The organism is Chryseobacterium sp., assembly GCF_022869225.1.
GTDB lineage: Bacteria > Bacteroidota > Bacteroidia > Flavobacteriales > Weeksellaceae > Chryseobacterium.
Genome location: NZ_JALIHL010000001.1, coordinates 4,093,042 through 4,208,384, shown reverse-complemented (window position 1 = coordinate 4,208,384; position 115,343 = coordinate 4,093,042). Strand labels below are relative to the sequence as shown.

The following is a 115,343-nucleotide window of genomic DNA, read 5'->3' as shown; positions in this document are numbered from 1 at the left end:
ACTTAAGAAAAATGCTGCTGGATAGCTTAGAAGACCATACTGTTATCTGGGATAGAAAATGTACAGGGCTTGAAGTCCGTGATGGGAGATGGCGGTTGCTTTTTGACCATGGAATAAAAGCATCAGCAGATGTGGTTATCATTTCAAATGGCGGAATGTCCGGTATAAGAAACTATGTGACAGATGCTGTCGTTGAAGATACGGGAACCATGATTATACAAGGGGATATTCCACAACCGGAGATACAATGTCCTGAATTTTACCAATGGTGTAACGGAAACAGGCTCATGACAGCATGCCAAGGGAATTTAATCGTTGTAAATCCTGACAATAACGGGGTATTAGCTTATGGTGTTATCTTTAAAACCCCTGATGATGCCCGGACCAATCTACAGGGCACTGACCGTATCCGGGAGCTCCTTTTGAACAGATTTACTCATTGGAACCAACGTTACAAGCAGTTATTCGAATCTACCTTAAGTTTTTTGAGCTTGCCGACGAGAAAACTGCCACTAAATTTTCCATGGAAGAATGACCGTGTCCTGCCGATCACCCTGATAGGTGACGCAGCCCATCTTATGCCTCCTTTTGCAGGCCAGGGTGTAAATACCGGACTGATGGATGCGCTGATCTTGTCCGACAGCCTTACCGAAGGACCGCACCACTCTATCGAAGCCGCTATCAGTCATTATGAACAGCAAATGTTTATCTACGCCACCGAAGCCCAACGTTCATCTTCCAAAAACGAGATGGAAATGCGTCATCCTGATTTTTCTTTTCAACAATTGATTCAGTAAAGTAATCTGACCCCTGGAATAAATACAGCTCACTGCCAGGGAACTTATTCATTCAGAAACTGCATTTGTGTCCCGGCCGGCCCATAGATTTGTTTATTATTTTTAAGCAGGATCTGTATTTTCTAATTTTTTCCGGTAAACCTTAGGCGTTAACCCTGTCTTTATCCTGAAAAGATAGGAAAAGTGGGAAAAATTCTGAAATCCCAGTTCAAAAGCAATTTCTTTAATTGATTTATCCGAGCTGTGGAGTAAGTTTTTAGCTTCCAGGATAATTCTTTCCTTGATAAACTCTAAAGGTGATATTTTATATTGTTTTCTACAAATCACGCCTAAATAATTAGGGGTGATACACAATTCTTTAGCATAAAATGCCACATTCTTTTGGGTTTTATAATATTTATCGACCAGCATATGAAAACGGAAAGCAAAATTATCAGGTGTATTCAGCGCTTTCTTGCCATAGGCATGTTCTACCCATAAATTAATGATCAGCGCTAAAAGCCTTACGCGTGCATTGATCAATTCCGGGAAAACAACTTCTGCAAGAATTTCTTTCCTTATAGCATTAAATTCAATGCTGAATCTGTGGTAAGTTTCATCATCGGGGTTTATCATTTCATACTTGCTATAGGAGGAGAAAGTATATGTAAGGGTGGGAGAAAATGTTTTAAGGATAGCATCATTGATAATTAGCCTCCTGCCAAGGGTTTCCGGAGGGAGAGACCATTTGTACGCTCTCCTGGGAAGATGGATAAACAGCTGCCTGGCCTTTAAATCATAGGTATTGAGTTCTGTGATGCACTTTCCCCGGTCACATTCATCCAGTAAAATAATCGTAAAAGAGTTTTCCGGAAAATAATTTAATGATTCAGCACTGACTCCATCCTGAAAAACAACATCTATTCCTTTGTTAAATACCTTCTCTACCGAATCCTTATTGATCGACCTTTTATCTATTATCATATATTTACTTTTTCAATGCAAAACTACTATTGTACACTAAAGTATAAAATATACCTGATTAAATGACCTGCATCCTGCAAAAATACACCGTTATGCCCATTCAAAAATATCGGAAATCGTGAAAAGAATATCATCTTTTCATACCATTTTATTCAGGTGATCCATGAATAATACAACCGGAAAATCTCAAAACCCTTGTTGAAACCTCAGAATTTCTCGTTTTTAAGCCTTTTTACCATCATTAGCAAGCATTCATTTTCAGCATGGAGATTTTTGGCTTGTCGGGAAAACAATAAGTATATTTGTATAAGGTTCTAGTCCCCAGTAAACATGCTAACAGATCAATTCGGAAGACCTATCAATTATCTAAGACTGGCCGTTGTAGACCGGTGCAATCTCCGCTGTACCTACTGTATGCCGGAAAGTGGCCTTACATGGATCAAACAAAACGAGCTGATGACTGATGAAGAAATGATCAGGATATGTTCTGTTTTCACGGAACTCGGCATTGATAAAATCAGAATAACAGGAGGTGAGCCCTTTGTAAGGAAAAACTGTATTTCACTTATTGAAAAAATATCACATCTGGAAGGGCTTACTGATCTCAGCATAACCACAAATGGTCTTCTCACCCATCAGTATGTTCCACAGCTTAAAGAGTTTGGAATAAAATCCGTCAATCTCAGCCTTGATACATTGGATGAAGAACGCTTTTTCAACATCACCCGCCGGAAAAGCTTTGATAAGGTCATGAACACATTAGACGCCTTATTGCAGCATGATATCAAAGTAAAAATCAATACCGTAGTAATGGATGGCCGGAATATAGAGGATATTATTCCTCTGGTTCAGCTTACAAAAGAGCTTCCGGTAGATGTACGTTTTATCGAAGAAATGCCTTTCAACGGGAATCTTACTGAGGTATCACTGAAATGGAATTACCCGATGATTTACCAGCATATCAAAGAACATTTCCCTGAAATAGAAAAAATAGCAGACCCAAAAAGTTCAACATCATACAATTATAAAATACCCGGTTTCGAAGGAGACATCGGCATTATTGCTGCGTATACCCGTTCATTTTGCGGAGACTGCAACAGAATCCGGATTACTCCTTCCGGTATGCTGAGAAACTGTTTGTATGAAGGCGGCGGTATCAATGTAAAAGATAAGCTCCGGTCCGGGGCTACAGATGAAGAGCTCAAAAATATAATTATCAACAGTATACAAAAGAAACCCAAAGACGGATGGGAAGCTGAAAAACTGAATACTGCAGCTTCATCGCTTCATCAGTCTATGGCTACAATAGGAGGATAACTATGGAAATGATTACCGTACAGCAGGCAGAAGATATTATACTTTCCCAAACACAGGATTTTGGTAGAGAAGATATTTCTTATAACAGTGCATTAGGAAGAGTGTTGGCAGAGGATCTCACTGCAGATCGTGATCTGCCTCCTTTCGACAGGCCTACAGTAGATGGAATTGCAATCCGTTATAGTGCTTATGAAAAAGGCTGCCGTTTCTTTAAAATTAAAGCCGTGCAATCTGCCGGGGAGCCACCCATCTCTATTGATACGGAAACGGAATGTATCGAAATTATGACGGGTGCCGCCCTGGATCCTTCGGTAGATACCATTATCCGTTATGAAGATATTTCCATCAGTAATGGAATGGCTGGTGTTCATACCGATATAAAGAAAGGACAAAACATCCATGGTAAAGGAAGGGATAAAAAAGAAGGGGAAATCCTTGTAAAAGCCCATCAGTTAATTACTCCTGCGATCATCGGAATCGCTTCATCGATTGGTAAAACCACCCTCTCTGTAAAAAAGCTCCCCAGGATCATCATTATTTCTACTGGGGATGAAATGGTAAGTCCAGAATCTGTTCCCAGCCCGTTTCAGTTGAGACGCTCAAACGGAATTACCATACAGGCCGTTTTGAAAAAATACAACATCAATGCAGATCTACTCCACCTTAATGATGATTACGATGAGATCAAAAAGGAACTTTCCCGCTGTATTGACGAATATGATGTTCTTCTTATGAGTGGCGGCGTTTCTATGGGAAAATTTGATTATTTACCCAAAGCATGCGAAGAACTTGGAATTGAAAAACTCTTTCATAAAATAAAGCAGAGACCCGGAAAGCCTTTCTGGTTTGGTAAAAGCCAGCATCAAAAGCTTGTCTTTGCATTTCCCGGCAACCCGGTTTCTGTCCTGATGTGCCTGCACCGCTATTGTATTCCGTGGCTGGAAAGATCTCTAGCGATTTCCGACATTTCACCCCAGTTTGCGGTTTTGCAGAATGAAATCGATTTTCCTTTTTCACTTCAATATTTTGCACAGGTCAGGCTTAAGGTAAATCCATCAGGGCAGCTGACTGCCGAATCCGTGAACACGAACGGTTCCGGAGATTTTTCTCACCTCGCCGACACCCATGCTTTTATAGAGCTTCCTTTGGAGCAAAACCTTTTCAGAAAAGATGAAGTTTACAGAATATGGAAATATAATTTTTAAATAAAAGAACCGCTGGCCCACCAATATGAATAGACAAATTAAAAATAGTCGTGTACTTGTGGCTAAAGCCCAGGGAAATGAAAAATAAACGCTACGAAGGCACGAATGAAATTTCTAAATATATTTGTGAAAAGTGGCCGAAAAAACAATATATATGTCAGAATTTACCCATCTAAATAAAAACGGACAGCCTGCCATTGTAGATGTAGGTGATAAAAAAGTTACCCGGAGAAAAGCAGTTGCGCAAGCAATTATTTCTTTGCCTGATACCGTTTTGGAAGCATTGCAGCAGGATGATTTCAAAACAAAAAAAGGTTCTGTTTTCCAGATTGCCATTATAGCCGGAATTATGGGTGCCAAAAAAACCAGTGAGCTCATTCCGCTTTGCCATCCCATCGGGCTGGATAAGTGCAACCTACAAATAGAACTGAATGATAAAAACGAAATTGTGATTGAATGTACTGCAAGCGTCGAAGCTAAAACCGGTGTGGAAATGGAAGCGCTTACAGGAGCTTCTGTCGCGGCATTAACCATTTATGATATGTGCAAAGCGTTAAGCCATGATATTACCATTAAAGAAGTTAAATTAATCGAAAAAAGCGGTGGAAAAAATGATTTCAAAAGAACATTATAATATACCGCCGGTCAACGGTCTCGTTCTCGCGGGTGGAAAAAGCAGAAGAATGGGTACGGCAAAAGATCTGCTGAACTGGCATGGAAAGGAACAGCGGTATTTTGCGGCTGATCTTCTGGCTCCATTTTGTGATGAAGTTTTTATTTCCTGCAGGCAGGATCAGATGGAAAGTTTTGATTCCCATTACAACTTCCTTACAGATACATTTCTGAATATGGGACCTTTTGGAGGAATTCTTTCTGCATTGCGCGCGCAAAGGGATAAAGCCTGGCTGGTGGTTGCCTGCGACCTTCCTCTGCTGGACAAAAAATCACTGGATTTTTTAATAGCATCAAGAGATCCGGAAAAAGCCGCTACCACTTATGAAAGCCCTTTTGACGGATTACCGGAGCCTTTGATCACGATCTGGGAACCGAAAAGCTATCCTTTATTGCTGAATTTTCTGGGACAGGGAAATACTTGCCCGAGAAAGGTTTTGATCAATAGTGATACCCTTATTTTAAAACCGGATAACCCGGATGCTTTAATGAATGTGAATACCCCTGAGGATGCATTGAAGGCACAGAAAATATTAAAGAGGTAATGCCCTGAATGCACAAATGGAATTTACGCAAACATTTGTGAATCAATGGCTAAAAAAAATAATTATGAGTAACCCGTTTGAACGCTATCAATGCCAGATTGCTCTTCCCGGATTTGGCATTCCTTCCCAGAAATTACTTGAAAATGCCAAAGTTCTGATTGTCGGTATGGGAGGCCTTGGCTGTCCTGCCGCACAATATCTTACGTCTTCAGGCGTAGGAACAATCGGTATTGCAGATGATGATACAGTCTCCCTAAGCAATCTTCACCGCCAGATTTTATATAGCCAGGATGACATCGGATCACCAAAAGTGGAGGTTGCCGCGAGAAAATTACGGCACCTGAACCCTTCTATAGCTGTGATCCCTTACCGGTTGAGAGTCTCTGCTTCCAACATCATGAATTTGATCTCAGAATTTGATCTGATCATTGAAGGAACGGATAATTTTGAAACCAAATGTTTGTTGAATGATGCTTGTGTTCTGGCTGGAAAACCCTTGGTTTATGGGGCGATTTACCAGCATGAAGGCCAGGTAAGTATATGGAATGTTTTACAGAAAGACGGTACTTATTCACCTCATTACCGTGATGTTTTCCCGAATGCGGAAGAATCCCAGGTTCCCAACTGCAGAGAGGGAGGCGTAATTCCTACCCTGGCAGGAGTGGTAGGCTGTATGCAGGCCAACGAAGCAATTAAATATTTAACCGGATCGGAAGATATTTTGGCCGGAAAACTGTGGATGATGAATGTCATGAGCGGCAGAACACAGATTATCAAGTTAAAGAAAACAGACTTTCAAATTACAGAACTTCCCCTGACTATTCAGGCCATCACAATGGAACAGCTTATGCAGGATCAGGAAAATTTTCAAATTTTTGATGTGCGGACAGAGCAGGAACATCTGAATTTCAATATGGGAGGAAAAAACATTCCCCTGGAAAAGCTGCAGGATCATTTTCATGCAATTTCTACAATTTCACAACCTATCGTCATTTACTGCCAATCCGGAAAACGAAGTGCGGAAGCAGCCAGAAAAATAAAAAAAGCTTTTCCTGAAAAGACCGTATTTTCTTTAAAAAACGGAATAGGTAAACTACCGCAATAGGTTACACAGAGGATATTTTCGTAAGTGCGGACTCTTTATGAGCCGCAATATGATCAGATCTGTCACTTTTGATTTCGTATTGCGGGCCGCTTTCACTGGCATGATGTGTATATCCTTTATAATCAAAATCTTTTATATGAATTGCAATAATGGTTCCCGTTACTTTTCCTGCCTCAGAATTCCAGCTTACCCTATCCCCTATGTTGAATTTTGTTCCCATCCGTTGTATTTTTTAATCAAATAAACTTTCGTCATAATAAAAAACATGCCCATTGCTGACCCTTGCAGGTGAAGTGTAGGAATGTTCTTCTGCTTTACCGATGTTCATAATATGTTCCACTCTCCAGCCTTTTGCTTTAAGATAATCGGAAACCATGGATCTGTGACAGCGCCACCATAACGACTCGGAGCACATAAAAGCGGTTCTTTTTTCCAGCGCAATATTTTCCAGCCTTCCAGCTGCTTTTATAAAGTCATCGGTTTGCATATAATCGGCATATCCCCGGAAGGATTCATTCCGCCATCGGCTATTTACTGAATTGGGCTGCACTTTTCTCCGGCCTCCCAATTCTTCAAAATGAATATAATCCATATTATTTTCCGGCAATATCTTTTCCAGGTTTTCTTTAGTAAACCACGGATATTTTTTTGAACCCGGAAATCTCCGGATATCTGCCAAAACTTTGATATCAAATGAATGCAGCAGTTCAATAAAATAATCCAGCTTATGAACTGAATGTCCAATGGTATAAATAACCGGGTTATCTGAGATCTTCATATACAGTATATTTTTTAAAGATGCATCAGTCTATAATATTCTGAGTCATTTTTGGAGAAATGGCAATCTTTTGTCCGGCCATCTCGTGAATCGTCTCATCAATCATCACACACATGCTGTTAAGTGCCAGGTCGTTGGCTTCTGTTCCGAAAGGTTCTTCAATTTCATCGGCAATCGCCTCAAATGCCACAAACGTATAGGCTACAAATACAACAATAAGAGGAGTAAACCAGCCCAGTGAATCTACAAGCCCAAAAGGCAGCAGAAAACAATAAATATATACCGTACGGTGCAATAAAACCCGGTAACTGTAAGGAATCGGCGTGGAAACAATTCTTTCACAGCCTCCTAAGATATCCGAAAGCTTATCAAAATTTTCATCAAAACGGCCCTGCTGAATGGAATCTATGTGGTCTTCATCTTTTGCGTGCTGTACCCATTCCGCCAACAGCCGCATAATAACAGCCGGCTTATATTTGGATGCTGCAACAGTTTTCAGATGATCTTCATGAAGCCTGTTTTTTAAATCTTCATAGGCATCTGTTCCTCTCAACTGATGTTTCAATGCAAAAATAAAAGCGTCCAGCAGCTGAATAAAATAAGAAACAGAAACGCTGCTTTCTTTCAAATTTTTCAGCGTAAGAGCCTGGCGGGTTAATGACCGTGCCGTATTCAATAGAGCTCCCCATAGTTTGCGGCCTTCCCAAAACCTTTCGTAGCTTGCATTATTCCGGAATCCTAAAAATAAAGCGAGCACAAAACCGAATAAAGTCAATGGGGCAGGATTAAGCGGAACTTTAAAAGAGAAAATAGTTCCACGCAGATAAACTACGCCCAGGGATAGAATAAAAAGTAAAAAAAGACGGGGCAGCAGCCCCGGTAATACGGAACCGTGCCAGACAAAAAGCATTTTGAACCAATGTTCCTTCTTCCTGATAATCATACTGTTTTTGTAAAGTCTTTTGAAAATTATTTTTTAATTTGTCCTATGATTAAAGATTCCAGTTGGTAAGAGCTTCGCGCAGGTTTCTTCTCCCCTTCAGCAATGATGCGCAGCGGTCCTTTTGATTCCGGCAACGGTTTCCCGTCAACAGTATCCGCTACAATTATATTTTTATCTGTAATGGAAGCTTCTAATTCTGCCAGTGAAAATAATACCTGATAGCCGTCCGTACATTTTGCCAGCAGATATTTTGATAAATGTTCACCATGGAGCTCTTTACCGGATGGAACTCCTGCTTCCGCTAGAATTTCCTGTACTGAAACCCCGGTGTACACATGAATACTTCCGTCTTTATCTTTTAATGAGGCTTTTTTCCGGGGCATTTTTGACAAATCTGCAAGACTCAGTTCCAATGGTGTTGAAACTTCTCCATTCACTTTAAGTCTAAACCCTGACTGACACCATACCCAGCCGGAAATTAATAAAAATGCCAAAGGCAGTATTTTCTTCATATCATAGGAATCATTACGGTTTTTGAACAGCTGCCCTATAGAGCATTTTATCTACTTTTTTATACACTTCCGGGTCGTGTTTTTTTATTTTAATCTTAACATATTTAGAAGCCGGCATATTGCTTTCTTTCACTACATTATTCACAGAAACCAGGACATTGGTTTCCGGAAAATAGGTCACTGTATTTTTTTCCGGAATCTGGTAAGAAACAATGATAAATAAAGGGGCAATCCTTTCTATCCCGTCATCATAATTGTAAAGGTCTACTTTATCTCCTGCCTTAAATCCTGCTTTATCAATATCATGCTGATTCATGAATATCACCCTGCGTTCATTTTTAATACCGCGATACCGGTCATCTAATCCGTAAATAGTGGTATTGAACTGGTCGTGTGTACGGGTGGTGGCCATCATATATTCATCAGAGGCGAGTGTATTATCCGGTATTTCGGTTACAGTAAACGGGGCGCGTCCTCCAAGCTCTTTAGAAAAGCTTTGTTCGTCTCTTGCTGCATTGGGAAGATAAAATCCCCCTTTTTGCCTTACGCGGATGTTATAGTCTTGAAAACCGGGAATACACTGTTCAATATCATCCCTTACGGCATCATAGCTGTCATGATAACGCTGCCAGTCTATGACAGACCTGCTTCCTAAGGTAGCCATTGCCATACGGCACACAATCTGAGTTTCATTGATCAGGTGATCTGACACTGCATCCAGCATTCCTTTTGAGCTCTGAACCACGCCCATTGAGTTTTCTGTACTTATGATCTGAATTTCTCCATTGACAATATCTTTATCACTGCGTCCATACGTGGGCAGGATCAGGGCTTCTTTCCCATGAATAAGATGTCCTCTGTTCAGCTTGGTTGAAACACAGACCAATAGATTGAGTTTTCTCAATGCATTTGCGGTATAGGTAGTATCTGGTGTTGCAGACAGAAAATTACCTCCCATACAGAACATGACTTTTACTTTTTCTTCATGAATTGCTTTTATGGCACGCACCACATCATATCCATGTCGGCGGGGGACTTTGAAACCATAGAAATTTTCAAGACGGTCAAGCTGCTCATTGGTAGGTTTTTCATCAATCATCATGGTCCTGTTTCCCTGTACGTTACTGTGTCCACGCACAGGACAGACTCCCGCTCCCGGCTTGCCTATACTTCCTTTAAGCAAAAGTATATTGAGTATTTCCCGAATCATATCTACTCCATTAGGCTGCTGTGTAAGTCCCATGCCCCAACTGATGATAATGCGCTTTTTAAATGCAATCATCTCTGCAGCTTCATAAAGAGCTTCTTTAGAAACTCCCGAAAGCGCAGCCAGTTCATCCAGTTGATAATGGTCAAACTGCTTCATGAAATCATCATATCCTACCGTTTTATCCCTGATAAAATTTTCATCGAAAACCTGGCCCGGATTTTTTTTCTCAAATTCTATTAACAGCAGTTCAAGTGCTTTTAATAAAGCCATATCACCATTGATCTTTACCGGTAAATACAGATCTGCAAGCTGAACACCGCCTTTAAGAATGGCTTTTACATTCTGTGGATTAATAAATCCCATTAATCCCGCTTCCGGTAGCGGATTTACAGCAATGATCTTAGCTCCGTTATTCTTGCCTTTTGCCAAAGCACTCATCATTCTCGGAGCATTGGTCCCGGGGTTTTGACCTATGATCACGATCACCTCGGCATCATAGAAATCTTCAAGAGTTACTGTACCTTTACCAATTCCTATGGTTGGCCGTAAAGCAGATCCGGAGGTCTCATGGCACATATTGGAACAATCGGGCATATTGTTGGTTCCAAACTCTTTTGCAAAGAGCTGATAAACAAATGATGCTTCATTGCTGGTACGTCCTGAAGTATAAAAAGCAGCTTCATCCGGAGATTCCAATGCATTAAAATGCTCAGCTATTTTTTTAAAAGCATGGTCCCAGCTGATCGGCTCATAGTGTGTAGCTCCGGGTGCTAAATACATAGGGTGTGTGAGCCTTCCCATTTTCCCGATCTGGTAATCGTCCAATTGGGCAAGATCATAAACCGAGTGCTCTTTAAAAAATTCCGGAGTCACTCTTTTAGTGGTTGCCTCTTCGGCAAGCGCTTTTGCTCCATTTTCACAATATTCTCCCAGAACTGAGCGTTCATCATCAGGATCAGGCCATGCACAGCTGGGACAGTCAAACCCGCCCATTTGATTCATTTTGAATAAAGCCCTCATTCCCCGGACAGGTGTTTTTTCTTCAAATAAATCACTAAAAGCCGCCATTACAGCCGGTATTCCCGCGGCAGCTTTCTCTACATGCGTAAGTTTAAGGTCCAGTAAAGTAAAAGGATTTTCAGCATTGGGCTCTCTGCTGATTTCCTCTTCTATTTCTTTCTTTTTATTATTTTCTTCCATAACCTTTTATTTTGTAATATGATCAACATATAAGATTGGGATTAGGATAGTTGTCACTTTGATCTTCCTGGGTATTGTCCAGGCATACAAAATCTTTTTCCACCAGGAGTTTTACCACTCCTGCCTGTCCGTCAAAGCCTACAGTATCTGTGGATACCAACTCTTCAACCATTGCTTCGGGCATTTTCATTACGATTTTATTTTCGATGAAGGCAGCAGACAGTATTTTGTCCTCTGTTTTTTCTATTGCATAAATAAATGGTCTGTCCACAAACTCTGTACAGCTTGAAACAATTCCGTTTCTTCCTAATTCTGAAACTTCTGACTGGGTTAAACGAAATCTTATTGAGTTGTCTTTTATTCTTATTTTCATTTGCTTATTTCTGTTTTTAGCTGCTAATGATATGATTATTAATGAAAGAGTTGGTCATGAACATTTGATTCGCTCTTTTTTCCACAGATTTACGATTGTTTTCAGTGAATTCGTGGCGGTTATAAAACAATTCTTTTATAATTCAGCTTCATTTCTCCATAATTGACGATCAATGCCAGCTTATTTTCTGATCCTTTTAGGTAATTAATGGCCTGTGCAATATATCCTTCTGCGATATCTGACCGACCTTTCAATACCGGCCTGCCTCATTTCATATTCCAAAGCGTCTTTATAAACGATCTCTGAAAATCCTGAGCCCAGATTATTATGTACCTCCATACAGACCCCAATTATTACATAGGATTCTTGTTTATAAACTAAATCTTCCATCATTTGTTTTTATAGCTGTAAATACACACAAATCAATTGCATTTGTGATAAGCATTTTAATTTAATCTTTACTATAATATTACTACACAAATATTTTTTTGCCACGAATACACGAATCTTTTTATTAGTGTATTCGTGGCAACTGTTTTTTCAAATGTAGTTCATGTTATATTTTTGTCTCTTTACAATTTTTTTTGCCACAGATTCACGATTGTTTTCAGTGAATTCGTGGCGGTTATAAAACAATTCTTTTGTAATTCAGCTTCATTTCTCCAAAATTGACGATCAATGCCAGTTTATTTTCTGATACTTTTAGGTAATTAATGGCCTGTGCAATATATCCTTCTGCGATATCTGACCGACCTTTCAATACCGGCCTGCTTCATTTCATATTCCAAAGCGTCTTTATAAACGATCTCTGAAAATCCTGAGCCCAGATTATTATGTACCTCCATACAGACCCCAATTATTACATAGGATTCTTGTTTATAAACTAAATCTTCCATCATTTGTTTTTATAGCTGTAAATACACACAAATCAATTGCATTTATGGTAAGTATTTTAATTTAATCTTTACTATAATATTACTACACAAATATTTTTTTGCCACTAATACACGAATCTTTTTATTAGTGTATTCGTGGCAACTGTTTTTTCAAATGTAGTTCATGTTATATTTTTGTCTCTTTACAATTTTTTTCCACAGATTCACGATTGTTTTCAGTGAATTCGTGGCGGTTATAAAACAATTCTTTTGTAATTCAGCTTTATTTCTCCAAAATTGACGATCAATGCCAGTTTATTTTCTGATACTTTTAGGTAATTAATGGCCTGTGCAATATGTCCTTCTGCGATATCTGACCGACCTTTCACTTCCAAAATTATTTTATCAAACACCACAAAATCAGCATAAAATTTATGGGGAAGTACAGTCCCTTTATAAGTAACGAAATATTCTTTTTCTCTTTCGTATACAATACCGGCCTGCTTCATTTCATATTCCAAAGCGTCTTTATAAACGATCTCCGAAAATCCTGAGCCCAGATTATTATGTACCTCCATACAGACCCCAATTATTACATAGGATTCTTGTTTATAAACTAAATCTTCCATCATTTGTTTTTATAGCTGTAAATACACACAAATCAATTGCATTTATGGTAAGCATTTTAATTTAATTTTACTACACAAATATTTTTTTGCCATGAATACACGAATCTTTTTATTAGTGTATTCGTGGCGATTTTTTCTTTATAATCTCGTGGCAGGTGCTTTCATGATAAATATTAAACCGGTTATCCCGAAGAAATCCAAGCAAAGTCATATCAAATTCCTTTGCCAAATCTACAGCCAGGCTGGATGGAGCTCCTATGGCAGCAACTATGGAAATTCCTCCCATCGCTGCTTTCTGAATCAGTTCAAAGCTGGCTCTTCCACTCAATACTAAAATGGTATCTTTAAGAGGAAGCTGTTCCGTGAACAATGCGTGCCCTATCAGTTTATCCAAAGCGTTGTGCCTTCCTACATCTTCTCTTAGGGCCAGTAAATTTCCTCCACAATCAAAAATTCCTGAGGCATGAATGCCTCCTGTCGCACTGAAGTTATTTTGAAAAGACTGTAAATTCTCTGATAGCTGATACAAGACTTCAAGTGTCAGGCTGCATTGCGCTCTTTCAGCGTGCTGAAAAGAGCTTACCGTTTTAATGGATTCAATAGAACTTTTCCCACATACTCCACAACTGGACGTGGTGTAAAAATTCCGGTCTGCATTCATCAGCCGGGGAACCCAATCATCCACAAATTCCACCTCAATGATATTGTCACGGTTTCTGGAGCATTCTTTCTCCGGATTTGTCACCCTTTTGATCTGATGGTATCCGGAAATTATTCCTTCTGTGAATAGAAAACCAACAGCCAGTTCGGCATCATTTCCGGGAGTTCTCATGGTTACCGATATGTTCTTAGTTTCTTTCTGATCTTTAGCACCATAAGAAATTCTGATTTCCAGAGGCTCTTCTACAGAGATATCATCGGTGTAAGGAAAACTGCTGCTTTCTTTTACCTTGACAATATCAATCTGCCGTACAGATTTGTTTTCTACTCTATTGGTTTTCATGTCTGAATGATCTGGTATAGTAAATATACGAAATTTCGCAGTTCAAATTACGGGTGAGCAGACACCCATTCTTCACCATCTTCAAAAAATTCTTTCTTCCATATAGGAACTGTTTGTTTGATGGTATCAATGATGTAACGGCATGCATCAAAAACAGCGTCTCTATGGCCGTTGCTAACCACAATCATTACCGCTGCATCACCGGGAAACAAAACTCCTGTACGGTGATGAACGACTACATTACGAACAGAAAATAACGAAACAGCCTGATCTGCTATTTTCTGAATTTCTTTTGTGGCCATAGACCGGTAACATTCATATTCCAGGCGGATCACGGGCTTTCCTTTCGTGATATTACGGACTGTTCCTATAAATGTTGCAATACCTCCACTACCGAGATCTTGGGCCATAGTAAGACATGCTGTAATATCAAGCTTATTTTCTGTTATTTTTATATCAATCACTTCATCTGTATTTTAATTCCACAAAATGCACGGTTCTTTTATCAGTATATGGGTGCTTCTTACAGCATGATTACTATCATACATTCTGATAGCCGTTTTCTTATAATTTTCCCATCCATGCCAAATGCTATCAGGATATTTGTGGCAGCTTATCCGCCACTTACAGGGGGGATTATAGCAATTTCGTGTGTACTGCTTACGATCTGATCATCTTCCGCATATTCTTCATCCAGCGCAATAAAGTAGGACTTCAGGTTTTTCAGCTCCGGAAAATCTTCTTCCAGCCTGTTTTTTAATTCGCCTACATTCAGGCCGCTCTCTGCCTCTATTTGTTTTTCTGAAGTTCCGAAAATATCTTTCGTGATTCCAAAAGCCAATATCTTAAGTTTCATTTTTATTTTTTAAAATGATTTACCAATATTTTATTAAAACATTTATTCCGGCCACCAAAACAAGTACAGCCGTCATTCTTTTTATAATCAAAGGATTCCATTTCAATGACATCCTTGAACCGATCTGTCCGCCAGCAAAAACAGCAATACACAGGCTCAGAATCCGGAAAAGGTCCATATCTACAGTTAGCTTTGATGCCTGTCCGAAAATACCTGATACAGAATTTACCAGTATAAAAACACTGGAAGTCGCGGCTATTTTTTTGGGAGTATCCCATTTCATCAAATTGAGTAAGGGGGAAAGAAAAATTCCGCCTCCGATTCCCACGAGCCCTGACAGAAAGCCAATACCGCCGCCTAAAAAACTATTTCCAAGTAATGAAGATTTCGGGTTCTGTAAAGATTTCGGGTCCTTTTTAGTTTCCGTTTTCATCCATAACAAAACGGCAGCTATGATCAGTGTAATGCCTAAAATCAGGAAAAAAGTCTCCTGGCTTATTTTTAACACGGCTCCTAAATAGGCCATGGGAACACTTATCAGAGTGATAGGAACTACTTTCCTCCAGTCAATCTGTTTATTTTTAACATAAATATAAACACCGCCGGCAACTACGATAACATTGCAGATCAGTGCTGTCAACCGTATTTCCTGGTAAGGAAGATTATACATTGCCAGTACCGCAAGATAGCTGGAACCTCCGCCAAATCCTACCGATGAATATATAAAAGCGATCATCAAAAAGAATAGAAAGATTTCCCAATGTTCCATATTATTTTACTGCAGGTTAATTTTATTACAATAATACTCATTTTACCGCTTGTTTAGTGGGATATGATAGAAAAGTCTATGCTGTAATCTGTGAAAAAAATGTCATGAATTGTTTATATTAAAGACAAAGTAAGGGAGTACGGGTATCATTCATTAAATTTGATTCATTAGAAACCACTATAATGTCAGTAAACGAAGCACAAAAAAACATGAATTCTCAAAATGTCACAGACTATCCCAACAATAACACCTATTTTCTGGTCTGGAATTTCAGACAGGATGCAGATCCTGCAAAAATTAAATCAGTTTTTCAGAGAATCTGTGCACTGGTCATCAATCTGAATAACTCTGCTCTTGACCGTTTTCCGGATTCAAAAGCGAGCTGTGTACTGGGCATTGGATATGAAGCCTGGTTACAACTGAAGCTTCCTAGTCCTCTCCCTCAGGAATTTAAGAAATTTGAAGAGATAAAAGGCAGTCAACATACCGCAGTAAGTACGAGGGGTGATCTACACTTCCACATCCGTGCAGATGAGAAAAGCCTGGCTTATGATATGGCTTCCACAGTCTCAGGGTTTATGAAGGAAATCGCAGACTGTATTATTGAAATTCAGGGATTCCGCTATTGGGACAGCAGGTCTATCTTAGGATTTGTAGACGGCACTGAAAATCCTCATGGAAAAGACCGCGATCACTTTGCCATTATCGGGGATACGGATCCTCAGTATGCAGGAGGCAGCTATCTTTTTGTCCAGAAGTATATCCACAATTTGGATGCCTGGAAATCTCTTTCTGTCGAAGATCAGGAAAAAGTAATCGGAAGATCAAAGGAGCAGGATATCGAAATGGATGATGAGGTAAAACCTAAAAATTCACATATAGCACTAGCCAATGTAGGGGATGATTTTAAAGTAGTGAGAGACAATATGCCGTTTGGAAATGTTTCTACAAATGAAATGGGGACTTATTTCATTTGCTATGCAAGCAGATTCAGTACGGTAGAAAGGATGCTGACCAATATGTTTATCGGTGATCCACCGGGAAATTATGACCGGATTCTAGATTTCAGCACTGCTCAAACAGGGACTTTATTTTTTGTTCCTTCAGCAGATATGTTAGATGAATTTTCGTCATAAAATATACGGGCTTTCTCTATCGAAAGTATCCAAAGAATAAGGATCTATAGGAAATGGGCTGCCTAAAAAGACAGCCCATTTCACAGAGAAAGCTTTGTTTTAAATCAAGGCTATCTTTATCATTACTGCTGCGGATTCTCACAGCGTATACTTCTTAGTTTTTCTATATTAACCTTAACAATATCTCCGTTTTTAACCTTATGCTTCTTTTGTAAAGGTTTCTGCTGAAAAGAAATCGCATTAAGTTCCAACAGCCTGTTTAACTGCCTTGCTGAAAGGCTCAATCCTATTCTGACAACAGATGAAACCCTAAGATTAAACTCAAAAGGATATTTAATTGTAAATGTTGCCTCTTCATGATCAAAATTGAGGATTTCCTCCACCGGAGGATATCTGATATCATATTCCACGCTTTCTGCATCTGGCTCAACATTATTTTTCCTTCTCATTTCAAGGGAAAATGCATAGTGCCAGGCTGTTTCTGCATTGTTTTCCGAAAATTTACTGAAGAGATCCTTGCTTATTGACTCCTTTCTGGTGCGTGAAAACAGAGTCATATTATATGTGTTTTTACATTTTATACACCTGTAAATCAACCATATATCAATATTCTTTTTTTGCGCATTCATTCTGAATTTCTCACTGCAGTAAAACCTGCCACTGTCACAATGATTGCATTTCTTCTTTAAAAGGGGAGTATTTTTAGCTTTTACCTCCCATACATATTCCTGACTCATTACTCTATAATCGTGCTTATTATTCTTTATTAAAGTTTTACAGATTATTCCCGTTAATACTTCAGCAGCAAAGAGAGATCAGGTATGGATGGGCTACGACAGCATCCGATCAAATATAAAGATCGGTAAACTGAAATACCGGATGCCATTGCCTCTGAAAGCAATACAATGAATAATATGATTAAATGAAAACCTGTTCAGGCAGACGTACCTGAACGAAAGAATGATTAGCCTGTGGTTATGAAGGCTGATCCTAAGCTAAACTAGGTGTAAGAGTTGTTCTCAAAACGTGAGCTGTTTATATAAAGTAAAAATAGCTAATCTTTGTCAAAAACACTAGAAAACAGTTCATTTTTTTTCACTTTTACAACTTTATAATGAACATTAAACATAAAACATCTGTTTTTTATGTAAACAGAAACCTCTTCATCTTAAAAACACATTGAGCCATACAACAAACAAAAATTGAACTGTACAACAAAATTGGGTTTGCTATTTCAAACGAACTTTACTGTATTAAAATATCAATCAAGATGGTACAGATTACTACCTCTACGCCTTACTCAATGGTATTGGAAAAGCAACGATAACTTTCAAAAAAATCTCCCGGAAGCTCTGGCTTCCGGGAGATTTCGATTATATTGTTTACTTTAAATACATCAGAGATTATTTGGGATACGGCCTCCGGCAGGTGGGTTCGGATTTCCGTTATTAAGCTGTGCCTGAAGCTGAAGCCTTTCAGAAGCTGTCATCACCGTATTATCAGTTTTATATACCACATCATCTAATTCCCTGTAAACATCTGATCTCGCGATATATGGCAAATGATAATTATTGAACCAGATCCTGTCAAGAACAGTCAGCGTATTACTCGGTGTAATATAAGTTCCATCTTTTCGGGTATACATAGGCTCTGAAATGTTATAGACATGATCGGTAGATGAAGTGAATGAATCATACCCCATAATAGAGCTAAAGTCATAAGATCCAAAATAAGAATAATTGGTTGTAACTTTCTGGAACTGAGATTTACCTTGATTCGTCAGGTTTGCATTATTGATATTCACATAATTGTCCCTGTCAGGTCTGTTCTGCTCATGCATCATCCCTATCGCATGACCCAGTTCATGCACAATAGTGGAGACATCCGCCGGATTCCATGTAGGGAAAGCAAAATCGGCCAGTTTCAATTCCTGTTTTCCTCCGGCAGGATTTCTTCCTATATGCGAAGAGGAACTTGCTGATGCACTTCCGATATAATTGATCTCAATATAAGGATAAGCAAATCCCCATGTAGGATCAACGGTAGGCTGGCCGGTAGCATTATAGAATCTTACATTGGTGGTTGCCTGAATATGCTGTAATGCCTGTCTGATTCTGGCCTGATAAAAATCCTTATTGGGATGATTGAGTATACTAGGTCCATAGGTAAATCTCACCATGGCCCATAATCTGTAGGGATCGGCATTGATTCCCACATTTTTTTGTCCAATTTTTCCTCCTTCCATGTTCATTTCCGATAAGGGGATATTGAAAGCAGGATGCAGACTGGTATCAGCTCCGTCTTTGGGAATATTGCTTCCTCCGGTCAGGTTCCCGTTTTCCTCCAGGGATTTGAGCTGAGACGGAAACAGGATCATATCCCCACCGAATATATAATCATCTCCTCTCTTTTCCACTACAATACCTGACTTAAGGGTAATAAATTCTGATGTGTTTCCGGCAGGTCCGCTTAAGCTGGAATTACCGTCCATATCATCTTTACAGGAAAGCATCATTATTCCTGACATAATTAAAAAAAATGTTTTTTTCATGGTCATGATTTTAGTTTATATTATTCTTTTGATATAATTCTTAACAAACGGTACGTTTTTGAGGGCCCATCAGCAGGCGGATTGGCAAGCTTTGTCACTTCTACACTGATCACATGTCTAAATCCCTCTTCAAAAGTGAATCCCTCTATCGCTCCCAAATCAAGAGTATAAGATTGTCCTGAATTTTTTTCAGTAATCCTCATTACCGGAATATCCTCGGAAGAGTCCGGAGGCGCCGGCGGACCTGGGGCCACATATTCAATTGTCGGAGAAACATTAAATACTGTTTCATAGGTCTGATTGGTATCATCTTCTTTACAGGATACAACTGTAAGGAACACCATTAAGACAATCATTACATATTTCATAACATGTTTTTAAAATTCACTCATCTTTGACAAATATAAGAAAATTCTCCAATAAGTGAAATTTTAATCCAACAAAATGATTCCACAAAAAATTGATTTATAAACAGATATATAAATAAATACTGTAAAAAAACAAAGAAAACAAATATCAAAAAGGAAAACACATCATATAAACTTCAGAAAAAAGGCTATACATTCTATTATTGACGGGCCTTCTTTTATGGTCCCTTTTAGAAGATATTTTTCTAATACTGATAATCAATCATAACCATAGCCTGAATTTACATTGGCTGCTGTAATTTCATTAAGAACCCCTGTTAACATCATTACTCACTTCTGCCAGTAAATAAAAAATAATGTAAATTTGCCCTTTCCTTCAGCAAAGGATGTTTTTTAGTTTAAATATCATGAAAAAAATAGCACTCTCTTTATTTGCCATCTGTATACATATTACGTGTCAGGCACAAAGTTTTGACCTTATCCCATTAGGTATCTACGGCGGAGAACAAGAGGACAATTTATCTGCTTATTTAGTGGGAAAGCCAAAAGACACGGCCTTTATTTGCCTTGATGCCGGCACGGTGAATACAGGAATTCGAAGAGCCATTGAATTAAAGAGCCTTAACAGGTCAGAAGAAACGGTTCTCAAGAACCAGATCAAAGGATATTTTATTTCGCATGGCCACCTGGATCATTTAGCGGGACTTATTATCAATTCCCCGGCTGACAGTAAAAAGGATATTTACGCCACAGCCCCGGTGCTTCAAATTCTACAGAATCATTACTTTATCAATGATACCTGGATTAATTTTGCCGACCAGGGACAAAAACCTATATTAGGAAAGTATCATTATACTGAACTTCAAGAAGGTATAGAAATCCCGGCACAAAAAACGCCGTTCTTCTTAACAGCATACGAGTTAAGCCACGTAAACCCTTATAAAAGCAGTGCCGTACTTGTAAGATATGACGGTCATCATTTACTCTACCTGGGAGATACGGGGGCAGATCGAATAGAGAGATCTGACCGGCTTAATACTCTTTGGAACGATATAGCTCCGCTTATCAAAAAAGGACAGCTCAACACCATATTGATCGAAGTTTCTTTTCCAAACAGCCAGCCTGAAAATCTGTTGTTCGGGCACCTCACTCCTAACCTGCTGCTGGAAGAACTAAACAAGCTAAAAGAAAAAACCGGACAGAAAAATCTGGAGGGCATGCATATCGTAGTCACCCACAGGAAACCAACCGGAGATAATCCGGAAATTATAAAAAGAGAATTATTGAAAAACAATCCTTTAAAAGTAAATTATATTTTTCCCGAACAAGGCAAAAAAATCAGTTTACCTTAATTCCAATCAAAGAGGTGAGGTGATCATGCTTCATCTTTTTGACTGACCAATGTATGCAGGTAATGAAAGAGTTGATCGTGAGAATAAATATGCAGCCAGGTCGGCCTTTCTGCTCATAACAATCTCCTATAAGAAGGGTTGCAGGTATTCATTCTGTGGCACTAATTTATTATTTCTCCTGTATTGTTCGCTAATTTTTCGCGGAATTTCTGAAGTTCTTCGGAGCTCGGTCTCGCCCAGTCTGTTGCCTCCCCTATGATTTTTAGTGGTTCTCGGGAACGATAGGAACGAGTCGGGTTGCCAGGGAATTTTTTATCGGTTAGGTTCGGATCATTTTCATAATTTCCTGTTGGCTCAACGATATACACACGTTCATGCCCATCCCCTTTTGCCAATGCAGCTGCAAGTCCCGCTCCATTAACCAGGGCTGTAAAATAAATATGATTCATTTTGAGTTCAGACCTGTAATTAGAATGGCTGCCTGCTGTGAGAACATCACCAGCCTGCAGATCAGCTTTCGTGCCATGATAAAAAGGGCCTTTGTCGGAAGGGTTATCTTTAAGCAGCATGGCTAATTCCAAATTCTCTTTTGATTTTTCAGGGTCAGATAATTGTTCATAACACTTGGCTATATTTAAATAAAGTGCAGTGAAAGCGCTCTTAACGGTATCATCATCTATTTTTAAGGCATACTCTAAAGCCGTTTCAAGCCATTTTAATTGATCGGAGACTGTCTTTTGATGCCGTGATACATAATGAGCAGCAAGAAATCTTTCGAGATCGTCTGTTGCTTCGTTCCAGCCCTGCAGAAATAGTTTGCCCGCTTCTTCAGGATCACCCGTTTCCTCCATATTCATCCCCTGAAGACAGAGTTTAACAACATTGTTGAATGGTGAAAATTCCATGTTCTAATTATTTTTTTTAATCTTTGATAACCGGGATCACACTTCAGTGCTGAAGGAAATCTATGGTATCAATTCTTACTCAGCTTATAGTTTCCATTTACTCCGTCCTTCCCTATGGTATAGCCTTCAGCCAATTCAAGCACCCAGCCGTCACCGGATATTTTTCTGCCTTCTGTTTGAACAGGGCTCGATATTGAAATTTTATCCCAGTTTGGGCTCATCAATGCTCCGTTTTCAACGGTCAGAATACCCCATAAATCGGTCACCCTGATATTCGGATAAACCGTTCCTTTATCTTCTACCGGCATTATATTTCTGGGATCAAACGAAACATTCATTTTCTCAAACTTTATTTCAAAATGGGGTTGTGAAATGAATTTAAGTTTATATTCAGCAATACGCTTTTTCGTTTTTTCTTCTCTTTCCGTTTCTTCCTTACTAATTACCTTTCCATTATAATGGCCAGATATATTTTCAGCTGTTCTTTTTAAATCATTCGGAATATTGATATTGAATGCCTTACTGAAATAACGGGTCAGATCAGTATCTCCAGTAATTGTTTTATTCCAGTTTTTATCTTTAGGGTACAGCAGATACCCGTAAACAGGAGTAGTATGGTAAGCAAAAGAACGCACAAACGTCGGATTTTTAAAAAAATCATCTATTCCCTTCAAAAACCATGCTGCTGCCTCTGCTTTATTTCTGCCGCTTACCATTACACCTGTAAATTCTGCAATTCCTTCGTTCAATTCCAACAGGTTTTCGGCAGTATCTGAGTTTTTATAAAGTGAATGCCGGTATTTTCTAAAGGTAAATGCATGGGTCAGATGTTTCTTCAGCTCTTTTCCTGAAGTTGACCGGATTGCTTTCTTCAGGGCTTCCAATTCTAACCGCAAATAGATTCTTCCGTCCTTTTGGTCGAGGTGGTTATTCTCCACATTGTGCAGGGTAAATCCTAATACAGGCTGGATACTATGAAATGACTCATGAGCCAGTAAATTGATTCTGTTTTGCTTGTTCTGGGGAAGCGGGAGCATAATCATAGCCCATCTTTTTCCATTCCAGTTGACCGCTGTATTAGCAATATTGATATGGTCAGGCAAAATTCCGGAATACCGATCTCCATTACGTTTCAATAGGCCTGCGGTATCAGGTTCGTTCGCAAAAAGTTCCCTGGTTTGCGGATTAATCAGGATCATGGGTCCGTATAAATCCTTATTCCAAAGGTCAGTATTCTTTTTTGAAGCCGTTTTAATTTCATCAAAAAATATAGAAATACTGTCATTGGGAATATCGTGTTTTTGCCCTTTGACGCTTTGTATGAATAAAAAGAATAAAGTTATCAGAACAGTCTGCCTCATGATTAAGTTGGTTTCTTTTAAAAAATCACATTGTGCGCTTAACCTCTTTCCATCAGACATTCATCTCAAGCACTTTTAAGATTGCTAATATAATGAATTGCGTGATAAAGCAGGATCCGCCATAAAAATTGATCCTTTGCCGAGAAGACAATGGTCATATTTCAATAGTACCCGTTATAATCTCTCCATCCCTCTTATAGTTGGTTATCATAACTCCTTTTGATGTCACATGACTTTCTGTTAATGTAAATGCTGCCGGAACCACCCCATTTTCAAACAACTTTTTCCCCTCACCAAGTAGTAACGGATAAATTTTAAGCCGAAGCTCATCCACCAGATCATGTTTAAGCAACAGTTGAATAAGCTTGCTGCTGCCCCATACCTGAATGTCGGCACCTTCCGAATTTTTGAGTTTTTCTATATCTTCAGGATTTTTGAGAAAAACAGTATTTTTCCACTCCGATTCTTGCATAGTTTGGGAGAGGACATATTTGACACCCTCATTAATACCGGGCCAAAAGTCAGCATGTTCAGGCCAGTAGGCTGAAAAGATCTCAAACGTTTTTCTGCCCAAAAGATAGTCTGCGGGCTCCATCTCTTCTTTCATGATCTGTCCAAAAAGCTCATCACCATATGATACGGTCCAGCCTCCATATTTAAAATTTCCGGCCGGGTCTTCTTCAGGTCCACCGGGTGCCTGCATCACGCCATCCAGTGTAATCATTGATAAAACAGTTATTTTTCTCATTGTATTCACTTTTTATTGAAGATAAAACTTATTATTTACCGGATTAAATTACTTTAAAAAACTGTTCAGGTAATTCAAAATCGTTGCAGTTTGCATCATCAGGCTGACATGTCCCTGTCCCGGAACAATGGCCAGCTGGGATTTCGGCATAGATGCCAGATCAGCAGATACACCGCCACCCAATAATTTATATGTTTTAACCAATTCCATTTTATCCAGTCCGTCATTGTCACCGGATATGATTAATACCGGTGCTGAAATTTTTGAAATATTAGAGTCTCCCAGGTCGAATGACATCCCAGCCGAAGCGATCATTTGCTCCAGGAACGTTGTCCATTTTGTCTTATCAGGAGCTACTGCATCGTATGCGGCATGCATAGGACTATCTGCAAAAAGAGACGGTTTCATTGTTTTAAAAGCACTGCTTACTTCAGGTAGCCAACCGCTACTTTTGTAAGTAGCAGAGATGATGACTAAATTTTTCAGCCGTTTAGGACTTTGGATAGCAAACTGATATGCCACAGCGCCGCCAAAGCTGTAGCCTACGACATCGGCACTCTCAATTTTCAAATGGTCCAGTATTCCCTCCACATCCCTTGCTAAAGTGGCATGCGATAGTTTTCTGTCTGAAAATGGGGTATGCCCATGTCCCTGCAATTCGATGGCAATGACTTTCCGGTTCTTTGACAGTTCAGGGATCAATTGCCCCCAATTCATATCAATGGTCATAAAGGCACCATGCAGTAAAACAACAGGCCTGCCTTCACCATATACCTCATAATACACTTTGGTATTATTAACAGGCGCATAGCCGCTGTCAGAAGGCTTTATTTTCTGGCCATGGAGTGATGATACTGTACACATAATGATGGCAACCAGCAGGAGCGGCTTAAGAAGGCTATAGGATCTGAATAAATTTTTCATACTATTATTTGGATTTTAGGTTACATTTTATAGACTATATCAGAACTTTTACCAAAATTATCAAGTTGATAAGAAAATCAGCTTGCCATAAGGCAAGATTTATTTTAGAACGGAGGGACGATGGCCAAAAAAATTCACAGTTTATTTCTAAGAATAAATATAAAAACTTCTTACAAAATAGTAAAGTCATTATTACTAATCTCCAAATCTTTGTTTTAAAGAAATAAAAACCTGGTTCTACGAAAAGGTCTGGTTAGAAAACTTAAAACTAAAACACCTGATAACGCGTTAAAAATCATATATTTAAAAAAGATACAACCATCAATACATCGTATAAAATTGACTGAATAGCAGTTTATGATAGAAATAGAAAAACCGTTTTAAACAGATATATCAACTATATAAAAATGAAAAAAACACAACTGCTACTTATTTGACATTGATGTTGAATACTCATGCAATTTCACAGGCAAAGAAGGATTACACGAAAGAGCCGGAAACAGCATATGCCAAGCGTATGCACTGGTTTAAAGAGGCAAAATATGGAATGTTTATACATTTTGGTTTGTACAGCCAGCTGGGCGGAGTCTGGAACAAAGATACAATAAAGGGATATGCTGAATGGATACAAGCAGTTGCTGATATTGCTCCACAGGATTATGCCATGCTTATCCATACTTTAAATGCTTACTCCTGTAAAATAATTATTCTGCTGCATAGATAGCATAGAATATTGCAAATAATTTCTCCATTTTCATAGTCAATACAAATGAGCATATTTCCAGGAAGTTCCTCAATTTCGTTGCGGGTTTCCAAATTGTTTAATTGCGGATATTTTGCAGTTTCTTCTACGTTAGGAACAGTACGCTGTAGTAAGGTTTCGGAATATCTGTGGCTGCCGATGTCATTAACCATATAATAATTTTAAGAATAATTTTCACTTCAGTTGATGAAAATTTATTAATTTCGGATAGAACTAAACCTAAATCTTATGAAAAATTTAAAAAAAATCGACAGACAGGAAATGAAAGCAATTAACGGTGGTATTAACTGCACAGGTGGTCAACTATGCTTCATCAGCGGAAAATGGCAGTGTATGCCATACGACGGATGTGGAGGCGGAAACCAGCCCTAATTTTTAAGTTTAACCCAATTACCTGATTATGAAAAATTATAAGAAAATTTCAAGGGAGCAGTTGAAAAGTATTAATGGCGGAGCTTTGACTTGCTCCGAAGCATGCTGCCCACCTCCGGGGATAAAAAGATGTCCTTGGGTGATTTGTGTAGCCCCATGTGATATATTAAGCTAAGAACTGGAACGTTATCCCTGATAACAATAATCGTGAAGATAGCCATTGCTTAATGAGCAAATGAATTGATCAATTTTCACGATTCATGTAGATCTCGTAGTCTACAAAAATAAGAAACGAGGCTGTCTCCTTTTTAGGCAGTTTCGTTTTTATTACTGCTTTTTTTAACAGCAGGGAATAAAATAAGATGATTATTGTTTCAAAAAGGGAGTTAAATTTAAAAAATAAAATCTAAAAAAAACAGGCAAAAATAAAAGTGATCTATAAAGATCGGTAGGTAATAGTCTTATAGTATCTTAACAGATAATCATATATTATCATCTCAAATAAACGTTGATCAGAAACAAATAATCTATTGATATTCATATGGAACAGGCTTTGAAAAAAGCTTTGCAAGGAAACTTCTAAAGATTGGTTTTCATGATATGCAATAATGTTCTGCAATACAATACTGCTTTCTTCTATCCCGGAAATAACAACATTTCTTTCCTCTAAAAATTCCTCCGACTGAATAAAATCAATGTACTTCGGTTTAAATTCACGATATTTTTTATCTAACTGGCTATTAAGCTTTTTATCAGCATTAAATTCCTGTTTAAAAACAGTATTAAAGTCCTTGATCCAATCCAGCTTTTCTAAAGCTGATAAATTAAGCTTATTCAGAAGTTCATCAATTTGGAAAAGACTGACAATAAGTTTTTCTTCATCATTGTAATGCAGGCATTTTAGCGTGAATTCACTATTTCTGTGGAATAGAATTTCTGCATCTTCAATCGTATTTATTCCATACCTTTCTATTTCTCTATGGTAAGTATCAATGACAATTTTGGAAACTTCTCCACTGTTTATATATTCTTGTAATGTATCATTGATTTTATCAAGAATATCGCCATAACAACGGGTATCACATAATTTAAGCCTTAGCCTCAAATGTGGTTTTGGATCGTTATATCGGATGAAAAACCATCTGGAAATCTTATTATTGTATTGAAAATAATCTGTCAATGATGATACGGCTTCTTCCAACATTATATCTGCAGTTTTTACACCTGTATAGATTTTCAGGTAAAGCCAATCACTTCCGGGAATAAACGTTCGTTCTATCATGATGTGCCTTTATTCTTTACTGTTTATTCTTATCTCCACCTACCCTATACATCGGAAAAACAAATTCATGTTTAAAATCATCCTTTTCGTGGTATAAAAATTCTTCTATAATAATTGTGCCTTTACTTTTTATGGTTTGAATAAAAAGTTGGGCCATGTCATAGTTTTCCAGATTCATAGTTAAAGTATTATCAAACTTTACCCATTGGATCCATACTGGAATTTTTCTTTTATTTCTCCAGTCTTGTAACTTCAGTAAAAAAACTCTTTTATCCGAAATCATTCCCTCCAATGAAGAAATGTCTTTTTCTGTGATCTTCCACCTCGATTTTGAAAGAATGATATTACGGTATTCCACTCTTGGTAAAAACGTATAGATGTACTCTAACTCACCCCAACTGAAATGAAGCCCTGATCTGATGTTTTGGGAATATACATCAGATAAAAAATGATAAACAGGCAGGGTATTCGTATAATAATTATGAACGTTTGTTAAATAGGGCCTGATCTTCTTGTTTAATTTCTTTGAACGCAAAACAATCTTATCATTTTTTAAAGAAATATACAAATCATCCACTGGTATCTGATTTTCTTCTGGCAAAATAGACTGGGCTAAATAAGGGATTTCGTACTGCCTTAAAACTGGTCTTCTTATTACATTCCCTATTCTCGCTTCCGGCAAATGGACTATTTCAGCTAAAATCTCATCAGAACTGAGCTCTTCTTCTTTTTGGGCAATATTTTTTGTCAGATCCTGAACGTTGGATTTCCCAGAACAGAAGCGCCCTAAAAGACTGGCAGCACTACTTCCGGTACTACTATTTAAAAATAGTTTTTCCTGGCTGTTTTCAGAAATTATTTCTGTCATTAAGGAAATAGTATCGGGAAGATCATTCCAGCTTTCTTCAAAACCTTTAAAATCTTCATCTGCCAATGTAATGATGTATTGATTATTGAATAAGGCTTCCTGTAATTTTTGATTGAGAATAATATGAACAGGATTCAATTTTATATGAAGCTCTCTCTTCTCTTTAGTTTGTGGAATATTCAGGTCTTCTAGATAAGGATGAATGCCTTTTGCAGAGATGTTTTGTTTGTAGCCGATACCTATTTCTGTATCCAGAACATACAGCAATGGCATTTCCTGTGTTTCAAATCTTTCGTTAAAGGCTTTTTTAAATCTTGAAAGCTCACTTTCCTTTTGTTCTAAAGTAATTTTGTTTAAAAAGCTTATTCCTTTTTTCAATTCTTTTTTCCATTCTGGAGACAAATAAAAGCAAGATTTATTATAAAGGTCGGTCTGGAAGAGGTATTGTTGTTCATATTCTATTTTCAAACCATTTATTAATTCTTTAAGTTCAGCATATAATATAACTGGATTCCCTATGGTTGAATCTAATGTACACAGTTTATTTTTTAAAGAAATTAAAATATCGGCTTCATTTTTTACATCTATTCTTTTTAAAACGGTAATTATGGTATCTAAAAAATCATTCCCCGAAACATTAGGTTCCAGTTCACTTACCAGTACCTGATTGTCAATGAGTTCTTCTATAAATTCTGCGGCTTCTTCCTTTGTGATTTCTTCATCAATCAAAATTTCTACAATTTGTTGTATAGTTTTGCCTTGTTTTGAAAAATTCAATACTTGCTGTAATTCTCTGGAAATTGGGGCAAATGAGATCATATAGTCTCTTTTTCCTCCGGTATATTGATATTCTGTATACCGGATTCTATGACCTACTTTATAGATGCTGTTATTAGGAAAAAATAAAATTTTATTTCTTATCTCGGGTAATCGCACAAAGTGTTGAGCTAAGGAAACCAGAAAGTGCATATCCAACCTGGTATCTCGCACTTGATTGCCGGTTAGCTGATAACTGTGGATCTCACTACCGGCCAAGCTTAGAGATTCTAAACTAAACCTTCCCAATCCAATTCCTGAAAATAAGCCGAATGGAGTACAGCGTGTACTCATCCGGGTATAATATTTCAGTATGGTTTGTTTTAGTCTTTGATATTCTTTAGGTGAAAATTGTTTCTCTGAATTAAGCCATTTACTAATCTCTTCATGCATACCGGGAGAAGCCAGATAAATAGCCTCCTGAAAAATAAGATCGCTACAAATTTCCTTTAATCCTGCATCCGAAATTTCATTTTTATTGAACAGCTCCTGAAAGTCTTTGAGCGAAAATAAAGGAGTCCGTACAGCATATTCATTAAAAAACTGATAAGGGAAGCGTGACATTTATTTTCTTGTGTTTTCTTTTGGCTGGTAATCAGGATGTCCCAATTGCCATAATGCAAACGCAAACATATCTCCTAAATTAGAATACCGCTGAGCTACCGAAATATTACCTCCATGACCTCCTTCAAAATCTATTTTTAATAATTTAGGATTTACAGAAGCATCATTAGCCATCAGTTTGGCAGCAAACTTCACAGGTTCCCAGACTATCACTCTCTGATCGTTTATTCCTCCAGTTATAAAAGTAGCAGGATATTTTACTCCTTTTTCAATATGGTGATAAGCATCCATTTCCAACAGGTCTTTAAACTCTTTTGGATCTTTTACTGTTCCAAATTCTTTTGGCTGGCCATTAGGAGTTGTCTCATCTCTCAGAGGATTCATTACTCCTACCTCAGCAATAACTACTTTAAAAAGATCAGGTCTTTCTGTCATGGCTCTTCCTACAGTAATACCTCCGGCGCTAGCTCCCCAAACCGCTACTTTTTCCTTTGAAGTATATTTTTCTTTGATCAGATATTCTGTGCAATCTATTAAATCCTTCCAAGTGTTAGGCTTCGTCTTTTTATACCCACCTAAACGCCATCTTTCACCTTTTTCTCCCCCACCTCTTACGTGCGCTACGGCAACCATTCCACCTTGAAGTACCCATAACAAATAAGCCTTGGAAAAATACGGATTATTAGAAATTCCATAAGAACCATAACTATCAATCAGTACAAGGTTTTTACTATTCTTCTTACTATTTTTATTATAAATTAACGATACTGGGATTTCTTCGCCATCTCTTGCTTTTACAGTAATTTCATTAACTGCAATATCTTCGAATTCGGGATAATCCGCAATCGGTGCAAGATTTTCCGGCGTAAAAGTATTCGTCTTCAAATCATATTTAAATCTTTGTTCCTCATTAGCCCAGCCAGAACAGGTTATCCAGATATCAGAATCATTTTCTCCTTTACATTGTAACCCAATATTTCCAGATGGATAAGGAAGTTTAATTGAAAGGTCTTTACCGTCTTTATATAAATACAGATTAGCCTCTACTCCGTTTTTAGTAGTGGTATAATAGATCCCGTCTTTGGTAGCTCTATAGCTTTTAATAATCTCATCCTTTTTTTCAGAAACTAAAATTTCAGCATTTTTAAAATTTGGATTTGTAATATTAGTTTTACATAGTTTATTAAAAGTTGTATGATAACTTGATAGAAAAATTACCTTATCCTTTTGGAAATCTAAATTCTTTGCTTTGTCGCCTGGAATAGAGAATGATTTCCAATTTTTTTTACCTGCCAATAAATCATTTTTATTGATGATAAATGTCTTTCGATAAGATTCAAAATCTACCAACATTCCAATATAATATTGATCATCAATATTAAAGTCTAAAATCATCGGGAATTGATCGTCAGTAATATTTAGATCAGGATTATTTTTAGCAGAAAACACATCCATAACTTTAGCTGGATCTGTTCCTATTTTATACAATACAGTTCTTGTATTTTTATAAAAATCCAGAGATGCAGAATCTGTTGTAGAAAATGCGACATAGAAGAATCCGCTATTATCATCAATCCATTTTATCCCATCCATAGTGGCGGGCGCTGTATTAGTAATAATTTCAGGATGAATATATTTTGTTTTCACATCCATAACAATCACTTCTGCTAATTCTTTACCTTTTTCAGACATTGAAATAGCTATTTTACTGCCATCCCAGCATGGGCTTATATAATTGATGACAAAAGAGTGGTTTGCTTCGGTATTTTTATAATTGATAGGATCATACAGCAATACTTCCTGACCTGAAAAACCATTTCGGTAATATAGTTTAGCTACCTTTTCATCCCCATTTTTCTTTAAATAAAAATACTTGTCATTATGAGTAACTTTCAAATCAGATACAGAATACCCTTGCCTTTTATCAAATTCCAATCTTTTTTCCAAATAGAAATTTCTTTTTGGAATTTGATTTAATATAGAATTTGTATAATTCGTTTGAGACTGCATCCAATTAGTTGTAATAGGATTTTGAAGATCTTCAAGATTTCTATACTCATCTACTATTTTAACTCCAAAATAATCCTCTGTAACAGGCTTTGAAGGAGCTAAATTATTTTTCTGAGCATGTACAGGAAGTATATAAAATCCAGTAATAATGACAAATATTAATTTTCTCATATGTACTTAAGGCTTGATCGTCTGTCTAATAGGAGTCTGTGGATCATCGTCATTTCCTTCCAATCCTACCGGCTGCTGATAACCATTACCACCGTTAATTGTTCTCATGTCATTGATCTTCATGATCTGTACCTTTTTTAAAGATAATTTTTTTTGTCCTTTGTTTTCTTTTTTCATAGTATTATTATGTTTAAAAAATTCTCTGCAAAGAAAGTAATATTTCTGTTACTCCGCGATAAAACATATATAGATTTATAAATCAATATCGATGAAATAAAAATAAAAAAATGATTATCAATTATTTAAAGTCAAAAAATAGTTGATATGGTTTTGTTAAAAAAAATAAATATTTTTGCAGTGTATAGCAAAATGATGAGACATACATTTCTACTTTTATTTACATTATTTTACAGTTTCTTTTTTACTCAAAACAGAACAGTTGACAGCTTAAGATTATTGAACTATGAAGAGTTAAAAAATAAGTTTAACACTTATGATGAAACAGATAAAAAACTTGAAGCAAAAACAATTTCTAAATATTATCTGGCAAAAGCAAAAAAAGAAAAAAATATTCTTGAAATTGCAGAAGGCTATAATCTTATTCATTTTAATGAAGACTTTCCGCGGGCTTTACAGTATATTGATAGCCTGGCTGCGATTACAAAAGGAGTGGAAGGAGATTTATATCCAGCCAGAACTTACATCATCAAAGGAAATCTATTTTATAAATATGACAACTTAAAAGCAGCGCTGGATCATTATATTTTAGGTTTGGAATATGCCAAAAAGCAAAAAAACTTAAAGCAGATTGCCTATGCAAATATGAATATTGCCTATTTAAATAGTTATATGGGTAAAAATGCCGAAGCGGCAAAAACGTTTAGGTATTATTTATATCACTCCGGCAATATAACGGACGAATACCAGCATGACCAAATGCGGGTAAGTCTTATTTATTGTTATCTCAAAATTAATAAAATTGATTCTGCTAATTTCCTGATTCAGGAAGGATTACATTCTCCGTTTGTAAACAAAAATAAGTATAATAAAAGTCAATATTTGTATTTATTAGGCCAATTCAATCTTAAAGTAAAAAATTATAAAGCAGCGATTACTGATTTATCAGAGGCTTACCATTATTTTTCAAGCATTAATGATAACAATCAAAATTATGTATTATATAGCCTTGGAAAATGTTATGATGCATTAAAAGACAGAGAAAAGGCAGTACAGTATTTTACCAAAATAGATTCTCATATAAAAAAAACCAATATTACTTTTCCTGAATTACGAGAAGTATACACTTACCTTATAGATCACTACAAAGAAAATGATGATAAAGAAAAGCAGCTTTATTATATTGAACGTTTTTTGAAAGTAGATAAAAAGCTGGATGCACAGTTTGAATATTTATCAACAGAGTTGCCTAAAAAGTATGATACACCTAATCTTTTGCAGGAAAAGGAAAATATTATTAAAGATTTAAAAAACAGGAAAAGAATTTTGTATGCTTCTATTAGTATTTTAGTTATAATACTTGTATTGATTTTATTCCTTTATTATAAAGCAAAGAAAACAGCAGTCCAACACAGAAAAATTGCCCAGGAATTAATTCATGGCATTGAAAAAAGAAACTTTGAATCTCCCGACCTTAAAAAAGAAATTTCTGTCCCTCAAATATCTGAACAGGTTGAAATAGAAAATAAAGCAATCAAAACAGTTCCGGAAGACGTTAGTCTGTTTATTCTAAAGGAATTGGAAACCTTTGAAAATAAACAGCTTTTTTTGAAAAACGGGATTACATTAGCCAGTCTGGCAAAAAATATAAAAACCAACACAACTTATTTATCTGAGGTTATTAATACCCATAAAGGAAAGAATTTCACCTCTTATCTTAATGATTTACGTATTGATTATGCTTTGAAGCGGCTCGTAAAAGATAAAAAATTCAGGTCTTACAAGCTACCTGCTATTGCAGATGAACTTGGCTATAATAACGTACAAGCATTTTCAATGGCATTTAAGAAAAATACCGGTACTACCCCGTCTATCTACATCAAAGAAATTGAAAATTCAATGACAGCTTAATTTATCTTTTAATGAACCTCCTGCATACTGAAAGGGATTACTGCCCGAGACTTCATCCCGCTTCCCTTTCCAGATTAAGCAGATTGATACTTTGTATTTGATCAATTACATCAATTTAAATTTCTATATGCATTAGGAGTATATCCCACACGCTGTTTAAAAAATCTGTTGAAATGTTGTGGGTATTTAAAGCCTAAATCATATGCAATTTCGCTGATTGTTTTAGTATTGTCAAAGACCTTATCTTTGGCTATATCAATAATTTTATTCTGAATATATTCCTGTGCAGATTTTCCGGTCTCCTTTTTAATAAGATCACCAAAATAATTGGCCGATAAATGAAGCTCATCTGCAAAATAAGCTACTGAAGGAAGACCCACACTGTATGGTTTTTCGGATACAAAATAACTGTTCAGTAATTCTTCAAAATTTTCCAGTATTCCTTTATTAACGTTTTCCCTGGTGATAAACTGACGGTCATAAAATCGTTCACAATAATTCAGGAACAGTTCAATATTGGAGGCAATCAATTTTTTGCTGTGTTTATCTACCACTTGGCTCAGCTCATTTTCAATCTGAGAAAAACAGTCAAAAACAATTTTTCTTTCCCTCTCAGATAAATGCAGAGCTTCGTTGGTATTGTAACTGAAAAAACTGTATCCGCTGAGATTTTTACCGAGAGAGGTCCCTTTTATCAGGTCAGGATGAAAAACCAGGCCATATCCTATTGGCTGATAATAATCGACCTTATTCTCGACGTCAATTACCTGACCGGGAGAAATGAATACCAGCGTACCTTTCTCATAATCATAATGACTGCATCCATATTTTAAATCTCCGCAGTGTATTTCTTTAAGGAAAATACAGTAAAGCCCGAATGTCATCCGTGAACCGGTTCTTTCCTCCGCTTTTGAAAAATCAATGATGCTGACCAGCGGATGCAGGGTTTCATGATTATTAAAAGCATTGTACTGACTTACCGTGTCAAAATTATATGCCTGTTCCATAACTATTTCCATTATTTACCTATACAAAATTAACTATTCTGCAATAACTTAGGCATAAGCTGCCTGTCAATCAGTGATATTGGTAGTAAAAACTGTAATACATATACTAAACAGCTTACGATCAAATCCGAACTTTGTAGTATTAAAATTAATCTTCTAAGAACATTAAAAAATAAAAAATGCAAACAGTTACATTGAACAACGGAATAAAAATGCCGATTTTAGGGTTTGGCGTTTTCCAAATACCCGACCCCGCTGAATGTGAAAGAGCAGTTATAGACGCCATTGAAACGGGTTACAGACTTATCGACACCGCTGCATCCTACCTGAATGAAACCTCAGTGGGCAATGGTATTAAAAACAGCGGTATTGACAGAGGTGACTTGTTCATAACCACCAAGCTCTGGGTACAGGATACAGGCTATGAGAAAACAAAAGCTGCCTTTCATAAATCTTTGGAAAGACTGCAGTTGGACTATCTGGACCTCTATCTGATCCATCAGCCGTATGGCGATATTTTCGGTTCCTGGAAAGCCATGCAGGAATTATATCACGAAGGAAAAATAAAAGCTATCGGGGTAGCCAATTTCCATTCCGACAGGCTGATGGATTTAATAATGAACAGCGGCTTTACCCCTGCGGTCAACCAGATTGAGACACACCCTTTCCATCAACAGGCAGAGCGTCAAAAGTTTCTTCAGGAAAATGATGTACAGATACAATCCTGGGGACCTTTTGCAGAGGGAAAAAACAACATATTTCATAATGAAATACTATCGGCTGTCGGCGAAAAATATAATAAATCAATAGCACAGGTAATTCTCAGATGGTTAATTCAAAGAAATATCGTTGCCATTCCAAAATCTGTCCGTAAAGAAAGAATGGCTGAAAATTTCAATATTTTCGACTTCGAACTTTCCCCAGAAGATTTGCAAACCATCGCTCTGCTGGACACCGGTTCAAGCCTGTTCTTTGATCATAGAGATCCTGCTATGGTAAAATGGCTGAGCGGGAGAAAACTGGATCTATAATCCTAACATAAAGAAAATGGAAAAACGTAAACTTGGAAATAGCGGATTGGAGGTATCCGCACTTGGATTGGGCTGTATGGGGCTAAGCTTTGGCTATGGACCTGCTACCGGGACAAAAGAGGCCGTAGAATTAATCAGATCAGCATTGGAAGCAGGCGTCACCTTTTTTGATACCGCAGAATGTTACGGCCCTTTTACCAACGAAGAACTATTGGGAGAGGCATTGGCTCCTTTCAGAGACAAAGTGGTAATTGCTACAAAATTCGGATTCCAGGATGGGGATTCAAAAAAAGGATTGGACAGCAGCCCGGCAAGAATAAGAGCAGTGGCAGAAGCCTCTCTGAAAAGGCTGAAAACGGACTGTATTGATTTGTTCTATCAGCATCGTGTAGATCCCAACATCCCGATTGAAGAAGTGGCAGGAACGGTAAGGGAATTAATAACAGAGGGAAAAGTAAAACATTTTGGTCTGTCAGAAGCCGGTCCGCAAACCATACGTAAGGCACATGCCATACAGCCCGTTACAGCATTACAAAGTGAGTATTCTATGTTTTTCCGTGAACCGGAAAAAGAGATCATACCAACCCTGGAAGAGCTGGGAATTGGTTTTGTCCCGTTCAGTCCATTAGGCAAAGGCTTTCTTACTGGTGCAGTAAACGAGTCTACAAAATTCGATCCTACGGATTTTAGAAATAAGGTACCCCGTTTCTCGGTAGAGAACAGAAAAGCAAACCAGGTGTTAGTTGAACTCCTAAAAACCATTGCTGCCGAAAAAGAAGTAACACCTGCCCAGATTGCTTTGGCCTGGCTGTTAGCTCAAAAACCATGGATAGTTCCGATACCCGGCACCACAAAATTACACCGGTTGCAGGAAAACATGGGCGGGGCTCATTTTTTACTGTCCGCAGACGAACTGACCAAAATAGAAACTGCATTGGCAACGATCAACATATCAGGCGAACGCTATCCCGCACAATTGCAGGCAAGAGTTGGCAAATAAAATAAAAAATCATGCAAAGAATCATTGAAAAAATTAAGTACAGTAATCTGAAAAGAGGTAGCAAGACTTTGGTTGGTATCCTGCTGTTCTGCACTGTTGTTACGGTTTCCTCATGCGCTGCACCAAGGACCAATCAAAATGGAAATATAGTGATCAAAGAACAGGGCGCATTCTCAGCAGGCGGTAAGGTCATCAGAAGCGAAGGCACTTTTGACCCGCTAAAACCATGGAATGAGCAGCAAGGAGGACAAACGCGCCACGGTGACCATGCTGATGTATTCTACCAAATTCCTGTTAACAGAAAACAGAATTCTATGGTCTTCCTGCATGGTTATGGACAGTCCCGCCGCAGTTGGCAAACTACAGCCGATGGCAGAGAGGGCTTTGCCGATATATTTTTAAGATCAGGCTATGGTATTTATCTGGTTGACCAGCCAGGCCGTGGTGATGCCGGACAAACGACAAAGCCTGTACAGATCTCAACATCTCCCGATGATCAGACCTGGTATACCCAGTTCCGTATTGGGCTTTATCCAAAATTCAATGAAGGTGTCCAGTTTCCAAAAGATGAAAAATCTCTTGACAACTTTTACCGCATGATGACACCCAATACAGGCAGTGTAGATGAAGAAACCATAGTAAACGCTATGTCGGCAGTATTTGACAAATCAGGGGACGGAATTCTCTTCACCCATTCTGCAGGAGGAGCTCCGGGCTGGAAAACGGCCATTAAGAATGATCATGTAAAAGCTATCGTAGCCATTGAACCGGGCGGATTTACCTTTCCTGAAGGCGAAGTTCCCCAAGGTAACCGTGGAGGAAAAGGCGTGCCCCTTAATGAATTTTTAAAACTGACTAAGATTCCTATCGTGGTCTATTATGGGGACTATATTCCCTCAGAAGAGACCAATGCGGCTTCCCTCAACTTCTGGCATAATGTATTGGCTACTGCAAAGCAATGGGCTAAAGTTATCAATGCTAACGGCGGTGATGCTACTATTGTTCATTTACCTGAAATCGGAATTAAGGGCAATACCCATTTCATAATGTCTGATCTCAACAACAGGGAAATAGCCCGCCTGATTGTAAAATGGTCAAAAGAAAAAGGGTTAGACAAGTGATATTGGTAGCAATTCCAGTAATCTATCTACCATTAAAATGCAATCGGAACAGGAAATTTGTATAATAAAAATGATATCGATGAAAACATCAAGGACATCCAGCTTATGGTTATGCACTCTCTTCTTTATATTATTCTCTTGTTCCAGAGCGCAATTATTACCCATAGAAAAAAGTGAATCCGTGAAAGATAAAAAGGTGCTGATCGTTTATTGGTCGAGAACAAAAAATACCAAAGCCGTTGCCGAAATCATCCATAAAAAAGTGGGTGGCGATTTGGTCGCATTGGAACTGGTTACCCCCTACCCTGAAGATTATCAGACAACGGTACATCAGGTAGCGAAAGAAAATGAAACAGGTTTTCTACCTCCCTTAAAAACAAAAATTGACAGTATAGAAAAATATGATGTGGTTTTTGTCGGCTTTCCAACCTGGGGGATGCAGCTACCTCCGCCTGTGAAAAGCTTTTTGAATCAGTACAATCTAAGTGGAAAGACTGTAGTTCCTTTTAATACCAATGGAGGCTATGGCATTGGCAGCAGCTTTGAAACCGTAAAAAAACTGTGCCCCAGCAGCACACTACCGGAAGGGTTTTCAACCAAAGGCGGTGTGGAAAGAGACGGAATCTTATTCGTGATGGAAGGCAATAAAGAAAAGCAGGTACAGATTGAAGTACAAAAGTGGCTGAAGAAAACAGGATTGGTTAATTAATATCGAAAAAATGAACAGGCTTTTAAAAACAATATTATTGGCTATGGCAATAATCACAGCAAACGCTACAAACGCTCAAACAACTACCGGGCAGAATCTGGACAATAGACAGCAGGCAATTGTCCGCATTTCGGCACTTGCAGGCAAAGGTGATTTATCGAAACTGAAAACGGAACTCAATGCAGGGCTCGAAAAAGGATTAACGGTAAATCAGATCAAAGAAGTTCTGGTCCATGTGTATGCTTATGCCGGGTTTCCAAGAAGCCTTCGGGGACTGCAGACTTTTATGACCATACTGGATGACCGGAAAGCTAATGGCATCACTGATGAATTGGGAGCGGAAGCCTCACCCATTCATAGCGCAGGCAGCAAGTATGACAGAGGTAAAGCAATATTGGAAAAATTAACCGGAGTTCCTGAAACGGGATCTAAAACAGGATATGCAGCATTCGCTCCAGCAATTGAAGTATTCCTCAAAGAACATCTTTTTGCCGATATTTTTGAGCGTGACGTCCTGACCTATGCCGAAAGAGAGCTGGTAACGGTATCTGTACTCAGCAGTATTGGCGGCGTAGAACCGATGCTCCGTTCCCATTTGACTATTTGCCTGAACGTTGGTTTAACTCCGGATCAGCTTCAGCAGTTTGTTGATTTGGTCAGGCAAACCATTGGCAGTAAAAAAGCGGAAGCAGCACAGACCGTCCTGTATGAAGTATTAAAAAGTAAGTAAATTTTAAAATAGTAGAAAGATGAAAAAGCTAACGTCCATAATTGCATTATCAATGTCTGTAGCAACAACAGAAACGGCAGATGCACAATCTATCCAAAAGAGGTATGAACAGAACCCATATACGCTGGTATACGACGGAGCAATCACCAAAAATGAGAAGGGAAAAGTCAATATCCACCCTGTTACCTACAAACTGAACGGGATCAATATTGCTGCCAATGTTTATACACCGCCCAATTACGATGCTTCAAAGAAATATCCGGCAGTAGTGATAGCCCATCCTAACGGAGGTATAAAAGAACAGACAGCGGGGCTGTATGCCCAGCGTTTGGCAGAGGCAGGATATATAACCATGGCTGCCGATGCAGCCTACCAGGGAGCAAGTGGCGGTGAACCGCGTCATACGGATAAACCGGCAAACCGGGTTGAAGATATTCATGGGATGGCTGATTTTATTACCCAATATAAAGGGGTTGATGCAGCCCGTTTAGGTGTTTTAGGTATTTGTGGCGGCGGCGGTTATACGTTAAAGGCAGTACAATCTGATAAACGGTTTAAAGCTGTTGCAACATTAAGTATGTTCAATTCAGGGGAGGTAAGACGGAATGGTTTTCAAAATTCACAGCTTAATACTATCCAGGAACGTTTAAAACAGGCTTCGGATGCCCGAGCCCAGGAAGCTGCAGGGGGTAAAATAATTTATGCAGGGGTAGCCAGCATAACCGATGAAGAAATCACCAAAACTCCTACAGATCTATACCGTGAAGGGTTTGTCTATTATTACAGGACCCATGCCCATCCCAATTCAACGTTTCTGTATACCATGAGCAGCCTGCTCGACTTAATGACCTGGGATGCCACTACAGATATGGATCTGATCAACCAGCCTCTCTTAATGATGGCCGGAAGTAAAGCGGATACGAAATATATGACGGATGAAGCATTCAGCAAAGCAAAAAATGCAAAAAACAAGGAACTTTTTCTCATTGAAGGAGCTACCCATATACAAACCTACTGGAAGCCTGAATATGTATCACAGGCTGTAAACAAACTTGTAGACTTTTACCATAACAACCTTTAAAACAGAATGATGAAATCTAGCCTAAAATACATTTTTCCTCTGATCCCATTTCTTTTTATAGCCTGTAATAAAAAGAAGGAAACGAAAGATATACATTCCGAAAACCTGCTTGTTTTTCCAACAGGGGAAAAGATAACAAACGGGAATTTTACCGGAACGGCCTACCTGCAAATGCTGATGGATGCCGATAGCCTCAACTCCATATCCGTTGGAAACGTAACTTTTGAACCGGGAGCCAGAAGCAAGTGGCATACACACCCTGCAGGACAAATATTGCTGGTTATCGATGGTGTTGGTTACTATCAGGAAAAAGGGCAGCCCAAAAAAATCCTCCGCAAAGGTGATGCAATAAAATGCCCGCCTAATGTGCCCCATTGGCACGGGGCCGGTTCTGATAAGACTTTTGTTCAGGTAGCCATTACAGGACGGGAAAAGGGAGAAACAGTCTGGCTGGAGCCTGTAACGGATGAGGAGTATCACAAATGAAATGTTACTCCATTCGCAGAAGCATCCAGAAGGTTCACACCCTATCATTACGGAAATAGCAGTCCGATAAGGACATCTAAAAGATCCTAAAATCAAACAAAATTAGAATATTTTATACCATTATTAGCATATTCTATGTTTCCTTCTGTTTCTTCTATTGACTGCTGTAGCAGGGGAAGCAAAGCTTTTACCAGCCTTCCGAATGTATCATATTCCATATATTAAAATATTGATTTTCAATTACTTAATCAACAAAAAAGACATATTCAATTTTGAAAATTAAAATTAGTTTCTTTTACTCTAATTCGATGGGATTATAACCTTTTTTCTCTGCTTCATTTATTTTTTGTCTGTTTTGCCCCTCTGAAAATACAGTACCCATTTTTTTCTAATTCATATTTAATATTGTCTCTGTAACTTGTTGTTGCTTGGACTAATTCTTTTTTTGTAACTAATTTGGCATTTTGATAATGCCTTTTATTTACTGTTATTATTTTTCCCTTCAATTTAGCACTTGATACCGATTTTACCAGTTCAAAATCATAATCACCCGTTTTGTCTGTTATTTTCACAATTAAACCTGGCAGACCACTGAATTTGTATGGCCCATAAGGAAAAGGAATTTCCGTTGAATACCATGCAGTCCAGTCTCTTCCTTTATAATGAACCTCTGCTTTTTTACAATGAATAGAATTAAGTACTTTGGTTTCATCAATCAGTTTCCAATCACGAATTACAGGAGTATTATAGGATAAAAGGGCAGTTCCTACTGACTCGTAATATTCCGAATTATCATTTGTTTGGATAATTAAAAACTTAAATTTTGATGATGACAACCCTCTCATATCAATATTAAAATTATTCCTATTCTTATTATACTGTTCCATGAAAAGAGAGTCAAATTTTAATCTATTTTCACTAATAAAAAAAGCACGTTTATCACTTATTTGCATTATAAAAATTTCCTTATAAACGTTATCTCGATTTAGAGTATTGGGTTTGTATTGAAGTAAATAAGTAAATTCTCCCCTTAATGAATCACTAGTAGCTGTTTGTGAATACAACAAAGAGAAAAAGAATAAAAATAAAATTGTTAAAGTTTGTTTTTTAAAATTCATTATTGTTTTTTTTATGAAAATAGTAAATCGTTCAAACAAAATTTATTATTTGAACGATTTTTTTGATTAATAATCAGGACTTCTTTCTTGTTGAGTTTGAAGAAATGATTAACTTATGACTTAGAAATTATAGTTGACAATAATTATCTTGAATTTTTTCTGCCCACTCTATCCATTGACCAGCAGTCCAGTCCTGACAAGTATAAGCAGATGTACAACTTGCCTGAAAAGTTCCACATTGCATTTGAAGTTTTTTCTTAGCTTTTTTAGTGCTTTTAGCAACCGTAGCTTCTTTTGCTTTAGAATTTACTTTTTCCACGTTTCCTTTTGCACTTACAAAACCTGCTACACCAACCATAGCAATTAATAATAGTTTTTTCATGATTGTAATAAATTTATAAAATTGAGTAGCTAATATAAAAATATAAATCAATCAAATGAGAAAAATTTTATTACGCTAACTATCTATTTAAAAGCAATTTATACAATTCAAACACACTAAATAATTTCTTCAATTATATTTCTAACATCAATGAAATACTTATGCAATATCGGACTGTCTGTAGAATTAAAATAATTTTTGATTGATTTTTATTTATCTGAAAAAAGATAAAATATTTTTAATTTTTGGATTTTTTGAGGAATACGGCAGCCAGTTTTAACTCTAAAAATGTACTAAATGTGGCACCAAAGTTAGAGATCACTATTTTACTAAATAAGAAATGTGGGTAAAATGTAGGACTAAAAAGTTTAATAAAAACAAAAACCTACTGAAATTCAGTAGGTTCTGATTAGTATTTGCGGGGATAGAGGGAGTCCTGTCGAACATCTAATACCGCTTCTGACTTTCTTAGAAAGCATCAAATAACTGAATATTCAACCCATTAAATTTAAACAATACCTTATTTATAATATTATTCTTAAGTATTATATGGATAATTAGGAGGAAATTGCTGATCGTCTTGATTTAAGTGTTAATGCATACGGTAAAATAGAAAGAAACGAAGCTGATGTAACAGAGTTTCTCATATTCAGCAGATAGCAGAAATACTACAGGTAAAAATGGCTCAGATACTTAACTTCGACGTATCTGAGATTTTTAATATCTTTCATAATCATTTAGCACAAGCAGTCAGTGGAAAGGCAGAAAATATGCATTTTTATGCAGATGATTATAGGGAGAAATACATTAAGATGCTGGAAGCTGAGATTGAGAGATTAAAAAACAATTCTAAATAAAACTAGCTCGGTTGAGATCCAAACCAATTAAGTTTAAACATATAAGGCTCAGGATAAAAAGAAATATCCTAAGCCCTAGATAGCTTTTGTTATGGTCAAAGATCTTTATAGCAAGCAGTTTATATTTTAATCTTTAAAGTCAAAGAATTTATACTTTGCTTATCAAAACCTACTGTTGGATCACATCCTGTTTTATACTCATACCCGAGTTTTTCCAAGTATAATATAATGCGACAGGTTTTGACGCTATGTCAATATAGATTTGCGATATCAAGAATAAAACTCACGAAAATACCATATCAATAAATCTAAAATGCATTTATTAAGGATATTATTAAAAAATAGGGTTTAACCCATTGTGTGTGATATAAATTCTGAGTAAGTTTATCAACATCATAAAAACCTATGATTGCCTATGAAAAAAAATTATTTCGGTGCACTATTCCTGTGCACGGTCTTCAGCACGTATGCCCAGGAAATAGCCTGGCAGAAAGATATCAAATCCTCGACGCAGGATTTCCTAAGCCAGGTGACCACCACCATAGACCAGCAGTATTTAATTACCGGAAGCTGTATACAGTCAGGAAGCGGGAAGCCGGAGGCTGGAAGTAAGCAAAACAACGGTTACGACTACCATCTTGTAAAACTGAACCAGCAGGGTGAAGAAGTTTGGGAAAAATACTTCTCCGGCCAGAATCATGATTACTTATCCGCTGCCGTTACCACCCGGGAAGGAGGATTTCTTGTTGCGGGAACTTCCTATTCGGGGAAAGGGCTCGATAAAAAAGAAGAATCCAGAGGCGGATCAGATATCTGGCTGATAAGAATCAATGAATTCGGAGATGAGCTGTGGCAGAGAACGCTTGGAACTTCATCGGACGAAGAAGCCAGAGCGGTGATCCAAACTACAGACTTAGGATTCTTTGTAGCAGGGAATGTGCAAAACTCATCTAAAGGCTACGGTTCCAAAGATGTATGGATCATCCGGCTTGACAAAGATGGCAAAGAACTTTCCCAGCTGATCTTAGGCGGAAGAGGGCTGGATGAAGTCGAAAAGATGATTCCCACGAAAGACGGCGGCGCATTGCTGGGCATCTATTCCAGAAGTGGCGCTTACATGAGTAATTCTCAATCAGCAACGACTAATCCTGTTTCGGCTGAAAAGCCTGCTTCCTCAGCAGCCCTTAGCCCAATGCCCAAATCCAGCAGCAATTTCGGTGAAGGCGACTACTGGATCGTAAAACTGGATAAGACCGGGAAAGTAGAATGGGAAAAGAACTTCGGCGGCAAAGGAGATGACCATATCAGAACCCTCGCTTTAACCTCAAACGGTTTCATTATCGGTGGAGAGTCCCGTTCCGAAAGATCCGGCAATAAAACCGTAGGGATAGAAGAAGGTACAGATCTCTGGCTGATCGCTTTGAATGAAAGAGGAGACGAACAGTGGCAGAAATCCTACAACTTCAAAAACCGCGATATCCTGATGGGAATGAGTGTAATACAGAGTCAAGATCCAGGAATCAAGAATCAAGACATCACCAAAGGAATATTGTTGGGCGGTTATACTCAGGCCGAAGGCAGGATAGAAACGGACGATGAAACTTTTTGGCTATTGTATATTGATCAGTTAGGGACTGAGAAATGGAGAAAGCATGTGAAGGGAGAATCCAGAAAAAGAGAAGAACGGCTTTCTGATCTTAAACTGAACAGAGACGGTTCTATTATATTGGCAGGAACCAGCGCCGAAGAACTGGGCAAAGAAAACTGGAAGATCGTAAAGCTGGGTGATAAGCAGGTGGATCAGTTGATTGAAAAGCGTGATATCAAGATCTATCCGAACCCGGTATCCGACTATGCCTACATAGAGATCGGCTTTGAGTTTAAGGAAGCCGAGATTGTAGTTTATGACATGAGCGGAAGACAGGTTCAGCGCTTGAAAACCACGAATGCTGTAACCAAGATCAATACCCAGGCTCTGGTTCAGGGAGCCTACCTGGTGACAATAAAGACGGACAGTAATAAAACAGCGAATGCGAAATTGATTAAAAAATAAACAAATGAAGAAGATAATTTTAACAACCATTCTAATACTTCTATATAGTATCGGATTTTCACAGATTTACAAAAATCCAAATAATATATTTCCCTATGCCCCTGAAACAAGCAGTCTTTTGAAATACCAGGAAACACCTGTTTCCAATTATACAGGGATTCCGAACATTTCAATACCTATATATACCGTAAAATCAGGAAGTGTAGAAGTTCCAATCAGTTTGAGTTATCATGCTGGCGGTATCTTGGTTTCTGAAATGGCAAGTAGTGTAGGCCTGGGCTGGTCTATCAATACCGTAGATCCAATTACCCGAAAAATTAATGGTTTAGTTGATGAAAATGGGGTAATGGAAAATAATGCAGATAATATAGAAGGTTTTCTCAATAGTGGTATAGACAATCAACAATACTTGTTAAATATGGTGAGATACCCGCAGAACAATCACCCCCTTTCAGATCTTATGCCAGATCAATTTAATCTATCTTTAGATGGCTTTTCGGGAAGTTTTTTTTACAATCCCAAAAATAAAAAAATAGTGACATTCCCTTTGGCGGACTTGAAGATTGATTATTATAAAAGCGGATCTCAGGCAAAAATAATTGATACTATTAATGTCACTACAACCAGTGGACTTAAATATACATTTGGTGGTGATGGTACTGAAACATTTTTCAATACTGCCGCCCATTCTAGTAATTTCTATGGAGCCAATGCCTGGAAAATAAAAAAAATAAAAGGAATTGATAATAATGTAATCAACTTTTTTATTTCTCACATAATATCATTAAAAGAACGCTTCTACCACAAACAAGAGTGATTCCATATACCCTTCATGTTTCCTCTCTTGGGTGTTTTCCCAGTAGTTCAGGAACCAATATAAATCCTGTTGAAACGGATACGCAGTTTTCATCCATGGAATCACTTCTGCAAAAAATAGAAACTTCAGATGCAATAGTTGATTTTATTTATTCTAATCGGTTAGATTTTAGTGATTTAAAAAAACTTGATAAAATTATCGTTAAAGATAAATTGGGTCAAATAATCGCAGAAAAAAGATTTAATTATGGGTATTTTGAAACTATTCCAGAAGCTGCAGGAGTTTCAGATCCTACTGAAGATGTCACCAAAAGATTAAAATTACTGTCTTATCAGGAATGTGATAGGGACGGAAAATGTACCACCACTTCTTTTGAATATTATGAGCAAAATAAAATGACACAGAGGAATTCTTATTCTTCTGATCATTGGGGATATTTTAATGGTAAACTAAATAATTATGGCTATCCTAATGTACCTATTAAATATTATAAGCCTATGGGTACTTCGGTTATAACTGTTGATGGATTTACAAAAGATCTTGAGTCTTCTATGATTAGGTTAGCCAATAAAGAAGTTGATCCCTTATATGTACAGACCTTTTCTTTAAAGTCTGTTACTTATCCCGAAGGAGGAAAGAATGAATTTATTTATGAGCCTAATACTGCAAGTTCTCTCTTGTACAAGCCCAGTGATGAACATTACTTTTTAAAAACAAAGAAAGTACTTGAAAAAGGTGAATTATTTGTAATAAGCGGTAGTGTAGAAGGATCAAATATTAATTATTCACAGCCACCAACGATAATCAATAATTATACAAACACCTTTGTGAGAGAAATTGATCTTACAAATTATGATAAGAAGTTAAATCTAAAAATAACACGAGCTTCCACTTTTAAGGCTTCTACTTTTTCAAATTCTTTAGAAAGTAGCTATTTATATGCGCTGTTAAGTATTTATTATTTTGAGAACGGAGTTAAAAAATATTGGATTTCGGATGTGTCTTTAGATAGTGAAGTTGCACTGGATTACCATGAATATAATAATCAAAATGTTCCTACTCAAAAAGTATATGCAGAAATTAAGCATATATATTGGGGTGGATTAAATCCCACAGGTAATATATCCAACTATATATATTTTTATTCTCAGGTCGGCTTTAGCTGGGAGGAACCTGATCCCAATGCAGTAGAGGCTCCCATTATACTAGGAGGCGGAATCCGTATAAAGGAGATTAAGCAGTATGATAATGGCCAATACAAGTATTCTACAAAATATTCTTACACGAAGGATGGTAATCCTTTGCTTTCCAGCGGAATTTTATTTGATATTCCAATGTATACGAAGAATAACAGAAGGGGAAGCATCACCAGTGGGAGCTGTAGTGGGCCGGGTGGTGCAGTTGGCGTAGGTAAATCAGTGGAGGATGCTATTGAGCTTTCAGTAAATCCTGTAATTACAGGAATGAGAACACAAGGGAAAACCATTGGGTACACCAATGTCGAAGTGATAAAAACCGATGCCAATAATAATCCAAAAGGAAAGGAAGTATTTCAATATTATGTAGAACCTCCGTTACAAACAGGAGATAATTTTCTTGCGATTAATGAAGGTACTTCCGCAAAATATGAATTTATGGAAAGCAGAGACTGGAGAAATGGACAGTTATTAAAATATGTAGCTTTCAACAATACAAATGACACCATTAAAACAGTAGAAAGAAGCTTTTATCTTTCAGGAGCACCTAAAGCAGCAGCTAATTATCTACAGGAAAGGAATGTAAAGATGATCTTATACAATTTAATTTCACCAGTTGACTATGTACCGGGAGCTATTACACTCAGAGATTATGGGGCACCGGGGTCATTTGCAAGCGAATTATATATAAATGGTGTATTTCCTTCCTATATAGGAATGAATACAAATCTCAGCCCTGCTCCTTTCCCTATATTTGTTAAGCATAACGATGCATTTTTATTACAAAGAGAAACCACATCTGACTATTTTAGTAGTGGTAGAAAGAAATCAAGGTTAACAGAATATTTTTATGATGAACCACTTTATCCGACTAAGCTGACTTCAAAAAAGAAACTTTCTTAGGAGAAAATACAGAATTAAACACTTTTTTAAAATATGCTTATGAGAAAGGGAATCCATTAATGATTGATAAAAATATGTTAGATATCCCATTAGAAACAGAAACTAAGCAAACTACAAATGGGATTACCAAAACTACATCAAAAATAGAAACTATTTATCCAACAAGTCAATCAGAAGCCAATACAAAAACATCAGGATTAGTATTACCCACCTCTGTAAAATCTTATGACTTACAAAATCTTGCAAATGGATCTACCGAAGTCAGCTATGACAAATACGATTCAAAAGGTAATCTGCAACAGTATACCACAAAAGATGGCATTTCAACAACAATCATCTGGGGATACAACCAAACCCAGCCTATTGTTAAAATTGAAGGAGCTAAATGGTCTGATATCCAGCAGTCTGCTATCGATATTATTGTGAATGCTTCAAATACAGATGCAACTGCCGCTCCGAATAATGATGAATCAGCTTTTTTAGATATTTTAAAAACATTTAGAAATAATTTTCCAAATTATCAGGTAACTACTTATACCTACAATCCATTGATAGGAGTTACCAGTATTACCCCACCATCAGGTATCAGAATGGTTTATTTATATGATTCTGCTAATAGATTAATGGAAATCAGAGAGCAAAATCAAACGGGTAAACTATTAAAAGAATTCAAGTACAATTATAAAAACTAACAAACGATGAAGAATATAGTAATTCTCATTTGTACTGTCCTTTTATCAGGTTTAGCACAAGGACAATTAAGTACAGCAGAAAATTATATTTACAGTAAAACCTATTTATCAGATCCTACACTTACCAATCCCAAAACCTCAGAAACCGTTCAATACTTTGACGGCCTGGGAAGACCCAAGCAGGTCGTGAATGTCAAATCCTCGCCATTGGGCAGAGATGTGGTGACTCATTTTGAATATGACGATTTTGGAAGACAGGTAAAAGAATTTTTACCCGTTCCCCAGCAGGAGACTCAAAACGGAGCAATTTACACCTCTCCATTAACCAATGCTTCCCGGCCGGATCTCTATAGCCAGGAAAAGATTTATTCTGAAAAAGTTTTGGAAAACTCACCATTGGACAGGATCCGGCAGCAGATCCAGGTAGGAAATGCCTGGAGTGATAAACCCGTTAAATTTGACTATGATGCCAATCTCCATGAAGATTACGTGAGAAAGTACGAAACCAGCACCAGCTGGCTTGAAGGCAGGACCCAAAGCAATGTCCAGCTGCTTCAGTATTTTGGAGCAGGACAGCTGTATAAAAACATGGTTACTGATGAAGACGGCAACAAAACCATAGAATTCAAAAACGGCAGAGGACAGCTTTTGTTAGTGAGAAAAGTACTGAGCGCTGCCCAAAATGCAGATACGTACTATGTTTACAATGAATATGACCAGCTGTCCTTTGTAATCCCTCCACTGGCTTCCGCTCCCACTGTGGAACCGGCTGCCGTAGAAAACCTGTATTATCAGTACCGCTATGACGGGAGAAACCGTTTGGTAGAGAAAAAACTGCCTGGAAAAGGCTGGGAATATATGGTGTATGATCAGGCGGAGAGGCTTATCATGACCCAGGATGCCAATATGCGGGAGAAAAGCAAATGGCTGATTACCCAATATGACCCATTCGGGAGAGTGGCTTATACAGGGATCATTGCCGGAGGAAGCAGAAGCAGCATGCAGTCCCAGGCAGGGAATCTCATAATAGTGGAGAACAGGAGCAGTACAGGATTTACCAAAAACGGGATGCCGGTTCAGTACAGCAATGGATATTTTTTTGATATTGAAACGGTTTTAAGTGTCAACTATTATGATACTTATCCGCAATACAATTTCAATCCCTCTTTCCCAACCACCATTCAGGGCAGGCCTACCTTAACCGATACCCCTTCATCAGCAGGAAGAAGCACCAAAGGCCTACCCGTGATGAGTTTGGTAAAGAATATCGAAGATGACAGCTGGAGCAAGACCTACACCTATTACGATGACAAAGCAAGAGTCATTGGTACCCATTCCATCAACCATCTGGGAGGCTATACCCGTACAGAATCTCTGCTGGATTTTGCAGGGGTACCACAAACTGTTATTACAAAGCATAAAAGGTTGAATACGGATACAGAAAGGATTATTACAGAAAGCTTTACGTATGATGACCAGAACAGACTTCTTGTACACAAGCATAAAGTAGACAGCAATCCGGATGAGATTCTGGCCCGGAACCAATACAATGAACTTTCCCAATTAGAGAGTAAAAAAGTAGGCGGAATACATTCAGCAACACCCTTGCAGACCATTGATTATAGGTACAATATCAGAGGGTGGATGACCCAGATCAATGATCCCTCGATTCTGGGAAATGATCTTTTCGGATATAAGATCAACTACAATACAGTTGAGGGATTAGAAACTCCCGATGCATTAGACCCTTCCCTGAAAGTGCTTCCCCAATACAATGGGAATATAGCCGAAGTGTCCTGGAAAACCTTAACTCAGGAAAATGAACCCTTAAAAAGATACGGTTACGTGTATGATTCCCTGAACAGGCTTTCCGCAGGGTTCTATCAACAATCAGGAAGTGAAGCCTCCGGAGAATATTTTGAAAAAATGGAGTATGATCTAAACGGCAATATTACCAGGCTGAAAAGATCAGAAGGCGTTTTATCCGGCAATACCTTTGCCACTGTCATAGACAATCTGAAATATGATTACACAGGAAACAGGCTGAATAAAATAACCGATGAACAGCAGAACCCTTTGGGCTATCCATATATAACCGCTCCCAATACCCTCGAATATGATAATGGCAGTGCTGATGGGAATGGAAACATGACCGGTCATGCCGATAAAGGGATTTCCTCCATTCAATATAATTATTTAAATTTACCCAAACAGATTACCCAAAACTCTAAGGTCACCCATTATACCTACAGGGCAGACGGCGTAAAAGTGAAGAAGCTCTTTGGAGATATAGAAACAGATTATCTGGACGGGTTCCAGTATAAGTCTACCAAGCCGTCAGAATTAGGGACAGGAGGAGGATGGAGCCTTGAAGATCCTAATGAAGTGGCTGAAATGAAGTTAAGGATCATCCCTACCTCGGAAGGATATTATGATGCGCTTAGTAATTTATACATCTACAACTTTACGGATCATTTAGGCAATATAAGATTAAGCTATACGGATACCAATAAAGACGGTATTATCCAGCCAAGACAATACTTTGTCCAGCAATGCAGCGGGAACTACAACCCTCCATTTGAGCTGCCCATCTGTATTGATTATTGGAAACCCGGAGAGATTGTGGAAGTGAATAATTATTATCCTTTTGGGTTATTGCATAATTATACAGCTACCACTCAGAATGCGTATCAGTATAAGTACAATGGGAAGGAGTTGCAGGAGACAGGGATGTATGACTATGGAGCGAGGATGTATATGCCGGATATTGGAAGGTGGATCGTAGTGGATCCGCTTGTGGAAAAAATGAGAAGATTTAGCCCTTACACTTATGCAGGCGATAACCCTATAAGGTATATAGACCCAGATGGAAGAAAATTTATTAATTTTGACGAAAATGGAAACTATACTGGTACTACAAAGGATAATTGGTGGCATAACTTATGGAATGGAAGTAAGGGAAGAGTTGTAAAAAGTGATGGAAGTACACAGCAGAAATTTAGATTTGCTGATCCTAAAAATGATGTTGCTGATATACAATCAGGTAAAATAAATAAACTTGAATTTGTTACAGAAAAACAAGTCCGTACATTAGTTAGATGGTCAGGAGCATTTGATCCTAAAAATAAAGCGAGTAATAGGAGTCTTTCTGAAAGATATGATTATATAAAAAAAGAAGGAATAGGCGGAGGAAAAATGGATTTTGCTTATACACAAGTACCTAAAATGTTTCCAAATGCAAAACCAAGTAACCCTACGACTAATACGTCAAATACAATATTTTTAGTTGAAGGTTTGGCTCATAATCAGAACAATTTTGGGAATTTTTTATTTGGTGCATCAGGTCGTGCTATGCAATTCACAGGAGCTGAATTATCGTTAGGAGCACATTATAATAGTGTAGTTAATTCTAGCACAAATGGTTATAGTAGTCAGTTAGATTCTTCTGATGATCAACTTTCTATATCTAGTGGAGTGCTTTTTTCAGATAAGTACAATTATGGAGACATGCAAATTCAAGTAACTGTGGGAACTCCTACACCAGCTAATACACCATAAAACTTAAATCAAATTAAAAAATGAAAAAATTTATTTATTATTTATGTCTATTGTTTATAATATCTTGTAAAAGTAATTATGAAAAAGAATTTATTAACAGATATTCGAATTATGATTTTTCAAATTATCAAGGGAGTGAGATTTACGTAAGAGGGTTTTCTTCTAGAAATTCCCCAATAATATTTTTAGAAAGTATCAAGAATAATAATTTTGTACGACTTACGATAAATTATAATAAACAGTCTAAGAGTATTATTGATATAGAAGAGAGTTATCCAAAAGATTCTTTAAAAGAGAATTTAAAAATTAATGCTAATGATCAACTGAAAAAACTCACAGCAGACTTTATTGATATGAATATTTATTATTTAAAAGTAGATAGTTTAGGTAATGTATATGTTAAACCATCTGCTGATGAACACTCTCCAGTCATAGGGAAGTTTATTTCAGAAGAATATAGAAAAAAGATATTTGTAAAAAGTATTTCTCTAAAAAGCGGATGGTATAAAGAAATTTATGATTAGATAATTTGTAAGAATAAGATTGCATTATTTGTAAAAAACCACTGCGAAATCGCAGTGGTTTTTTATATGACCGGAATGTCTAGTCCTGAAATAGCGATACACAAAAAAAAGAATCGTTATGAAAGAACATTTAAACTCGCTTTACATAAAGCGTACCCAGAAAGATTATAGTTTAAGTTTAAAACTTCAAATTGTAAAAGAAATTGAATCGGGAGAATGCACCATTACCGACTGTCGCAAGAGATATGGGGATACAATCTCATGCTACAGTTTTGAATTGGCTTAGAAAATATGGTAACTTTGATTGGGAAAATCAAAGACCTTATGCCAATTTGCTATCACATAATCATCTGAAAATGAAAGAAAAAGGATTACTGATATACGAAAAAAAAGAGAGTCTTCTTGATGAAGACTCTCTCAGCGGAGAGTGAGGGATTCGAACCCCCGGACCTGTTACAGTCAACAGTTTTCAAGACTGCCGCAATCGACCACTCTGCCAACTCTCCTTAAACTCCGGCTGTACCGTCGTTTTCAGTGGTGCAAATATAGAAAGTTTTTTCTTACTGGCAAAATATTTTTCAATAAAATTAATGTTTTTTAATTTCAGCTACTTTTTTAAGATAAACATCAGTCTGATCCAGGAACTCCTGGTCGGTCTGCTGAATTTTAATATGGGGAATAACGCCGCTCCCTCTTTCCTGATCCTTAAGGATTTGCGCATCCTGTATGACATGCACAATAGAAAAGCCCGTCTGAATTCCTGTATTAGGGAGCTCATACACAAACGGAAGGTGACCGTTATGTTCATAATAGCCTCCATTCGTTTCTTTCCCGATAACGATGGCATGGGTATAAGATTTTATCAGGGAAGCCAAATGGGATCCGGCAGAAGCTACATTTTCATCAATCAACAGGTAGAGCTGGCCTGCAAACGTTTTCTGGTTCGGTAAGATCAGAGGGTTTTTATCATCAGCCCAATAAAACTTTCCCTGGATCTCTTTCGGATAAAGCTGTTTAAGGTAACCATCTACCCCACTTCCGTCTGTCACTCCATTGGAAATAAAAAGAGGAGTAATCACCAACTTTTCCTTCAAAGGGGTTTCGTTGAATTGGGTATAGGCATAGTGGCTGTCGCGAAAAGGGCGTTGGGTAAGGTAGGAAAAAACCTTTTCATACAGGGCCCCGGCACCTCCTCCATTACCTCTCAAATCAATAATCAAATGTTTTATTTTTTCATTTTCAAGCGTTTGCATCATTCTATCCAGAAAGTCACTGAATTTTTTGTAAGCCGGATCTGTTTTATCTCCGGCAAAGTCAAAAGTTCTTAATGATAAACGGTACATGTCATCCCCCATTTTATGCAGGCTGTATTTTTCATCTGTTTTTTTATTGAATGAAGCTGAATATCGGGATTCCTGAAGTTTTTTAGCTTCCTCTAACGATATTCCCGGTAAAGTAACCTGATGTGCCTGACCTTTCCATTGATAGGTAATATTATAATTTTTGTGGGTTCCAAACTCCATATAAAACTTGTCCAGCATTCCTTTTTCAAATCCGGCTGTTTCCTTATAAGGTAGAGAATGGCCATCAGAAGAATAATACTGCGAAAAACGGCTGATCATCTGCTGGGAGTCAATTCCGTTAATTGATAAAATTTCGGCAGCCAAAGGAATCGCCGTGTCTTTTGAATTCTGCAGCAGCCTTCCGTCTATATTTTTCAGAGTGACCGGTAAATATTCTGATTTCCGGGTCAAATAATACGAGGCATGATTGGGAAGATCTGTAAAATTATGACAGCTCCCTTCAAAATCAGTAAGTTTAGCTATGATTTTATAGAAATCAAAAATATGACGGCTCTTCACGGCTTCTCCTTCTGCCCAATGGTAAATACTGTCTATCTGCTGTTTATTTCTGTAGACATATAACCCTGAATTGGCCTGCTCTCTTATCGAACGGAAAACATGAAGGTCTTCCAGAAACCGGGCAGAACTGATTGGCTCCTTTATTGCAGACCAGTTCTTAGACTCTGCGATGGAAACCTGAGCTGTTCCAGTCTTTTCAACGTAAGATTTCGCCCATATTTTACATTCATATTTCTGGCCTTTCTCCGGAGTATAATAGAATCGCTCAGCACTTTTGATCCCTCTTGATTCGTCCTGTTCTTTTATCTTTTTTCCATTTTTGAACAATGATACTGCGAGATTCGCTGCATTAGACTGAACCGTAACCCAGGCTGGTTTCTGAGACTTCGGTGTATATTGTAAAGTATCTCCCGGTTTCAATACTAAAGTGATCTGCGCATTCGCGGCATTCATCATCAAAAGCAAAGGGACTACAAACTGTTTGGTCATCGTTATTTTTTTGGATGCCCAATATACGAAGAAACTGCCCTTCATTTGAAGGGTTTAAGAGGATTATGCCTCATCACTGTTATAGTTCCACACTCATATCCTGTACCTCTTCTGCAGAAAAACCATAAATCTGCGGGGTTTTCACATCCAGCAGGTTGAGATAAATAAATAGTAATTCTCATCATTATGTGACGATAATCACAAAGAAAAAGCTTCTGATCTCTTACTTTTGTTATCATTAAAAAACAAAATTTATGGATAACACAACCAATAACGTAGCAGAACAGTTTATTCAGTACCTGAATGAAGAAAATTTTGACGGAGCCAAGAGCTGCCTTGATCCTGAATTTAAATTTACAGGAGTACTGGGAAGCAGGGAGACTGCTTCGGTGTATATGGAGGATATGAAGAAGATGAAGTTTAAATACCGGATTCTTCAAACATTCACAGCCGGTGAGGATGTCTGTTTCTGGTATGATATCGATATGGGAGAAAAAAATATTCCGGCTTCCGGCTGGTATCAGGTGAGAGATGGAAAGATCCGTTCATTAAAAGTGCTTTTTGATCCGAGACCTTTATTAGAAAATCAATAAGAATTTCTTGGCCGCTGTTCTATCCGGATGGCGGTCTTTTCAAAGCCTTCTGTATCACTTATACAGGATTTGCTGAGGAAAGACATCTGTGTAAACCGGAACTTTTGTTTCGGTTTATTTTAAGGTTGAAAGTACTTATAGCCAGCCTACTTTTTTCCGCCAGATTGTATACTCACTTTCCGGTTCGTCTATTTCCGGAATATCTTCAGGGTTGGGAATGCTGTTGATTTCTTTGAGGGACAATAAAGGCAGGTGTACCTTTTTACGCTCCCGGTTTAAGATTTCTTTATTTTCCACAGGATACAGCTTTCTTTCTGCAGTAAGCTGGGTACCATATTTTTGAGGTTTACTTTGAAATACCTGGATCCGGTCATATAAATAGGCTTTGTTCGTAAGATTAATGTCAGCCCCGTTCTCTTCCATCATTTTATAACATTCTTTCATAAACTCCGGTTCTCCAATGGAATGCTGGATAATCAGCCAGGCGGAATTACTGGCCTGTTCTCCTACCTTGGAAATAGTAGGAAATCCAATTTCGTTTATAATATCCCGGAGCCGTTTTGCATTGTTTTGATGAACCTTTTCCATTTCGGGATGATATCCTCCTGAAAGGGCTCCTCTTGCAGCCAGTTCTTCTCTTATCAACACATCATGGTTGGCAAGGTCTATTAATTCTTTTGAAAATTTTGAATCCATTTTAAAGTTTCTTTATCAGATATTTTGGAGATTCCGTATATCCCTGTCTGTCGTAAAACCGATGTGCTTTTTGCCTGTCAGAATGACAGTGCACTTCTATTCTATCACAATTTCTATCCTTAGCAGCTTGCTCACCATATTCTTCAAGAAGTTTCCCAATTCCTGAGCTTCTGTAATTTTCATCTACCGAAAAATAACTTATTCTGGCAAAATCTCCTTCAAGCGCAATCTGGGGAATCATATGGATTGAAATAAATCCAATCGCTTTACCTTCATCATTTTCTGCGACAGCAAGATACTCATTTGGATCGTTCAAGAGATTTTTTATTTTCTGAGGCATAAATTCTTTGGTATCAGGATATCCTAATTGGGCCAGCAGCTCAATAACAGACTCCTCATCCTCTTCTTTCATTCTTCTAATATTCATGATGGTATTATTTTTAATAATTATAATCAACTCTTACAATGCAAACATAGTATGAATAAACCAGCGCGATACCATTAGCTTTCATTAATTTTTCCAAGAATAAAACAGATTCTCTCCGCTACGGTACCTTTAGGGATTTCAATAACATTATAGCCATATTCAAGATAGGTTTCTTTGATACAGTTAAAGGTGTGAACTGCTTCTTCCGGACTCTGCTTTCTCTCCGCGTCATTTTCATAAATTTCTTTCCAGAAGGGAAGAATAAAGACATTTCGGTGATAAGCCAGTTCCCGGGCTATTGTTTGCATCTTTTCCGGAACAGGAATATTTTCCACCTTGAGATAACCAACCGTATCCAGTATCCCCCGGTCAAAGAAAATTGTTTTTGAATCAGTATTCCTGCTTATTTCCTGATATGTTTTTACAGAAGCATCAAACATCAGCTCTGCAAAAAGTTTTTTATTCATCCAGGGTAAGCCTTCGCCATTCAAACGGATCTGTTCTTTGATGATCCTTCGTCCTTCCTCAGAGGCTGTTATACATCCGCTTCTGCTTAATTCATTCAGCAATGTGGTCTTTCCTGCTCCCGGACCTCCTGTAATGATGTATAATGCCGGAATATTCTTTTTCATGATTCTATTTCGTTTGGATTATATAGTTCCTTATGAAGAATATGAAACAAGGTTCCATATTCCTGGAAGCTACAGATTGTTTTTAATGAGGTGTTGATAGGTACTGATGCGGTCTTTTTCCCGGTACATATTACACAATACCAGGATATCATCGGTATTGTATTTTTCTGCGATCTGCTGTAATCTCCCGGAGACCGACTCGGGAGTCTCAATAATCATTCTGTTTAAAATGGTGAAGAACTCTTCTTCGTCCTTAGTACCCAATATTTTCTGCTCTACAATTTCAGAAGGAAAAAGGACATCCGGACTGACTAACTGCCGTGACTGCAGAAACTGATATGCCATTCCGTAGGCATTCCGTCTGGCTTTTTCCAAACTTTCTGCAATAGATGCAGCCACTGCTATCTGCAAAGAAGGAACCGCCATATACTGACCTGGGTTAAATTCATTGAGATAGGTTTGTGTATTTTCCGCCCGCCTTCACTGTTCATAAAAGCAGCAAAGGAATACCCTATTCCATGCTTGGCAGCTTCGCTTGCAGAGGTCTTTCCTGAGCCTAGCCAAACAATTTCCGGCAGATCCTTAAGATTGGCAGGCTGGGCAATCAATCCTTCGTAAATTTCTTTTTCTTCTTTGATAAACCGGATAACCTCTTCCAGCTTTGTCTCCAGATTCGATAAGATCACCGGCTTGTGACTATTGAGCGCCATTACAGCATCTTTTAATCCTCCGGGAGCTTTTCCCAATCCGAGGATGAAGCGGCCGGGATATATGCTGCTTAACATCTTTGCCCACTCTGCTATTTTATAAGCGGAATAATTCCGCATCATAATGCCGGCTGTCCCTACTTTTATCTTCTTTGTTCTGCTGAGGATAACAGCTGCTAAGAGTTCAGGACTTGAGCTTCCGTAGGCTTCTACTCCATGATGTTCAGAATACATCACGCTATGAAACCCTTTTTCTTCAGCCATCAGAGCTAAATTGATACTATTATTCAATGCGGATGCTGCATTATCCCCCATTGCAACAGGTGACTGGTCTAAGATCCCTAATTTCAATTTCATAACATTGAGACTGGTTGTTTTATCATATTATCAGCTCCTGTGAAGGTATGAAAAAAAGAGATGTCTGTATCTCATGAAGCTTACAATACTGCAGAGGTATTTCGCCGTCACTGCAGGAACTTTATTCGGAGGATTCTGGATAGCGCATTACGGTATCGAGAATATAGTATGGTCCAGCATGATATGCATGGTATTGGCTCTCTTTACGGTAATCATAAAGAAAAAACGGGTCAAATAAGCATTGGAGCCGCATTACAGCTGTGAAATATGAGGGATGATTCGTAAATAAATTCCTGAGCAGCGAAGAATGTTCAAAGTTTATGATAAAAAGTCAATTTGCATAGCTGCTTAACACAAGTATTGCCTATGAAACTAAAGAACACCCCTTGTGGCTCGCAAGAGGTGTTCTTTATCATTCGGATAGTTAAGTCTAATATTATTCCTGCATAATTTTATTGACCTCTTCAAATTCCTGTTCAATAGCGACATCAGGTTGGTAAGTCAGTAGCGAAACGACTACATTGGTTACCAGGGAAAGTGTGAATCCCGGAATGATCTCATACCAGTCTTTCAACGGATGCTGAAGATATACCCATGCCAGTACCGTTACTCCTCCTGCCAGCATTCCGGCAAAACCTCCCTGCCAGGTTGTTTTCTTCCATAAAAGAGACAGGAGAATCAATGGTCCGAATGCAGAGCCAAATCCGGCCCAGGCATTTCCTACCAGATTAAGAATACTGTCTTTAGGATCCAGTGACAAAAGCACCGCAATCACCGCCACCAGCAAAACAGAAAGCCTGCTGGCAGTCAGGAGTTGTTTAGATGTTGCCTTTTTATTCAGAAAAGCTTTATAAATATCTTCCGTTAATGAACTGGAAGTTACCAGCAATTGCGACGAAATGGTACTCATTACCGCAGCCAGAATGGCGGTAAGCAGGAATCCGGCAATCAGTGGGTGGAATAAAATACGGGAGAAATAGATGAAAATAGTCTCCGCTTCCGTCTTCGATCCATCAAACTTCATCATCGTTTCCATATCAAACTTCTGCAGGTAAGCAATCCCGACCAGACCTATAGCTAATGCACCGGCAACCGTAAAAATCATCCATGTAATCCCGATTCTTCTTGCTTTTACCAGATCCTTAGGTTTATCAATTGCCATAAAACGGACGAGAATATGAGGCTGACCACAATATCCCAGTCCCCAGGCCAGTAAGGATACAATACTTACTGTAGTGGTTCCCCGGAATAAGTCCAGATATTTAGGATCTTTGGCTTCAATCAGGGAAAGTGTTTCCTGAACCCCTCCTATTTGGGAAATGGCAACAATAGGTACAATGACCAGCGCTAATACCATAATGGTTCCCTGTACAAAATCCGTAAGACTTACCGCCAGAAATCCACCTAAAAACGTATATAACACTACGACTAAACTCGTTACCAGCAGTCCAACGGTATAATCCATTCCAAAAGCAGATTCAAACAGCTTTCCTCCCGATACCATTCCTGCTGAAGTATAAAGTGTAAAGAACACCAGAATAAAAATGGAAGAAGTAACCTTCAGAAGATGATTTTTATTTTTAAACCTGTTTTCAAAAAATACAGGCAGCGTAATGGCATTCTGTGCCACCTCGGTATAAATCCTGAGTCTTGGAGCGACAATAATATAATTGAGGTAAGCTCCTATGGTAAGCCCTATGGCAATCCACGAACTGGAAATTCCGGCCAAATACATTGCACCGGGAACTCCCATGAGCAGCCATCCACTCATATCGGCGGCCCCCGCAGATAATGCTGTGACCGCAGCACCCATTTTTCTGCCTCCTATTAAAAATTCCTCTGAATTACTTGTCGATTTTCTATAAGAATATATGCCGATACCTATCATTAACAACAGATACAACCCCACAGAAATCCCTTCATATACTTGCATACTATTTTTTTAAGATCCCCAAGATAGCTATTTTCTGAAAAATGCACCTATTACTCTCCAAATAGAGAACTACAATATAATATAAAAACCTTTACCGATTTTTGAAAAAACAGAACCCATTTCCACGTCATCTTCATTCAGAGACCCCAGCTCTTTTTATATTCATATTTCAGAAATACTATTGTTAATGAAAAGGCTGTTATATTAAACAAAAAACCAATAACCTGCTTTGATTCAGTTTTATAAAAAAATTCAAACCTAAGTTTTTTTTAATTATTTATATTAATTCCAAATAATTTACATTCTTTACATCTGTTTTCATAAATATTTAATACTTTAGCTTAATAATTGAAACGAATGGGACTTCTCCTTAAACCTATTGATATTGTAGATGACATTTCACAGGAAGATTTCCGTGAAAAATATCTAAAGCCATGTAAGCCAGTGGTAATCAAGAATATGGCGAGAAAATGGCCAGCCTATCAAAAATGGACGATGGAGTATATGAAAGAAGTGGTGGGCGATGTTATTGTTCCTTTATACGACAGTTCCAAAGCTGATCCTGCGGCTCCGATCAATACACCGACGACAAAAATGCCTTTTGGTGAGTATCTTGATTTGATCCAACGGGAGCCTACTGATCTCAGAATCTTCTTTTTCGATCCTATTAAATTTGCTCCTAAATTATTAGATGACTATATACCGCCAAAGAATCTGATGGGTGGATTTTTGGACAAATATCCAAGTATGTTCTTCGGTGGTAAAGGTTCTGTGACCTTTCTGCATTACGATATCGATATGCCACATATTTTCCATACTCATTTCAACGGAAGAAAACATGTCCTTCTTTTTGAATACAAATGGAAATCCCGGCTGTATAAACTTCCTTATGCCACCTATGCACTGGAAGATTATGACATTGCCAATCCCGATTTTGAAAAATTCCCGGCTCTGGATGGCATTGAAGGTATTGAGTGCTATCTGGAACATGGAGATACGCTGTTTATGCCTACGGGCTGGTGGCACTGGATGAAATACCTTGATGGTTCTTTCTCCATCTCTCTCCGTGCATGGGATAAAAGCTGGGCTGTAAAAGCACACTCGCTTTGGAACTTAGCAGTTCAGCGGAATTTTGATAACTTCATGAAGTCCCGCTATAAAAAAAGATATATGGACTGGAAAGAAAAAAAAGCTATTGAAAGAGCGAATCTGGCCCTAAAAAAGGGACTGCCCAAATAAAAAAAAGCATATCAACAGGTTGAAAGGAAGATTTTTCAACCTGTTTTTTTAGCTGAATTCAATCTGTATTATTTTATCGGTACACCTGATTAAAAAAATATTTAAATTGCATAGGAGAACTGTTTCTTATCTTTTATTGAGTGCAGTATGTTTGAAAAACTTATTGACAGCTTCGAGAAGCTGTGCCTTCAGATCATTATCGAAATATTGCTGGTTCCGGTTACCATTTTCAAATTGTTTCAGGAGCCCGGCCGTTGTTATGATTTTTCCGTGGAAGAAATGCAGAAGGAAGAATCTGAACGTTTCCGGGACTATTTGTCGCCCATCAAACTTTCAGTATATACTTCGGTCATTATCTCTGTGCTGCTAATGGATTATGGCGGGGAACAGAATTTTATTTCTAAGATAAAAGGGCTAAGCATGGTGGAAAAAGCTTTATTTATCTTTCTGGTCAATAATTTTACAGCGGTATTATTCAGTGTTATTTTATTGTGGTATAAAAAAGAAAAGGTGAACACGGTGGCCTTCCGTACTTTATTGTTCTCATTTATCTATACTACCGTTTATACTTCTACTCCGTTCTTTTTGCTGATCTTTTCTGCCATGTTCCTTGGGCAGACCATCAACGTAGAATCTTATCTGATCCAGCTTGGAAAACTGGAAACGTACAGAACAAGAGATTATGTCTTTTTTCTGGTTTTCTTCTTATTTATCATTATAGGGCTCATCGGTCTCTTTAAATTATTCAAGGCCCTGCATTATATTCTGAAAGAAAACTTCCGCTACCATCCTTATATAGTATGGATTTTCACAATACTTTTTTTCCTGTTTCAGCTTTATTACGCAAAAGGATTCTTATAAATGTTGGGTATGTCCGGCACAGAAACGGATTTCCAATTTTGTAGTCAATTTCTCCTTTTTTTAAACCCATAAAAAAAGAAATGAAATTACGGAAGAGATGAATAAGGATATAATTTAAAGGCAGACTCAAATCCTCTCCTATTGAATTTTAAGAACATTCTTTATTCTTTATTCTTTATTCTTTATTCTTTATTCTTTAAAATAATATCGTCACGTTTTCTTCATTAAGTTTGTCTTAAAAAGAAATATCATGCAGGAACATTACAAAAAGCTTCTTACCTATGCCTACAATATTACCGGCTCCTATGAAGATTCGCAGGATCTGGTACAGGATGTCATAGAAAAATATATTTCTTTGGATCAATCGGAAATCAGGAATGAAGCCAATTTTCTGATCAAAAGCACCGTTAACCATGCCATTAATTTTAAAAACCGGCACCGCAAAAAGATGGTCTACGGAGAATGGCTTCCTGAGCCTCTTTCTTTCGAAAATGCAGAAAATAAACTGATCAAGGAACAGACTTCCCGCTATACCCTGCTTGTTCTTTTAGAAAAACTGAACGCCAGGGAACGTGCGGTCTATATTCTTAAGGAGGCATTTGATTATTCTCATCAGGAAATTGCTGAAACGCTTGATATTTCGGTGGAAAATTCCCGTAAACTTCTGAGCCGGGCCGGTAAACAGCTGCAAAATATAAAGTACAATCCTGATACGGTCAGTCTACCCGCAGAAACAGACATCCTTCACCAATATCAGCAGGCGTTAAGTGAAGGCAATATTCCAAAGATTGAAGAACTCCTCATAGACGATATCAGACTTTCGGCAGATGGCGGAAAACGTATTCGTGTCATCAAAGCAGTAGAAGTTGGAAAATCTGCCACAGCCCAGCTTTTAGCGTATGTACAGCAGCAGTTTCTCGGCAACAGACCTCATACCTTTCATAGGTTTAATCATCAGCCGGCTATTTGTTTCTGGCAGGGAGACCGCATTTACAACTGTCACATTTTAGAGCTTGATTCCAGTGGAATGATCCGTGAAATTTATTCTATTGTAGATCCTGAAAAGTTAAAAAGGCTGCAGTAAGTGTCACGTTTCGGGCAAGCAGTGTGTCTTTAAATAAAAAAGTATGAACACACTCCTCAGAATCGACAGCAGCCTTAGAATTGAAGGTTCTTACTCACGGACATTGGGTAATTTTTTTGTTCAACAATGGAAAGCAAAAAATCCGGCAGGGATTATCCTTGAAAGAGATGTTAACCGGCAGCATATCCCTCATATCACTCAACAGACGGTTACTGCATTCTTCAGTGACACTCCGGATGCTGAGAGTCTCACATTATCCGATGAACTCATCAACGAATTGTATCAGACGGATGAACTGCTGATTACCTGCCCTATGTACAATTATGGAATCCCTTCTTCATTGAAAGCTTATTTCGATCTGGTCATCAGAACAAAGAAAACATTTGCCGGCAACAAGGTCCCCAAAGGTCTGCTTGAGAACAAAAGGGCTTATATCATTTCTTCAATGGGCGGTATTGCAGCAGAAGAATTGAACCCTCTTGAAAATCATCTCACCCAGCTTTTAAATCATATGGGTATCCGCGATATCCTTTATTTTCCATTGGACGGTACTGTAGATGGAGTCCGGACAGCACAGAAAATTACTGTACAGCAATCAGAAATTTTAAAACAACTCGATTCATGATGGAACAGATAAAACAAACCATTGAAGCGTTCATTAAAGGACGAGATCATCGTGATACGGTTCTGCTTGAAGAAATCCTCCAAAAAGACTATCAGAACGGGAAATGGCAGGTCATCACCAATATTCCTTCGATAGAACCAATAAATTGCATGTAAATCCTGCCTTTTGCAGGATTTTTCCTTTCATATTCCTTTGCTATTATGATGGGTTAGCCACCATACGCTAACGAATTGTTCCATTTACGGGTTCCCGTAAAAAAGTCATCGTAGGGCTTGCTAATTTTGATCATCAAATTAATCTTATAAAAAATCATAATCATGGCTTGGAGCTACAGAAAGAGGATCAAAGTGATCCCGGGAGTACATCTTAATTTCAGTAAAAGAGGAATATCTACGTCCATTGGTGTAAAAGGGGCAAGCATCAATTTCAGCAAATCCGGCACTACGGTCAATACCAATATTCTTGGATTTTCAAACCGGTATACATTATCAAGTTCCCCGGGATCAAGGCCTGCTGCTGCTCCGTCTTTTCCGGAGCATCCTGTACATGATCATGATCTTTTTGACGAAAATATCTTCAGTGCGGATATTCATGAAATCACAAGCCAGAATATGCAGGGCATCAAGGAAGCAATCATTATGGCTCATCAGCAAAGGAAAGAATTAGCATCTGATCTCAGGAAAATTAAAAGAACGCTCTCCGTTACCAAAGCAAAGAAAGTTTTAAGCTATGTGTTCTTGTATGGACTGATCGATAAAACCATTCCACAAAATTCAGATCGTGATATTAAAGCTCAGCAAGAAGCTATCAGGCAGACAAAAAAGATGATTGAGAAATGTTATGTTAATCTTGAAATTGATTTTGACCCAGAGATCAGAAGAAAATTTGAGAAGGTCTATGAATCTTTCCAAAAACTGACGGGTTCGCGTAAAATTTGGGACATTACCAGTGCTCACTTTCAGGACAGAGTGGCAATGCGGTCTTCTGCCAGCACGATAGTAAACCGGAGGGAAGTCCGTTTTGCATTGAAATCCATTCCCTCCCTACAATCAGATTACCAGGCATTATATCTGAAAAATGCAAACGGAGCCGATCTTTATATCTATCCGGCATTTATTGTGATGTACACCAATGAAACCAGCTTTGCCATTATCGGAATCCAGGAGCTTAATTTTCAGCATACCTATACCCGCTTCACGGAAACTTCCCCTGTTCCCGGAGATTCTAAAATCATTGGCCAGACCTGGGCTAAGGTCAATAAGAACGGAACCCGCGATAAAAGGTTTAAAAGTAATTATCAAATTCCGGTGGTACGGTACGGTCATATCAAACTTTCTACTCAGACAGGCCTCCGTGAGGAATATGAATTCAGTAATTATGAAGCAACGGAAGAATTTGGCCGTGCTTTCAGAGACTTTCAGTCTGAATTCAGATAAGGTTTACACTCTTCATTATATTGTGAAGGCTGTTTTTTTGTATCGGCGGTCCTTTTCGGAAGTATGTATTAACAAACCTTAAAACAATGTTAATTTTTACTTCAACACATTGTCCAAACAGACGTTTAATTTTGTTTCTGATTTTTAATCTAAAAAAAAGTGAAGAAAATTTTTACCTCTGTTTTATTTTGTGCCTCTATTTTTTTCTATGCACAAACCGGATCTCTTTCCGGAAACATCAATGATGATTCTAAGATTGCCTTACCAGGAGCCAAAATATCCCTAAGTCCGGGAAATATCTATACCACCTCTGATGAACATGGAAATTTCGTGTTTCTGAATGTTCCTCCGGGAAATTATACCATGAAGATTGATTATCTGGGCTACGGAACCCATGAATACACGGTAACGGTGGAATCTGAAAAAAATACCAGACAAAATATTGTTTTTGACAAAAAAGAAACCACCATTGCTGAGGTAGTCGTTTCCGGAACAACACTGAAAAATCAGGCAAGGGCATTAAACAAACAGAAAAACAATGCCAATATTACCAATGTAATTTCAGCAGATCAGATAGGACGTTTTCCTGACGCCAACATCGGAGATGCTTTAAAACGGGTTCCCGGGATCACCATACAAAATGATCAGGGAGAAGCAAGAAACCTTATCATCCGGGGCCTTGCCCCTAATCTTAATTCTGTTACCCTGAACGGAGACAGAATTCCTTCGGCTGAAGGAGACAACCGTAATGTTCAGATGGATTTGATCCCCTCAGATATGATCTCTACCATAGAGGTGAATAAAACCTTAACTCCCGATATGGATGCTGATGCCATCGGAGGTTCCGTAAACCTCATCACAAGGGCTTCTCCGAACGGGCAGAGAATTTCGGCAACTTTAGCGGGAGGATACAGCTCTATACGCGAAAAAGGTAATTATACCGCCGGACTAGTCTATGGAAACCGGTTTTTAAATAAAAAACTGGGGGCCGTATTCAGTTTTTCTTATAACAACAATAATTTTGGTTCAGATAATATCGAACCGGTATGGAGTCTTGCCAATGATGCAGCACAGACGGCCTACATCAGTAAAATGGGAGTGCGGTATTACAACGAACACCGTATCAGGCACAGTTTTGATCTCAATATGGATTATGAATTCAATTCCAGAAATAAGATCTATGCTTCGGCAATGTACAATTTCAGAAATGACAAGGAAAACCGGTTTGCACTGGGATATAAAATAAAACCTATTTATAATACCGATGAAACGGAGATCACAGGATGGAAAGGCAGCATTACCAGGCAAAACAAAGGGGGAGATGCTGATAATGACAATACCCGTTTTGAGAGACAGAAGGTTCAGAACTATGCTTTAAGAGGGGAACATCTTCTAGGGTCTACAGTAGATTTAGACTGGTCTGTGAATTATGCTATGGCAAGCGAAGATAAACCTCACCAACGGTATATAGAATTTGAAAACAGCAAAATGAATTTCTCCCAGGACCTCGCTGATCCCGAAAAACCTGTAATCACTCCCCTTGCAGCAGATAATCCGGGAAACTATAAGCTAAGTGATCTTTCGGATGCCAACAGCTTTACACAGGAAAAGGAATTGGGTGCAAAAGTCAATGTACGTTTTCCTCTTTCCGTGATTGAAGGCCAGAAAGGAAGACTTCGTACCGGGTTCCGCATGCGTTTAAAAGAAAAGGAAAGAACTAATGATTTTTACGCTTTCGAACCTGCCGCCAATATGGGAAGTCTTCTCTCTGTACCTACTGTATACCTGGATGGGCATCATTTTCAGGCAGGAAATTATGTGCCGGGAACATTTGTGGACCCTTCTTACCTGGGAGGATTAGATCTATTCAATCCCGGGCTGTTCAACGGTAAGTCAAAGCCTGAAAAATTCCTTTCCAGCAACTACCATGCAAAAGAACAGATCTATGCCGGATATATCCGCTGGGATCAGGACTTCAATGATCAACTTTCCATGATCGTGGGGGCACGTATTGAAACAACAAAAATTGACTATACCGGGAATTATGTCTTGAACGAAAAAGATCTTGTAGGACAGATCAACAATACCAATACTTACACGAATGTTCTTCCCAATATCTCTTTCAAATACGTCCCTGTACAGGATCTTGTCCTTCGTGCAGCCTTTACCACCGCTCTTGCCCGTCCTAATTATTACTCGCTGGTTCCTTACCTCAACGTTATCTCTGAAGATGAGATTGTGGCCGCAGGAAATCCCAATTTAAAGGCGACCTATGCTTATAATTTTGATTTTATGGCAGAAAAGTATTTTAAATCGGTAGGGATTCTTTCCGGAGGAATTTTTTACAAAAACCTGAATGACTTTATTTATACATACTCCCGAAGAAATTATACGGCTAACGACTTTGCGAATGACTTTGCAGGACAATCCAACCCGATTCCGGCCGGTGAAAGCAACTGGAAGTTTACCCAGCAGCGTAATGGTGACAATGTAGATATCTACGGGTTTGAAGTGGCATTACAAAGACAATTGGACTTTATTCCCGGAGCTTTCTGGAAAGGCCTGGGAGTTTATGTGAACTATACCTATACCCAATCCAAAGCAAAGGGAATTACCAATGAAGACGGTATCGAAAGAACGGATGTGGGACTTCCGGGAGCGGCTCCCCATATGTTCAACGGATCTCTTTCATGGGAAAATAAACGTTTTTCAGCCAGAGTTTCTATGAATTACGCGTCTCATTATATTGACGAATTAGGGGGAAAACCTTTTGATGACCGCTATTATGACAAGCAGTTTTTCCTTGATGCCAATGCTTCCTATAAAATAACCGGCCAGCTGAGAATTTTTGCAGAAGCCAATAATCTGACGAACCAACCGTTAAGGTATTACCAGGGAATCCAGAGCAGAACTGCACAGGCCGAATATTACAGACCAAGATTTACCTTAGGCGTAAAATTTGATTTTTAAGATCCTTATGAAGAAGAGAATATATTATATCGCTGCCCTTTCAGTTTTTCCTCTCGTGATCGGCTGTAAAGGACAGAAAGATTTAAGCGCAAAATTAAAGCCGGCCGTCATCACTGAAACGGTAATGCATGATACCGATGATCCCGCGATATGGATCAATCCCGAAGATGCTTCAAAAAGTATCATCATTGGAACAGATAAAGACACCGATGGCGGACTGTATGCCTTTGACCTCCACGGAAAGATCATTCATAAAGTTGCAGGGCTCAAGCGTCCCAATAACGTAGATATCGAGTATGGTTTTATGCTTGACGGAAAGAAAACAGATATTGCAGCTGTTACTGAAAGAGAAACCAACAAGGTAAAATTCTATGCACTTCCTGAATTAAAGGAAATAGGAGAAATTTCTGTATTTAATGGAGAAACAGAACGGGGCCCGATGGGAATTTCGATGTATAAAAATCCGGAAACAGGAGCTATATCTGTCATTGTCGGCAGAAAATCCGGCCCTAGCGACGGCTATCTCTGGCAGTACCGGCTTTCTGAAAAACAGGGTACCATTACAGGAGAAGTAGTCCGTAAGTTTGGAAAATACAGTGGATTAAAAGAAATTGAAAGCATCGCTGTAGATGATGAAAAAGGATATATCTATTACTCTGATGAGCAATTTGGAGTGCATCAGTATTATGCCGATCCGGCCAAAGGAAATGAAGAGCTGCTTGTTTTCGGGAAAGGGGATTTTAAATCTGATGTAGAGGGCATCTCCATTTATGCCACTTCCAAAGAGAACGGATATATTTTGGTTTCAAACCAACAGAATGATACGTTTAATGTATATCTGAGAGAAGATCCCGCAAAAGGGCGCATTGCAGAAATCCCTGTGTCTACGCGTGAAAGTGACGGTTCTGAAGTCACAAACGTTAATGTAGGGCCAAAGTTTCCCAAAGGAGTATTCGTTGCTATGAGCAATGGCAGGGTTTTTCATTACTATGACTGGAGAATAATGGAAGAAAGCATTAAATCTGCAGTAAAGTCTTCAAATCATTCCAAATAGTTTACAGCGATTAAGCCATTAAGGTTCAGTAATTTTTTAAGTATTGAGATAATTCCCGCTTTAAGAGACTGCTTCACTCCGGTTTGCGATAACGGTGTGGATGGTCTCAATCTCTAATTATTAATGGACATCTTAATGGTTTATTCATTCAATATGCTTACGCAGAAATTCAGCGGTGAAGGATGTTTTATTTTTCAATAATTCTTCCGGAGTTCCTTCAAACATAATTTTCCCGCCCAATTTTCCCGCACCCGGCCCTATATCAATGATCCGGTCTGCCTGGGCAATAATGTCTAAATTGTGTTCTATAACAATCAATGTATTATCCTGATCTACAAGGTCATTTAAAAAAGATAACAGTTTCCGGGTGTCACTTGGATGTAGACCTGTACTCGGTTCATCCAGCACAATGATCTGATTGCGATGCTTCAGCTCCCTGGTTAATTTCAAACGCTGTCTTTCTCCGCCTGAAAAGCTATCTAACCGCTGTCCCAATGTCAGATAATCGAGTCCTAATGTTACCAGGATCTCAAAATGTTTAATGATAGCTTCATCGGTAAAAAAATGCATTGCCTCCGAAACGGTCATATTCATAACGTCTACTATCGTTTTTTGATGGTATTGATAGTGCAGGACCTCAGGATCAAATCCTGAACCTCCGCATTCCTCACATGGCTGTTCTATATCATCCATAAATGCAAGGTCTATTTTTTCAATACCCAATCCTTTACAATGTTTACAGGCCCCTTCGCTGTTTCTGCTGAACAGTTTCTCTGAAACATGGTTTGAACGGGCAAAAAGCTGGCGTACGGAATCAGATATATTTAAATAGGTAAGCAGGTTTGAACGGGCACTTGCTGCAAACATCGACTGGTCTATGACCGTCAGATCAGGATAAAAATCCGGCAGTACCCTGTTGATCAAAGTACTTTTTCCTGAACCGGCCACTCCGGTCACCACAGTCATCACCCCTGTCGGGATATTGACATTTATATTTTTAAGATTATACAGATTGGCATTTTTAATCTCCAAATAATGCGTGGATTTTCTTGGGTTCTTTTTGACAGCAGGTTTTTCTGAAAAATAAGATCCTGTTTTTCCTGCAGATGTTTTTAATTCTTCAAATGTTCCTTCATACACCACTTTCCCTCCGCTTTTCCCTGAACCCGGGCCTATATCGATCACCCAGTCTGCCATTTTAATAATGTCAGGATCATGCTCCACAATTAAAACCGTATTTCCTTTATCTCTGATCTGTTGAATAATGCTGATGATATTCTGTAAATCCCTGGGATGAAGGCCAATGCTGGGTTCATCAAAGATATACAGCAGATCGACCAGGCTGTTTCCTAAATTTTTCACCATTTTTATCCGCTGGGATTCGCCTCCCGAAAGCGTATCGGTATTTCTGTCCAATGTCAGATACTGTAATCCAATATGGATTATATTCTGTAGTTTCCCGGAAAGTTCCTTAATGATCACCTCGTACGTTTTTGATTCCAGGGAGCTGATAAACCCGAACAATTCATCAATGGAAAGTGCTGTACAGTCTGCGATACTTTTCCCCTCAATTTTGCAGGATAATATCTTTTTATTGAGCCGTTTTCCCTGGCAGGACGGGCACATTTTCGTCACAACAACATTCTTCAACGCATTTTTCCTTGTTACATTCTCCTTTGAATCTTTCTTAAGGAATGCTTTTTCAATTCTTGGAATAATTCCCTCATATTTTACAGTTTTTCCCCATTCTTTATGTGGATGCCCGGGTTTATGTTCTTGTGCATATAACAACAGCTTCCATTCTTCATCGGAAAAGTCTTTAAGCTTTTTATCATTATCAAAATAACCGGATAATGTATATCTTGTTAAGCGCCATCCTCCCGGCTGAAAAGTCGGAAATCTGACGGCCCCTTCATTCAAAGATTTATTCTTATCAATCAGGGTATTAATATTCACGGTCTGGACAAAACCCAGCCCTTCACATTCCGGGCACATTCCCTGCGGGTTGTTGAATGAAAAAACATTGGAATATCCCACAAACGGTTTTCCCATTCTTGAAAATAACAGCCTCAGGGAAGCATATACATCGGCTGCCGTTCCTACGGTAGACCTTGCATTTCCTCCCAGCCTCTTCTGATTGATGATAATGGGAACATTGAGGTTTTCAATCTTATCGACATCCGGTATGCCATAATGCTGCAGCCGGTTCCTGACAAAGCTATTCTGGGTTTCATTAATCTGCCGCTGAGCTTCTGCACCGATCGTTTCAAATACCAGGGAAGATTTTCCCGAACCCGATACTCCCGTAAAAACAACAATCCTGTTTTTTGGAATTTTTATGGAAATATTTTTGAGATTATTTTGCCTGGCATTTGTAATTTCTATATTTTCCATGTTGATAATGCTTATCTTTGTTAATAGTTAACTAAGTTAAGCAATTTATTTTATGAAAGCCATCGAAAAAGAGTTTTTTAACACGTTCACCGATTTCCAGTGCCTGATACTTGCCCATATGAACAAGGGATACATCAACGGGGTAACGGCTGTTCATTATAATATTATTGAATTTATTCTTCGGAAGAAAGGTACAACCGGAAGAGAAATCTCCACAGCCTTTAAGGTAAGCCAGGCAGCGGTCTCGAAACAATTAAAATTCCTGATCACTCATGATTTGATTATTCAGAAACAGGATAAAACAGACCGCAGAAAATTCAATCTGTATGCCACTGAAAAAGGGAGCTTTATTGTGGAAAATTCCGAAACCTTCCGGGAAAATATAACCCGGCAGACCGCTTCTATTTTAAATCTGAAGGAGCTTGAATCATTGAATGGCCTGTTGAATAAAGTTTTGAACAACATCCGCTTGTAAAACGGTGACCAAGCCTATTTAAACAGATCAATCTGATCCTGCTTATCGATAAGTTCCAAACAGCCGGTCCCAAATAGAGGTATAAAAGCCGAAATTTTTCGTTTCATCCACATGGTGTTGATTATGAAAACGGGTCGTTCCAATGAAAAGCCGGTCAAATCGGGAGGGAAAAAACTCTCTGTTCAAATGGCCTATGGTTCCCCAGATCAGATTCAGCAACAGATAAATTGAAATCGAAATAACAGAAAAATCATATCCCATCAACAACACCAGCATCATTAATCCAAAACCAATGGTTTCTAACGGATGCAACACAAAAAGGCTTAAAAAATTGGTACTTACATGCTCATGATGCTTTCCGTGAAGCATTTTATAGACTACGGGCAAATGAGCGGCATAGTGAAAGAAATACATCATCAGATCCATCAGAAGCAACAAAGCTAAAACTTCTGTAAAAATCAAAACTCCTGAATAATCCCGTCCTAACTCAATCCAGCTGTTTTTCCATAAAAAAACACCTATCAGCATGACCAGGCAGTTACATCCTATGGTCATAAGGCTGAGAATAAAATCTGATCCTGTAACGGGATGATCCTGCACCTGAAGCTTGTTTTTACGGCATGTCCCATCAATGAAAAGGTACAGCCCTATTGAAAAGGCATATAAAAAAATATTGATGATAAGGCTCAATACAATCCATTGAGGCCATGAAAACTGCCAACATGTATTTAAATATCCGGAAAGCTCAGTTTCATTCAAACTCATAATTCGTCATCTGTCAACTTAATGCTGTAAATGTATGAATTTCATTGAAAAGCAGAAGAGAAAACGGATAAAAAGCCCAGCCTTTATTTCTGTCTTTCTTTTCTTTTAAGCTCCCGAAGTCTTACCGTGAGTTTTTTTCTTAAATCATTATGATATTCCCGGTAATTTTTAATGCTTTGTTCAAGATTTTTTTTATTTAGCAGATACTCTTCATACAGCTCCCCTAATGCTGAGATCTGTGTGATAACATCGGAAGACCGGGTCTCAGAATCATCCACTGTTTCTATTAACATTCGATAGTATTCAATACGACTGGTCAGACTCGTGTGAAGTTTTGGTTCTATTCCCTGCATAGTCTTACATTTTTATCTGATTATTTTGGATGAAAGGCAAATTTACAAAAGGTTCCTATTCGTCTTGCTATCCGTTGTTTTGTTTACTCTGTTTTTGTTTTTTATAAACTGTATCAGCGGATAAGCGAATTGACCTTCCCTTTTCCGCCAAAAAACTACTTCCCCGTCATGGCAAAAGGGACATCGCTCTGATATAAAATCTTAAGTCCTTTCTGCGATACATCGTAGCCTGCAGATTTTAAGTACACTTTATTGAGGGCTGATGAAACTAAGGTCTCACCGGGATCACCCAAAGGAAGCAACGGAAGTTTACTGTATTCGCTGACCGTCCATTGGGGTGAAATTCCGTTCGCATATTCTCCCTCTCCATTGGCATTAAATACTTTATAAATAACAGGATGCATCTGCCATGAAATTTTTTTGGGCTTCCGCTTGTCTTCTACTGTAAACCCAGCCATATCCTTTCCCAAGGTAACATCTCCAATCTGGATAACCTGTAGGTAAGGTTTCAGATTGTTGACAACGATTTCCGCCGCTGATGCCGTGCTGTTTGAAGTCAGGATATACACTTTATTCAGGGCTAATGAATTCGCATGCAAAATATTAAAATCAAGAGCTTTCGGGTCATAGGCAATCTGCTGGGCAAACGTCCTTTTCACTTCACCTCCGTTTTTATTTCCTTTAAATACAATAAATGGAGAGCCTGCCGATATTCCTGAAGGGATCAGTGAGCAAAGGGCGGCCGCAGCAGATACGGAACCACCGTAATTGTACCGGAGATCCAGAATAAGCTCCTGTACTCCGGCAGCTTTAAACTCAGCAAACTTCTGATTGAATACCGGGGTCATCCCATCCGGAAAATCATAGACATACAGATATCCTGTCTTTTTGCCGTTGTGTTCAAAAATTTTAGATAATACCGGCTGTTCAAGGGAATATCCATAATATACCGTAAGATCCTTCTCATCAGTGACTGTCTCATTCTTCCAGTTGCCAACGCTAAGATTGATCACAGTATGGTCCTTCATGGATGAGGTAATGGTTTCTGCATTGGCTGCCGTAATGGCTTTTCCATTGATTTTGGTAATGATCATCCCTCTTTCCAGTCCCGCATTGAAAGCAGGAGAATGGGTAAGGACCAATTTAACTACAGTGACAACTTCTCCATTGGCAAGCTGAATGACCGTATAATCGAAACCATACATATTCCGGATGGAACGCGGATAGCTGGAAGGGTCTGCCGTATTGACCATAAACGAAAACCGGTCCTGGGGAGACAGCAGACTTTTAAAAAAATCTTTTGTAGGAAGATGGTAATCCGGTTTGGCAGGCATCTGACCGGCCCAGTAATAATACCGTTTCATGCTGTCCTGTACCCAGACATTAACAGATTCGGTGCTTCCTTCCGGAAAAACAGGAACATTTTCCTCATTATTTGTACATGAAATGACAAAAAATGCTATGATTATCCACTGAAACTTAAAAAAATTACTCATACCATTATAAATATTCTGCGACATCGATGTCCCCTTTTACTACCCATACTCCATTTTCTAATTTTTCCTGAAGTACGATCATATTGGCACCTGTATGCTGTTTTATTTTAACCTTAATCATTTCAGATCCCGCGTAAGGTTCTGCAGTTCCCGGCTTGTACAATTCAAGGTATACCGGAGCTGTTGAGCTGAAAGAACTGTAGATTTTTACCGCTGTAAAATTACCTTTCCCGATTTCTTCAAATTCTGCCAATACCACCCCGTTTTCTCTTTTTAAAACCCCTTTGACATTTGTAAGAGAGGATCCGGAAAATTCCCCCAGATTGGGAAAAATAAATTCAAACCCCACTTTCCCAAAATTCACCTGGGGTTTTACAACATACGTCTGGAGGAAAATCCCCGGGAGATTAAAGAAATATAAATCTTTATAGTCTTCTATATTATTATAGGTAATATGGTATGCTGCCATTTCGGCTCCGGTGTCATTGTTATAGATTCCCAACGTATTGACTTCTCCCTCATCCAGTACAAACTGAAGCTGTGTCTCTATTTTATTGGTATATGAGGTATTTCCGTTAATAGATACAGGAGTTCCGTTCAGCCTCAGCTGAAGGACATCGGGTTTGGAATACCCTTTAACACTAATGTCTCCTGGTTTTTGTATTTTATCATATCTCTCCATTACAGCATGGTCTGTGCAGGAAAATAATAGGATCAATAATAGTAATGCAAAGATTTTATTCATCTTTCTCTTGGATTATCATTTTAAACTTTGAAATATTGCCCTACCCCAAGGTGCAGGGCAATAAGACAATTAAAAAAACTAGTTGGATATGTTCTGGATAACCTCTTTCACAAGATGATCATCCATTATTGTATATTTAAAAATGTATGCCCGCTTCTGTATGTTAAAAAACAGAACGGTTATTTTTTAATGAATCTCAATCGTTCTGTAGTTTTTCCATCAGTCACTTCAGCGATATACGCCCCAGCCGATAAACCGGCTATATGGATGGATCTGGAATACTGAACCGTAAGCACTTTTTGGGCTGCCATATTGTAGATATTTACCACAGCGGTGTTTTCTTTCAATGCTGGATTAAGCTGCAGCTTTAAAGTTTCCTTTACAGGATTTTCTGCTATTTTCGTTAGATTTTCTTTCTTTTTTACATCCTTTGTGCCGAGGAATGAGCTGGCATAAATGGCCATTTCATTAATATTGATATTCTGAGCGTTATCACCATTGGTTTTTCTGTTAGACCACATTCCAATGTAAATTTTCTTTCCTGCAAAAGCAGAAAGGTCCACAAGACATTCTACAAACTGGGTAAGATCTGACGAAAATGGATTGCTTGAACTTCCCGCCTGTATTTTATAAAGACTTGGAATATCATTTCCATTGGCGTCTACTGCGAGTGCTTGAAAATCGGATAAGTCCGGAACCTGCTTTTGAGGGGTACTTACATAGATATAAAGGCTTCTTCCGACAATAGTATGATTGGTTCTCTGTCTTCCTATAGAGGCTGTCATAGTAATGGTACCTGCTGCCGATGTCAGATCAATCTGAGGAGAAATAATCCAGTCATTTTCACCTGCAAATCCGGTAGCACTGCCGGTAGGAACCAAACTTATAGAATGGCGGAGAACGCCTTCTGTTCCATAGGTTAGAGAAGTACCGCTGTTATAGATATTCTGCCCCTGTACCCATGCATTGCCATTATTATTCAGGTCATGGAAAGTCCATCCCTGAAGGTCATTTTGAGAGTCAAAAGAATTACCCCATACCATATCCTGGGCCATTGCCCAATGAGATAAAAACAGAACAGATGATAAAATTATTTTTTTCATGATACGTATTATTAAGATTTTTTAAGAAATAAAAAGCAAGGAATCAGCATATGATGCTGTTCCCTGCTTGTAAAGTTTTTATTCTACGATTGAAAAATCGTATTTCGTCCAGATTCCCTGGAAGTTTCCACAGTTTCTTGGCGATACATTCCAGCTTCCTCCGTTATAAAATGGCTGGCTCATTCCCCATAGAGAAGCGGTAGTTCCTGTTAATAAGTTGGAAGCAGGGATTCCTGCTGTTCCAGCTCCTGTAACAGAAGTTCCAAATCCGTGTACCTGGATTGAGCTTAAATTGGAAGCCGAAGAAAGTTCAGAACCTGTACCTTCTACTTTGATTCCCACAGGATATCCTGTTACTACAGCATTATTTAATGTTAATTTTCCGTTTCTTCTGATATGGATTCCGTTTTCGTAAGCTAATCCTTGTCCTGCTACTCCATTTTTAGCACCAATAATGGTAAGATTGTTGATCACAGGATTGGTAATCAATGTTGTAGCGGTACCTCCTGCGTTGTTATCCAATTCGATACCGTTAGAATCAGGGCTTGCGCCACTTACAGTATGAGCTGAATTGTAATCTGCCAAAGAAAGTGCACAGGTAATGGTTCCAGTATATCCGTTGTCAAAGTCGAAGTTATCATCCTCTGCAGCAAAAGATATTAAGTTGGAAGCATTTACTGTACCTCCGAAGAATTCAAAAGAATCATCCTGCCCGTAAGATACCTGGATATGATCTAATGTAGTTCCATTTCCAACACCTCCCAATGATAAGGCATTCACTTCGTTTCCGGAGTTGGCTCCTACGAAATCATACCCTGCAAATTCAATACGTACATATTTCATGATTCCTGCATTGTGAGAAGGATTAGTTCCCCCAAAATAATAATCACTACCGGTTAAACCCTCAATAGTTGTTGTAGAAGGTACATTGGTAGGTGCGTCCCCTAAAAGGATAACCCCTCCAAAATCTCCCGGAGTTGCCGTTGTATTTTCGTCTCCATCCAACAATTTGTAACTTGTAAAGATAATAGGTTGAGATTCTGTACCTGTAGCATTGATTTTACCAGTTTTTGTGATCACCAATATTCCGGAACCTTCTCCTGATGCATTAGGTTTGGCTTTGATAAATGTCCCTGGCTTTATCGTAAGTGTTGCTCCATTTTTAACGGCTACAGTACCGTCAAGTTCTATGACTCCACTCCAGATAGTATTAGAAGTAATTGCACCGCTAACAGTAGTTACAGGAAGCGAAGAAGCTGTAATATACTCAGCAGAAGTAGGCTTCATTTCGAAAGGTGTTGAAGAGTCAGCCAGATGATCATTTTGACAAGCAGTAAGAGATAGTGCAGCAACTGCAATTAAAGTTAATCTTTTCATTGTTATAATTTTTAATAGATCCGGGAATTTGATTTATGTCCGGAAATTTTTAATATTTAGGAATATCCGCCTCTATATTCCTGCGATTTGGTTTTATTTTCACCCTGTATTCCAGGAGGGGCTGTCCTACCGGGGTTCCCTGATGTTCCGCTGCTGTCCGGGAAAGGCAGCAACGTCCGGTTTTTGGCTGATCCGGTACTGGTGTGCGCATCATCAGTATTGATCTGGCTCATGCCTCAGGTTACCGAAACCTGTACGCTTCTATGTCGAGAGCTCTTTCTTTTCAAATTTTTATTCTAAAATGGCAAAGTCATATTTTGTCCAAAGTCCCTGAAAATCCCCGCAGTTTCGCGGAGATATATTCCATCCGCCTTCATTAAAGAATGGCTGTTTCATGCCCCATAGCGAAGCAGTATATCCTTTCAGAAGATTGGCGGCGGGAATTGCTGATGTACCGGCTCCTGTAACGGAAGTTTCAAATCCGTGTACCTGTATGCTGTTGTAGCCGGAATGGGAAGAAAGTACTGAACCGGTTCCTTCTACTCTGATTCCTGCAGGATAACCTGTAACGACTGTATTATTCAATGTGAGCCTTCCGTTTCTCCTGATATGGATCCCGTTTTCGTAGGCTAATCCTTGTCCTGCTGCTCCGTTTTTTGCACCGATGATGGTAAGATTGTTGATCACGGGATTGGTCATCAGAGCCGTGGCCATACCTGTTGAATTGTTATCCAATTCGATCCCGTTAGAATCAGGGCTTCCGCCTAAGTTGACAGCATGCCTTGAGTTATAATCTGCCATGGAAAATGCACAGGTAACAGTTCCTGTATATCCATTATCAAAATCGAAATGATCATCCTCGGCAGCAAAAGATACCAGGTTGGAAGCATTGACCGTTCCTCCGAAAAACTCAAAAGAATCATCTTTGCTGTAAGACACCTGGATATGATCTAAGGTCGTTCCGTATCCAACACCTCCTAATGATAAAGCATTAATTTCGTTGCCTGAATTTCCACCCGTATAGTCGTAGCCGGCAAATTCGATACGTACATATTTCATGATCCCTGCATTATGACCGGGATTGCTCCCTCCGAAATAAGAATCGCTGCTTAGGTATAATCCTTCAATTGAGGTGGTAAAAGGTACATTGGTAGGCGCATCTCCTAACAGAATAATCCCGCCCAGGTCACCCGGAACTGCCGTGGTATCTTCATTTCCATCCAACAGTTTATAGCTGGTAAAAATAATAGGCTGAGACTCTGTACCTGCCGCATTGATTCTTCCCGTTTTTGTAATCACAAGAACTCCGGTAGCAGCTCCCGTAACATTAGGTTTTGCCTTAATGTAGGTTCCCGGAAGAATCGTTAAGGTAGCTCCGTTTTTTACGGTTATAATTCCATCCATCTCAATGACTCCGCTCCAGGTGGTATTGCTTGTAATCTGACCGCTTACGGCAGTTACAGGAAGAGATGAAACGGTAATGTATTCCGCGGAGACCGGCTTTATATCGAACGGAGCAGAAGAATCTGGCAGATGGTCATCCTTACAGGCAGTCAATGATAATGCTGCAATAGTGGTTAAAATCAGTTTTCTCATTGTTTTAAGTTGTACTAAATCCATTTAAATCAAACTATTAGAATGTATAATTCACACTGAGACCAAATATTCTTCCGCTGTATGCACGAAACATAATCTTGTCAATATCCTTGTCGTACTTATCGGTAGCACCCGGCAGAAGTCCCCAAGCTTCCCTGCTTGTCGCTACATTACCTCCGCCAGTTGAAATTGCATAAGAATTGTAATTGTTGTAATACTCTTTTACCCTGTTGAAAAGGTTTCGGACATTGAATTTGACTTCAAGATTCCTGTTTCTTAAGAATTTATAGGAAATCTGCGCATCTGCCACGGCATAAGGCCTTTGGATCTCTTCTTCGTTATAGCCATATCCTACCGTGATGTACTGATCTCCTTTGGCATTATATAAAAAATTAACCCCCAATCTCTCACCATCATACATAAGCCCTAAGTTATAGGCATAAGGAGTCTGCCCGTAAAGAGGTCTTCCCACTTCGTAGGTGGCATCATCATCTGTAGTTTTCTCTCTGTCTTTAAAAGCAATTACTTGAGTATCGTTATAGGTAAAGTTTCCGCTTACAAAAAGTTTTGAAAGAAAAGAATCTTCTGCAATGAAGCCTAAATTCTTTCTTACTTCCACTTCAATACCTTTAAGCTTTGCATTCTTTGAATTTCCGTTATACAGGTATAGATTTCCTTCATTGGAAATATATCCTTCACGCTCGATAGGACGGTCTATATTTTTATAATATATTCCGGCAGAAAATATCTCACCCAACCCCGGGAACCACTCAAATTTGAAATCATAATTATTGACTACCGATGAAACCATCTCCGTGTTATAGATCAAACCGTTCGACACCGGATCAAAATAGGGCAATCCCGTTCTTTCATTAAACTGAGGCCGGATTACGGTTTTATTATAGGCTAATCTCAGATTGATTTTGTTGGTGGGACTGTAGGTAAAATTAGCAGAAGGCATCCATTGCCATGGCTTATCTTCAACACCGGTTTTAGAAAAATTCCTGTTATCCTGAGGTTCCAGTTGCTGGGAAATCAGATTGTATTTAAAATATTCTGCCCGCAATCCCCAGACCAGCCTGAATTTATTTCTCCAACGGTTATCAAACATCACATACATTGCATGCTGCTCTACTTCTCCTTCATATTTCTCATTTTTATACAGCGGCCTCGTCTGCCAGCCAATACCTCCCGGCACGTAATGAGAACCGTCGAACCACTCAGAAAGAGGACCGTATAATGTTAATATACTGCTGTTCGGGACATTTCTGTTTTCATCTACTCTGAGTAAGAACTTCTGCTGCTCGTTGGTATTCTTTTTTGAAGCTCCGGCATAGCCCACTTTTAGATCATTCTTAAAGCTTTCCCTGTCAAGATTTATTTTAAAAGAGGCTCCATAATTGTAATCGGTTTCTTTACTTTCAATATATCCTCTGGCAAAATCACTTGAAGAATTGTTTATTCTGTGATAGCTTAGGATTTCATTGCCTATAAAATCATATAAGGCCTGGTGCAGGGTATAATCTTTGGTATCCGACGAAACTCCCGTTCTCGCTGCAAACCAGTTGATCTCCATATTTCCGGTTTTGTGGTTTCCTTCCAGTTTATTTTGCAAGAAAGACTGATAAACAGGGTAATTGGCATTATCTGTGTGAGGAGTGTCTAAAGATTTAATCTGTGAGGGATCATTGTTTGGAATCATTCCGTAATAAAAATAATTATAGGCTGTTTCAGCATTGGAGGGCATACCACTTCCTCCCATATATTCGCCCCAGCCGGTAATTCTGGTCAGGGTATTATCATAAATATGGGTATATGAATTACGGAAAGAAATCCTGTTTTTATTGAGCTGTAAGCCGAAATTAAGCATTCCTGCCACTGTAGAATTGTAATTATAAGAAGCTCCTTTATTTTTAAAATTATAAAATGTGATGGGAGCTGTTCCTTTGATCTCCCAATTGGGATCATAAGGTGCCGTAGTATCTAGCCAGTTTCCCCTTCCCGTATGGTCAATATCCAGTTTATTCTGTTCGTTCTTTATGATAAATGCTCCTGCAAAACCCCATTTATTATTGTTTTTAAGGGCATACGTTCTTCCCAATGCCAGCTGTATATTGGAGCCCATATCCCCTCTCGTCTTATACGTTGTAAAATTGTCATTGACGAATTGTTTTGACTGTTCGAAGAATATCGGATTGTTCCAGTTCACCGCTTCAAGTCCTTTCGGGAAGTCTCTTGTTCCGTCATCATATCCGAAATAATCATACTTTCCGCGCTTACGGGTCAGGAATTCTTTAAATGCGGCCTGATCGTTATAAGATGTTCCAAGCGTTACCGTAGTAAAATTTTCGTTGGGAATATCTTTGGTCTTCACCTCTACATAGCCGCCCGCAAAGTTGGCATTCATGTCAGGCGTTGCCGATTTGCTCACCACCACACTTTCCACCATAGCGGTAGGAATAATATCGAAAGAGAAGTTCTGATTATATGCTTCAGTACTGGGCAGGTTGATCCCGTCCATTGCAGCGGTATTCCAGCGTTCCCCCATGGAGCGTACCACTACGTATTTGTTGTCTATGGTGGTGATTCCGGTGACTCTTTTCAAGGTTCCCCCAACGTCGCTGTCCGGGGTCTTAGAGATCTGCTCGGCAGAAATACCGTCACTCATCTGGGCAGCCTTTTTCTGCTGGGCAAGCAATCCTGCCTGGGTATCCGCTTTACGGGTTGCCGTCACTACAACTTCTTTAATATCTGTAATTTTATCAGAAACAGTATTCAATGCAAATGAAACGGTATTTGTTTCCTTATTGGCCACTGCCAACTTTTCTACGCGGAGTGTATTGTATCTGGGAGCTTTAATCGTAAGCGTATACATTCCTGAAGGAAGATCTACTGTAAAATCTCCATTATTGTCTGTCACTACAGTCTTCTGGGCAATATTAATTTCTGCACCGGCGACAGGTCTTCCTACTTCATCAACGATTTTCCCGGAGATACGTCCGTTTCCCGGTACGGAAACCTGAGAGTTTTCATATTTGATTGAAATGAGATCTCCATGCAGGCGGAACACGACAGGAAGTCCGTTGGTAATGTCTTTCAGACAGCTGTTGATCGAACTATTTTCACATTTTACTCCTTTTACCTTCAGCTCTTTGATATCTACTTTTGAATATGCCAGCCTCATCCCGGTTTTTCCTGCAAATTCTTCCAATACTTCAATTAATGGTCTGTTTGTAGGAACAGAAAATGAAACTTTCTGAACCAATTCCTGCGCTTCTGCCGCTACAGTAAAAAATAATGCTGCTATGGTAAGACCACATTTCAAACTTTTCATACGTAAATGTTCTCTTTTTAATTAAGGGTTATCTGATTATTTAATTTTTTGATGATGACTATGGTCTGCTTTATTTTTTCAAAATGTAGGTATTGTCCTTTTTCTGAACTTCCAATCCCAGGATAAAAGCCAGTGATTCAATATTTTCTCCTACGGTTCCTCCTGTAAAATCCGCAGTGATCTTTTTGTCTTCAGTTTCTTTCGGATAATAGATTTTTGTACTGTAGTTTCCTTCAAGCAGCGTAATAACCTCCTTTAACGGGACATCGTTAAAACTTAAAGACAGCAGTTCAGGAACTTTTTTCCCCGAAACTCTGTCCGGAGCAAATGAAATGATCGCCGTAGTATGGGCAATTCCAAAATTTGTCCACTTTTGATTGGGTTTCAGGTAAGAAACAGGCACTCCGGCAGAAGATACAGCTACCTTGCCTTCGTAAAGATCTACTGCTTTTTTCTTTCCGGATTGTGAGATTTTAAATACCGTACCCAGCACTTGGGTACTGAAACCCTGCGCATGTACAATAAAAGGATGTATTTTTGATTTGGCTACGGAAAAAACGGCATCTCCTTTTAGATCTACAACCCTGGTTGATGCAGGAAATGATTTCGCCACGGTAAGCTCTGCTCCGGGTAATAATGTCACTACTGACCCATCTGCTAAATGAACCGTACGGTTCCCGGATTCTGTAGCGTAAACATCGGCTTTAAAGAAAGCCTGGTAAGTAAAGAACCCTCCCAGTGAAAGCAAAAGTATAATAACCGCCGCTATCCTGTAAACATACTTTTTAAAGGATCTTATATGGCCTGTTTTTTCAGAGGGTGCAAAATAATGCTCCAATGCAGATAAGACCCTTTCCCTCGATTCTTTCATATGAAGGGGATCCACATCTTTTTCTGTATGGAGCTTCAACTGCTCTATTATTTCCTTTTCTTTTTCAGAGATTTTCTCCCCTGAAACTTCGCGTGTCCAAAGCCTGAAAACAAAGGCTTCAATATTTTTATGGGGTAAACGTTTCATAAAATAGTTCATCGTATTCACAGATACTTCTATCTATAAGACTATGAAAATGAAAAACTTCCCCGGGAGATTCTTAACGTTCTGTTTACATTCAACCCAGAATACTGTTCATTTTCAACCTACTTTACATTTACTCAACATTACATTCATATTCAAGCATAGATTTTCAGAAATATTTAACCTTACCATAATTAAAGTTCACAAAAAGTTAATTTTCCTTTAGGTAATTTTGCTGCAACGATATGAACCTAACAGACTCTACTTTATTAAAGAAAATAAAATCAGGCGACCGCCCTGCATTTATGCTGCTGTATGACCGGTATTGGGACAGTCTGTACCGCTTTGTCTTCATGAGGACCAGAGATAAGGAAGCTTCTGAAGAGCTGCTTCAGAACTTATGGATGAAAATCATTGAAAATCCAGATACCATACAGACAGATGAGTCAGAAAGTGCAAAAGGCTATCTGCTCCGTTATCTTCACTACCGGATCCTGGATTATTATAACCGCTATAAAACAGCACCTCCCACTCTGAGCATTGATGAAATTGATTTTCCTCCGGAAATAGAGATGGCAGACAATGAATATTTTGAAATTCTTGAAGAAAATGAAATCTCCGTTTTACTGGCTATGATTGATGAAGTGGTTTCACAGTTTCCTTCCACAGAACAGCAGGTATATGACATGAGGATACGGAAGAATATGTCTGTGAATGAAACGGCAGAGGCATTAGGTATCAGCAATAAAACCGTCAGCAATAAACTCAGCAAAGCTTTGGGAGAAATCCGTGAACAGCTGAACCCTGAATACCAGTCTTCTAAAAAACTGGTTTCGATCCTTATGCTGATGGAAATGCTGACAAGGTATTGAATAATTACAGCTCTAGTTAAATTTTCAGTAAAGCGGATTCATCATTCACCGCTAAATACAGGCAGCAGAGCATCTTTAAAGTTTCTGATCTTAAAATCTGCTATTTCAAAATCTATATTTTCATTATTATTCGTAAAAACGGCTGTTTTCATACCAGCTTCTTTAGCTGCCCTTAATCCGGAATGGCTGTCTTCAATAGCAATACAATGTTCAGGACCTATTCCCAATTCTTTTGCAGAGGCAAGATAAACCGCCGGATGCGGTTTTCCGTGTATTTCAGATTCTGATGAATTTACGGTATCAAATAAGTCACGGACCTGCAGTTTCTTAAGAACGGCTTCTGCAACCCGCAAAGGAGCATTGGTGGCCAGGCCTATTTTATACTCTTTATTTTTAAGATGCCTGATAAAATCCTGGACACCGGACATGGTACACTCTTCCGACTGTATAAGTCCGATCACTCTTGTAACAACTTCTTGCTCTACGGAAGGTATATCAAGATTTTCCCAGGGAAACTTCCCATACCAAAATTCTGTAACCTCTGTGGTGGTCATATATTTTGTCTGTGCCGCCAGATCTTCTGTAATCTGTACGCCATAGGATGAAAATACATCCAGTTCCGCCTTAGCCCAGAATCCTTCTGAGTCTACGAGAACTCCGTCCATGTCAAATATCACTGCTTTTAAAGCCATTTCTTTTCAATAAATAAAAATTAGGAAAATGTTAATGGCTGATTTTGTAGACGCAGCGCTGGCCGCCAGAAATGATATGATCTATCCTTTCAATGGTATATTCTTTCCCGATCAACGACTGAAAATTGGAGAGTTCTGCACGGCAGAATCCCTGGCATTCTGTAGCGGCAGCGCATATCGGGCAATGGTTTTCAATCAGAAAATATTCCTGCCCTTCTTTTCTCCATTCCGCCATATATCCTTCTTCACTCCGAATATTGGCCAGAATTTCAAGACGCTGTTCAAGAGATTTTGTTTGCGAAAGTACTTTTTCATACCGGTCATGGGTCTTTTTTTCACGATCGCTGATCAACAGTTCCAATGCATTTTCACCTAAAAGATTCTTTACAGACTTCAGAAGCTGAACCGTTACTTCCGCATGAGTGTCCGGAAACTGGGCCCATCCTTTTTCCGTAAGAGTATAATAAGCAGAGGGGCGGCCCACTCCTTCACTCTTCACAGAGGACCGGATCAATCCTTCCTGAGCAAGATTCAGTAAATGCTTTCTCGCTCCTTCTTTCGTAATGGTCAATTCTTCAGCAATAAGGAGTGAAGTAGCTTCTCCCCTCATCTTTAAGAACATCAGAATACGGTCTGCTGCCGGCTTCTTCATTTGACAATATTTTGGTTGTTTTATTTTTCAACAACAAATATAGGCATTTTCTATAATCTTTAATAAATAGATTAATACAATCAATTTCAATAGGTTATCTTTTATTTTCTCCATTTTAATAAAACAACTTTTTAGTTGTTTTATTAAAATATATTTTTACCTTTGCGATACATTAATCAAAAAAATAACTACAATGAAGCCATTTACATTACCTCAGCTTTCTTATGCCTATAACGCTTTGGAACCTTTTATTGACCAAGAAACAATGACCATTCACCACCAACGCCACCATCAGGCATATGTTGACAATCTGAATACCGCATTGGAGCAGACTCATGAAACCCATCCTGATCTGGATTCATTGCTGCAAAGGATCAGTGAATACAGTCCAGCGATAAGAAATAATGGTGGTGGACATTACAACCATTCCTTATTTTGGGAAATCATTTCTCCCAACCCAAAGCTGAAGCCTGAAGGAAAGCTGAATGATGCTATTACCGCAGCCTTTGGAAGCCTTGAAAACCTGAAAGCAGACATGAAAAAAACAGGCCTAGCACAGTTTGGTTCCGGATGGGTTTGGCTGTTTGTAAAATTCAACGGATCTCTCGCGGTATGCTCTACCCCTAATCAGGATAACCCGATGATGGATATTCTTTCGATGAACAGAGGGTTTCCCATTCTTGGAATCGATGTTTGGGAACATGCCTATTATCTGGCGTATCAGAATAAAAGGGCTGATTACTTCGATTCATTCTGGTCTGTTTTGGATTGGTCTTCAGTGGAGAAAAAATATGAGGAAACTCTTTCAAAAATAAAATAACCCCTATTGAATTATACATCAGTTATGACTCAGGACACCTTCATCAATAAAGCAGAAGCTTCAGGCATCATTGCTCTCGATCTTTCAGACTATAAACCGACTACAGAGATTGTAGAACTGGATCTCAAAGATCATCTTTTTATGGGGATGATTGTCAAAGAAAAGGAATTTAAAGAATCAATTGCAGCCATAGATTTTTCCGTGTATCATGAAAAAGCTGTGGCGATTATCTGTTCTACGGATGCTATTATTCCGCCGTGGGCTTATATGTTTCTCATGGAAAAATTATCATCTTATGCAGCGTATGCAGATTTAAACAATGCAGAAAGCATTCTGCTTGATCTCTGGAAACGCCGCCTCACCTATGCAGATCTGAAGCAGTATAAAAATCAGAAAGTGGTAGTCAGAGCACGGGCAGAACATGACCCTGCCCTCTATTTATTAGCCGCCGGACTTCTGAAACCGCTGGTCAAAAGCCTGATGTATGGTGAAATAGGGCTGCCTAAAGTAATTTTCAAAACAGAAAATAAAACAAAATGAAAGCAATCCTATTCAACGGATCATTGGAAAGAAGAGCAGAATCTACTTCAGGAACCATTTCCAAATATTTTGCAGAACGTCTGCTGGCATTGGGAATCCGGACTGATATTTTTACGCTTGCCGACTCCGGCATCCCATTATTTGATACTACCCTTACCAAGACGCCTTTGGCTGTAGAGCGCATGGCCCAGCTTTTTACAGATGCTGATGTTCATTTCTGGCTGGCTCCTCTTTATCATGGAAGTATTCCGGGGGTCATGAAAAACTGCCTGGACTGGCTTGAAGTGACAGCCAACAGATATGAACCTTATCTTACGGATAAAACTGTAGGACTGGTATGCTGGGCCGATGGATTACAGGCCATGCAGGGAATCAATGCGATGGATGCCATTGCCAAATCATTACGGGCGTGGCCAGTGCCTTTCAGTGTTCCTGTTGTCCGGTCTTCATTATTTGATACTGACCGTAAAACAGAAATATCGGCTCTCTATTCCGGTAAGTTTGATCAGCTTATCAATATTGCCACCTCAAAAAAAATAGAAAAAACGACCATAAACCAACCATAACATGATAGAAACAGATATACTGATCATTGGTGCCGGCCCTGCAGGATTATTTACAGTATTTGAAGCCGGTCTTCTCAAAATGCGCTGCCATATTATAGATGCACTGCCCCAAATGGGAGGCCAGTTATCAGAATTATATCCCAAGAAACCCATCTTTGATATTCCCGGATTTCCAAGTGTACTTGCAGGGGAACTTATTGAAAATCTTTATGAGCAGATCAAACAGTTTGAACCCGGATTTACATTCAATGAAACGGCTGTACATCTCCTCAGACCGGAGGAAAACCTTTTTGAGGTCATCACCAATAAAGGGACAAAACATAGAGCCAAAGCGGTTGTCATTGCAGGCGGTCTGGGAAGTTTTGAACCTAAGAAGCCACCTATTGAAAATATCCGTGCTTATGAAGGCTACGGAGTAAACTATTTCATCAAACGGCCCGAAGATTATGCCGGAAAACATGTCGTGATTGCCGGAGGCGGCGATTCTGCGCTGGACTGGACGATCCATCTTGCAGAAACAGCCTCTTCCCTTACTTTAATTCACAGGCGGAATGAATTCAGGGGAGCATTGGATTCTGTTGAGAAAGTGAAAAAATTAAAGCATGACGGGAAGATTAACCTTATCACACCGGCGGAAGTAACCGGGCTTCAGGGAACTAATACATTACAAGAAATTATTATCGAAAAAGAAGGCTGTCTGCAGACTATAGAAACAGATTATTTCATTCCTTTATTTGGATTGGTACCTAAACTCGGACCTCTAACCGAATGGGGTCTGGAACTGGAAAAGAATGCCATAAAAGTAGATAACAGCACAGATTTTCAAACCAATATTCCAGGGGTTTATGCTGTAGGAGATATCAATACTTATCCTTATAAAATGAAATTGATCTTATGCGGATTCCATGAAGCAGCTATTGCCTGCCAAAGTATATACCAGCGTCTTAATCCCAATAAAAAATTTGTATTGAAATACACCACCGTCAGCGGTATAGAAGGCTTTGACGGAACTAAGAAACAGGCAGAAAAACAGGTAGTCGCTACCCTTAACTGATCACTATGAAAGATGAAATTACAATCACCGTAACAGATCAAAACGGAAGTAAACACACGCTGATCTGTCCTTTGGAAATGGGATTGACTCTTAAGGATATCTGCAAGGCTTATGAATTACCTATGGAAGCGATGTGTGGCGGAATGGCCATGTGCGCTACCTGTCATTGCTACATTCTGAGTGAAATCATTTCCCTCCCCGACAAAAATGATATTGAGGAAGCTTTATTATCAGAACTTTTTAATTCTGATACAACCAGCAGATTAGCCTGCCAGATCCATCTGACAGCTGAAATGGATGGTCTTGCCATAAAAATAGCAGCAGATTAACTGCTCCAAAATAAAAGTTTGCACAGTTTATGATGCTTATTAAGTGTTGAAACTGCTTTAATTAAGTTTGGCAGGGATTTCCAAAACAGTACAATGTTGAAGAAGTCCCTTTTTAAAACAATCTAAAAAATAAATAACATGGCTATAAAAATAACAGAGGCCTGTATCAACTGTGGGGCCTGTGAGCCTGAATGTCCTAATTCAGCCATTTATGAAGGAGCTATCGACTGGCGTTGGCAGGATAAAACAAAACTCTCAGGCAGTGTAACATTCCCAGATGGTACGGTAGGAGATGCCAGTGCTTTTAATCCGGCTGTTTCAGATGAGGTGTATTATATCGTCTCAGGAAAATGTACTGAATGTAAGGGGTTTCATGAAGAACCCCAATGCAAGGCGGTTTGCCCGGTAGACTGCTGTATAGATGATCCTGATCACCGCGAACCGGAGGAAGTATTATTTGAACGTCAGAAATTCTTGCATACATAAACAATCATAACAACTTATACAACAAAACAATAAAGAAAATACGTTGGCCTGCGCAGTTCTTCAATGATCCTAATTTGGTATATGAGGTATACTGTAACAAAAATTGAAAATCTCCCCCTTATCTGGAAACGGAATATCAAAAATAATTTAAATCTAAATTATGAAACAGATATTATTTTTCCTTAGCCTATTTTCCCTTTTATTATCGGCTCAAAACAAAATCCAGGAGCTTAAAAGCAACTATTCAACACTTTTAGAAAAATCCGGTTAGAGAACAATTCGCATTAAAAAAAGATAAAACAGATCTTGATTACAGGGGTCCTTAAGTATAAAAAGCTTTTAAGTGAACAGCCCCATATTGATCCGAAGACATTGCACAGCATTAAAGTTCCTGTTCTTGTCGTGGGAGGAGATAATGATGTTATAAAACCAGAGCATACTCTTGAAATTTTCAGAAATATTCCAAAAGCAAATTTATGGATCTTACCAAATTCCGGCCACAGTACCTTAATTGTTTATACCGATGAGTTTAATACAAAAGCTGACGTCTTCTTTAAATCAAAATTAAGAACCATTAAGGATAGGGACCGTGAGTTTTAATCTGAATAGAATCTATTTAAAAGAAGGGTTTCCCTGTACTTTCACTCAGGAGTAAACCCTTCTTATAAATCTTTCTCTGGCTTTAGCCAAAACCTATCTTAATTTAATCTCGCTGTATATTTTCTGAGTAAATGGAGTACGTATCCCAAGCTCAGCTCCATATTGTAAGATGGCTCCGGCAAATAATTCCAGCTCGTTGTCTTTCTTTCCTGAATGGATGTCCAGCTGTAAAGATGTTGGTGTCTCAAAAGGAAAGGCGGCTGCTTTTTCAAAAGTTGCCCCAATGATATCATCCTGCAGATGAATCTCTTTTTTATCTGCGATCCTCTTTATTTCTTTCATGATTTCAGAGGCTTCATTCTTCTGCTCTTCATCTGTACATACAGTCCCTATGGAAGAATTATGTTTTGCCGTAACCATTCCAAAGCTTGCGATAAAGAAAAATTTAGTCCAGATATCAGTTAAAGAATTGTCTTTAAAATCAAAATCAATGTTGCTTTCTCTCAATACATCGATGATCCATTCCACATCACCGGAGAAATGCCGGGGATCTCTCCCAACGATCATTTTTCCGGCCTTTCCTTTATGCTCAACAGTTCCTCTCTCTTTAATATGAGACGCAACATAAATACAGGTTGGAAGAACAACATGACCGGGAACTATTTTTCTTATTCTGTCATAGATGTCTGCTCCGTTCATCATCGGAAGCAGTACAGTATGGGTATTGATCACTTCTTTGAGCTGCCTGCATACGTTCTCCAGGTCATATTCCTTTACACAGATCAGAACCAGATCAGGATCCTGTATGTCACTGATGTTTTGCTCAACAGCGTCAGGATGCGTTCTGTCGTTAGGATGTTCCGGGGAAAGTAAGACCAATCCGTTTTCCTTTACGTTCTCATAAGTTTCCCCTCTGGCAACGAAAGAGATTTTATATTTTCCGGAAGCTTCATTGGCCTGATTTATTTTAAATCCAAAATAACCACCTACACCTCCTAATCCAACAACGACGATATGTTTTTTATTCATGAATTATTTTTTAGCAAATATCAGTGATAGAACCTGAAGTATCACTTGACAAATGAAAAGAAATCAGATTTTATGAATATCTCTTCTGATCCTGCTTAATGAACTGTCTTTCATTCCCAGATAAGAAGCAATGATTTTCAACGGAACATACTGAAAAATATCAGGATCCTTCTTCATCAGGTTAAAATACCTCGTGGAAGCTTTCTGGCTTGCCATTTCAATCAGCCGGTCATGAATATTGTAATAATTGAGAACAAACAGAAGTCTGCTGAACTCTCTGAATTCCGGAATGTTATGAAAATTATGCTGTACGTTCTCTAACCCGGTTTCCCAGAAAGTACAATCAGTAACGGTCTGATATATTTCTTTGGTGGGCTGCTGTCTGAAAAATGATAAAAAATCATTGACAAAACAGGGAGCTGCATAAATATTCGTAGTGATTTCCTCATGATCTTCGTTCAAGATATAGGAACGGACATATCCTTTCTCCAAAAAATAGGTCTTGGTACTGATGGTGTTCTGATCCAGTAAAACAGCATTCGCCTTCAGTCCGAAAGGAGTGAACGTTTCTGTAATCTTTTCAACCACCTCATCCTGGATGCTGAATAAGGAATGAAAATAATTGTTGATTGATGATTTGTCCATTAAATAAGTCAATACGAACATTTTTCGGTATCCGCATAAAGCAAAAATAATACTTATTAAGCATTTATTTTAACCCAAAAGTTTTATTTTAAAAAACACTTTAGAGAGTTTAAAATGAATTAAGACCATCCGGTAAACTGCTCGTCCGGTTTTACTTTATGGTTTCATATTCATTTATTGACAGATAACCTATTTTGTTCCTCTGATCTGAGATACATTTTATACGGGTACATGTTGAAACAGATTTTATCCATCAATACCCCATTTTTCGTACCTTTCTTCATTGAAAGCTTAAGTATAATAAATTATGGACAATGACTTTTATTATAATTTCATACAACCCGACGGGGCTATTGCTGATTTTGTAGAAAATCTGGGGACTTTTCATAATCAATCCGATCATCCCAAAGAAGTTGTTATCATTCCCGACGGAAGAATTGATTTGTTTTTTTCCCAATCCCCTTCCGAACCTTTTCATGTCACGCTTCTCGGGCTTGAAACGTATCCTGAGCAAAGATATATACACCCTCATACTCTTGCCTTTATCGTCAGTTTTAAACCCCTTGCTGCTGAATATATTCTGAGGACGTCCATTGCTGATTTATTAAATACCGGAAAAGAGCTTCCCACCGATTTTTGGAATTTTAAAACTGAAGACCTATCCAATTTTGACCTCTGCTGTAAAAAAGCAGTTCAAAAAATAAAAGAACTGCTTCCCCGGAAAATGGATGAAAGAAAGCGTCATCTTTTTGAACTTATTTATGAGTCGAAGGGTGAAATGAGTGTAAAAGAACTTTCTGAAAAAGCGGGCTGGAGCAGCCGGCAGATCAACCGGTATTTTACCAGACAATTGGGATTATCATTGAAGGCCTACTCTACTATTCTGCGCTTCAGAGCCTCATTGGAACATATTGCACAGGGAAAGCTGTTTCCTGAGCTCAATTATACGGATCAAAACCATTTCATCAAGGAAGTAAAAAAATTTTCAGGGGTTGCCCCCAAAGAATTATCAAAAAACAAAAACGACCGATTTGTACTATTATCAGTGTTGAAAGGAAAATAAATTTGCCTTGTAAAATGTATATTAAAATGCTGATAGAAAATAAATCAATAGCAATCGTTGGTGGAGGTCCGGCCGGGCTTACACTGGCAAGACTTTTACAATTGAAAAATACCAATGTAAAAGTATATGAAAGGGATGTAAATAAAGATGCACGGGTACAGGGATCTCCTCTCGATATGCATGAAGATTCGGGGCTTGCAGCCATACGTAAGGCCGGGTTGCTGGAAGCATTTAAAAAGGTTTTCCGCCCCGGCGCTGATAAAACGCTTATTCTCAATGATCAGGCAGAAATCTTCTATAGCGATCATGAGACAAAACCTGAGGATGATTTCGGCGCAGCAGATTTTCGTCCCGAAATAGACCGCGGTCCGCTGAGAAATATGTTACTGGAATCTTTACTGCCTGAAACCGTAGTCTGGGATTCCCACTTCATTTCAATGGAACGCCAAAATGAAGGCTGGCTGCTGCATTTCAAAAACGGCACATCGGCTTATGCAGACCTGGTTATCGCTTCAGACGGAGCAAATTCCAAAATCCGCCCTTATCTCACAGCTACCCAACCGGTATATTCAGGAGTGATCATGCTTGAAGGGAATGTTTCAAAAGAAGCAGCCCCTCATATTGATGCATTGATCGGCGGTGGAAAAATAATGGCTTTTGGAAATACTAAAAATATATTGATCGGCCAGAAGGGCAATGGCGACCTTGGATTTTATGCCACTTTCAAAGCCGGTGAAAAATGGGCTGCCAACAGCGGCTTGGATTTTTCCGATAATATCCAGGTTCTTCAGTGGTTTAAAAGCCAGTACCCTGAATGGAGTACAATCTGGTACGAATTATTTGAAAATGCTCATGATCCATTTATTCCCCGTCCTATCTATTATATGCCTTTGGATCAGACCTGGGAAACATTGCCTAATCTCACTTTGCTGGGTGATGCTGCCCATGTAATGCCTCCCTTTGCAGGAGAAGGAGCTAATATGGCCATGCTGGATGCCCTGGAATTGAGCGAGTACTTAACAGATAGCAGCTGCCCTACCCTTCAGGATGCCATTGCTGCATATGAACTCAATATGCGTAAACGGGCAGCCGAAGCTACCCGGGAATCTCTTGAAAACGGTGAGAAAATGCATTCTGAAAAGTCATTAGCCACAATGCTGGACTTTTTTAATGGTCCTCTGGCTTCATAATATAAAAAAGGCTGTCTCAATTCTGAGACAGCTTTTCCCTCTTAAAATAAATATTCTTTCTCCCCGTTAGATCCTGTTTCGGAGATTCATTCATGTTATTTTTTGATCAACTTTGTGTTATAGATATTTTTATCATCTTTTATCGTAACCGTATACAGCCCTTTAATTAATGAACATTGATTTTTTGTCTGTCAAGTTTTCCCTCCCGGACCAGCCTTCCGTCTGCTGTGTATATTTTGTAATCAGCTTTATCTTTAATTTTTTCACTTCTGCAATACGCTCAGTCTTTCCTAAACTTTTGCAGAAATGCCTGATGAAAATTTTTCACATTATTTAAAACACAGATCAGTTTAAATAAAGATCTACATTCTTGGAAGTGATCAGCGATTGAAAACTTTTGCAAGGTTATATATTTTCAATGTAAAAACAAAAAAAAACATCCTACTACACAGATACATCATTATCACAATGTATTAATTAACAGCAAATTATAAAAAACAATCTTATTAAAGAGTAGCTTCAAATAATAAAACCATTTTATACAAATTAGTAGGTACAAATAAAAAATAACAGTAAAAATGGTATACAAAAGTTTATTAATAATTAAGGCCTGTTAGATAGATCCACTAAAAAAAGCCCAAGTTTTAGAATTATTGACTACGGCTGTGAAAGCAGGCAGATAAAATTAAAAATAAATTTAATCAACTAAATATCAATTATTTAAAAATAAAAAGACAAATTGTAGTACGCATGTAGTATACTTTTTTTTCTTGTTTTCATTAAAAAATTTCAAATTTGAATAAAGAGACCACGAAAAAGATGAGTGGTGAAAAGTAGAATATTTCGAGTACTGTCTGACGTAATGAATCAGACAGTTTTTTATTGTAGGGTATCAAAAAAATGATAGATATCTGTTTCTCCCGGAATGTTCAGTTTTTTTCTTATCCTGTATTTTTTCTGTTGAACCGTTCTGTGCTGAACGAGAGTATAGTTTGCAATTTCTTTCGAGGTAAAATGTAGTTTCAGCATAGCACAAAAAACCAGTTCGGAGCTTTCAAGACTGGGGTTAATTGCTAACAGCCTGCTTATAAATTCCGGATAAACTTCTTTAAAACGGTTCAAAAAATCGGGATCATTGCTTCTGCCCAGTCCTATAATTTCTTCCTGCTTTTTGTCATTCATTCGGATTTTCAGGTTCTCTGCTTCCATTCTTAGAACTTTTTTCCTCTTTCTCAAATTGCTGATAATCCTCCAGGAATATATTCCCAACAGCGCAATCCCCGCTAAGGACAACAAAATCAACCATTTAATATTGTTTTTGTGCCTTTCGGAATCTTTTTTGGCATTCGCAATAAAAGCCTCCATATCCTGATTGATCGTTGCCAGTAAAGATGTATTGGTTTTATAAAAGGCATCCGTATATGCCTTCAGATAAAAATAGGCTTTTTCCTTATTTCCCGTACGCTCGTACAGCATCCTCAGATCGTTATAGATATATTTTCCGTAATAGGCATAGATACGTTTTGTTTTCTCATTGATTTTCAAAGCTTTCATAAAGGCTTCTTCGGCCTTGCCATATTGCTTATCTGCCATATAGTATTCTCCCATAATGGTATTGACATAGAGTGCTATTCCGTCATCTTTCCCTCTCTGATTGACTTTGTGATAAGCAATGTTTATATATTTATAAGCGGAGTCCATATTTTTATGCATATAGATGCCATCACTGATAATACAATCCGCAAGCCCTGTATCGTCAAACTTTTTAGCTTTATGAAAGTATTCCAATGCTGCGTTATACTGCTTTTTGTCAATAAGGTAGTGCCCCTGTCTGAAATAAATATTGAAAAGAAGATCTTTTTTGAACTCAGAATTACCGCTTTTCCGTATATAGCCCATTGCTTCATTATTGTATTGCAAAGCTTTATCAATCCTTCGGAGTTCTAAATTGAAACGCCCGTAAACATTGTAAAACCGGGCTTTATGGATATTGTCTTTCGAATTATCCAGAATTTCTTTTGCATTGTCAAAAAAGATTTGAGATTTCTGAAAATTTTCCAACAAAATATTCACCTCTGCCAGATTGATGTAGCACAGGGCCTTTCCATCTTTGTAATTCATTTCATCTGCCTGTTTATAATACCTTTTGTTGAGATTAACCAAAGAGTCATATTCTCCTGCCAGCCTGAACTTTTCATTTTGTCTGAATAAAGAAACATCAAATTTTTTTTCATTCTCTTCTTTCGACTGAGAATGACATGAAACTAAAATAATAAGCAGAACAACAAGAAAAATACGTATCATATGTTCTTTATTTAGATGAAATTTTCTGTATAAATCAGGATTTATTAAGTGATCTTTTGCCGTTAACAGCATTATATTTTCTTTAATTTTATACTGTAACCGGCGCGCCCCTAATCAATCTTTTCATAAAACAGAATCCGCCTGTTTTTATTGTAGTTATTTCCCTTATTCTTTTAAATTTTCAAAAAAATCATAGAGGTCTGTTTCTCCCGGAATATTAAGTCTTTTCCTGATCCTGTATTTTTTCTGCTGAACAGATTTATGCTGTACAAAGGTATAATCTGCAATTTCTTTGGATGAAAAACGGAATTTCAACATTGCGCAGAAAGCCAGTTCTGAATTTTCAAGGTCAGGATTAATCTTCAGAAGTGCCTTGATAAAATCCGGGTATAATTCTTTGAATTTCAAAAAAAAAGAAGAATCATTCTTTCTGGCCAGTTCCATAAGCTCTTCCAGTTTTCTGTTATAAACACGGCTTTTCAGCTCATCTCTTTCCTCACTTAAAGTTTTCTTCCTTATCTTTAACAAATTGATAAACTTCCGTACATATACTCCTGAAATAGTAAGAACGCTAATAGATAAAGCAATAAGCAGCGGCAGATCATTTTTACGCCAATCTGATTCTTTCTTTACTTCCGAAATAAAATCTTCCGTAGATTTATTCATCGCAGCAAACCGTGCAGCATCAAACCTGGCCTCTTCTTCCATATATTTTTTCAGATAAAAATAGGCTTTTCCACCATCATTCTTTTTTTTATACAGCTCTGCCAGAGATTTATAAACACCTTTGATATGTGATGAATAGGTACGTCTTGTTTTGATATTGATCTCCAGGGCCTTTTTAAGATCCTTTTCTGCTTCCTCACTGTTATTAACTTCATTATAATAATATCCCATGGTATAATAGACCCAAAGGGATTCCACATCAGAGGTTTTATGGCTCAGCATTTTTTCATCCGCCCTGGCAATGTATATTCCTGCAGAATCAGGTTTACGTACATATAAATAATACTGGGCAAGCATACAGTTGGTATATGCAGAGTTTTCAAGCATATTGGCTTTTGTAAAGCTTTTCAGAGAAGTTCCCAACCATCCTTTATGTGCGTAATAAGCTCCTTTATTAACGTATAATATCGGAAGAAGCTTATTACTGAGTTTTGTCTTTTTGGCTTTGTTCAGATAATAAAAGGCTTTACCATTATACTCTATAGCCTTATTGTAGATCTTAAGGTGGTAGTAATACTCGCTGTAAGTATCATAGAATGTTGCCTTGTGATAAGGATTCTCAGAATTTACAAGGTCTTTTTCGGCCTCATTGAAAAAAAAGCGGGCTTTTTCATAATTTCCTGCTGAAACATTTAATCCTGCCATATTGAGATAACAAAGTCCTTTTCCAGCATTGTACTTCATTTTGGCAGCTTTTTTCAGATATTTAATGTTAAGACGGAACAAAGCTTCAAATTCACCGGAATGCTGAAGATCTGAACTTTGAGTCAGTAAAGCATCGTCAAACTCTTCCCGTTCTTTATCTTTTGAATTACGGTTACATGATGTCATCAGCAAGAACAACCCTATGCAAATGGTATAGGTTATTATTTTAATGAGACCTTTTGAATATGTTTTATTATTTTTAATGATGATCAAATTTAATTTTTATCAGCAGTCTTTTTCCAATACCTACCTAATCACAGCTATCAAAATACTTTGATAATATGTATATTTTCCTATATTATTTATTTCACCAATCGTGTTATAAATATACATAAATTATCAATTTTTTTGAGTATTCAATTAAAAAAGATTAGATATTTTACGGTAAAATTACCTGAAATTATATTTATTACAATAAAATCAAAAAATACGGATTTTATGTAAGTACAATCTGTCATTACAGAGAAAAAAATTATTCACATATTTGTATATAAATACCTAAAAGAGGAACAGCAATCCAACAATTATGACTATGATCTACCGAAAACTTGTGTCCGGAGAAAGTAAAAAGTACCGGACAATCCGCCTGGAAAGTCTTGAAAAATTTCCGGAATCTTTTGGAGCAAGCTATGAAGAAGCCCTTAAGACCGAAAAATTCAGAACAGAAAGTGATATCGAAGAACAGACCCCGGAAAGGTTTGTCTTCGGAGCTTTTGCAGATGATGAACTTGCCGGAATCTGCACTTTTGTTAAAAATGAAAATAACACCGGAAATATTTATCAGATGTATGTAAAAAAAGAATTTCAGGGAAAAGGCATAGGTTTGGGATTGATTGAAGCTACCATTCATGAAGCTTATCACAGATTTATTGATATTGAAATCATCTTAGAAGTAACTCCCGGAAATAATAAAGCCTATAATTTATACCGGAAAATAGGGTTTGTAGAGATTACATCCACAGACAAAATTGGTCATCATACTGTAATGAGACACATCAAAAATTAATTTTAAATGGAATCGAACCGAATATAAAAAAACGCGATGTAAAAGTTAAAAAACTTTACATCGCGTTGTAGTGACCCGGCTGGGATTCGAACCCAGGACCCATACATTAAAAGTGTATTGCTCTACCAGCTGAGCTACCGAGTCGGCCTTTACTTATAATGCTTCCATTTTTAAGTAAATCCCTTTGTTTAAGGGACTGCAAAGATAGAAATTTTCCCGTTACCTCCAACTTTTTTCCACATTTTTATTCAAGAAATTTCAAATTTGATGTGAGGAAAAAAGAATAATTGTAGGCTCAATCATTCCCTGTTTCTTCTTAAGTCTCTGTTTATTAATTAAGTAACCGCCAACCTAACATCTTACCATCAATGGGGTGAACAAATTTCATATTCCGGAAAATTTTCATGCGGGTATACAATTATATACCACTACTGTGGGATGAAAGGCTTTCCTGACCCCATCTTTGAACAGATGAAACATAAAAATATCGGATTATCCGGGAATATTTATAATAAAAAAGGCATTCTTTTGTGAGAATGCCTTTTGGTGACCCGGCTGGGATTCGAACCCAGGACCCATACATTAAAAGTGTATTGCTCTACCAGCTGAGCTACCGAGTCGGACCTTACTTATAATGTTTTCAATTTTAAGTAAACCCCTTTGTTTAGGGACTGCAAAGATAGTAAAATCCTCTTTAACTCCAACTTTTTCCGGATATTTTTATTAGAAAATTTCCGTTGTAATCATTAAACAGCTGTTTATAAATTAATTACATACATTATTTTTTTTGCATACATCTGCGGTGATTTCTATTGGAGTCAATTTTTAAAATATACCTTGTATACTCTTCTTTTTTCCGGAATATACAGAGACAAACAAAAGTGATGGAAATTGAGATCTTTTGCTTATAATAAAATTGACAGGTATCCGCTCATATAGTTTTAAACTATAGGTATTTTGATTGTTTTTCAGGATTTATCTATCTTCCGGCCATGACAGTGATCTGTTACCATTTAGGCCGGAGAAAGTCTTCGGGATTTTAAATAAAGAGCCGTACGGTTCAGGTAAGGAAAAAGAAGGATCAACAGCAAAGATGCGGAAAGAAGCCAGGCCATCATTTCATAATAGTCCATGGCAAAACGTACATGATCCTGAATATTCATTCTTCCCATCAATAGCTTATTGGCAGCTTTTACTGCATGGTCTTCAGACATTCCTTTTGCCATAAGCCTGGCAGCCTGCTGATGAAGAAAGTTTTTGACAGCCGGATCCACTGCGGTCAGATGATCCTGAAAGGCGTTGTAATGGCGGCTTTTTTCAAAAAGTTCATAAAAGTTGATCAGGGCTATACTGATACAAAAACCCAGATACCGTATGGCTAATGCAGCTGCAGCTGCCGAAGGTCCAATAGAGGCCGGAACCGATGAAATGATAAAAATAATGGTCGGAACCATGAGCAGTCCTACTCCCAATCCCTGGATACATAAAGGGATAAAATAGTTAAATTCATTAGCCTGAACATCGAAAGAATAGTACATCAACGCATGAAACAAAAGCAGCATTAAGAATCCCGGCACCCAGATATATTGTATCTTTTTTTTCTGCAATACCATACAACAGGCAATAATGACCCCGAGAACAAGCCCGGAAAGATTAAAAATATTGATATATGAAATATGAAAAGGATCCAGATGCAGTTCTGTGGCAAAATAATTATTGGTAATCCCCGATGTAAAACGGCAAATATACATGATGAAAAGAACCAGCAATCCTACTCTGAAATTCCTATACCGGAAAACACGCAGATCAATATAAGCCCTTTTAATGGCATTCTGACGGAATACAGAAATACCTCCAAGTACTATAATTCCGATCACGCTCCCCATAATCCGGTGATCTTCCAGCCAGTAATACTCCTGTCCAAAAATCGTAATATATCCCACCAGTACCAATATTATACTAAAGAGTACAAAACTTTCCCAATCCAGTTTATAAAGAGGAAACCTTGCATGGGGCCTGTAATTACTCATCGTAAGGGTCAGGAACATAAGCCCCGGCAGATACGAAAAGATCGCTGTTTTATAAACGATATTAAAATTATAAGAATCAATGAGATCCGCAGTAATCAGGTTATTAAAAGGTAAAGCACAGATCAGGATCCCAAAGAATACCGAAAAACTGATTTCACGCCCCCTTTCACTGCTTAGTCGTGTAAAGATCAAAGTGAGTGAAAGATTTACATTCCCTGCAAACAGCATTCCCTGGAGAAAACGTACCGGAAAAAGGATATAAATTTCATGGGTATAATAACAGATGAGACAAGCCAGGATCTGTAGCGTTGTAAAAATCAGAAAATATTCCTTAGCTGCGAGAAAGCTGAAAAATCTTCTTTCCAGACTGTAAAATCCAACATATCCTGCATAAAACAGGGCCACCGCAAACTGAATATCAGCAGGCTCACACCCATAATATCCGGCAGCTGCGCTAATGTTGGCTAATGGCAGAAAGAAAATAATGATCCCCGGCAGCGTCATCGCAAAAAGGATGATCTTAATGAGCCATTCCGGGGCCCATCTTTTAAAGATCGGAATCTTCCTAGCCATGAGCATGTTTTTTATCGGCATATACATTCACATTCATCCCTACTTTCAGGACGTCAATCTCATTCCTCTTCCCATCTATTCTGATTCTCACAGGAATACGCTGTACAATTTTCACATAGTTTCCGGTAGAATTATCGGGCGGAAGTAATGAAAAGCTCGATCCTGTTGCCGGCGAAAGTGAAATAATGGTTCCGCGGAACTCTCTGTCAGGATAAGAATCAGCTATGATCTTTACGCGGTCCCCGATACGCATATCCTTGATTTGGGTTTCTTTATAATTGGCAACCACCCATTTATCTGTTTCATTATTAACGATAAATGCTAACGTTTCTCCTGCCTCAATCATTTGGCCCACTTCAACTGTTCTTCTTCCCATTCTTCCGTCATATGCGGCAGTAACAGCTGTATAACTTACATCCAGTTTATGGCGGTCCAGTAATGCTTCCAGTCTTGCAATTTCGGCCTGTACAACCGTTTTTTCGGCCTGGATATCATGTATTTTAGATACAGAAGCCGCATAGGTATCCTGGGAAGATTTATAATCGTTCTCATTGACATCCAGTGTGGCTTTCACATCTTCAAGCCGTTGTTTAGTAGCAGATTCTTCATTATAAAGCTTCTCATAGCGGTTATAATCAAGCTGCTGTTTCCAGACTTTTGCTTTATTGGCAGCGACCTGCGCCTGTGCCGAAGCCGCTTGTTTTTCTGTGGTTCCGGTATTGCTTTCCAAAACTTTTAATTCTGCACGGGCTTTCTGAAGTGCCGCCTGAGTTTGCTTCTGCTGAAGAACATACTCACGGTTATCAATCACCAAAAGGGTATCTCCTTTTTTCACTTCCTGGTTCTCTTCAAATTTTACCGCTACAATAAACCCGCCTGCCCTTGAAATGATCGGATTTACATATTCCTGAACCTGGGCGTCGTTGGTTTGTTCATATTCAGAGTAATTCTTAAGCGTAAAGCCTCCCCAGACCGCAAGCGCTGCAACGATAAGCACTGAGATCCATCCTGTAATTTTGGTAATCAACCGGTCAGTTGGGGTATATTTTTTTTTCATTGTTTTATAAAGTACCTGTTATATTTTGTAGTAAATAATAATTGTTTTGTGCCATGATTTTCGCGGCCTCCAGTTCAAATTTGGTCTGAAGGAGCTGTATATCCGCATCCAGCAGATCCGTAATCAGAGAGGTCTGGCTGAAGTACGTATTTTTGGTAATCCTTGCATTTTCTTTGGCCTGCGCTACATTGGTTTCGGCTACCCTGATCTGTTCAAGAGCTTCCTGATACCGCAAATAAGCTTCTTTTACCTGTTGCCTTACTTTATCTTCCGTATCCTTATGCGTTTCTTCTTCTTTTTCAAATTCCAGTGCTGCAGCCTTTACCTTTTGAGTATTGTGGTAAAGAGAAGATAGGGAAAACGAAGCTTTCACTCCTACAATTCCCAGTGAATACCAATCCGGATTGTAAGGATAAAGGAAAATCTGCGGGTTCGCGTAATAAAACTCACCATACAGCCCTATTTTAGGACTTACATTCGCTTTTACCTGTTTCAGTTTGATCTTGCTTAACTCTGTCTGCTGTTCGGAAACATGATAATCGAAAGAGTGATCCAGGGCCAGTTTCAAATAGTCGCTGTAGGCTGTATTTTCATTCCATTGATTAAAGGGAGCATCGGGGATGACCACCTGTTCATCAGGAATTCCCAAAATAATATTCAGTTTCTGCATGGCAATAAGAATATCATTTTCAATAGTCGTCAGCGCCATTTTACGTTTGGAAAGTTCAAGTTCTACCCTTAAGACATCCGTTTTTAAGACCACTCCATTTTTATAAAGAGCCTGTATTTCCTTAAGCTGTGCTTTCTGATCAGCAATATCCTGCTTAATAAGGTTCCTGAAAATTAAAGTTTTCTGAAGTTCAAGGTAAAGTGCTGCTGTTTTATAGTGAATATCGGAAACGGCCTGCTCTTTCTGGATATCCATGATTTTTTGAAGGGTCTGATTTTCTTTGATCTTAAGATTCAGTTTGTTTCCCTGGTAAATATTCAGATAAAAATCTGCTCCGGCTCTGTAAAGGGTGTGAATGACTTCATGTTGGGTAGGTTTGGAAAATATTCCGTTTTCATAAATAGGAATATTGGAGGCTTTTTCTACTGAACCTTTGACTTCTATTTCCGGGAGCCGCTCTCGTTTGGTATCTTTTACTTCTGCTTCCGCAATGTCTACGTTAATGGTTTTGATTCTGATATGACGGCTGTTTTCTTCAGCTCTTTGCCATGCGTCTTTTAGGGAGAGTCGGATGGTATCATTTCTGAGACTGCCTTTATGAGCCGAAACATTGTAGATTGTTCCCAGTATCAGCAGCCCGGTGAGATAAATTTTCATCTGAATTTTTCGAATTATTGCAGTGCAAATTTATTGGCAATCCGGAAAATATTTTTATCTAAAATAGTCAAGTTTTACATGATTCCGGCCAAATGATTATATTTGTATTTTCATATCATTTCAATTTCAAATGGGACTTATTGCAACGCTTCCGCATATAGACCAACACCATACAAGTGTGTTTGTCATGCATGAAAAATCAGAGAAACTCATTCCTTTTCATAAGCATACCAAAGGGCAGCTGAGCTACGTAGAAGGCGGTATTGCCTATATTACAATAGATAACCGTACTTATGTAGTGCCGGCCAGGCATTTCTTCTGGATTCCTCAGGGAATGGAGCATATTTTAGAGATCGGGCATACGGCTACCGTACTGCGTTCTCTTTATTTCTATGCCCATGATGATCATTCGGATCCTTTCTATAGCCGGTTGGGAATCTACCCTGCATCAGAACTTTTGATTCAGATGATTAAATACACGGAAATTTGGGATGAAAAGCATATTACTGCAGAGGATGAGAATTTTGAATTTTTAGTGGCCTTAAAAAAGATCCTTCCCAAAACCCACCAACAGCCTTTACCGATCATTCTTCCAGCCACCCATAACAAGCAGATGAAAAAAATCACCTCTTACCTGGAATGGAATATCGGAGAGAAACATACCTTAGCAAATGTAAGCGCAAGATTCGGGTTGAGTGAGCGTTCCATGTCCCGTCTCTTTAAAGCAGATATGGATATTTCTTTTCTACAGTACCTGAAAACATTGAGGATCATCAAAGCTATCGAACTGCTTTTAAATACGGATAAATCGATTAATGAAATTGCCGATGATGTAGGCTACAGTTCCATCAGCGCGTTCAGTGATACCTTTCACGAGTTTACCCAGTCCAGACCTTCGGATCTTAGAAAAAGCAGCAAGGCGTTTCGAAATCCTGTAATTTCATAACCTAATGATTTTAATAAAAACCACACAAGTGAAGTCATTGAAAATCTTTGTTTTTTTCTTATATTTATTTAGGCAGCACTATTTAAACTTACTTAAGTGAACTAAAGTGTTTACAATACAACTTTTGTGACTTTTGTGGTTAAAAAGCCCAAAAAACATTTGTTGTGATCTTTGTCAAGCTTTAGAAAAAAAAAAGAGTTTTTTGTCTTTTATTAAAAATAACTTTATATCTTTGTCGTACAAAATTCAGAACCATGTTTTCCAAAACTTGCGAATACGCTTTAAGAGCTTTAATCTATATCGCCCAGCAGTCTAAAAATGACAGCCGGGTTGGGATTAAGGACATTTCAAAAAGCATCAATTCGCCGGAATATTTTATTGCCAAGATCTTACAGGATTTGAGCAGGAAAGGATTTGTTCAGTCTGCGAAAGGCCCCAATGGAGGGTTTTATATGGATCAAAAAAATCGGGATGTCAGCATTGCTGATATTGTAAGGGAAATTGATGGTGACAAGCTCTTCTCAGGCTGCGGATTGGGTCTTGAACAGTGTTCGGAAACTCATCCCTGCCCTCTTCACGATCAGTTTAAAAGCATCAGGAATAATCTTCGCAAGATGCTGGAAAACTCTCAGATACAGATGTTTGCAGACAACCTCGATTTAAAACTGACCTATCTTAAAACATAAAAAAAATTTGAATAAATAAAAGACAAAAAGATCTTAATATATTAAATTAAAAAAAAATGAAATTCTATCTTAAAAACCCTTTCGTCCTGATGTTGTTTTGCCTGATGGCCGGAATGTTTATGACGGTTAGTTTTTTAGAAACGACATTGAAATTTCAGGTACAGGGAATGACATTGCCAACCGCTTTGGGACTGGGAAAACTGATGTTTGGAATATCAACAAAATTACAGGGTGCATTTCTGATTTTAATCCTGACAGGCATGTGGGTAAGCCGCAAAAATTATACGAAATTGGATGTGCTGGTCCTTATAGTTCTCTTTCTCATTCTTATTGTAGAACAGTGCTGGATGCTTCCGGTCCTGGACTCGAGAGTACATCTGCTTTCATCAGGAAAAGCACTCCCGCCTACTCCATTGCATGATTATTTTATTTATGCTGAAACCATAAAAGCTGTAGTGATGGTACTGGCTATTAGTTTACAGTTTAAAACCGGACTTCCATACAACTAATTATATCATTCATTATGAAAACACAATCCTTACCTACCGCAGTGATATTGGCTTTATCAATTTTTCTTCTCTCCTGCTCCAAGACTGAAACAACTCCGATTCCACAGCCTGAGCCTTATAACGGACAGTCAGCATCACAACCCGCTGAGCCTCCTGGTGTTCCTGTTTCAAACAATACCTCGCGGGATGAGGGATTGAAATTGATTGAAGGAACCGACTGCCTTACCTGCCATAAAATGGATGCCAAATTAATAGGTCCTTCTTATCAGGAAGTGGCTGCAAAGTACACGGAAGCAGATCTTGATATGCTGGCACAGAAAATTATTGACGGCGGAAAAGGAAACTGGGGTCATATTCCAATGACTCCCCATACAGGGCTGAGCAAAGACAACGCAAAACTAATGGTGAAATATATTCTTTCCCTTAAAAACCAATAAAAAAAAATTTAAAATAATAAAAGACAAAAAAGTATTAAATTATGAATACAAAAACAGACTTTATAGGAAACATCGTAGCCGAAGATTTCAGAACAGCAGCTATTTTTAAAAGACATGGAATAGATTTCTGCTGTAAAGGGGGAAGAACCATTGAAGAAGCTTGTTATAACAAAAAGCTTGATCCGGAAAAGATCTATGATGAACTGGAATCTCTTCCAAAAAATGAAGCCGGTTCCATAGATTTCAGCAGCTGGCCACTGGATCTCCTGGCAGATTATATTGAAAAAACCCACCACCGGTATGTAGAAGAAAAAACTCCTGTTTTGCAGGCCTTTCTTAACAAATTATGCAAAGTGCATGGGGAAAGACATCCTGAATTGTTTGAAATCAATACTTTATTTAATGAATCTGCTCATGATCTCGCAGCGCACATGAAAAAAGAAGAACTGATCCTGTTTCCTTTTGTGAGAAATATGGTTAAAGCAAAAATATCAGGAACCGTACTTCCATATCCGGTTTTTGGAACCGTGGAAAACCCGGTCAATATGATGCAGCACGAACACACCGTGGAAGGAGACCGCTTTAGAAAAATCGCAGCAATCACAGACGAATATCTCCCTCCTGCAGATGCCTGCAATACTTATAAAGTAGCTTTTGCAATGCTTCAGGATTTTGAAAATGACCTGCATAAGCATATCCACCTGGAAAATAATATCCTTTTCCCGAAAGCCATCCGAATGGAAAAAGAATGTCGTGTAGAATCTTAAAAATAAATACGGAATGACCCCTAAAAAACTTTGGAGATGGCTTGCTGTAGTCATGATTGCTTCGTTTGCAGTCCTTATATTTTACGGAACTGAAATTTACAGGAAAGTCCCGCCTATCCCCGATAAAATAGTAAGTACAGACGGTACGGTGATCGCTACCGGACAGGATATTAAAGACGGTCAGAATGTCTGGCAGTCTATCGGAGGACAAACTGTGGGAAGTATCTGGGGACACGGGGCTTATATTGCTCCGGACTGGACGGCTGATTACCTTCACCGGGAATCGCTCCTGCTCCTTGATCAGCTGGCTAAAAAAGACGGAAAATCTTATAAAGAACTTCCTGATGATGAGCAGGCCAAATATCAGGTGCTGTTGAAAAAAGAACTTCGCACCAATACATTCAACGAAGCCCGCAATGAAATTGTTTTCTCTCCTGAAAGAGCGGAAGTACAGAAACTCTTAGGTCAGTATTATGCAAAATTATTCATGGGTGATTCTTCCATGGCAAAACTGCGGGACCAGTATGCCATCCCGAAAAACACGGTCAAAGATGCTGAAAGAATGGCCCAGATGAATGTTTTCTTTGCGTGGAGTTCCTGGGTTTGCATTACCGAACGACCGGGAGATGATGTTACGTATACCAACAACTGGCCTCATGACGAATCGGTGGGAAACGTGCCGCCGCCGTCCCTGCATTTATGGTCGGGATTCAGTGTATTGCTGCTGTTGGCCTGTGTAGGTCTTCTGGTCTTTTATCATGCCAGAAACAAAGAAGAAGAGATCAGCGAAGCTCTTCCTCTTGAGGATCCCCTGCGGAATATGAAACCGACTCCTTCTATGAAAGCCACTTTAAAATACATCTGGGTAGTTGCTTTACTGATCCTGGTTCAGATGCTTGCAGGTGTAGTGACCGCTCATTACGGTGTGGAAGGAAGCGGGTTTTATGGGATCCCCTTAGATCAGTTTTTACCACAGTCGGTTTCCAGAAGCTGGCACGTACAGCTGGCTATATTCTGGATTGCCACTTCCTGGCTGGCGACAGGACTTTACATTGCTCCGGCCGTTTCGGGATATGAACCCAAATATCAGAAGCTGGGCGTTAATATATTATTTGTGGCTTTGCTGATCGTAGTTTCAGGATCTTTAACCGGGCAATGGCTGGGCGTAATGCAAAAGCTCGGTTTAGTTGATAACTTCCTTTGGGGGCATCAGGGATATGAGTATGTGGAACTGGGACGGGTTTGGCAGATCCTGTTGCTGGTTGGGCTTATTCTTTGGTTAGTTTTAATGGTAAGAGCCCTGCTTCCTGCTTTAAAACGAAAAGACGGAGACCGTCATTTACTCACATTATTCACGCTTTCATCCGTAGCCATAGCCTTATTTTACGGAGCGGGGCTGATGTATGGCAGACAAACCCATATGGCGATTGCAGAATACTGGAGATGGTGGGTCGTTCACCTGTGGGTAGAAGGATTCTTTGAGGTTTTTGCAACCGTAGTGGCTGCATTTTTATTTACAAGGTTAGGACTGTTACGACTAAAAGCCGCCACCCATGCTGTATTGTTCTCCACCATTATATTTCTTGCCGGAGGTATTTTAGGAACATTCCATCACCTTTATTTCAGTGCTACCCCCACTGCTGTACTGGCATTGGGAGCGACTTTCAGTGCACTGGAAATTGTGCCGCTGGTGTTGATCGGGTATGAAGCATATCAGAATTACCAGCTCAGTAAATCAACAAAATGGATTCAGGCTTATAAATGGCCCATCTACTGTTTCATTGCCATGTGTTTTTGGAACTTTTTAGGGGCTGGAATTTTCGGATTTGCCATCAATCCGCCGATTGCATTGTACTATATCCAGGGACTGAATACAACAGCTGTTCATGGGCATGCCGCCTTATTCGGGGTATACGGAATTTTAGGAATTGGACTCATGATGTTTGTCTTAAGAGGCCTGTATGCAGACCGGCAATGGAATGATCGATTGATAAGCTGGGCATTCTGGCTGACCAATATCGGACTGCTGGTTATGGTAACGATCAGTCTTCTGCCGATAGGAATCATGCAGTCTGTGGCTTCCATTAAAGAAGGCTATTGGTATGCGCGTTCTGCAGAATTTATGCAGACAGATATCATGCATTTTTTAAGATGGATGCGTGTTCCCGGAGATATTTTACTGGCTGCAGGAGAACTTTTGCTGGTTATTTTTATCATGGGATTAAAATTCGGCTGGTCACTGAAAGAAAAAAGATAATCGAATTTTCTCTTTATCCCTCACAGGCTCCTGAGCTTTGAGGGGGTATTATTGATCTTTACTCAATACATCATGAAACGTAATGAAAATATTATGATACTCTCCCGGGATCATCATTTTGGATTGCTTTGCAGCTGGAAAATCAGACAGGAAGTAAAAAAAGAAGTTGAAAGCTCCAGAATAAGAAGCTACATTTTTTATTTTTGGAAAAATCATCTGGAAGAACATTTCCGTGAAGAGGAGCAAATCCTGTTTCCCTGTCTTAAGGATGAATACTCTTTCCGGGTACAATCTGAACATTTCCGGATAAAAACCCTGGTTTCTTCCATTGAAAACGAAGGAAATACGGAACTGTGTTTAGAGTTTGCAGACCTTCTGGATCAGCATATCCGTTTTGAAGAACGCAGTTGGTTTCCCCATCTTGAAGAAAAACTGGATGCGGAAACTTTAAAGAAAATCGGGAAAGAACTGAACAGGATTCATTCTGATGAAAAAGACAGCTATAAAGATGAATTCTGGAAATAAAGAAATATAACTAAAAAGTCTTCAGACCAAAGTGCCTGAAGACTTTTTATTTTGACAATCCAGATTATTGTGTTGCTTTCATCATGGCAGCAGTAATCTGGTTTTCTTTCTTCCTGGAATAGGTGGAATCAAAAGGTTCCATCATATCAAATAAATATTGGTAAAAAGGGGTAATTCGCTGTACATTTTCAGCTTCTTTCACGGCTTTTTCTTTATTCATTTTCTGAAGTCCTTTTACAAAAACATTGAATTTTTTGTCGATCGGCTCAATAGATTTCACCAGATAAGCATAGGCTTTTTCTTGTTGCCGGATGGTTTTATATGCCTCTGTAACAGCAGAAACAATAAGGGCATACTCCATAGGTTTTGTCCGCATCTGTTTTCCGGCTGCTGTCTGGAATGAAGGTGAAAGAGTCAGATAATAGTCATATTCTTCAAAGATTCCTTTCTTAAGGTTTTCTGCCAGCTGAAGCCCTTTCTGTTCCTGTCCTGCAATGATATATCCGGATACAATAGAACTTAAAGATCGTGGATCGTTATATTTCTCAGCAGGAATTTCCTTAGCTGCAAGATCAAGAATTTCCAGTGCTTTTGATTTCTGACCGCTCAATGCTAATACTGAAGCGGCTCTGCTCACCGACATTCTATAGCCGATAATGTTTGAAGTAGCTGTTTCGTCGTAATAGATACTCAAATCTTTAAAATTCCCCCATCGGAAATTTTTCACCACATTATACAGAGAACTGGCATCTACCCTGCCTTTATCGCCATCAGGACTTTGAGAGGTACGGATAGGCACCAGCCTGTAGCTAAATCCTTCAAACTGAAGGTAATCATCGAGGTAGAAAATATTCTCACTGTCATACATTCCTCCTGATGAGAAGTTGACCGGACGTTTCCAATCGAAGTTGGCCAACAGATCCAGCATCATCAGATTATTTTTGAAAAGTGTATTCCCCTTATAGGTAATCATAATCTGATCTACGGCATCCGGAAGATCTGCCTGGCTGATGATTCCTGCCTTCAGCGCGTTTTCCTTATTAACAGGAAGGATAAATTTGTTTACCGGAAGAATGTTGTATCTTTCATACTTCTCCTCCCCGAAATACATTTTTAAAAGCCGGTCTTTTTCAGGAGACTTGAATTTAATAAAATCAATGGCTTCTTTTAAGGTTAAAGTATCCTGCGTCAGATATTTTCTGAAGGACCGGAATTCTGTTTCAGACGTTCCCTGTTCTTTCAGCATAGAGAAAATGCCTTCCCAGTCTTCTTTTTTCATCAAATAAACCTGATCATTCACCCCATCTCTGTAATCTTCATGGGTCAGCTGGCTTGGAATTCCCATCGCATTGTACGTTCTTCTTTTCACCTGGTCTATACTCCACGGCATGGCTAAAAGCGTGAAGTTGACTGTTTTCACATCATCTCTGAATCTTTCGGTTTCCTGGATGGCCCACACAGGAAAGGTATCATTATCCCCATAAATGAAAATGATATCATTTTTCGGTAATGACCTGAGAAATGAATACGCATAATCATACGCGGCTGATTTCTTGCTGCGGTCATGTGAGGTATAATTCTGAAAGCCCATCATGAAAGGGATCCCCATTAAAACAATCCCTAAAACTATAGTGCCCACATTAGATTTTATTTTGGATTGCAGAAACCATAAGACCGCTCCGGCTCCCAGCCCGATCCAAATCGCAAAAGCGTAGAATGAGCCCACCATTGCATAATCCCTTTCTCTTACTTCAAAAGGTTTTACTCCCGTATAAAAAACGATTCCAACACTGGTTAAGACAAATAGGGATAATAGAGCATAGAATCTTCCAAAATCCCTGTTCAGCTGGAAAAAGAACCCGATTAAACCTAAAATCAATGGAAGGAAGAAAAGTGTAACGGTACTTTCATTCTTGAACTTAGCAGGCATTTTATCCTGATCTCCAAGTAAAGTACTGTCGATAAAAGATATTCCTGAAATCCAGTTTCCATGCGTATTTTCCATATGGCCCTGCAGGTCGTTCTGTCTTCCGACAAAATTCCACATCAGGTATCTCACAAAATAATAGCCGTTTTGGAAAGAAATGAAATAATCCATATTCTGGGCAAAAGAGGGCTTCTGAACCTTGATCAGGTCGTATGGTTTCACTTTCAGATAATCTGAAGCAGTAATAGAATCGTCTTCATATCTGGCTCTCAATTCATCATAGACCTGTCTGGCCTGCGGATTGTCTGCAACATCTTCATTTTCATCATTGAATGTAAAGTCGGGAGCGCCATACAATGCAATATAATTGGCCATGACATCCTTATCTTCATTAAACATTCTGGGCATAAAACTTATATGGGATTTACTGAACACATAATTGAATCTTTCACCGGTTTTTCTATAGGTACCGGATTTTTCATCCTTTTCATAAATATCTCCTGTTTTTTCTGTTCTGTAGCTTCCGTCTTCATTTTTTTCAATCCCTTTTGCATCGAGAAATGCGGTATAATTCTGGCCATAAGCCGTTGGCCAATCACCATATTGTGCCCTGTTATAATAATCTCTCATGCCTATTGCTGTATCAGGATCATTGAGATTCATCGGCGGATTTGCATTGGCTCTTACGGGAATCACCATCCAGCAGGAAAATCCAATGATCATATACACTACGGATAAAACAATGGTCCGATCAATATTATTTTTAGTTCTTCCGGAATATCTGATCATCAAATAGCAGATCACAGCCATCAAAACAAAGGCTGCAATAGTTCCTGAATGGAAAGGAAGCCCAAGTCCATTCACGAAGAAAATCTCTAACCTTCCGAAGATCGTCATGATCAAAGGGAAAATCAGCTTAAAAACAAATGCCAGAATACCCAAGGTAATCAGATTAGCAACCATAAAGCGCTTCCATGTGAAGGTATATTTTCTTGCATAATATACCAGGCATACGGTAGGAATTGCCAGCATACACATCATATGCACCCCTACGGAAAGTCCCACAATAAAGAAGATAAGAATAATCCATCTTTCACTGTATGCTGCTTTATATTCATTCTCCCATTTGGTAACCAGCCAAACCAACAGTGCCATAAACATCGAAGCCATTGAATACACCTCTCCTTCTACTGCTGAAAACCAAAAGGTATCTGAAAAGGTAAAACATAAAGCCCCGATCATTCCCGCAAACAGGATTGAAATTTCCTGAGGTCTGGTAATCTCTTCAATATCTTTATTTAAAAGTCTTCTTAAAAAATGAGTGATCGTCCAAAACAAAAACAAAATCGTGAATGCACTGAACAGTGCAGACATCACATTGATGACAATAGCATAGTTCTGCTCATTTCCTAATGCAAAAATACTGGCTACAGCGCCCATAATCTGGAATAAAGCAGCTCCCGGAGCGTGTGTCACTTCAAGTTTTACCGCAGAAGAAATATATTCGCCGCAATCCCAAAAACTCAGATAATGCTCTACCGTAGAGAGATAGGTAATGAATGCAATAGCGAAAAGGAACCATCCCAATACGGTGTTCCATTTTTTAAAAGACCAATTTTTCATAGTACTATTTTCCAATCATCAATAAGACAATTAATGGGAAGAAAATATTACACAAGGTTGTGAAAATCCTGGATTTTATAAAATTTCATAAAAAGCCTCCAGATTCAAGACCTGGAGGTTTACCTTTTAATAAGACAAATTATAATTCTTTAATACGTATTATTCAACCCTCCATCCAGAGGAATGCTTGCTCCGGTAAGGTAAGATGAATATTCTGAAGCCAGAAAAGCTACCAGATGTCCATATTCCTCCGGTTGTCCCAATCTTTTCATCGGGATTTTATTTTCCCTGGCTTTTTTTATTTCTTCAGGGGAAGCACCGGTTTGCTGAGCTTCATGATTCATGAGGTTCTGAATACGTTCCGTATCAAAATATCCTGTTAAAACATTATTCACAGTAACATTATGCTGTGCAACCTCATTCGATAAAGTCTTGGCCCAGGCTATTACTGCCGAGCGGACCGTATTGGAAAGTGCCAGATTACCG

Annotated in this window: 109 protein-coding genes, 3 tRNA genes and 2 pseudogenes (2 of these 114 only partly in view); 52 read left to right on the top strand and 62 right to left on the bottom strand. The window is 38.5% G+C overall.

Annotated features, from left to right (window positions below):
• Positions 1–797: the 3' portion of an NAD(P)/FAD-dependent oxidoreductase gene (locus MUW56_RS19685; RefSeq protein ID WP_292014791.1), read on the top strand. The gene continues 322 nt to the left of window position 1, outside the view; 797 of the gene's 1,119 nt are visible here — the last part of the coding sequence; its start codon lies off the left edge, out of view; the stop codon is at positions 795–797.
• Positions 798–899: 102 nt separating this feature from the next.
• Here the strand turns inward: MUW56_RS19685 and MUW56_RS19680 are convergent, their stop codons facing one another.
• Complete coding sequence (locus tag MUW56_RS19680) at positions 900–1,760, bottom strand: AraC family transcriptional regulator (RefSeq protein WP_292014790.1); 861 nt, start codon at positions 1,758–1,760, stop codon at positions 900–902.
• 330 nt (positions 1,761–2,090) lie between these two features.
• On the opposite strand from MUW56_RS19680, the gene moaA reads away from it, so the two are divergent.
• The 5 genes from moaA (at position 2,091) to MUW56_RS19655 (ending at position 6,604) form a co-directional block, all read left to right on the top strand.
• The gene (moaA, locus tag MUW56_RS19675; RefSeq protein ID WP_292014789.1) at positions 2,091–3,077 is read left to right on the top strand and encodes a GTP 3',8-cyclase MoaA; all 987 of its coding nucleotides are present in this window, start codon (positions 2,091–2,093) and stop codon (positions 3,075–3,077) included.
• Positions 3,078–3,079: 2 nt separating this feature from the next.
• Positions 3,080–4,282: a molybdopterin molybdotransferase MoeA gene (locus MUW56_RS19670; protein WP_292014788.1), complete on the top strand. Its 1,203-nt coding sequence runs from the start codon at positions 3,080–3,082 to the stop codon at positions 4,280–4,282.
• Positions 4,283–4,436: 154 nt separating this feature from the next.
• On the top strand, positions 4,437–4,916 hold the full coding sequence (moaC, locus tag MUW56_RS19665) for a cyclic pyranopterin monophosphate synthase MoaC (RefSeq protein WP_292014787.1): 480 nt from the start codon (positions 4,437–4,439) through the stop codon (positions 4,914–4,916).
• On the top strand, positions 4,894–5,499 hold the full coding sequence (locus MUW56_RS19660; protein WP_292014786.1) for an NTP transferase domain-containing protein: 606 nt from the start codon (positions 4,894–4,896) through the stop codon (positions 5,497–5,499). Before moaC ends, MUW56_RS19660 begins: the two co-directional genes overlap by 23 nt.
• 64 nt (positions 5,500–5,563) lie before the next feature.
• The gene (locus MUW56_RS19655; protein ID WP_292014785.1) at positions 5,564–6,604 is read left to right on the top strand and encodes a HesA/MoeB/ThiF family protein; all 1,041 of its coding nucleotides are present in this window, start codon (positions 5,564–5,566) and stop codon (positions 6,602–6,604) included.
• A 1-nt stretch (position 6,605) separates the two neighbouring features.
• Here MUW56_RS19655 and MUW56_RS19650 read toward each other — a convergent pair whose 3' ends face one another.
• From MUW56_RS19650 to MUW56_RS19590, 13 genes and pseudogenes are all read right to left on the bottom strand, one after another.
• On the bottom strand, positions 6,606–6,824 hold the full coding sequence (locus MUW56_RS19650) for a DUF2945 domain-containing protein (RefSeq protein ID WP_292014784.1): 219 nt from the start codon (positions 6,822–6,824) through the stop codon (positions 6,606–6,608).
• Between the two features lie 12 nt (positions 6,825–6,836).
• Positions 6,837–7,382, bottom strand: a complete 546-nt coding sequence (locus MUW56_RS19645) for a DUF488 family protein (protein ID WP_292014783.1) — start codon at positions 7,380–7,382, stop codon at positions 6,837–6,839.
• A gap of 25 nt (positions 7,383–7,407) precedes the next feature.
• Positions 7,408–8,325 (bottom strand): bestrophin family protein, encoded by a 918-nt coding sequence (locus MUW56_RS19640; RefSeq protein WP_292014782.1) that lies wholly within the window; start codon positions 8,323–8,325, stop codon positions 7,408–7,410.
• A gap of 26 nt (positions 8,326–8,351) precedes the next feature.
• Positions 8,352–8,837, bottom strand: a complete 486-nt coding sequence (locus tag MUW56_RS19635; RefSeq protein ID WP_292014781.1) for a molybdopterin-dependent oxidoreductase — start codon at positions 8,835–8,837, stop codon at positions 8,352–8,354.
• 13 nt (positions 8,838–8,850) lie between these two features.
• Positions 8,851–11,247 (bottom strand): FdhF/YdeP family oxidoreductase, encoded by a 2,397-nt coding sequence (locus tag MUW56_RS19630; RefSeq protein ID WP_292014780.1) that lies wholly within the window; start codon positions 11,245–11,247, stop codon positions 8,851–8,853.
• A 22-nt stretch (positions 11,248–11,269) separates the two neighbouring features.
• Entirely contained in the window at positions 11,270–11,620 is a 351-nt protein-coding gene (locus tag MUW56_RS19625) for a hypothetical protein (RefSeq protein ID WP_292014779.1), read from the bottom strand.
• A 119-nt stretch (positions 11,621–11,739) separates the two neighbouring features.
• Positions 11,740–11,959: pseudogene (locus tag MUW56_RS19620) on the bottom strand (GxxExxY protein).
• A gap of 286 nt (positions 11,960–12,245) precedes the next feature.
• Positions 12,246–12,465: pseudogene (locus MUW56_RS19615) on the bottom strand (GxxExxY protein).
• 284 nt (positions 12,466–12,749) lie between these two features.
• On the bottom strand, positions 12,750–13,124 hold the full coding sequence (locus tag MUW56_RS19610; protein ID WP_292015450.1) for a GxxExxY protein: 375 nt from the start codon (positions 13,122–13,124) through the stop codon (positions 12,750–12,752).
• A 112-nt stretch (positions 13,125–13,236) separates the two neighbouring features.
• A complete protein-coding gene (fdhD, locus tag MUW56_RS19605; RefSeq protein WP_292014778.1) occupies positions 13,237–14,127 on the bottom strand; it encodes a formate dehydrogenase accessory sulfurtransferase FdhD in 891 nt (296 codons plus the stop codon).
• A gap of 47 nt (positions 14,128–14,174) precedes the next feature.
• Positions 14,175–14,591 carry a molybdenum cofactor biosynthesis protein MoaE gene (locus MUW56_RS19600; protein WP_292014777.1) on the bottom strand — a complete coding sequence of 139 codons (417 nt, stop codon included), beginning with the start codon at positions 14,589–14,591 and terminating at the stop codon, positions 14,175–14,177.
• 149 nt (positions 14,592–14,740) lie between these two features.
• A complete protein-coding gene (locus MUW56_RS19595; RefSeq protein WP_292014776.1) occupies positions 14,741–14,983 on the bottom strand; it encodes a MoaD/ThiS family protein in 243 nt (80 codons plus the stop codon).
• Between the two features lie 19 nt (positions 14,984–15,002).
• Positions 15,003–15,752, bottom strand: coding sequence for a sulfite exporter TauE/SafE family protein (locus MUW56_RS19590; protein WP_292014775.1), 750 nt, complete (start codon positions 15,750–15,752; stop codon positions 15,003–15,005).
• 209 nt (positions 15,753–15,961) lie between these two features.
• On the opposite strand from MUW56_RS19590, the gene MUW56_RS19585 reads away from it, so the two are divergent.
• Entirely contained in the window at positions 15,962–16,888 is a 927-nt protein-coding gene (locus MUW56_RS19585) for a Dyp-type peroxidase (protein ID WP_292015449.1), read from the top strand.
• 122 nt (positions 16,889–17,010) lie between these two features.
• Here MUW56_RS19585 and MUW56_RS19580 read toward each other — a convergent pair whose 3' ends face one another.
• The 3 genes from MUW56_RS19580 to MUW56_RS19570 form a co-directional block, all read right to left on the bottom strand.
• The gene (locus MUW56_RS19580; protein ID WP_292015448.1) at positions 17,011–17,517 is read right to left on the bottom strand and encodes a DUF1062 domain-containing protein; all 507 of its coding nucleotides are present in this window, start codon (positions 17,515–17,517) and stop codon (positions 17,011–17,013) included.
• A gap of 767 nt (positions 17,518–18,284) precedes the next feature.
• Positions 18,285–19,439 (bottom strand): M12 family metallopeptidase, encoded by a 1,155-nt coding sequence (locus MUW56_RS19575; protein ID WP_292014774.1) that lies wholly within the window; start codon positions 19,437–19,439, stop codon positions 18,285–18,287.
• Between the two features lie 20 nt (positions 19,440–19,459).
• A complete protein-coding gene (locus tag MUW56_RS19570; protein ID WP_292014773.1) occupies positions 19,460–19,807 on the bottom strand; it encodes a DUF4377 domain-containing protein in 348 nt (115 codons plus the stop codon).
• A 407-nt stretch (positions 19,808–20,214) separates the two neighbouring features.
• Between MUW56_RS19570 and MUW56_RS19565 the strand changes: the two genes are divergently transcribed.
• Entirely contained in the window at positions 20,215–21,159 is a 945-nt protein-coding gene (locus MUW56_RS19565; protein ID WP_292014772.1) for a 3',5'-cyclic-nucleotide phosphodiesterase, read from the top strand.
• A gap of 161 nt (positions 21,160–21,320) precedes the next feature.
• Here MUW56_RS19565 and arr read toward each other — a convergent pair whose 3' ends face one another.
• The 4 genes from arr to MUW56_RS19545 all read right to left on the bottom strand — a co-directional run bounded on the left by arr (position 21,321) and on the right by MUW56_RS19545 (position 25,097).
• Positions 21,321–21,728, bottom strand: coding sequence for an NAD(+)--rifampin ADP-ribosyltransferase (gene arr, locus MUW56_RS22890; protein WP_367118570.1), 408 nt, complete (start codon positions 21,726–21,728; stop codon positions 21,321–21,323).
• A gap of 404 nt (positions 21,729–22,132) precedes the next feature.
• Positions 22,133–23,485, bottom strand: coding sequence for a hypothetical protein (locus tag MUW56_RS19555; RefSeq protein ID WP_292014770.1), 1,353 nt, complete (start codon positions 23,483–23,485; stop codon positions 22,133–22,135).
• A 94-nt stretch (positions 23,486–23,579) separates the two neighbouring features.
• On the bottom strand, positions 23,580–24,173 hold the full coding sequence (locus tag MUW56_RS19550; protein WP_292014769.1) for a dihydrofolate reductase family protein: 594 nt from the start codon (positions 24,171–24,173) through the stop codon (positions 23,580–23,582).
• A gap of 48 nt (positions 24,174–24,221) precedes the next feature.
• Positions 24,222–25,097 (bottom strand): alpha/beta hydrolase, encoded by an 876-nt coding sequence (locus MUW56_RS19545; RefSeq protein ID WP_292014768.1) that lies wholly within the window; start codon positions 25,095–25,097, stop codon positions 24,222–24,224.
• A 442-nt stretch (positions 25,098–25,539) separates the two neighbouring features.
• Between MUW56_RS19545 and MUW56_RS19540 the strand changes: the two genes are divergently transcribed.
• Positions 25,540–25,821, top strand: coding sequence for an alpha-L-fucosidase (locus MUW56_RS19540; RefSeq protein ID WP_292014767.1), 282 nt, complete (start codon positions 25,540–25,542; stop codon positions 25,819–25,821).
• Here the strand turns inward: MUW56_RS19540 and MUW56_RS19535 are convergent.
• The 5 genes from MUW56_RS19535 to MUW56_RS19515 form a co-directional block, all read right to left on the bottom strand.
• Positions 25,785–26,012, bottom strand: coding sequence for a hypothetical protein (locus tag MUW56_RS19535; protein WP_292014766.1), 228 nt, complete (start codon positions 26,010–26,012; stop codon positions 25,785–25,787). The two genes, MUW56_RS19540 and MUW56_RS19535, sit on opposite strands and share 37 nt — an antisense overlap.
• A 656-nt stretch (positions 26,013–26,668) precedes the next feature.
• Positions 26,669–27,514, bottom strand: a complete 846-nt coding sequence (locus tag MUW56_RS19530; protein ID WP_292014765.1) for a thiopeptide-type bacteriocin biosynthesis protein — start codon at positions 27,512–27,514, stop codon at positions 26,669–26,671.
• Between the two features lie 16 nt (positions 27,515–27,530).
• The gene (locus tag MUW56_RS19525; RefSeq protein WP_292014764.1) at positions 27,531–29,762 is read right to left on the bottom strand and encodes a lantibiotic dehydratase family protein; all 2,232 of its coding nucleotides are present in this window, start codon (positions 29,760–29,762) and stop codon (positions 27,531–27,533) included.
• The gene (locus tag MUW56_RS19520) at positions 29,763–31,943 is read right to left on the bottom strand and encodes a prolyl oligopeptidase family serine peptidase (protein WP_292014763.1); all 2,181 of its coding nucleotides are present in this window, start codon (positions 31,941–31,943) and stop codon (positions 29,763–29,765) included.
• Between the two features lie 6 nt (positions 31,944–31,949).
• Positions 31,950–32,120, bottom strand: coding sequence for a hypothetical protein (locus MUW56_RS19515; RefSeq protein ID WP_292014762.1), 171 nt, complete (start codon positions 32,118–32,120; stop codon positions 31,950–31,952).
• A 147-nt stretch (positions 32,121–32,267) separates the two neighbouring features.
• Here MUW56_RS19515 and MUW56_RS19510 point away from each other — a divergent pair, with 147 nt between their 5' ends.
• Positions 32,268–34,031 (top strand): helix-turn-helix transcriptional regulator, encoded by a 1,764-nt coding sequence (locus MUW56_RS19510; protein WP_292014761.1) that lies wholly within the window; start codon positions 32,268–32,270, stop codon positions 34,029–34,031.
• 110 nt (positions 34,032–34,141) lie between these two features.
• On the opposite strand, the gene MUW56_RS19505 is transcribed toward MUW56_RS19510, so the two are convergent.
• Positions 34,142–35,038: an AraC family transcriptional regulator gene (locus MUW56_RS19505; RefSeq protein WP_292015447.1), complete on the bottom strand. Its 897-nt coding sequence runs from the start codon at positions 35,036–35,038 to the stop codon at positions 34,142–34,144.
• Between the two features lie 179 nt (positions 35,039–35,217).
• Between MUW56_RS19505 and MUW56_RS19500 the strand changes: the two genes are divergently transcribed.
• From MUW56_RS19500 to MUW56_RS19470, 7 genes are all read left to right on the top strand, one after another.
• Entirely contained in the window at positions 35,218–36,069 is an 852-nt protein-coding gene (locus tag MUW56_RS19500) for an aldo/keto reductase (RefSeq protein ID WP_292014760.1), read from the top strand.
• 16 nt (positions 36,070–36,085) lie between these two features.
• The gene (locus tag MUW56_RS19495) at positions 36,086–37,069 is read left to right on the top strand and encodes an aldo/keto reductase (protein WP_292014759.1); all 984 of its coding nucleotides are present in this window, start codon (positions 36,086–36,088) and stop codon (positions 37,067–37,069) included.
• 11 nt (positions 37,070–37,080) lie between these two features.
• A complete protein-coding gene (locus MUW56_RS19490; protein ID WP_292014758.1) occupies positions 37,081–38,190 on the top strand; it encodes an alpha/beta fold hydrolase in 1,110 nt (369 codons plus the stop codon).
• 181 nt (positions 38,191–38,371) lie between these two features.
• A complete protein-coding gene (locus tag MUW56_RS19485; protein ID WP_292014757.1) occupies positions 38,372–38,899 on the top strand; it encodes a flavodoxin in 528 nt (175 codons plus the stop codon).
• A gap of 43 nt (positions 38,900–38,942) precedes the next feature.
• Positions 38,943–39,629: a carboxymuconolactone decarboxylase family protein gene (locus tag MUW56_RS19480; protein ID WP_292014756.1), complete on the top strand. Its 687-nt coding sequence runs from the start codon at positions 38,943–38,945 to the stop codon at positions 39,627–39,629.
• 19 nt (positions 39,630–39,648) lie between these two features.
• On the top strand, positions 39,649–40,710 hold the full coding sequence (locus tag MUW56_RS19475) for an alpha/beta hydrolase (protein WP_292014755.1): 1,062 nt from the start codon (positions 39,649–39,651) through the stop codon (positions 40,708–40,710).
• Between the two features lie 6 nt (positions 40,711–40,716).
• Complete coding sequence (locus MUW56_RS19470) at positions 40,717–41,196, top strand: cupin domain-containing protein (protein ID WP_292014754.1); 480 nt, start codon at positions 40,717–40,719, stop codon at positions 41,194–41,196.
• 92 nt (positions 41,197–41,288) lie between these two features.
• Here MUW56_RS19470 and MUW56_RS19465 read toward each other — a convergent pair whose 3' ends face one another.
• The 3 genes from MUW56_RS19465 to MUW56_RS19455 form a co-directional block, all read right to left on the bottom strand.
• Positions 41,289–41,414, bottom strand: coding sequence for a hypothetical protein (locus tag MUW56_RS19465; RefSeq protein ID WP_292014753.1), 126 nt, complete (start codon positions 41,412–41,414; stop codon positions 41,289–41,291).
• A 117-nt stretch (positions 41,415–41,531) separates the two neighbouring features.
• Positions 41,532–42,314: a GLPGLI family protein gene (locus MUW56_RS19460; RefSeq protein WP_292014752.1), complete on the bottom strand. Its 783-nt coding sequence runs from the start codon at positions 42,312–42,314 to the stop codon at positions 41,532–41,534.
• A 127-nt stretch (positions 42,315–42,441) separates the two neighbouring features.
• Positions 42,442–42,696 (bottom strand): hypothetical protein, encoded by a 255-nt coding sequence (locus tag MUW56_RS19455; RefSeq protein ID WP_292014751.1) that lies wholly within the window; start codon positions 42,694–42,696, stop codon positions 42,442–42,444.
• 680 nt (positions 42,697–43,376) lie between these two features.
• Between MUW56_RS19455 and MUW56_RS19450 the strand changes: the two genes are divergently transcribed.
• The 7 genes from MUW56_RS19450 to MUW56_RS19420 all read left to right on the top strand — a co-directional run bounded on the left by MUW56_RS19450 (position 43,377) and on the right by MUW56_RS19420 (position 53,296).
• Positions 43,377–43,553 carry a hypothetical protein gene (locus MUW56_RS19450; RefSeq protein ID WP_292014750.1) on the top strand — a complete coding sequence of 59 codons (177 nt, stop codon included), beginning with the start codon at positions 43,377–43,379 and terminating at the stop codon, positions 43,551–43,553.
• 415 nt (positions 43,554–43,968) lie between these two features.
• On the top strand, positions 43,969–45,606 hold the full coding sequence (locus MUW56_RS19445) for a T9SS type A sorting domain-containing protein (protein ID WP_292014749.1): 1,638 nt from the start codon (positions 43,969–43,971) through the stop codon (positions 45,604–45,606).
• Between the two features lie 4 nt (positions 45,607–45,610).
• Positions 45,611–46,423: a hypothetical protein gene (locus MUW56_RS19440; RefSeq protein WP_292014748.1), complete on the top strand. Its 813-nt coding sequence runs from the start codon at positions 45,611–45,613 to the stop codon at positions 46,421–46,423.
• Between the two features lie 95 nt (positions 46,424–46,518).
• Entirely contained in the window at positions 46,519–48,522 is a 2,004-nt protein-coding gene (locus tag MUW56_RS19435) for a hypothetical protein (protein WP_292014747.1), read from the top strand.
• A gap of 59 nt (positions 48,523–48,581) precedes the next feature.
• Positions 48,582–49,214: a hypothetical protein gene (locus MUW56_RS19430; RefSeq protein ID WP_292014746.1), complete on the top strand. Its 633-nt coding sequence runs from the start codon at positions 48,582–48,584 to the stop codon at positions 49,212–49,214.
• Between the two features lie 6 nt (positions 49,215–49,220).
• Positions 49,221–52,772: a DUF6443 domain-containing protein gene (locus MUW56_RS19425; RefSeq protein WP_292014745.1), complete on the top strand. Its 3,552-nt coding sequence runs from the start codon at positions 49,221–49,223 to the stop codon at positions 52,770–52,772.
• A gap of 20 nt (positions 52,773–52,792) precedes the next feature.
• Positions 52,793–53,296: a hypothetical protein gene (locus MUW56_RS19420; protein WP_292014744.1), complete on the top strand. Its 504-nt coding sequence runs from the start codon at positions 52,793–52,795 to the stop codon at positions 53,294–53,296.
• 421 nt (positions 53,297–53,717) lie between these two features.
• Here MUW56_RS19420 and MUW56_RS19415 read toward each other — a convergent pair.
• Positions 53,718–53,802, bottom strand: a tRNA-Ser gene (locus tag MUW56_RS19415).
• A gap of 81 nt (positions 53,803–53,883) precedes the next feature.
• Entirely contained in the window at positions 53,884–55,692 is a 1,809-nt protein-coding gene (locus MUW56_RS19410; protein ID WP_292014743.1) for a S41 family peptidase, read from the bottom strand.
• Positions 55,693–55,901: 209 nt separating this feature from the next.
• Between MUW56_RS19410 and MUW56_RS19405 the strand changes: the two genes are divergently transcribed.
• Positions 55,902–56,240: a nuclear transport factor 2 family protein gene (locus MUW56_RS19405; RefSeq protein WP_292014742.1), complete on the top strand. Its 339-nt coding sequence runs from the start codon at positions 55,902–55,904 to the stop codon at positions 56,238–56,240.
• 135 nt (positions 56,241–56,375) lie between these two features.
• Here MUW56_RS19405 and MUW56_RS19400 read toward each other — a convergent pair whose 3' ends face one another.
• The 6 genes from MUW56_RS19400 to putP form a co-directional block, all read right to left on the bottom strand.
• Positions 56,376–56,936 carry a DUF6624 domain-containing protein gene (locus tag MUW56_RS19400; RefSeq protein WP_292014741.1) on the bottom strand — a complete coding sequence of 187 codons (561 nt, stop codon included), beginning with the start codon at positions 56,934–56,936 and terminating at the stop codon, positions 56,376–56,378.
• Position 56,937: 1 nt separating this feature from the next.
• Positions 56,938–57,363, bottom strand: a complete 426-nt coding sequence (locus MUW56_RS19395; RefSeq protein WP_292014740.1) for a GNAT family N-acetyltransferase — start codon at positions 57,361–57,363, stop codon at positions 56,938–56,940.
• 74 nt (positions 57,364–57,437) lie between these two features.
• Positions 57,438–57,995: an AAA family ATPase gene (locus MUW56_RS19390; RefSeq protein ID WP_292014739.1), complete on the bottom strand. Its 558-nt coding sequence runs from the start codon at positions 57,993–57,995 to the stop codon at positions 57,438–57,440.
• A gap of 69 nt (positions 57,996–58,064) precedes the next feature.
• Positions 58,065–58,421 carry a hypothetical protein gene (locus MUW56_RS19385; RefSeq protein ID WP_292014738.1) on the bottom strand — a complete coding sequence of 119 codons (357 nt, stop codon included), beginning with the start codon at positions 58,419–58,421 and terminating at the stop codon, positions 58,065–58,067.
• Positions 58,397–59,059: an MsnO8 family LLM class oxidoreductase gene (locus MUW56_RS19380; protein WP_292014737.1), complete on the bottom strand. Its 663-nt coding sequence runs from the start codon at positions 59,057–59,059 to the stop codon at positions 58,397–58,399. Before MUW56_RS19380 ends, MUW56_RS19385 begins: the two co-directional genes overlap by 25 nt.
• A 436-nt stretch (positions 59,060–59,495) precedes the next feature.
• Positions 59,496–60,992 carry a sodium/proline symporter PutP gene (putP, locus tag MUW56_RS19375; protein ID WP_292014736.1) on the bottom strand — a complete coding sequence of 499 codons (1,497 nt, stop codon included), beginning with the start codon at positions 60,990–60,992 and terminating at the stop codon, positions 59,496–59,498.
• Positions 60,993–61,349: 357 nt separating this feature from the next.
• Between putP and MUW56_RS19370 the strand changes: the two genes are divergently transcribed.
• The 8 genes from MUW56_RS19370 (at position 61,350) to MUW56_RS19335 (ending at position 70,261) form a co-directional block, all read left to right on the top strand.
• Positions 61,350–62,231 carry a cupin-like domain-containing protein gene (locus MUW56_RS19370; protein WP_292014735.1) on the top strand — a complete coding sequence of 294 codons (882 nt, stop codon included), beginning with the start codon at positions 61,350–61,352 and terminating at the stop codon, positions 62,229–62,231.
• Positions 62,232–62,378: 147 nt separating this feature from the next.
• On the top strand, positions 62,379–63,092 hold the full coding sequence (locus tag MUW56_RS19365) for a hypothetical protein (protein ID WP_292014734.1): 714 nt from the start codon (positions 62,379–62,381) through the stop codon (positions 63,090–63,092).
• 250 nt (positions 63,093–63,342) lie between these two features.
• Positions 63,343–64,176, top strand: coding sequence for a sigma-70 family RNA polymerase sigma factor (locus MUW56_RS19360; RefSeq protein ID WP_292014733.1), 834 nt, complete (start codon positions 63,343–63,345; stop codon positions 64,174–64,176).
• Positions 64,177–64,219: 43 nt separating this feature from the next.
• Entirely contained in the window at positions 64,220–64,801 is a 582-nt protein-coding gene (locus MUW56_RS19355) for an NAD(P)H-dependent oxidoreductase (protein ID WP_292014732.1), read from the top strand.
• Positions 64,798–64,956 carry a hypothetical protein gene (locus MUW56_RS19350; protein WP_292014731.1) on the top strand — a complete coding sequence of 53 codons (159 nt, stop codon included), beginning with the start codon at positions 64,798–64,800 and terminating at the stop codon, positions 64,954–64,956. Before MUW56_RS19355 ends, MUW56_RS19350 begins: the two co-directional genes overlap by 4 nt.
• Before the next feature lie 162 nt (positions 64,957–65,118).
• The gene (locus MUW56_RS19345; RefSeq protein ID WP_292014730.1) at positions 65,119–66,237 is read left to right on the top strand and encodes a DUF4236 domain-containing protein; all 1,119 of its coding nucleotides are present in this window, start codon (positions 65,119–65,121) and stop codon (positions 66,235–66,237) included.
• Between the two features lie 159 nt (positions 66,238–66,396).
• Entirely contained in the window at positions 66,397–69,207 is a 2,811-nt protein-coding gene (locus MUW56_RS19340) for a TonB-dependent receptor (protein ID WP_292014729.1), read from the top strand.
• A gap of 7 nt (positions 69,208–69,214) precedes the next feature.
• A complete protein-coding gene (locus MUW56_RS19335) occupies positions 69,215–70,261 on the top strand; it encodes a phytase (protein ID WP_292014728.1) in 1,047 nt (348 codons plus the stop codon).
• 144 nt (positions 70,262–70,405) lie between these two features.
• Here MUW56_RS19335 and MUW56_RS19330 read toward each other — a convergent pair whose 3' ends face one another.
• Positions 70,406–72,655, bottom strand: coding sequence for an excinuclease ABC subunit UvrA (locus tag MUW56_RS19330; RefSeq protein WP_292014727.1), 2,250 nt, complete (start codon positions 72,653–72,655; stop codon positions 70,406–70,408).
• A gap of 52 nt (positions 72,656–72,707) precedes the next feature.
• Between MUW56_RS19330 and MUW56_RS19325 the strand changes: the two genes are divergently transcribed.
• Positions 72,708–73,130 carry a helix-turn-helix domain-containing protein gene (locus MUW56_RS19325; RefSeq protein ID WP_292014726.1) on the top strand — a complete coding sequence of 141 codons (423 nt, stop codon included), beginning with the start codon at positions 72,708–72,710 and terminating at the stop codon, positions 73,128–73,130.
• 42 nt (positions 73,131–73,172) lie between these two features.
• Here MUW56_RS19325 and MUW56_RS19320 read toward each other — a convergent pair whose 3' ends face one another.
• The 10 genes from MUW56_RS19320 to MUW56_RS19275 all read right to left on the bottom strand — a co-directional run bounded on the left by MUW56_RS19320 (position 73,173) and on the right by MUW56_RS19275 (position 84,917).
• A complete protein-coding gene (locus MUW56_RS19320) occupies positions 73,173–73,895 on the bottom strand; it encodes a sterol desaturase family protein (RefSeq protein WP_292014725.1) in 723 nt (240 codons plus the stop codon).
• Between the two features lie 83 nt (positions 73,896–73,978).
• Entirely contained in the window at positions 73,979–74,248 is a 270-nt protein-coding gene (locus MUW56_RS19315) for a hypothetical protein (protein WP_292014724.1), read from the bottom strand.
• Between the two features lie 155 nt (positions 74,249–74,403).
• Complete coding sequence (locus MUW56_RS19310; protein WP_292014723.1) at positions 74,404–75,768, bottom strand: S41 family peptidase; 1,365 nt, start codon at positions 75,766–75,768, stop codon at positions 74,404–74,406.
• The gene (locus MUW56_RS19305; protein ID WP_292014722.1) at positions 75,749–76,489 is read right to left on the bottom strand and encodes a hypothetical protein; all 741 of its coding nucleotides are present in this window, start codon (positions 76,487–76,489) and stop codon (positions 75,749–75,751) included. The genes MUW56_RS19310 and MUW56_RS19305 overlap by 20 nt, the downstream gene beginning before the upstream one ends.
• Before the next feature lie 179 nt (positions 76,490–76,668).
• A complete protein-coding gene (locus MUW56_RS19300; protein ID WP_292014721.1) occupies positions 76,669–77,592 on the bottom strand; it encodes a T9SS type A sorting domain-containing protein in 924 nt (307 codons plus the stop codon).
• Positions 77,593–77,670: 78 nt separating this feature from the next.
• Positions 77,671–78,969, bottom strand: coding sequence for a hypothetical protein (locus MUW56_RS19295; protein WP_292014720.1), 1,299 nt, complete (start codon positions 78,967–78,969; stop codon positions 77,671–77,673).
• Between the two features lie 56 nt (positions 78,970–79,025).
• A complete protein-coding gene (locus tag MUW56_RS19290; RefSeq protein WP_292014719.1) occupies positions 79,026–79,202 on the bottom strand; it encodes a hypothetical protein in 177 nt (58 codons plus the stop codon).
• Between the two features lie 58 nt (positions 79,203–79,260).
• On the bottom strand, positions 79,261–80,565 hold the full coding sequence (locus tag MUW56_RS19285) for a hypothetical protein (RefSeq protein WP_292014718.1): 1,305 nt from the start codon (positions 80,563–80,565) through the stop codon (positions 79,261–79,263).
• 37 nt (positions 80,566–80,602) lie between these two features.
• The gene (locus MUW56_RS19280) at positions 80,603–83,899 is read right to left on the bottom strand and encodes a TonB-dependent receptor (RefSeq protein WP_292014717.1); all 3,297 of its coding nucleotides are present in this window, start codon (positions 83,897–83,899) and stop codon (positions 80,603–80,605) included.
• A gap of 70 nt (positions 83,900–83,969) precedes the next feature.
• Entirely contained in the window at positions 83,970–84,917 is a 948-nt protein-coding gene (locus MUW56_RS19275) for a FecR family protein (protein WP_292014716.1), read from the bottom strand.
• 242 nt (positions 84,918–85,159) lie between these two features.
• Here MUW56_RS19275 and MUW56_RS19270 point away from each other — a divergent pair, with 242 nt between their 5' ends.
• Complete coding sequence (locus tag MUW56_RS19270; RefSeq protein ID WP_292014715.1) at positions 85,160–85,786, top strand: sigma-70 family RNA polymerase sigma factor; 627 nt, start codon at positions 85,160–85,162, stop codon at positions 85,784–85,786.
• A 41-nt stretch (positions 85,787–85,827) separates the two neighbouring features.
• Here the strand turns inward: MUW56_RS19270 and hxpB are convergent, their stop codons facing one another.
• Complete coding sequence (hxpB, locus tag MUW56_RS19265; protein WP_292014714.1) at positions 85,828–86,478, bottom strand: hexitol phosphatase HxpB; 651 nt, start codon at positions 86,476–86,478, stop codon at positions 85,828–85,830.
• A 31-nt stretch (positions 86,479–86,509) separates the two neighbouring features.
• Positions 86,510–87,130 carry a metalloregulator ArsR/SmtB family transcription factor gene (locus MUW56_RS19260; RefSeq protein WP_292014713.1) on the bottom strand — a complete coding sequence of 207 codons (621 nt, stop codon included), beginning with the start codon at positions 87,128–87,130 and terminating at the stop codon, positions 86,510–86,512.
• Between the two features lie 193 nt (positions 87,131–87,323).
• Between MUW56_RS19260 and MUW56_RS19255 the strand changes: the two genes are divergently transcribed.
• From MUW56_RS19255 to MUW56_RS19225, 7 genes are all read left to right on the top strand, one after another.
• Entirely contained in the window at positions 87,324–87,950 is a 627-nt protein-coding gene (locus tag MUW56_RS19255) for a superoxide dismutase (protein ID WP_292014712.1), read from the top strand.
• Between the two features lie 6 nt (positions 87,951–87,956).
• A complete protein-coding gene (locus MUW56_RS19250) occupies positions 87,957–88,490 on the top strand; it encodes a DUF2480 family protein (RefSeq protein WP_292014711.1) in 534 nt (177 codons plus the stop codon).
• Positions 88,487–89,056 (top strand): NADPH-dependent FMN reductase, encoded by a 570-nt coding sequence (locus MUW56_RS19245; protein ID WP_292014710.1) that lies wholly within the window; start codon positions 88,487–88,489, stop codon positions 89,054–89,056. The genes MUW56_RS19250 and MUW56_RS19245 overlap by 4 nt, the downstream gene beginning before the upstream one ends.
• Position 89,057: 1 nt before the next feature.
• Positions 89,058–90,110, top strand: a complete 1,053-nt coding sequence (locus MUW56_RS19240) for an NAD(P)/FAD-dependent oxidoreductase (protein ID WP_292014709.1) — start codon at positions 89,058–89,060, stop codon at positions 90,108–90,110.
• Positions 90,111–90,115: 5 nt separating this feature from the next.
• Positions 90,116–90,439 (top strand): 2Fe-2S iron-sulfur cluster-binding protein, encoded by a 324-nt coding sequence (locus MUW56_RS19235; protein WP_292014708.1) that lies wholly within the window; start codon positions 90,116–90,118, stop codon positions 90,437–90,439.
• Between the two features lie 138 nt (positions 90,440–90,577).
• Positions 90,578–90,925, top strand: a complete 348-nt coding sequence (locus MUW56_RS19230) for a 4Fe-4S dicluster domain-containing protein (protein ID WP_292014707.1) — start codon at positions 90,578–90,580, stop codon at positions 90,923–90,925.
• A 306-nt stretch (positions 90,926–91,231) separates the two neighbouring features.
• Positions 91,232–91,525 (top strand): alpha/beta hydrolase, encoded by a 294-nt coding sequence (locus tag MUW56_RS19225; RefSeq protein ID WP_292014706.1) that lies wholly within the window; start codon positions 91,232–91,234, stop codon positions 91,523–91,525.
• Positions 91,526–91,618: 93 nt separating this feature from the next.
• Here the strand turns inward: MUW56_RS19225 and MUW56_RS19220 are convergent, their stop codons facing one another.
• Entirely contained in the window at positions 91,619–92,554 is a 936-nt protein-coding gene (locus MUW56_RS19220; RefSeq protein ID WP_292014705.1) for a ketopantoate reductase family protein, read from the bottom strand.
• 63 nt (positions 92,555–92,617) lie between these two features.
• Positions 92,618–93,199 carry a Crp/Fnr family transcriptional regulator gene (locus tag MUW56_RS19215; RefSeq protein ID WP_292014704.1) on the bottom strand — a complete coding sequence of 194 codons (582 nt, stop codon included), beginning with the start codon at positions 93,197–93,199 and terminating at the stop codon, positions 92,618–92,620.
• A 307-nt stretch (positions 93,200–93,506) separates the two neighbouring features.
• Here MUW56_RS19215 and MUW56_RS19210 point away from each other — a divergent pair, with 307 nt between their 5' ends.
• Together MUW56_RS19210 and MUW56_RS19205 are read left to right on the top strand one after the other, a co-directional pair.
• Complete coding sequence (locus MUW56_RS19210) at positions 93,507–94,262, top strand: AraC family transcriptional regulator (RefSeq protein WP_292014703.1); 756 nt, start codon at positions 93,507–93,509, stop codon at positions 94,260–94,262.
• A 26-nt stretch (positions 94,263–94,288) separates the two neighbouring features.
• Positions 94,289–95,452: an NAD(P)/FAD-dependent oxidoreductase gene (locus MUW56_RS19205; RefSeq protein WP_292014702.1), complete on the top strand. Its 1,164-nt coding sequence runs from the start codon at positions 94,289–94,291 to the stop codon at positions 95,450–95,452.
• An 879-nt stretch (positions 95,453–96,331) separates the two neighbouring features.
• Here the strand turns inward: MUW56_RS19205 and MUW56_RS19200 are convergent.
• Complete coding sequence (locus MUW56_RS19200) at positions 96,332–97,756, bottom strand: hypothetical protein (protein WP_292014701.1); 1,425 nt, start codon at positions 97,754–97,756, stop codon at positions 96,332–96,334.
• A 165-nt stretch (positions 97,757–97,921) separates the two neighbouring features.
• Positions 97,922–99,400 carry a hypothetical protein gene (locus tag MUW56_RS19195; RefSeq protein WP_292014700.1) on the bottom strand — a complete coding sequence of 493 codons (1,479 nt, stop codon included), beginning with the start codon at positions 99,398–99,400 and terminating at the stop codon, positions 97,922–97,924.
• 319 nt (positions 99,401–99,719) lie between these two features.
• Here MUW56_RS19195 and MUW56_RS19190 point away from each other — a divergent pair, with 319 nt between their 5' ends.
• The gene (locus MUW56_RS19190; protein WP_292014699.1) at positions 99,720–100,193 is read left to right on the top strand and encodes a GNAT family N-acetyltransferase; all 474 of its coding nucleotides are present in this window, start codon (positions 99,720–99,722) and stop codon (positions 100,191–100,193) included.
• Positions 100,194–100,264: 71 nt separating this feature from the next.
• On the opposite strand, the gene MUW56_RS19185 is transcribed toward MUW56_RS19190, so the two are convergent.
• The 5 genes from MUW56_RS19185 to MUW56_RS19165 all read right to left on the bottom strand — a co-directional run bounded on the left by MUW56_RS19185 (position 100,265) and on the right by MUW56_RS19165 (position 105,180).
• Positions 100,265–100,337 (bottom strand) — tRNA-Lys (locus MUW56_RS19185).
• Between the two features lie 400 nt (positions 100,338–100,737).
• Positions 100,738–100,813: transfer RNA gene (locus MUW56_RS19180), tRNA-Lys, on the bottom strand.
• Positions 100,814–101,206: 393 nt separating this feature from the next.
• Positions 101,207–102,802, bottom strand: a complete 1,596-nt coding sequence (locus MUW56_RS19175) for a beta-carotene 15,15'-monooxygenase (RefSeq protein ID WP_292015446.1) — start codon at positions 102,800–102,802, stop codon at positions 101,207–101,209.
• The gene (locus MUW56_RS19170; protein ID WP_292014698.1) at positions 102,789–103,853 is read right to left on the bottom strand and encodes an HlyD family secretion protein; all 1,065 of its coding nucleotides are present in this window, start codon (positions 103,851–103,853) and stop codon (positions 102,789–102,791) included. Before MUW56_RS19170 ends, MUW56_RS19175 begins: the two co-directional genes overlap by 14 nt.
• Positions 103,854–103,857: 4 nt before the next feature.
• Positions 103,858–105,180 carry a TolC family protein gene (locus tag MUW56_RS19165; protein WP_292014697.1) on the bottom strand — a complete coding sequence of 441 codons (1,323 nt, stop codon included), beginning with the start codon at positions 105,178–105,180 and terminating at the stop codon, positions 103,858–103,860.
• 130 nt (positions 105,181–105,310) lie between these two features.
• On the opposite strand from MUW56_RS19165, the gene MUW56_RS19160 reads away from it, so the two are divergent.
• The 7 genes from MUW56_RS19160 (at position 105,311) to MUW56_RS19130 (ending at position 111,307) form a co-directional block, all read left to right on the top strand.
• A complete protein-coding gene (locus MUW56_RS19160; protein ID WP_292014696.1) occupies positions 105,311–106,126 on the top strand; it encodes an AraC family transcriptional regulator in 816 nt (271 codons plus the stop codon).
• A gap of 254 nt (positions 106,127–106,380) precedes the next feature.
• Positions 106,381–106,812 (top strand): Rrf2 family transcriptional regulator, encoded by a 432-nt coding sequence (locus MUW56_RS19155; RefSeq protein ID WP_292014695.1) that lies wholly within the window; start codon positions 106,381–106,383, stop codon positions 106,810–106,812.
• A gap of 56 nt (positions 106,813–106,868) precedes the next feature.
• Positions 106,869–107,321 (top strand): hypothetical protein, encoded by a 453-nt coding sequence (locus MUW56_RS19150; protein ID WP_292014694.1) that lies wholly within the window; start codon positions 106,869–106,871, stop codon positions 107,319–107,321.
• Positions 107,322–107,335: 14 nt separating this feature from the next.
• Positions 107,336–107,758 (top strand): c-type cytochrome, encoded by a 423-nt coding sequence (locus tag MUW56_RS19145; protein ID WP_292014693.1) that lies wholly within the window; start codon positions 107,336–107,338, stop codon positions 107,756–107,758.
• Between the two features lie 41 nt (positions 107,759–107,799).
• On the top strand, positions 107,800–108,525 hold the full coding sequence (gene ric, locus MUW56_RS19140) for an iron-sulfur cluster repair di-iron protein (protein WP_292014692.1): 726 nt from the start codon (positions 107,800–107,802) through the stop codon (positions 108,523–108,525).
• Positions 108,526–108,538: 13 nt separating this feature from the next.
• Positions 108,539–110,782, top strand: coding sequence for a nitric-oxide reductase large subunit (locus tag MUW56_RS19135; protein ID WP_292014691.1), 2,244 nt, complete (start codon positions 108,539–108,541; stop codon positions 110,780–110,782).
• Positions 110,783–110,854: 72 nt separating this feature from the next.
• Positions 110,855–111,307: a hemerythrin domain-containing protein gene (locus tag MUW56_RS19130; protein WP_292014690.1), complete on the top strand. Its 453-nt coding sequence runs from the start codon at positions 110,855–110,857 to the stop codon at positions 111,305–111,307.
• Positions 111,308–111,371: 64 nt separating this feature from the next.
• On the opposite strand, the gene MUW56_RS19125 is transcribed toward MUW56_RS19130, so the two are convergent.
• Together MUW56_RS19125 and MUW56_RS19120 are read right to left on the bottom strand one after the other, a co-directional pair.
• Entirely contained in the window at positions 111,372–114,857 is a 3,486-nt protein-coding gene (locus MUW56_RS19125) for a DUF2723 domain-containing protein (protein WP_292014689.1), read from the bottom strand.
• A gap of 149 nt (positions 114,858–115,006) precedes the next feature.
• A protein-coding gene (locus tag MUW56_RS19120; RefSeq protein ID WP_292014688.1) for an SDR family oxidoreductase crosses the window boundary here: on the bottom strand, positions 115,007–115,343 show its final stretch. 452 nt of this gene lie beyond the right edge of the window; 337 of the gene's 789 nt are visible here — the last part of the coding sequence; its start codon lies off the right edge, out of view; it ends in the stop codon at positions 115,007–115,009.

Bases quoted from the DNA above. Each gene is read 5' to 3' on its own strand.
- MUW56_RS19500 (WP_292014760.1), top strand. From the start codon at position 35,218: ATGCAAACAGTTACATTGAACAACGGAATAAAAATGCCGATTTTAGGG.
- MUW56_RS19475 (WP_292014755.1), top strand. From the start codon at position 39,649: ATGAAAAAGCTAACGTCCATAATTGCATTATCAATGTCTGTAGCAACA.
- MUW56_RS19390 (WP_292014739.1), bottom strand. From the start codon at position 57,995: ATGAAAAAGAATATTCCGGCATTATACATCATTACAGGAGGTCCGGGA.
- MUW56_RS19335 (WP_292014728.1), top strand. From the start codon at position 69,215: ATGAAGAAGAGAATATATTATATCGCTGCCCTTTCAGTTTTTCCTCTC.
- MUW56_RS19130 (WP_292014690.1), top strand. From the start codon at position 110,855: ATGAAACGTAATGAAAATATTATGATACTCTCCCGGGATCATCATTTT.
- MUW56_RS19540 (WP_292014767.1), top strand. From the start codon at position 25,540: ATGTTGAATACTCATGCAATTTCACAGGCAAAGAAGGATTACACGAAA.
- MUW56_RS19555 (WP_292014770.1), bottom strand. From the start codon at position 23,485: ATGTCTGATGGAAAGAGGTTAAGCGCACAATGTGATTTTTTAAAAGAA.
- MUW56_RS19640 (WP_292014782.1), bottom strand. From the start codon at position 8,325: ATGATTATCAGGAAGAAGGAACATTGGTTCAAAATGCTTTTTGTCTGG.
- MUW56_RS19510 (WP_292014761.1), top strand. From the start codon at position 32,268: ATGGTTTTGTTAAAAAAAATAAATATTTTTGCAGTGTATAGCAAAATG.
- MUW56_RS19400 (WP_292014741.1), bottom strand. From the start codon at position 56,936: ATGGATTCAAAATTTTCAAAAGAATTAATAGACCTTGCCAACCATGAT.
- MUW56_RS19460 (WP_292014752.1), bottom strand. From the start codon at position 42,314: ATGAATTTTAAAAAACAAACTTTAACAATTTTATTTTTATTCTTTTTC.
- MUW56_RS19295 (WP_292014720.1), bottom strand. From the start codon at position 78,969: ATGAAAAGATTAACTTTAATTGCAGTTGCTGCACTATCTCTTACTGCT.
- MUW56_RS19165 (WP_292014697.1), bottom strand. From the start codon at position 105,180: ATGAAAATTTATCTCACCGGGCTGCTGATACTGGGAACAATCTACAAT.
- MUW56_RS19490 (WP_292014758.1), top strand. From the start codon at position 37,081: ATGCAAAGAATCATTGAAAAAATTAAGTACAGTAATCTGAAAAGAGGT.
- MUW56_RS19330 (WP_292014727.1), bottom strand. From the start codon at position 72,655: ATGGAAAATATAGAAATTACAAATGCCAGGCAAAATAATCTCAAAAAT.
- MUW56_RS19270 (WP_292014715.1), top strand. From the start codon at position 85,160: ATGAACCTAACAGACTCTACTTTATTAAAGAAAATAAAATCAGGCGAC.
- MUW56_RS19575 (WP_292014774.1), bottom strand. From the start codon at position 19,439: ATGAAAAAAACATTTTTTTTAATTATGTCAGGAATAATGATGCTTTCC.
- MUW56_RS19405 (WP_292014742.1), top strand. From the start codon at position 55,902: ATGGATAACACAACCAATAACGTAGCAGAACAGTTTATTCAGTACCTG.
- MUW56_RS19275 (WP_292014716.1), bottom strand. From the start codon at position 84,917: ATGAAACGTTTACCCCATAAAAATATTGAAGCCTTTGTTTTCAGGCTT.
- MUW56_RS19155 (WP_292014695.1), top strand. From the start codon at position 106,381: ATGTTTTCCAAAACTTGCGAATACGCTTTAAGAGCTTTAATCTATATC.
- MUW56_RS19160 (WP_292014696.1), top strand. From the start codon at position 105,311: ATGGGACTTATTGCAACGCTTCCGCATATAGACCAACACCATACAAGT.
- hxpB (WP_292014714.1), bottom strand. From the start codon at position 86,478: ATGGCTTTAAAAGCAGTGATATTTGACATGGACGGAGTTCTCGTAGAC.
- MUW56_RS19310 (WP_292014723.1), bottom strand. From the start codon at position 75,768: ATGTCGCAGAATATTTATAATGGTATGAGTAATTTTTTTAAGTTTCAG.
- MUW56_RS19215 (WP_292014704.1), bottom strand. From the start codon at position 93,199: ATGGACAAATCATCAATCAACAATTATTTTCATTCCTTATTCAGCATC.
- MUW56_RS19585 (WP_292015449.1), top strand. From the start codon at position 15,962: ATGAATTCTCAAAATGTCACAGACTATCCCAACAATAACACCTATTTT.
- MUW56_RS19285 (WP_292014718.1), bottom strand. From the start codon at position 80,565: ATGAGAAAACTGATTTTAACCACTATTGCAGCATTATCATTGACTGCC.
- MUW56_RS19610 (WP_292015450.1), bottom strand. From the start codon at position 13,124: ATGGAAGATTTAGTTTATAAACAAGAATCCTATGTAATAATTGGGGTC.
- MUW56_RS19200 (WP_292014701.1), bottom strand. From the start codon at position 97,756: ATGATACGTATTTTTCTTGTTGTTCTGCTTATTATTTTAGTTTCATGT.
- MUW56_RS19650 (WP_292014784.1), bottom strand. From the start codon at position 6,824: ATGGGAACAAAATTCAACATAGGGGATAGGGTAAGCTGGAATTCTGAG.
- MUW56_RS19150 (WP_292014694.1), top strand. From the start codon at position 106,869: ATGAAATTCTATCTTAAAAACCCTTTCGTCCTGATGTTGTTTTGCCTG.
- MUW56_RS19145 (WP_292014693.1), top strand. From the start codon at position 107,336: ATGAAAACACAATCCTTACCTACCGCAGTGATATTGGCTTTATCAATT.
- moaA (WP_292014789.1), top strand. From the start codon at position 2,091: ATGCTAACAGATCAATTCGGAAGACCTATCAATTATCTAAGACTGGCC.
- MUW56_RS19480 (WP_292014756.1), top strand. From the start codon at position 38,943: ATGGCAATAATCACAGCAAACGCTACAAACGCTCAAACAACTACCGGG.
- MUW56_RS19380 (WP_292014737.1), bottom strand. From the start codon at position 59,059: ATGAAATTGAAATTAGGGATCTTAGACCAGTCACCTGTTGCAATGGGG.
- MUW56_RS19205 (WP_292014702.1), top strand. From the start codon at position 94,289: ATGCTGATAGAAAATAAATCAATAGCAATCGTTGGTGGAGGTCCGGCC.
- MUW56_RS19350 (WP_292014731.1), top strand. From the start codon at position 64,798: ATGATGGAACAGATAAAACAAACCATTGAAGCGTTCATTAAAGGACGA.
- fdhD (WP_292014778.1), bottom strand. From the start codon at position 14,127: ATGAAAACCAATAGAGTAGAAAACAAATCTGTACGGCAGATTGATATT.
- MUW56_RS19280 (WP_292014717.1), bottom strand. From the start codon at position 83,899: ATGAAAAGTTTGAAATGTGGTCTTACCATAGCAGCATTATTTTTTACT.
- MUW56_RS19325 (WP_292014726.1), top strand. From the start codon at position 72,708: ATGAAAGCCATCGAAAAAGAGTTTTTTAACACGTTCACCGATTTCCAG.
- MUW56_RS19535 (WP_292014766.1), bottom strand. From the start codon at position 26,012: ATGGTTAATGACATCGGCAGCCACAGATATTCCGAAACCTTACTACAG.
- MUW56_RS19300 (WP_292014721.1), bottom strand. From the start codon at position 77,592: ATGAAAAAAATAATTTTATCATCTGTTCTGTTTTTATCTCATTGGGCA.
- MUW56_RS19190 (WP_292014699.1), top strand. From the start codon at position 99,720: ATGATCTACCGAAAACTTGTGTCCGGAGAAAGTAAAAAGTACCGGACA.
- MUW56_RS19505 (WP_292015447.1), bottom strand. From the start codon at position 35,038: ATGGAACAGGCATATAATTTTGACACGGTAAGTCAGTACAATGCTTTT.
- moaC (WP_292014787.1), top strand. From the start codon at position 4,437: ATGTCAGAATTTACCCATCTAAATAAAAACGGACAGCCTGCCATTGTA.
- MUW56_RS19425 (WP_292014745.1), top strand. From the start codon at position 49,221: ATGAAGAATATAGTAATTCTCATTTGTACTGTCCTTTTATCAGGTTTA.
- MUW56_RS19235 (WP_292014708.1), top strand. From the start codon at position 90,116: ATGAAAGATGAAATTACAATCACCGTAACAGATCAAAACGGAAGTAAA.
- MUW56_RS19515 (WP_292014762.1), bottom strand. From the start codon at position 32,120: ATGAAAAAAGAAAACAAAGGACAAAAAAAATTATCTTTAAAAAAGGTA.
- MUW56_RS19530 (WP_292014765.1), bottom strand. From the start codon at position 27,514: ATGATAGAACGAACGTTTATTCCCGGAAGTGATTGGCTTTACCTGAAA.
- MUW56_RS19655 (WP_292014785.1), top strand. From the start codon at position 5,564: ATGAGTAACCCGTTTGAACGCTATCAATGCCAGATTGCTCTTCCCGGA.
- MUW56_RS19680 (WP_292014790.1), bottom strand. From the start codon at position 1,760: ATGATAATAGATAAAAGGTCGATCAATAAGGATTCGGTAGAGAAGGTA.
- MUW56_RS19435 (WP_292014747.1), top strand. From the start codon at position 46,519: ATGGAATCACTTCTGCAAAAAATAGAAACTTCAGATGCAATAGTTGAT.
- MUW56_RS19360 (WP_292014733.1), top strand. From the start codon at position 63,343: ATGCAGGAACATTACAAAAAGCTTCTTACCTATGCCTACAATATTACC.
- MUW56_RS19230 (WP_292014707.1), top strand. From the start codon at position 90,578: ATGGCTATAAAAATAACAGAGGCCTGTATCAACTGTGGGGCCTGTGAG.
- MUW56_RS19445 (WP_292014749.1), top strand. From the start codon at position 43,969: ATGAAAAAAAATTATTTCGGTGCACTATTCCTGTGCACGGTCTTCAGC.
- MUW56_RS19645 (WP_292014783.1), bottom strand. From the start codon at position 7,382: ATGAAGATCTCAGATAACCCGGTTATTTATACCATTGGACATTCAGTT.
- MUW56_RS19135 (WP_292014691.1), top strand. From the start codon at position 108,539: ATGACCCCTAAAAAACTTTGGAGATGGCTTGCTGTAGTCATGATTGCT.
- MUW56_RS19630 (WP_292014780.1), bottom strand. From the start codon at position 11,247: ATGGAAGAAAATAATAAAAAGAAAGAAATAGAAGAGGAAATCAGCAGA.
- ric (WP_292014692.1), top strand. From the start codon at position 107,800: ATGAATACAAAAACAGACTTTATAGGAAACATCGTAGCCGAAGATTTC.
- MUW56_RS19260 (WP_292014713.1), bottom strand. From the start codon at position 87,130: ATGAAGAAGCCGGCAGCAGACCGTATTCTGATGTTCTTAAAGATGAGG.
- MUW56_RS19245 (WP_292014710.1), top strand. From the start codon at position 88,487: ATGAAAGCAATCCTATTCAACGGATCATTGGAAAGAAGAGCAGAATCT.
- MUW56_RS19345 (WP_292014730.1), top strand. From the start codon at position 65,119: ATGGCTTGGAGCTACAGAAAGAGGATCAAAGTGATCCCGGGAGTACAT.
- MUW56_RS19290 (WP_292014719.1), bottom strand. From the start codon at position 79,202: ATGAGCCAGATCAATACTGATGATGCGCACACCAGTACCGGATCAGCC.
- MUW56_RS19410 (WP_292014743.1), bottom strand. From the start codon at position 55,692: ATGAAGGGCAGTTTCTTCGTATATTGGGCATCCAAAAAAATAACGATG.
- MUW56_RS19175 (WP_292015446.1), bottom strand. From the start codon at position 102,802: ATGCTCATGGCTAGGAAGATTCCGATCTTTAAAAGATGGGCCCCGGAA.
- MUW56_RS19320 (WP_292014725.1), bottom strand. From the start codon at position 73,895: ATGAGTTTGAATGAAACTGAGCTTTCCGGATATTTAAATACATGTTGG.
- MUW56_RS19525 (WP_292014764.1), bottom strand. From the start codon at position 29,762: ATGTCACGCTTCCCTTATCAGTTTTTTAATGAATATGCTGTACGGACT.
- MUW56_RS19470 (WP_292014754.1), top strand. From the start codon at position 40,717: ATGATGAAATCTAGCCTAAAATACATTTTTCCTCTGATCCCATTTCTT.
- MUW56_RS19570 (WP_292014773.1), bottom strand. From the start codon at position 19,807: ATGAAATATGTAATGATTGTCTTAATGGTGTTCCTTACAGTTGTATCC.
- MUW56_RS19625 (WP_292014779.1), bottom strand. From the start codon at position 11,620: ATGAAAATAAGAATAAAAGACAACTCAATAAGATTTCGTTTAACCCAG.
- MUW56_RS19170 (WP_292014698.1), bottom strand. From the start codon at position 103,853: ATGAAAAAAAAATATACCCCAACTGACCGGTTGATTACCAAAATTACA.
- MUW56_RS19495 (WP_292014759.1), top strand. From the start codon at position 36,086: ATGGAAAAACGTAAACTTGGAAATAGCGGATTGGAGGTATCCGCACTT.
- MUW56_RS19395 (WP_292014740.1), bottom strand. From the start codon at position 57,363: ATGAATATTAGAAGAATGAAAGAAGAGGATGAGGAGTCTGTTATTGAG.
- MUW56_RS19315 (WP_292014724.1), bottom strand. From the start codon at position 74,248: ATGCAGGGAATAGAACCAAAACTTCACACGAGTCTGACCAGTCGTATT.
- MUW56_RS19565 (WP_292014772.1), top strand. From the start codon at position 20,215: ATGAAAAAAATAGCACTCTCTTTATTTGCCATCTGTATACATATTACG.
- MUW56_RS19660 (WP_292014786.1), top strand. From the start codon at position 4,894: ATGATTTCAAAAGAACATTATAATATACCGCCGGTCAACGGTCTCGTT.
- MUW56_RS19595 (WP_292014776.1), bottom strand. From the start codon at position 14,983: ATGAAACTTAAGATATTGGCTTTTGGAATCACGAAAGATATTTTCGGA.
- MUW56_RS19635 (WP_292014781.1), bottom strand. From the start codon at position 8,837: ATGAAGAAAATACTGCCTTTGGCATTTTTATTAATTTCCGGCTGGGTA.
- MUW56_RS19420 (WP_292014744.1), top strand. From the start codon at position 52,793: ATGAAAAAATTTATTTATTATTTATGTCTATTGTTTATAATATCTTGT.
- MUW56_RS19430 (WP_292014746.1), top strand. From the start codon at position 48,582: ATGATTGATAAAAATATGTTAGATATCCCATTAGAAACAGAAACTAAG.
- MUW56_RS19580 (WP_292015448.1), bottom strand. From the start codon at position 17,517: ATGAATGCGCAAAAAAAGAATATTGATATATGGTTGATTTACAGGTGT.
- MUW56_RS19370 (WP_292014735.1), top strand. From the start codon at position 61,350: ATGGGACTTCTCCTTAAACCTATTGATATTGTAGATGACATTTCACAG.
- MUW56_RS19385 (WP_292014738.1), bottom strand. From the start codon at position 58,421: ATGGCGGTTCCTTCTTTGCAGATAGCAGTGGCTGCATCTATTGCAGAA.
- MUW56_RS19220 (WP_292014705.1), bottom strand. From the start codon at position 92,554: ATGAATAAAAAACATATCGTCGTTGTTGGATTAGGAGGTGTAGGTGGT.
- MUW56_RS19590 (WP_292014775.1), bottom strand. From the start codon at position 15,752: ATGGAACATTGGGAAATCTTTCTATTCTTTTTGATGATCGCTTTTATA.
- MUW56_RS19455 (WP_292014751.1), bottom strand. From the start codon at position 42,696: ATGAAAAAACTATTATTAATTGCTATGGTTGGTGTAGCAGGTTTTGTA.
- MUW56_RS19355 (WP_292014732.1), top strand. From the start codon at position 64,220: ATGAACACACTCCTCAGAATCGACAGCAGCCTTAGAATTGAAGGTTCT.
- MUW56_RS19465 (WP_292014753.1), bottom strand. From the start codon at position 41,414: ATGGAATATGATACATTCGGAAGGCTGGTAAAAGCTTTGCTTCCCCTG.
- MUW56_RS19550 (WP_292014769.1), bottom strand. From the start codon at position 24,173: ATGAGAAAAATAACTGTTTTATCAATGATTACACTGGATGGCGTGATG.
- MUW56_RS19255 (WP_292014712.1), top strand. From the start codon at position 87,324: ATGAAGCCATTTACATTACCTCAGCTTTCTTATGCCTATAACGCTTTG.
- MUW56_RS19210 (WP_292014703.1), top strand. From the start codon at position 93,507: ATGGACAATGACTTTTATTATAATTTCATACAACCCGACGGGGCTATT.
- MUW56_RS19670 (WP_292014788.1), top strand. From the start codon at position 3,080: ATGGAAATGATTACCGTACAGCAGGCAGAAGATATTATACTTTCCCAA.
- MUW56_RS19305 (WP_292014722.1), bottom strand. From the start codon at position 76,489: ATGAATAAAATCTTTGCATTACTATTATTGATCCTATTATTTTCCTGC.
- MUW56_RS19545 (WP_292014768.1), bottom strand. From the start codon at position 25,097: ATGAAAAATTTATTCAGATCCTATAGCCTTCTTAAGCCGCTCCTGCTG.
- MUW56_RS19450 (WP_292014750.1), top strand. From the start codon at position 43,377: ATGGCTCAGATACTTAACTTCGACGTATCTGAGATTTTTAATATCTTT.
- arr (WP_367118570.1), bottom strand. From the start codon at position 21,728: ATGCTGCTTAAAGATAACCCTTCCGACAAAGGCCCTTTTTATCATGGC.
- putP (WP_292014736.1), bottom strand. From the start codon at position 60,992: ATGCAAGTATATGAAGGGATTTCTGTGGGGTTGTATCTGTTGTTAATG.
- MUW56_RS19365 (WP_292014734.1), top strand. From the start codon at position 62,379: ATGTTTGAAAAACTTATTGACAGCTTCGAGAAGCTGTGCCTTCAGATC.
- MUW56_RS19440 (WP_292014748.1), top strand. From the start codon at position 45,611: ATGAAGAAGATAATTTTAACAACCATTCTAATACTTCTATATAGTATC.
- MUW56_RS19240 (WP_292014709.1), top strand. From the start codon at position 89,058: ATGATAGAAACAGATATACTGATCATTGGTGCCGGCCCTGCAGGATTA.
- MUW56_RS19125 (WP_292014689.1), bottom strand. From the start codon at position 114,857: ATGAAAAATTGGTCTTTTAAAAAATGGAACACCGTATTGGGATGGTTC.
- MUW56_RS19520 (WP_292014763.1), bottom strand. From the start codon at position 31,943: ATGAGAAAATTAATATTTGTCATTATTACTGGATTTTATATACTTCCT.